Raw genomic sequence first — 115,343 nt, 5'->3', positions numbered from 1 at the left:
GGCGCAACCAGACCCGGCCGTTCAAGATCAGCAATCCGGGACGGTTCGCGCAGTTCCGCCTGGTCGTGACGAAGACGGTCGGCGCCACTCAGACGAACCTCGCCGAGATCGAGCTGCTCGCCGGTGGCGACCTCCAGCTCGGTGGCGGCGCCATCACGGTGACCACCGCGGACAGTGTGCACGCGACGTCCGGCGCTCCGGTGTCGATGCCGGTCGCCTCGGTCACCGGGGGCAACACGAGCGGCTACACGGCCACCATCAACTGGGGTGACGGCTCGCCGGCCACCGCAGGCACCCTGGCCCTGAGCTCGCGGGACGTGTACAGCGTCAGCGGCTCGCACACCTACGCCACGCCGGGTTACTACCAGGCCGCCGTCACGGTGAACGACGGCACCGGCCAGGGATCGGCGACGATCGGTGTCGACGTGGCCTACGCGCCGAGCTCCGGTCTCACCGCGGCGTTCGACACCGTCTGCATCGGCGACGAGGGAGTCCTCGCGGCCAACTGCGACGCCAAGGGGTGGGCGTACTCGCGTGCCGCTCTCGAGGCGGCCGGCATAACCCAGGGCCGGTCGCACGACGTGCCCGGAACGGCGCTGCACTTCACGCTGCCGGCGATCCCGGCGGGCCAGCGGGACGACGCCACCGGCAACGGCAAGACGATCGTGCTCAACCTGCCGGACGACGCCAAGAGCATCTCGTTCATCGGCGTCGGCACACAGGGCAACCAGAGCACGACCGGCACGGCGACGTTCAGTGACGGCAGCACCGCCGCCTTCCCGATCCAGATGAGCGACTGGACGCTGGGCGGCAACCCCAACGGCACGCCGTCGTACGGCAACATCGTCGTCGCCAAGACCGCGTACCGGCTGCTCGGCACCAGCCGGGACGGCGCGCAGCCGTTCCTGTTCGCCACCGCGCCGTACCAGATCCCGGCGGGCAAGAAGCTCGTCTCGGTGACCCTGCCGGCCCAGACCGGCGACCCCGGCTCCGCGGGCAGGATCCACGTGTTCGCCGTCGCCGACGACGGCACGCCGCACGCAGCGCTGGAGGTCACCGCCCCCAAGGCCCAGACGGCCACCCCGGGGCAGGTCTTCGCCGCGGACCTCGGTTCGGTGACCGGCGGCGTCATCGGCTCGGAGGGCTACCACGCCCGCGTCCAGTGGGGTGACGGCACGGCTCCCGACGACGCCACGGTCGACGCGTCCGGTGCGATCAGCGGACGGCACACCTATGCGCAGGAGGGCACGTACACGGTTCACGTCACCACGTGGGAAACGCTGTCGAGCAGCACGGAGACGTTCACCGTGAAGGTGGCGCGGTCCGGGTCGCAGCCGTCGATCGCGGTGACGCAGTCGGCTCTCGCCGGTGACCCGATCACCGTCAACGGCAGCGGGTTCGCCGCGGGCGAGCGCGTGACCGTCAAGCTGGGCACCAGCCCGGCGCGCAGTCTGACGGTCGAGGCCTCGGCCCAGGGCGCGGTGCACGCGTCGGTCGTGGCGTCCGATGACGCCGAGCCCGGCCGGTACTCCGTGACCGCCGCCGGGGCGTCGTCCCAGACACCGGCGACGGCGACCGTCCAGGTGACCGAGGAGCAGCCGGCGGTGCCGGCGTACCGGCCGCAGGTGCTGCTGTCGGCGACCTCGGGGCCGCGTGGTACGGCGATCACGATCGACGGTTCCGGGTTCGCGCGGAACGAAGCGGTCACGATCACCTTCGGTGACGGACTCTCCTCCACCACCGTGCACGCGAACGGTGACGGCATCATCTCCGGTGCGACCGTCAGCGTTCCGGGAACGGCGAAGCCCGGTTCGACCAGCGTCACGCTGGCCGGCGCCGACTCGGCGACCCGGGTGGAATCTCCCTTCACTGTCACCGGCCAGAACTGAGCCGGAGCAGTGAAACCGGTGGGCGGGGCCGTGATCACGGCCCCGCCCACCGGCGGTTCATGTACGGCCCGGCTCCGCGGAGCCGGGCTGATTCAGTTGTGGATCCGGATGGCTCCCGCGGTGATCTGCTGCGGGTCCACCAGGTCCAGGTCGTATTCCAGAGAGGGACTGTTGTCGTAGACGTTGTCCCGAAGCGGGTAGGGGCCCGTCTTCAGGTCCCAGACGACCAGCCTCAGCCGGTCGGGGTCGTAGCCGTACAGGACGAACCCGCGCCCGTCCGCCGTCGTGCCCTTGACGGCGACCTTGTCGTCAGGGGTGACGACCAGCCACTCCAGCGTCTCGGACGCCACGTCGAAGTCCGTGCCGTCGACTCGGAACGAGACCTTGCCTCTGGTCGGTTCGGGGCCCTCGTCGTGGGGCCGGTAGGCCGGATTGAACTGGAAGTGGCCCTTTCCTGCGAAGGGCTCCGGCGAGGCGAGGTGACCGCCGCCGGTCGCGAATCCCGCGTCCGGGTCGTAGACCACGACCATGGTCTCCCGTGTCCGGGTTCCCAGGTCGTCGTCCGTCACCGTGACCTTGATCGTGTACATCCCCGCGTGGGCGTACCGGTGCGAGCGGTCGCACCGGTCGTCGACCGCCGCGAAATCCTCCGTGGTGCCGTCGTCCCAGCCGACCACGCACGTGTGCGTGTCGTTCTCACCCGGATCGCTGACCGGCACCGTGACCGTGACGTCCGTGCCCACGCGGTAGACCGACCAGGGCTCGGGACCGAACCCCGCGGGATCGACGGCCAGGGCTTTCCGGGCGGGCTGGCTCGTGGCGGCGACGCGCGGCGCCACATTGCGGACGGTGACGGTGGCACGGTCGGTCACCGGGCCGTTCACCCCGTCGTTCGCCGTCAGGATGGCGACGAACTCGCCGTCGTCGTTACAGGTGATCGTCGTCTGGGCGGCGCGCGGGTCGGCGACCACGCAGGCCGCGCCCGGATCGGTTCCCGACACCGGCTGCAACGTCCAGGTGAGGGAGGGGGTGGACTCGCGGTCGTGCGCGTACCCGTTGAGCGTGATGAAAGCGCCCTCGTCCCCCGTGACGTCCACGCCGGCGCTCACGGTCGGCGGCTCGTCGACCGGAACGGGGAGGGATCCTCCGCTCCCGCCGTCGGTGATCTCGACCCAGAACTCGTCGCTGATCGGAGCACCTGGGGTGGGATCGGTGTAGAGGATCCTGTCGCCGGTGTAATAGGCGCGGAGCCTGCCTCCCGCGACCGAGTTCTGGCGCTGCGGCACCGCGCGAACCGAGAAGTCCCAGTCGGGGTTGGACGCGCCCTCGATGGTGGAGGCGAAGGGGTACTCGTCGCACTGTTCGCCCGGAGGCTGTGGTGGTCTGGGCAGCCACAGGTCGAAGTAGACGTCCCGCTGGACGCCCGTGCGATAGCAGGCGGCCTCCTTGTGGTCCTCGTGGTTCTTGGCCAGTCCGGTGTTGGCCGGGTCGTAGCGGTGCAGCCCCGGGTCGGCGGCGCTGCCTAGACGGCCAGGGATGAGCTTGTCCCTCGGCGGCGGAAATCCCGCCGGAACCAGGAGCGGATAGGAGTCGTTGGGCGTGTCCTGGGCGATCTTGATGTGGTTGGCCACCAGGGCCACGTCTCTGTCGCCTGTCGAATACGTGATGTGGGGGAGCACCTCGTTGAAGATGCAGGCCTGCGGCGCGAACTGGAAGTACGTCGCCGAGTCGCACCGGATCATCCGATCGTCGGTGTCGACGGGTTTGAGGAGTTTGAACCTTCCCTCAGCACCTGAACCGATCCTGATGAACCACTGGTGGTAGAGCACCTTGTCCTGGAATGTCGAGCGGTCTTCATGGGAGAAGATGTCCCACTTGGCCCACACTCCCGTGTCCCAGGAGGCCAGGGTGTGGTCCACGCCGGAGAACGCGCCGTGACAGTAGTCGGGCGCCTCGCGGCAATCGCCGACCGCGCTGAAGGACTGGTTGGGCGCGGTGAACCAGTTGTCCCACAGGCCCCAGTCGTAGTCGACCGAGCCCTTCTCGATCCGGAAGAAGATGCGGACCTTTCTGGTCTGATTGCTGGCCAGGCCGATGATGGTGAACTCGGCCTCGGTGGTGCCCACCTTCTTCGGAGGTTTGTCGGTGTAGAACTCGTAGTAGTCGATCTTGAGCTCGCCGCGCTGGCAGTATTCGAATCGGTTGTGAATCCGGCCGACCTTGCTTCGTGCGCCGGGCAGTGACGTGCAGTTCTTGACGAAGTTCTCGTCAGGCTCGTCGGGTGGCTCAGCCATGGCGGCGGCGACGCGGTTCTGCTCTTCCCCGTCCCCGAACTCCGCCGAGTCACGGTAGGACTTCTGCCCCGTCGCGATCGCGGTCTCCCGGGCGGCCGCCTGCGCCTCCTCGGGGGAGAGCGACGCGGTCTCCCGCTGGACCTTGGCTTTCATGTCGTCGGCGCCGACCGTGCTGCCGTCGCCGAATCTGAAGGTGACCTCCGACGAGTATCTGACGGAAGGCTCTCCTGCGGGTTCGGGACCGGCGGCCGAGGCGGGCTGTGTCATCCCCGCCACCAGCACGGCGGCCATCACCAGAGTCATTGCTTTTCGCTTCGAAGGACGTAACCCCAACGTCTCTTCCCCCTCGTAATTGATCAGGAAGCGAATCGGCGCGAGCGTAACACTGACGATCTAGGCGATCAATGGATGGTTTTCAGATTTCAATGACTTTTATTGACCGAGCAGACGGAAAACGTCTTGCCTTCTCGTGGGAATTCGCTCGGCCACCAGCGAGGACAACGCACAGTAGGCGGCGGTCCGAGCGTCCGGGAACATCGCCACTCGCACGGCGTTTCCCGCATGTGCCCGGAGGAACGCGAGCCGCCGTCGGCCTGGAGTCATGCGATCCCGGCCGACGGGGTCGGCAAGCGATGCGCCGGCGACGTGGCCCTCCTCGTTCCAGCTCCTGATCAACAGCCCCAGCGGCTCGGTGTCCTCGACCAGCCGCGGCATCCCTGCGTCCAGCGCAGCCGAGACCAACGGCTCATCCGCCACGTCGGCACGGCGGGCGCACCACCGCGCTTGATCGAGGGCGACGCGTCGCAGCGTCGCGGCGTCGCTTCGGTCGAGGAGATCGGCGAGTTCGGGATCGAGTTGCCGCACCTCGTGGCCGGACAACGAAGGCGGGTCCTCGAGCAACGGTCGCAATGCGGCGGCGGCGAGCGGTCCGCCGAAGAGGGCCTCGGTGACGGGCGTCCCCGCGAAAGACTCCAGAAGCCGCAGCGCACCGGCGGCTCCCTGCCCGCCCTCGAGTGAAAGCCTCCCCGGATCACTGCCCCACCGCACGGACGGCCTCCGTGCATCGAGTCCCGCGACCAGCTCACCGTCGACGGCCAGCGCCACGTGACATGCTTCGGGAGCGACGAGCACGGACATGACCCGCGTCTCCGCCGAGAGCGCGCGCAGGACCTCTGGCCGCGCCCCCTCGGCAGACGACACCTCCAGGAGCAGAACCGCCTTGCCGTACGGCTTGGCGAGACACAGCCGCGGATATCCCGCGTCGAACGACCGCGACAGCCGTACGGCGTTCTCGAAGGTCATCGCAGCGGGAGCATCGAGCGCGCCGCATCTGGCCAGGGCGGACCCCGCGTCGATATTTGTCGCCGCCGTCAGGCAGAACGCCTCCCCGAGCCACGCGTAGGCTCCACTTGACGTCATGGCGGTCAGCGCTTTCTCACGACGGCTCAGGGAATCGGTTGAGGGCGGTCGCGCTCCTCGTCGCCACAGTAGTCCCCGATCGCCACGTCAAAAGGAGTGAGCGCCAAAACCCCGAGTCGTCGAGCAGGGCCGATGGGTCGATGCCTTCAATGGCAGCGCCCAGCGAATGAGAAATCCTGCACCGATGAGTTCACGTGAAATTCCGTGAATGCATGCTCTTCGATATACGCCACCGCACCGGTATGTAGTAGGCCCCGGCGTTCCGGGGGAGCGGCCTCAGAAGGTCTCGGTGAGAGCGTTGAAGCGGGACAACATGTCGGCCAGCAACCGGACCTCGTCCTCCGGCCAGGTGTTGAGCAGCGCGCGGAACCGCTCCTGCCTGGCCTTTCTCGCCCGGTCGAGCCGCTGCCGCCCCTCGCCGGTCAGCTCGAGGAGGTGCGCACGGCCGTCGAGGGGATCGGGAGTGCGCCCGATCAGCCCGAGCATCTCGAGCACCTTCAGCTGGCGGCTGATGGTGGCCTTGCCGATGCCGTAGTAGGCGGCGAGGTCGCTGGGGCGTGCCGGAGCCGCCTCGTGGATGCGGACGAGCAACCCGTACGCGCCCGGGTCCAGCTCCGGGTGCACCTCGCGCATCATCTCGGCGGACAGTGCGCGAGATCGCCGGAACAGGACGCCAAGCTGGTGTTCGACCGCAGAGTAGGCTTCACGCCCCTCGACGGAGACCACCGCCTGTGCCTCGTTCACGTCGCCGCCACCCCCTTTTCCGAACGAAAGATCGGCACTCACCCTTGCGACGAGGGTTGCCCCTGGACCGCCTGGATGTCCAGCTCGACCTTAAGCGTGGCTCCGATCAGCGAGATGCCCGCCTGCACCACTTGGTTGTAATTCATAGCGAAATCCTCGCGGCGCAACACGGTGACGGCGCGGAACGCGGCGCGCAGGCCGCCCCACGGGTCGGGGCTCGTGCCGAGGTAGGTCAGATCGAGGTCGACCGGCCGGGTGATGCCGCTCATCGTCAGGACACCATGCAGCGTCCACCGATCCGGACCCGCGGGCGACAACCCGGAGCTCCGGTAAGTGATCGTCGGATGCGGCCCTGCGTCCAGGAAGTCCGCCGAGCGCAGGTGCTGGTCGCGCGTGCTGTTACCGGTGTCTATCGACGCGGCGTCGATCTCGGCCACGACGCCGGACGCCTCGGCGCTCGCACCGATCTCGATGCGCCCCGAGAACTCGGCGAATCGACCCTGCACGCTGGACAGCCCGAGGTGCTGCGCCGTCGCCGCCACCTTGGAGTGCGCCGGGTCGATGGTCCACACGCCGGGCGGCGGGAGCTCCACGCCGCCCTGTCGTGCGAGTACGAGAGTGCCCAGCTCGGCGGTGCCGGACGCGGTCGCGATCGCCGTCGACGCGGCGGGGGCGTACCCGACCGCGGTGACGACGACGGTGTAGACACCGGGCGCGAGAGGGCGGGTCAGCACCCTCCCGTCGTCGTCCGCCTCGGCCCGCACGACCTGGTGGCCGGACATGTCGGTCACGGTGACGACCGCATGCGCTATCGCCCAGCCGTCTTTCGTCCGCACCAGGGCATGCAGGCCGCGCCGCCCCGGCGCGTCTTCTGAGATCTGTGGGCCGGTGTACATGCTGTTCCTGCTTTCACTGCTCGTCAGTCACCCGCGCGGGAGCGACGGCTCCCGCCGGGTGCCTCTTCCAGCACCCCGGCGTCATTCCGGGTAACCGAGCCACACATCGTGCTCGTTCTCGCCCTGACCGGTCAGGTTGAGGGCGCTGGCCGCCGGCGGGTACCCGGTGGCGATGAGGGTGTACTGACCGTCGGTGAGGTCGGCGAAGGCGTACTCTCCGTCTGCGCCGGTCGTCGCCGTGCCGACGACGTTGCCCGCGGAGTCGAGCAGCGTGACCCTGGCGTCGGCGAGCGGGCCGCCGCCGTCCTTGACCCGGACCGTGCCGCGGACGTGGGCACCGGGCAGCAGTTCGATGTCCTTCCTGGTCTGGCCGGCCCCGACCTCGACCGGCACCGCCGCCGGCCGGTGCCCGGCGGCGCTCACCGCGAGCGTGTAGGCCCCGGCGACGACCCCCGAGAAGCTGAAGGTGCCGGCGGAGTCGGTCGTCCCCGTCGTGACCACCTCGCCGCGTACGTCCGTCACGATGACCATCGCCTGGGCGACAGGCGTGCCGTCGGGGTCGCGCACGGTCCCGGACAGCTTCCCCGAGCCCGCGAGCACCAGGTCGAAGTCCAGCGGCTGGTCGCCCACGACGAGAGTCGCGACCTGAGGGTCGTGCTCGCTGGCGGAGGCGATCAGGGTGTACGTGCCGCTGCCGGGCGTCCAGAGGGCGTATCCGCCCTCGGCCGTCGTGACCGTACGGCCGAGCTGGTGACCCCGTACGTCGATCAGGGTGATGGTGGCGTAGCTCACCGGAGTGTCGTCCGTGCGGCGGACGAAGCCGCGGATCCCGCTCCCACCGGAAGGTTCGGTGGCATCCGCCGAAGCGAAGGCCGAGTGTTGCGTCGCTGCCCGGGCCCCCGCCGGTGCCTCAGCCAGACCGCCCAGGCCGCCCAGTCCTCCCCGGTCGCCGGCGCCCACGGACGCCAGTTCCTGCGTGGAGCGATGCGCGTGACGGCCGGGCGCCGAGACCTCGGCAGGTGCGTCCGCGTCCAGAGGCTGCTCGGAGCCGGCGGTGCGGAGCGGGATCTCCTTGATGAAGAGGATGGCGATCAGTGCCAGCAGCGCGCTCGGCGCCGCGTAGAGGAACACGTCGCCGACGCCGTGGCCGTACGCGCTCTGCACCACCGCCCGGATGGGCTCCGGCAGCGCGGACAGCCGGGGAACGGAACCGTCGCTCAGCTCGCTGTGCACGCCCAGCGCGGCCAGGCCTTCGTCCAAGTAGTCCGTGATCCGGTGACCCAGCACCGCGCCGAGAGCGGAGACACCGATTGCGCCACCGAGCGTACGGAAGAACGCGACGACCGAACTGGCCGCGCCCAGGTCCTGTTGCCTCACCTGGTTCTGGACGGCCAGGACGAGGTTCTGCATGGTCAGGCCGACGCCCATGCCGATGGCGACCATGTAGACGGCCAGCAGCCAGTAGTTCGTGTCGTACCGCAGTGTCCCCATGAGCCCGAACCCGGCCGTCAGGAACAGGCCGCCGGCGACCAGGAAGATCTTCCAGCGACCCGTGCGGGTGATGATCTGCCCGGCCGCGGTCGACGACACGGCCAGACCGAGGATCAACGGCAGGGTCATGATCCCCGCCTTCGTCGGCGAGTCGCCTCGCGCGAGCTGGAAGTACTGGGAGAGGAAGGTGGTCGCGCCGAACATGGCGACACCGACAAGAAGGCTGGACACCACGGCCAGGCTGATCGTGCTGTTGCGGAACAGGCGCAGCGGCACGACCGGCTCGCGGACCTTCATCTCCACGAGGAGGAAGAGCAGCGCCAGCACTAGCGCGCCGCCGACCATCACATAGGTCTGCCAGGACAGCCAGTCGTACTTGTTCCCGGCGAAGGAGACCCAGATGAGGAGCAACGAGACCGAGGCGACGATCAGGACCGCGCCACCCCAGTCGATCTTGACCTCGCGCTTGAGCACGGGAAGGCGGAGTGTCCGCTGCAGGACGATCAACGCGAGGACGGCGAACGGCACGCCGACGTAGAAGCACCACCGCCAGCCCAGCCAGGAGGTGTCCACGATCACACCACCGATGAGCGGGCCTCCGATGGTGGCGAGGGCGAAGACCGCGCCGAGGTATCCCGAGTAGCGGCCGCGCTCGCGCGGCGAGATCATCACCGCCATGATCACCTGAGTGAGGGCGGTGAGGCCTCCGGCGCCGATGCCCTGCACGACCCGGGCGCCCAGGAGCATCCCGGGGTTCTGCGAGAGCCCGGCGATCGCCGAGCCGACCACGAAGATGATCAGACTCAGCTGGACGAGGATCTTCTTGCTGACCAGGTCGGCGAGCTTGCCCCACAGAGGCGTGGAGATCGTCGTCGCGAGCAGGTCGGTGGTGATCACCCAGGTGTAGGTGGTCTCGCTCGCGTGCAGGTCGGCGATGATCGTGGGCAGCGCGTTCGACACGACGGTCGCCGCCAGGATGGCCACGAACAGGCCGATCAGCAGTCCCGACAGTGCCTCCAGGATCTGCCGATGCGACATCGGAGCGCCCGGATCGTCCCGCACTGGTACTGCGGTTGTCATCAAAGTCCTTTCACGGTCCGAGCCGTGCGGGGCGGGGGTGCGGGAGGCGTGCGCGGCGGGGAAATACGGATCCTGGCGATGGGACGGGGGAGCCCGGGCGATCTCCTCGCGTCGTGGGTCTCGGCGAGGCGGTAAGGGGAAACAGCCGGCCGCGGCGCTCCCTGCCCTCATCTGGTTGCTGAGGGCAACTATATGCGATTGCCCAGGGCAACTATTTAGTAGTTGTGGGATTTATGTCCGATATCACAGCGTGGTGATCGGCGGTGAAGACCGGGTGCTACCGGGCGGACCACCGGATCGGGGCACCGGACGGATCGGTCGTGAGCCAGGACCCGTCTCCAAGGGGTTCGACGTCGTAGGGGTCCTCCGCGTGCCCCTCGAACTCGCCCTCGATCTGGCCCGAGCGCAGGTCGACACTGTAGTGGCGGAACCACTCCTCCTCGTCCTCGGTCTCTCCGGCGATGGCGACGATGGCCGTGTCCGGAGTGAGGTAGCCGCCGCTGTATTCCACGCCCGCCTCCTCCAAGTCGTACCCGAAGGATTCGAGGGAGAGTTCAAGCGTCACGTCGCCGTCCGGATACGTGTGGAACGCGACGTCCGTCTGCTCGTGGTGGACCGTCATGAAGTGGTCCCCGCCGGGCGTCAAAGCGATGAGTGACCGGTCGTTCCACGGGTAGCGGACGAGATCCAGCCGGCTCCCGTCCAGCGCCCCGCGGAAGATCGTCAAGCCGTCCTGGCCCTCGCCTACGTCCAGGAGAAGATGCTCGCCCGCCGGGTGCCGGTAATGCAGGCCCCCATGCCCGAAGGTCTCCAGATCCGCCTGGGCGATGAGCCCCCCGGTCTGCGCGTCCAGGATGACCCATTGGTCGGGCCGGTTGCGGCCGGCCATGCCGTCGGGGCGGTAGACCCAGGCCACACGGTCGTCGAGAGACAGCGTGCAGCTCGGCTTGTGCCCGTACCGCTCCGCCGACAGCGGCTCGAACGCCGACCGCCAGACCTCGGTGCCGTCGCGCGTCACACAGACCGCCGCGTTCAGGGTCGTGTAGACGGCGCGTTCGAGATCCGCGGAGACCGTGTGATCGACGACGTCGTCTCCCGGGGACGGCTGGAACACCGCCGCGGGCGACAGCAGGCCGAAAGAGCCGGAGGCCACGTCGTAGGCGTGGATGTCGCCGCCGATGAGGCGCGAGAAGAGCTGGAGGGATCGAGCGGGCTGAACCATGCCAGGGAGGGTAGCGGTCGCCACGGACAATCCGAGTATTTCCCAGTCAACCTATAGGGATAGTTGACAATAGGGTTCGCCCCGCACACGCTGAGACAAGGTCCACGCGCACATCGCCCATCGAAAGGTGCAAGCGAATGACCCAGGTCCATGACCAGGCGACCCCCGTCGACGGCTCCTACCAGCACATCGACGTGACGCAGGTCGGCGGCGTGATCGGCGCCGTCGTCGGAGGCATCCGGGTGGGCGGCAACGCCGACCCGGCCGCGGTCGCCGAATTGCGCTCCGCGCTGCTCCGCCATCGAGTGATCTTCCTGCGCGACCAGCAGCACGCCACCGACGCCGACCAGTTCGCCTTCACCAAGCTCCTCGGCACCGTCACCAAGCCGCACCCGACGGTGACCGGTGACGGCGAGGCCGTGCTCCCGATCGACTCCGAGCAGGGCAAGGCCAACAGCTGGCACACGGACGTGACCTTCGTCGACCGGATCCCGGCGATCAGCGTGCTTCGCGCCATCACGCTGCCGCCCTACGGCGGGACCACGGTGTGGGCCAACACGGTGGAGGCGTACCGGCGCCTGCACCCCGGCCTGCGCGCGCTGGTCGGCCGGCTGCGCGCGGTGCACTCGAACCTGTACGACTACGCGGCGCAGCGCCCGCAGATCGGCGGGATCGACGTCAAGGAGCAGGAGTATCGCGAGGAGTTCCGGAGCGTCGAGTTCGAGACCGAGCACCCCGTCGTCCGCATCCACCCGGAGACCGGCGAGCCGTCCCTGCTGCTCGGCCACTTCGTCCGGTCATTCGCCGGCCTGAGCAGCGCCGATTTTCACGATTTGTTCGCCCTGCTCCAGCGGCACATCACCCGCCTGGAGAACACGGTGCGGTGGAGCTGGCGGGACGGCGACATCGCCATCTGGGACAACCGGGCCACCCAGCACTACGCCGTCGCGGACTACGACGACCTGCCCCGGCTCCTCCACCGCATCACGCTGGCCGGTGACATCCCGGTCGGCATCGGCGGTGACACCAGCGTGGTTCTCAAGGGCGACGCCGGTGCGTACTCGCCCGTCGCCCCTTGAGCGCGGCCTGCCAGCCGGCAGGGAGGTCGTGCTCAGGGCCGTCGCGTCTCAGGCGCAGGACCAGATGTCCTTCTCTATGTCGCCCGCGGCCTGAGGCCCCATCAACACGAGGCCACCGTCCACGAAGAACGTCGCCCCGGTCACGTACGACGAGCCGGGCCCCGCGAGGAAGGCGATGACGGAGGCCACCTCCCGCGCGTCTCCGGGGCGGCCGAGCGGGTAACCCGGGCGGCTGCCGGGCTCGGGTGGCTGGTCCTCCTGGCCGGTCATCGGGGTGGCGATCTCCCCGGGAGCCACCGCGTTCACGGTGATGTCGTGCCTGCCCAGCTCCAGCGCCAGCGTGCGGGTGAGCAGCCGCAACCCGCCCTTGGCCGCGCAGTACGGGCCGGCGTCGAGCCGCGGATACTCCTCGTGCACGCTGGTGACGTTGATGATCCGACCGCCCGCGCCGCGGCCGACCATCCGGCGGGCCGCCCGCTGCGAGCACATGAACGCGCCGTCCAGATCGACGGCGAGCACAGACCTCCATTGGTCGTACCCGAGGTCGAGCAACGGCTCGGCCGAACCGGTGCCCGCGTTGTTGACGAGCACCCCGAGGCCGCCGAGCTCGTCCGCAAGCTCGTCGACGACTCCGGCGGCGATCTCCGGGTCGGTCAGATCGTGCCGCCGTACGGCTGCCCCGCGCCCTGCGGCGCGGACCTGCGCGGCGGTGTCCCGCGCGCCCTCCTCGTCGGTGTGGTAGGTGATACCGACGTCGAAGCCCTGGGCGGCGAGTGCGACGGCCGTGGCCTTCCCGATCCCGGAGTCGGCTCCGGTGACGACGGCCACCTTGTCGTAGTCGAAGCGCGACGCCGGTGCCGTTGCGGTGCTGCTCATATGCCCACCTCCCTGGTCAGGCTGGTGCCGTACCCCTGGGGCCCGCCCCTACACCGGGCCGTACGGCGGACGGGCCTGCCCCGGGGCCCCGATGGGCGGGCCGTACGCACGTCAGGCGGTCGCGGCGGCGAGGCGGCCCTGCTTCACCCCGGCGAAGAAGGTGCGGCCCGCCATCGTCATGGCCGGCTGGTGGTCGCCCATGAGCCGGGCGCGGTGGGGCGCGTCGGCGAAGCGCGGCTCGAGCTGGAACTCGGCGGCCACCGACCACCAGGTGACCGGCACGACGCCTGCCAGCACCATCCGCTGGACCGCCGCGTCGTGCGCCTCCTTGCTGAGAGAGGCCGAGGCGTCGACCACGACGTACGGCTCGTAGCCCTCGCGCAGCGCACCGAGCACGGTCTGCAGGACGCAACCGTCGGTGGCGACACCGCCGATGATCAGCTTGCGCCGGCCGGCGGCCCGCACCGCTTCGCTGAAGACCGGGTCGAGGAATGAGTTGAACGCGGTCGTGCGCTCGATGACCGGCTGGTCGCCGATGATCGCCAGCAGCTCGGGGTAGAGCGGGCCGGAGGGCTTGGACGCCTCGCCGTTGGTCACCACCAGGCCGCTTCCGTAGAGCTTGGCGGTCTCGGCGAGCCCGGCGACGTTGGCGATGTGCTCCCGCAGGTCGTGCGAGCGCAGGAGGTTGGCGAAGCCGACGGCGTAGTCGACCAGCACGACGGTGGCGTTGTCCGGGGAGAGCGGTTCGAGGTTCATGGTCGTCCTTTCAGTGGTGAGAGCGGTCGTCTTAATGACCAGATGGTCAGTAACGTATCAGCCCCTAATGTCCACGTGTACAGTTAGGGCATGGTGTCCGATGTGCCGGGGACGGCGAAGAAGCGGGTGCGCGATCCGGAGGCACGGCGGGCCGCCATCCTGGCCGCGGCGCGTACGGTCTTCGCCGAACGGGGCTACGCCAAGGCGACCATCCGGGAGATCGCGCAACGCGCGGAAGTGACGCACGGACTCGTGGTGATGCACTTCTCCACTAAGGAGAAGCTCTTCCTCGCCGCCGTGCCCGGCACGCGCGATCTCGCCGACAGCGTCCAGGGCGACGTGGAGGGCCTGGCCGGGCGGGTCGCCCGCAGTTACGTCGCGCGCATGGAGTCCGCAGACAGTGCCGACCCCTTCATCGCCCTCGTCCGCAGCGCCGCCGCCGACCAGCATTCCGCCAAGGCGCTGCTGCGCGCCATGCGTGAGGAGAGCGTCAACGCCTATCGCGCCGTGCTGGAGGGGTCAGACGTGCCCCTTCGGGTCGATCTGGTGGGCGCGCATCTCATCGGGGTCACGTTCAGCCGCTACGTGCTGGCCGACGGCCCCATCGCGGCCATGTCCCCCGAAGAGCTCACCCACTACCTCACCATGAGTCTGCGCGGAATCCTGCTGGGTTGTCCGGGTGGAGACCTCTCGGCGACCGAGGCGGCGAGCTCCCGCAGCTAGCTGACTGTCTGGGGGCGGGGCGTGGGCGGGCACGTGACTGCCACGGCCGGGCCCGCGCCTCGGGACCGGGTAGTGGGTTGATCCCGCCAAGAGGCTTTGTCGCGATGCTTCATCTCCCATGTGACTCGTGCTGGAGTCACAACAGATAGAAATTCTGTTCGATATCTGTAGCTGATCGTTCACGTTGCGTGAGATTATTCAGACACAGTTTCGATATCGGTGGGGGAGGGATGGCGTGGCCGGTTGGCGCGAGCGGCGTCCGTCTCCTGAGTCGAGCGAACCGATAGGTGGTTCGGAGTGGTGGGCGGAGGTGCGGGAGCGGGCTCGCTTGTGGTCGTCGCATGGCAGTCCGGCGTTGAGCTCTCCGTCCGGGCTCGGGGCGTGGTGGGAAGCCACGCTCGCGGAGAACACATCCTCGGCACCTGGACAGTCTGGTCCCGCGCCGGCTGGTCCCGCGCAGCCGGGAATCGTGCCCGTCGCTTCCCTGAGCCGCGGCGTGCCGTCTGCGGATGACTCCGCCGAGCCCGCGCGTGAGGCACCGGCCGAGGCGTTCACCGGTACGGAAAGCGAAACGGAAAGCGGGGCGGAGGCGGCGACCGGGGCCTCCACCGAAGCGACCGGGTCGGGCCGGTCTACCGCGTGGGGCGGTTCGGACGGAGCCTCTGGGCGGTCCGCGATGCCGGGTGTCTTCGCGGGCTTGGATTGGGCCGGTTTGGGGTCGGCGGGCTTGGTGGCGGCGCTGGTGGATGCCGCGTCCGCGCTGGCCCTGGCAGAGCCGCCGGAGGTGTCGGCTACATGTTTGGCTGAGGCGCAGGAGCTGGTTTACGCGCGAGATCGGTTGGTGTCGGCGATTGCGGCGCGGGTGGATCGGGTGCATCGCACGGATGAGGCTCGGAGTCATGGGCATTCCAGCACTCAGGTGTGGTTGCGGTCGGGGTGCGGCGCCAGCAGGGGCTCGGCCTCATATCTGGTGATGCTGGGCACGCAACTCGCTCGTTTGCCGATCGTGCGGGCCCGGTTCGCGGAGGGCAGTCTGGCCGAGGGGCAAGTCGGTGCGATCTGCATCGCGGTGAAGAAGCTGACCGATGAGCAAGCGGCTATCGCCGAGCCGATCCTGGTGGAGTTGGCCGACAATGCGAGCCCGGAGGATGTGGCCAAGGCGGGCCGCTATCTGGGGTATGTGCTGGATCCGGATGGGCCGCGTAAGGGTGAGGACGACGAGGAGAGCGACTACCGCAAGCGCTACCTGGAAGTCCGCCCCACCGACGCGGGTGGCATGGAGGGCGAGTTCCACCTGCCGAAGGAGTCGGCGGCCCGGTTGAAGGCCTGGTTGGACGCCTACGCCAAACCCCGCAGCGAGAACGACGACCGGTCGCTTCGTCAGCGCAACGCAGACGCGCTCAACGACCTGCTCGCCAAGAAGGTCACCACCGAACTGGTGGTTCTCGTCAACGCCGAATCCCTGCCCGGCGACCAACCCACCCCCGACTACGACACCCACGGCGACGACGGCACTGGCGGCCTGGATGACGCGGACGGGGTCGACGGCGCCGGCGGCCGCGAAGACACCGGCCGCCGAGCCCGCGAGCAATCCGCGCACGCCTCCTCCGTGACACGGCACCACGGGCAACCGGAGTCGGGTGATCGAGGGCGTCGGTTGTTGCGGTGGAAGGTGCCGGGGTTGTTGCTGGCCACTGGACAGTTCCTGTCCCCAGCCGACATTGCACGACTGGCGCGCACTTCCACGTTGATGCGTCTGGTCATGGATGCCGACGGGCAAGTGCTCGACATGGGCCGTGCCGTGCGGCTGGCGACCAACCCCCAGCGCAAGGCGGTCTTCGCCCGGTACGGCACGTGCTGGATCGACGGCTGCCCGCTGCCGGCGACCTTGTGCCAGGTCGACCACGCGGACAACTGGGTAGCGGGCGGGCTGACCAACCTCAAGCTCCTCGGCCCGGCCTGCCAGCACCACAACCGCGACCGCTACCGGCATCCGGAACGCTACGTGCGCCGGCGGGAAGGCAAGGACCGCTGGGCCTACACCTACACCGGACCCCGTTACCGAACACGACGGCGCCGAACATCGGCCGGAGGACCGCCCGCCGCAGGGCCGCCCACCAGCGGAGACCCGCCTTGACAACGCTGTCCGATGCGGACAAACGGCCCATCGGTGGCATTGGCGCTGCTGGCCGCGCCTTCGCTCGCTGCTCGTGTAAATGCGGCGCAGCGGTCACTCCACATGCCGAACACGGCGAGCGAATTTCCCACTAAACCTATTGACTTTATGCCAAATGGTCCGCAGATTTGACACGTGATCATTGACGACGCACGCGGCGAATGTGTCAAGAGCGGCGTGTGCGGCGATGCGGGGCAGGCCCGTGCGCCGCCGGGCCCGCGCCGATCCCCGTCCCCGTCTCTGTCCCTGTTCCTGTCTCTGCCCGACGAGCACACATCCTCGCGGTGGTGCGTGATCAGACGTGAACCGGCCCGTGGCGCGGCGACCTCGCCGGATCGGGAGGCCCTGAGGCCGGATGGACAAGCAACACAGAAGGAGCGAGATGCGCGCATCTCTCCGGAAGCTCGCGATCTCCACCGTGGCAGTGATCACTCTGGTCACGACCGCGGGTGCCGTATCGAGCGCGGGGGCGTCGGCGGCGGCCGGCATTCCCCGCCCAGACGACTATTTCGGCTTTCATATCGGTTCCGATGGCCATCTTGCGACGTGGGACAAGATGGTGAGCTACTTCCAGCTCGTCGCCAAGGGCAGTGACCGCGTCAACTACGAGAAGGTGGGCGACACCACGCTGGGCTACCCCTACGTGATGCTCACCATCAGTTCCAAGAAGAACCTCGACAACCTCGACCGCCTCGTCGCGATCAACGACCGCCTCGCTGATCCGCGGGGACTGTCCGAAGCAGAGGCGCAGCGGCTCGCGGCGCAGGGAAAGCCCTTCTACTACATCCAGGCCGGCATCCACGCGACCGAGGTCGGCAACTCCCAGGCGATGATCGAGATCGCGCACCGGCTCGCGACCGACAACTCGCCGGCCATCAGGCACATCCTCGACAACGCGGTCATCCTGATGGTGCCGTCCCAGAACCCGGACGGGCTCCACCTGGTCAACGACTATTTCAACGCCACGGCCGACACGAACTACAACCGGACCTATCCCGACCTGTACCAGAAGTACACCGGCCACGACGACAACCGTGACTGGTTCATGTTCACGCAGGTCGAGAGCCGCCTGATGGTGTCGATCCAGAACAAGTACCACCCGCAGGTCTTCCAGGACGCGCACCAGGCGGGCACGGGTGCGCCGCGGATGTTCACGCCGCCGTACCTCTCGCCGTCCGACCCGAACATCGACCCGATCACGGTCCAGCAGACCAACGCGCTCGGCATGGCCATGCAGCGCGGGATGACCGCCGCCGGGCTCAAGGGCGGCCAGTGGGGCACCACGTACGACTACTGGTCCCCGTCGCGGCAGTACCAGGTCTACCACGGCTCGGTTCGCATCCTCACCGAGGCGGCCAGCGTCTCCAACCTGGCCTACCCGTACACCAGGCCGGGTCCGATCGGCGACCAGCAACCCGACACGAACTTCATCGAGCCCTACGACCAGAACACCTGGACGCTGCGGCAGATCCTCGACTACACGTCGAACACCTTCTACAGCGGCGTCGAGAACCTGGCCAACGACCCCTACACCTGGCTGTACAACTTCTACAAGGTCGGCCAGAGGGCGGTCACGAAGACCAACCCCTACGCGTACGTCATCCCGGCGAACCAGCGTGACCCGCAGGCCGTGCGTGACGCCCTCGACATCCTGCACACCGGGGCGGTCGAGATCCGCCAGGCGCGGACGGCGTTCACGGCGGGCGGCAAGGACTATCCCGCCGGCTCCTACGTGATCCACCTGGCGCAGCCGTACGGCGGCTTCGCCAAGACCCTGCTGGAGGTGCAGCACTACCCGCAACTGGCGGAGTATCCGGGCGGGCCGCCGCAGGAGCCGTACGACGTGACAGCGCAGACGCTGCCGATGCTGCTGGGCTTCACCGCCGACCTCGTCAAGGACCCGTTCTCCGTCGACACCACGCTGCTTAAGCAGATCAAGCCGGCGCCCGTGACGATGCCCGCCCCTCCCGCCAAGAGCGGCGCCTACGTCCTCGGTCCCGAGTCGTACGGGGCCTTCCAGTTCGTGTCCGACCTGCAGAAGCAGGGTGTTCCGACGTTCCGCGCGGCCCAGAAGTTCACCGACGGCGGTCGTGACTTCCCGGCAGGAACGTTCATCATCCCTCCCACCGACCAGGCGCGCCGGATCCTGCAGACCAGGTCGGCGAGCACCGGGATCCCCGTGTCGACGATCTCCAAGCTCCCCGGCGTCTCCGGCGTGCAGCTCAAGCCGGGCACCCGGATCGGGCTGTACAAGCCGCCGAACAACATGCCGTCGGGCTGGCTGATGTGGATGTTCGACCAGTACCACGTGAACTACCAGGTCATCTCGGCCCAGGACTACCAGGGTGATCTGAACGACAAGTACGACGCCATCGTGCTGCCCGACGGCGTCTCCAGGAGCAAGATCGTCAACGGGCTGAGCGCGACCTCCTATCCGCCCGAGTGGAGCTGGGCCTACGGCGTGGGCGACGCCGGCTGGACCAAGCTGCGCGACTTCGTCACCAACGGCGGCACACTCGTCGCGTACGGCAGCGCCACGAGCACGGCGCAGAGCCTGCTCGGGCTGCCCCTCGAGCCGGTCCTGCCGAACGACTCGTCGTCCTTCTACTCGCCGGGCTCCCTGCTCAGCCAGCAGATCGACACCGACGACCCCGTGGCTTGGGGCATGACCGCCGGCAACCCGGTCTGGTTCGAAGGGAACCAGGCGTACCGGATCACCGACCCGGCCAAGTACGACGCCAAGGTCGTCGGGAAGTATCCCGACAGCGGTGAGCAGCTGCAGAGCGGCTGGCTCATCGGCGGCAAGTACCTCGACGGCGCGGCCAACAGCGTCGCCTTCCACGTCGGGAAGGGATACGTCGTGACGTTCGGCAGCGAGGCCGGGTACCGCACCTGGAACCGCGCCGAGCAGAAGATGGTGTTCAACTCCCTGTACTACGGGCCGTCGCAGAAGCTCGACGCCGAGCAGTTCGCCCATATCTCCGGCTGACCCTCCGTACGCGGATCCGCCCGGCACGGCACCGGGCGGATCCGCCCCTCCAAGCTGCTCGTCTCGTTCAGGGAGACCGAATGACCCATGCACCGGCGACGGACCAGGACCCCGTGATCGAGCTGCGCGGGGTGCGCAAGTCCTTCGGCGAGCTGGAGGTTCTCAAGGGAATCGACCTCGCCGTCACCCGCGGTGAGGTCGTCGTCATCATCGGCCCGTCCGGTGGGGGCAAGAGCACGCTGCTGCGATGCGTCAACCTGCTCGACCCCATCTCCGCGGGACAGGTCTTCCTGGAAGGGGAGGACCTCACCCGGCCGCAGGTGGACCTCAACCGGATACGGCGCCGCATCGGCATGGTGTTCCAGCAGTTCAACCTGTTCCCGCATCTGACGGTGCTGGGCAATCTCACCCTCGCGCCGGTCAAGCTGCTCGGGCTCGGCAGGCAGGAGGCCGAGCGGCTGGCCGGCGACCTCCTGTCGCGGGTCGGGCTGGCCGACAAGGTGGACGCCTACCCGCGGCAGCTGTCCGGTGGCCAGCAGCAGCGCGTCGCCATCGCGCGGGCGCTGATGATGAGCCCCCACGTCATGCTCTTCGACGAGGTCACCTCCGCGCTCGACCCGGAGCTGGTGAGCGAGGTGCTCGACGTCATGCGCGACCTCGCGCGCTCGGGCATGACCATGCTCTGCGTCACTCACGAAATGGGCTTCGCCCGGGAGCTCGGCGACCGCCTGGTCTTCATCGACGGCGGAGTCATCGCCGAACAGGGCCGCCCGGCCGACGTGCTGGACGACCCGCAGCAGGCACGCACCCAGCAGTTCCTCCGCAAGGTTCTGAGATGACCCGGCCCGCGTCCGGGGTGCCCGCCGCGTGCGGGCGGAAGGAGTACGTTGTGAAAGCCAAAGTCGCCGGGCTGCTGGCCCTTCTCGTGGTGGCCGCCGCCGGTTGCGGTTCCGCCGGGGGAGAAGCCGGCACCACAGGCTCGGGCAAGCCGGTCGACGTCGGCGCCCCGCTCCCGGCCGACGTGCAGGGCAAGGGGCAGCTCACGGTCGGCGTGAAATGCGACTACCCGCCTTTCGGCTACATCGGCGAGAGCGGCGAGGAATCCGGGTTCGAGATCGAGATCGCGCACCGGCTCGGCGAATACGCCTTCGGCACGCCCGGCTCCGTGAAGCTCGAGTGTGTGACGGGGGCCAACCGGGTGCCGTATCTCACGACCAAGCGCATCGACCTCATCATCGCGACGATGAACTACACCCCTGAGCGGGCCAAGACCGTCGACTTCTCCACCCCGTACTTCAACAGCGGCGTGAAGCTCCTGGTGCCGAAGGACTCGCCGATCACCTCGTTCGCCGACCTGGAGGGCAAGCCGGTCACCACCACGACCGGGTCCACGGCGAGCATCTGGCTGACCCAGTGCGTGAAGACCGCCAAACAGGTGGCCTTCTCGCAGACGAGCGAGGCGTTCTCGGCCATGCGGAGCAACCGCGGAGTGGCGTTCGCCCAGGACGACACGTTGCTCGCCGAACTGGCCTCGAAGAACGCCGACACGAAGGTCGTGGGGGACGAGAAGGCCGGCAGCCCGTGGGGCATGGGCGTCCGGAAGGGCGACAAGGCGACGCTGACATGGGTGAACGCCGCCATCGAGAAGATGCGCACGGAGGACTACTTCTGGACGGCGTTCCAGAAGACGGTCACCGACAAGGGAGTCCAGCAGCAGTTCCAGCAGTTCGTGCCTCGGCCGGGCAACAGCCTCGAATACCCGACCGGAGACATCTTCCAGTGCTGACGCCGTGTGACACGGGCCGGGCGGGAGTCGTGTGCGGACGATGACGGCCGTCGACTTCGAGCCTGGTTTCGTCTTCTCTCACCTCGGCCCGCTCGGGCAGGGCCTCGCCCGCACGCTCGCCATCAGTGCCGTCGGCACGGCCGGGGCGCTCGCCGTCGGCGGGCTCCTCGGTGCGGCGAGCGCGTTACGGATCCCGGTCGTCCGCCAGGGGATCGGGGCGTACGTGGAGGTGTTCCGGAACACGCCGCTGCTGGTCCAGATCTTCTTCCTCTACTTCGCCCTGCCCGAGGCCGGGGTCAAGCTCAGCGCCTTCACCGTCGGGTGGCTCTCGCTCGTGTTGTGGGGAGGCGCCTACAACGCGGAGAACTTCCGGGCCGGTTTCGAGGCGGTCGACCCGAAATACGTGGAGGCGTGCCGGGCCCTCGGCTTCTCCGAACTCGCCTCCTTCCGCCGGGTCGTTCTGCCGCTCGGCACGCGTACGGCCCTGCCCTCGGTGACCAACACCCTCATCTCCGTCTTCAAGAACTCGTCCTTCATGATCGCCATCGGCTATCCGGAGCTGACCGACACCGCTGTCGACATCGTCTCCGTCACGTTCCGCGCGTTCGAGGTGTTCATCGCCATCGGCGTCGTCTACCTGGGGTTGGTCTGGATCTTCTCCCTGGGAGCGGGGCTGGTCGAGCGTCGTTTCGCCATTCCCGGGGGGCACTGATGATGCCGCTCTGGGTGGGTCCCGTGGCCCGCTACATGGCCACGGGCCTCGTGACGACGCTCGCGCTCGCGGCCGTGAGCATCGCCGTGAGCGTGGTGCTGGGCACCCTGCTGGGCGCGCTGCTCGTCCTGCCCAGCAGGGCCGTACGGCTGGCGGTGCGCTGTTACGTCGAGATCTGGCGTGGCCTGCCGATCATCGTCACCCTCTTCTTCATCTTCTTCGTGCTGCCGGTCATCGGCCTGAGGTTCGACACGTTCGTCGCGGCCGCGATCGGCCTGTGCCTGTGGGGCAGTGCCAACGTCGCGGAAGTCGTACGCGGAGCGGTGCAGTCCGTGCCCCACGGCCAGGCCGACGCGGCCGCGGCGCTGGGTTTCCCCTGGGGGCGGCGCATGCGGCACGTGGTCTTTCCTCAGGCGGTACGGCGGGCCCTGCCGCCGCTGGTCGGGCTGGTCGTCAACCTCACGCAGCAGACCTCGCTGGCCACGGTCATCGGCGTGCTGGACCTCCTGCAGGCGTCGCAACGCTCGATCGAACGGCTCACCCTCTCCACCGGTGCCACCCATGCGATACCGATCCTGGGGGCGGTTCTCGTCGTCTACTTCGTCATCTGCCTTCCGCTCACGTTTCTCTCCCGCCGGCTGGAGCGCTCGCTTCAGCGGGCGTGAAGGGTCTTCCGCGGGAGGCGGCGTCGAGGAGGGGCCCGAGTTCCTGTGCCACGGTGGTCAGGGCGCGCACGTCCTGCTCGGCTCTGGCGATCAGTATCGCTCCCTCGAGTGCGCTGATCATGAGAGTGGCGAGCGACTCGGCCCGCCCGGCCGGCACGCCCATCTCCGTCAGCGCCTGGGCCACCGGCTGGCTCCAGCACGCGAACGCCGCCGCGGCGGCTTCCCTGGTGGCGTCGGCGCCATGGGCGCAGTCGACCGTCGCCGCGGCGACGGGGCATCCGGCTGCGAACCCGGTCGTCTGATACTCGTCGGTCCACTGGCGCACCATCGCGGCGAACAGCCCGCTCGGCGACGGCTCGGGCATCTCGTCGAGGAAACGCGCGACCCGCTTGGCGGCGTAGCGGCCGGCCCAGGCCACCGCCTCGTCGACGAGTTGCCGCTTGCCTCCCGGGAAGTAGTGCTGAAGCGAACCCCGGGGCGCCTGCGCATGCGCGACCACGTCGCGCATGCCCGTCGCGGTCACTCCGTCGCGCCGTATGAGCTGGGCCGCGCTGAAGACCATCCGCTCGCGCGGTCCTCGTCCGGACACCGCCATGTGGACCTCCAGGTGAAAGGAGCGACCCCGCCGTCGGGGCTATTATGACGGTTGTCATAGGCGGACGGCCCGGTGTCCCCCGGGGCATGACCTGAGATGGCGGTGCAGGGTGGTCGTCGGTTTCATCGGCCTCGGTGTCATGGGGCAGCCCATGGCGCTCAACCTCGCCAGGGCGGGGACGGATCTCGTCGTGTGGAACCGCACCGCCGACAGGAGCGGGCCTCTTCGTGCGGCGGGCGCCACGGTCGCGCGGACTCCCGCCGAGGTCTTCCTGGCGGCCCGCGTGGTCTTCCTCATGCTGGCCGACGGCGTCGCGATCGACTCCACGCTGGGCCGTGGCACGCCGGACTTCGCGGCGAACGTCGCAGGACACACGATCGTCCACATGGGGACGACGTCTCCGGAGTACTCATCCGGGCTCGACGCCGACATCCGTACGGCCGGCGGCAGGTACGTGGAGGCTCCCGTCTCCGGCTCGCGGCAACCGGCGGAGGCGGGTCGCCTCGTGGCGATGCTGGCCGGGGAGGACGCCGCCGTGGAGGAGGTCCGCCCGCTGCTCGGACCGATGTGCCACGCGACGTTCGTCTGCGGGCCAGTGCCGAACGCGCTGCTCATGAAGCTCGCAGTGAACCTTTTCCTGATCACCATGGTGACCGGTCTCACGGAGGCGTTTCACTTCGCCGACCGGTACGGGCTGGACAGGGAGCGGTTCGTCGACGTGCTCGGGGCCGGTCCGATGGCCAGCGACGTCTCCCGTATAAAGGCCTCGAAGCTGCTGGACCGGGACTTCGCCGTCCAGGCCGCGGCGGCGGACGTCCTGAAGAACAACAGGCTGATCGCCGAAGCGGCCAGGCGGTCCGGCCTGGCGTCACCGCTGCTGGACGTCTGCCACGCGCTCTTCGACGAAACCGTCACGCTGGGGCACGGGAGCGCCGACATGGCGGCCGTCCTGCATGCCATCGAGGCGCGCACCAAGGCTCGGCCGGAGGCCGGAAATCAGCTCGACGCCCGGTAGCGCAGGTACACAACGCCGCCGGCGAAGCGGCGCTCATCGGCTATGTCGAGCCTGGCGCGAACCCCTTCCGGGAAGACCGGTGTGCCTCCGCCCACGACGACGGGCGTGACGAACAGGTGGTATTCGTCCACCAGGCCCGCCCGTATCGCGTGGGCGGCGAGAGTCGGACCGCCCACGCTGACGTTCCCGCGCTCTTTCAGCGCCTGGACGGCCTCGGGGTCGAAACGCGGCTCGATCCGCGTCCGCGCACTCGACACGGTTTGCAGAGTGCTCGAATAGACGACCTTGTCCGCGGAACGCCATATCCCGGCGTAATCTCGCACCGCGGGCGACTGCCCGTCGAGGGAAACCGTCTCCCAGAAGTGCATGACCTCGTACATCCGGCGCCCGTACAGGTACGTCCCGATCTCGCGCTCCAGGTCGTTGACGAAGGCGTGCACCTCCTCGTCCGGCGCGGCCCAGTCGAACTTGCCTTCTGAATCGGCTGTGTAACCGTCGAGCGACGCGATCGTCGAGTAGATCAGCATGCCTGCTCCCTTCCATCGCGGCGATCCCATCACGGCACGGGGAACGGCGTCTACCGTCGCTCGGCCGCCTTCACCACGACCTCGCCGGCGGGCGTCCGGTAGTAGAGCACCGACCGCCCGGCGCGCCGCCGTTCGACCAGGCCCGCGTCGAGCAGGACCTTGAGGTGGCGGCCCACCGATCCCAAGCCCTGGCCGGTCAGCGCCACGAGTTGGGTCGTGCTCTTCGGAGCGCCGAGGAGGACGAGCACCCCCGCCCGCGCCGGTCCGAGCAGCCTGCCCAGGGATTCCGGCACCGACGCCGTGCCCCCACCGGCCAGCGGGCCCGAGCACGGGTACACCACCGCGTACCGGTGCGGACTGTCCCACGACACCCAGCCCGCGCGCGGCGTGACCGGCACCAGGAACAGCTGCGCCCCGCTGATCTCCCTGGGCGGGTAGTCGTGCGCGTTGATCTGCAGCTTGCCGTTCCCGAGCCAGCGCATCCCGGGACGCAGGTCGTCCAGCACCGCGGCCCAGCCGCCGTCGCCCAGTTGCCGGGTCCTGGCGACGACTTCGGCCTCGATGACGCGGCGGCGCCTCGGCCAGTACGGAAGGACCGTCTCCGTCCACACCCACTCCAGCAGGCCGGCGGCGCGTCGCGCCAGGTCGGGCCGGTCCAGGCGGCGTGGCAGCGGGCCGCGCAGCGACACCGCCAGGTGGTCCTTGACGGCCTCGGCCGGGGCCTCACGTACGCGGGCCAGTTCGTCCTCGAAGGCCGGCTCGCCGTCGCCGGAAGGCGTGGGGGTGAGGAAGTCCGCGATCCAGCCACGTCCCATCGACGCCCACAGGAGCAGCGCGGTGTCCGGATCGGCGGCCAGCCGGTTCTGGTAGGCGGGCCGGTGGGCGTCGAGCCACGGCCGCTCCCCGGGATGCGCGGCCGTCCCGTTCACGAGGGTGATCAGGCTCGCCATGGTCTCGGCGAGAGGGGAGATGACGAAGCGGCTTCCCGCGAGAGTGTCGGCGTTGACCACCCACAAGCCCATCGTTTCGCCTCCCCGCGAAACAATAACGCCGCCGCGGCGAGTCCGCCGAGACTGCACCGGTGCGTACGTATCGAGAACTGTTCCGGACACCGGAGTTCACGCCGCTGTTCCTGACCGTCTCCGTGCAGGTGGCGGCCTCGACGGTGAGCGGACTGGCGTTGGGCACAGCGGTCTACACCGAGACCGGCTCACCGCTGCTGTCCGCCCTGGCCGTGTTCGGCCCCTCGCTCGCCCAGGTGCTCGGCGCGGCGACGCTTTTGTCGGCAGCCGACCGGCTGCCGCCGCGGGCCGCGCTGGCCGGCACGGCGCTGCTTTTCGGAGTCGGAACCGCGGCCCTGGCCATCCCGGGACTTTCCGTCTGGGCCGTCTTCGCGATCGCCTTCGGCCTCGGCATGACCGGTGCCCTGGCCGGCGGGGTGCGCTACGGCCTGCTCAACGAGATCCTCGCGAAGGACGGGTACCTGCTCGGCCGATCGGTGCTCAACATGTCGGTCGGCGCCATGCAGATCTGCGGGTTCGCGGTCGGCGGCCTGCTCGTCGCGGCGCTTTCGCCGCACGGCACGCTGCTCACCGCCGCGGCACTGGACCTCGCCGCCGCGGCGGTCGCGCGGATCGGGCTCAGCCGCCGTCCGCCGCGTGCTGCGGGGCGGGCGTCGATCGCCGAGACGTGGCGCACCAATGCCCGGCTGTGGGCCTCGCCGCCCCGCCGATACGTCTACCTCGCGCTCTGGGTGCCCAACGGGCTGATCGTCGGTTGTGAGTCGCTCTACATCTCGTACGCTCCCGAGCACGCCGGACTTCTGTTCGCCTGCGCGGCACTCGGAATGCTGGCCGGCGACACGGTGACCGGCCGGTTCATGCCCCAGCGGTGGAGGGAACGGCTCGGCGCCCCGCTACGCCTGTTACTCGCGGTGCCGTACCTGGTCTTCGTCGTGCACCCGGCGCTGCCGGTCGCGGCGGCGGCCGTCGCGCTCGCGTCGGTCGGATACTCGGCGAGCCTGCTGCTGCAGGAGCGTCTGATGTCCCTGACCCCGAACGAGCTGAGCGGGCAGGCGCTCGGCCTGCACTCCTCCGGCCTGCTCACCATGCAGGGCGTGGGCGCCGCCATCGCGGGCGCCGTCGCCGAGCAGACGTCGCCGTCGGCCGCGATGGCCGTGATGGCGGCAATCTCGGTGGCGGTCACCCTCTGCCTGGCGCCGCGCCTGCGATCAGGCCGCCGGCCCCGAACTGAGGCGTTCAGTCCAGGGTGACGAGCCACTCGTTGAGCTGAGCCATTCGTTGAGCTTGGGCATCGCTCGCGCCAGTGCGAGCAGGATCGCTTCGTCGAACTCGTCTAGAACGCGGCGGCGGATGCTGTCCAGATGCGTCGAATATGCCTCCGCCAGGCGGTCGGCCCCCTGGTCGGTGAGGGCGGCATAGGCTCCCCGCCGGTCGTCCGCACACCGGATGCGCTCGACCATTCCGTCGCGGGAAAGGCGGTCGGTGACCCGGGTGATGCCGGCGGCGGACATCATGACCGCCTCGGCCAGGTCGGCCAACCGGAGCCGCTGATCGGGTGCTTTGGCCAGGGCCAGCAGTGTGCCGAACTCGTTGAGATTGAGCCCCTGCCGGGCTTGCAGGTCGGTGTCGAGCATGTGGGGAGTCACGAGGAGAACGCGGAGGAAGAGGTCCCAGGCCGCCGCCTCCTCCGGGGTGAGGTCATCGGGCTGGGTGAATGGGGGGATTCGGCGTGGCAAGGTGATATCTCCTGATCAGACCCGTTTCGGGCCGGACGCCTGCTTTTCTTGGCTCGCTCCGATCGTCCCGCGATTGGCGGGCTGCGTCGATCGCCACATTGAATCGCATACATCTCGACAATTTGTGGCTGAAAAGTGTGCGCGTTGTTGACGGGGAGTCGCCGCTCCCCGGGAGAGCGAGCGGGCCCGGCGAATAACCCACTAAACAAGTAGGTCTTGACTGAAATAGGGCGGTGTGTTGAGGTGAAGCTGTCCACGCCACGCAGAAAGGCAGCTCGCCATGCCTGTCGAGTTTCTCGGCATCGGCGGGACCAACGACGGCTCGGAAACGTCGCCGCGCTCCGGTCCCTCCTTCGACAAGCAGTACACGCTCCGCCTGGCCCGGGCTCATCAGGAGTACGGCTGGGACCGCGTCCTGTTCGCCTACGGGTCCGGGTCGCCCGACCCGGCCCAGGCCGCCGCGTACGTCGCCACGAGCGTGCCGGACCTGGGGATCCTCCTGGCCCATCGGCCGAACGTGTCGTATCCGACGTACGCCCTCAAGACGTTCGCCACGCTCGACCAGATCAGCGACGGACGGCTGACCGTGCACTTCATCACCGGCGGCAACGACCACGAGCAGGGTAGGGAGGGCGACTTCCTGACCAAGGACGACCGCTACTCCCGGACCAGGGAATACATCCAGATCGTCAAGAAGGGCTGGACCTCGCGGGAGCCCTTCGACCACGACGGTGAGCACTACTCGTTCAAGGACTTCGTGTCCGACGTGTTCCCGGTCCAGGAACCGCGCCCGCTGGTCTCCTTCGGCGGATCGTCGCCGGTGGCGTACGAGGCGGGCGGCGCGGAAGCCGACATCTACTGCCTGTGGGGCGAACCGCTGGCCGACACCGCACAGCAGATCTCCTCCATCAAGGAGGAGGCGCGGCGGGCCGGCCGTACGGACATTCCGAAGATCCAGGTCGCGTTCCGGCCGATCATCGCCCCGACGGAGGAGCTGGCCTGGGAGAAGGCGCACCGCATCCTGGGCGACCTGCAGCGCGTCGGGGCGAACAGGCGACGTCTGTCCGGGGCGCCGCAGAACACGGGATCGCAACGGCTCCTGGAGGTGGCCGCGAGAGGCGAGCGTCACGACCGCGCGTTATGGACGCCGACCGCCGCGGCGACCGGCGGCGCCGGTAACTCCAACGCGCTCGTCGGCACGCCCGAGACCGTCGCCGAGGCGCTGCTCGACTACTACGACCTCGGCGTGGAGATCCTCTCCGCGCGCGGCTACGACATCCTCGACGACGCCATCGACTTCGGCCGCCATGTCATTCCGCTCGTCCGCGAAGGGGTGGCGGCGCGCGACCGGGCCAAGACGCCGAGCCCGGTGGGATCATGACGCTGCCGGGCGCCACGGCCGAGCTGGCCGTCCAGCGGGACGAGCCCGCGTTACGCGTCGTCCCGAGGCGCCATCCGCTGCGCTGGATCGCGGGCGGCGGCGTGCTGCTGCTGCTCGCGATGGCGGGCAACTCGCTGGTCACCAATCCCGCGTGGGAGTGGGACGTCGTCGGCCAGTACCTGTTCGCGCCCTCGGTGCTGCGCTCGGTCGTGCTCACCCTGGAGCTGACGGCGCTCGGCATCGTCCTGGGATTCGCCCTGGGAACCGTGCTGGCCCTGATGCGCCTGTCGCCCAATCGGCTGCTGTCCTCGGTGGCCTGGGGCTATGTGTGGTTCTTCCGTTCGGTGCCACTGATCCTGCAACTGCTGTTCTGGTACAACCTGGCGCTGCTGTATCCACGGTTGTCGTTCGGGGTCCCCTTCGGGCCCGGCTTCTTCGACATCGGCACCATGGACCTCATCGGGCCGCTCACCGCCGCCGCGCTCGGACTGGCACTCCACCAGGCGGCCTACGCCGCCGAGATCGTACGCGGGGGGCTGCTGTCGGTGGATCCGGGCCAGCGGGAGGCCGCGGCGGCACTGGGCATCCCACGCGTCCGGCGGCTTTTCCGGGTCATCCTGCCGCAGGCGATGCGCACCATCGTGCCGAACGCGGGCAACGAGATCATCGGCCTGGTCAAGGGCACGTCCGTCGTCTACATCATGGCGCTGCCCGAGTTGTTCTATCAGGTGCAGGTCATCTACATGCGCAACGGCAGGGTGATGGCACTCCTCCTGGTGGCGGCCGTCTGGTATCTCGTCCTGACCACGGCGTTGTCGGCCGTGCAGTACTACGTCGAGCGGCATTACGGCAGGGGCCGCTCATGACCTCGATGGTGGAGCTGCACGACGTGCACAAGAGGTTCGGCCCGCTTCACGTGCTGCGCGGCGTGAGCCTGAGCGTGCGGCAGGGCGAGGTCGCCGTGATCCTCGGACCGTCCGGCTCGGGGAAGTCGACGTTGCTGCGCACGATCAACCATCTGGAGAAGGTGGAGTCGGGCACGGTCGAGATCGAGGGAGAGCTGGTCGGATACCGGCGAGCGGGCGGCCAGCTGCACGAGCTGCACGAGCTGGAGATCCTCCGGCAGCGTACGAAGATCGGCTTCGTCTTCCAGAGCTTCAACCTTTTCCCGCACCTCACCGTGCGGCAGAACGTCGCCGAGGCGCCGCTCTCGGCCCAGCGGCGGCGCAGGGCCGAGGTCGACGCCCTGGTGACCCGGCTGCTCGACCGTGTGGGACTGGCCGACAAGGCCGACGCCTACCCGCGCACCCTGTCCGGCGGCCAGCAGCAGCGCGTCGCCATCGCCCGCGCGCTCGCGCTGGAACCGAAGGTCGTGCTCTTCGACGAGCCGACCTCGGCGCTCGACCCCGAACTCGTGGGCGAGGTCCTCGAAGTGATGAAGGACCTGGCCCGCACCGGCACCACCATGCTCGTCGTCACCCATGAGATCGGCTTCGCCCGCGAGGTGGCCGACACCGTCGTCTTCATGGACGCCGGCCGGATCCTCGAACAGGGACCGCCGTCGCAGGTCCTCGACAGCCCGCGACACGAGCGCACCCGCGCCTTCATCGGCAAAGTCCTCTGACCCTAGGAACCTTCATGCGCCTTTCAGCCAGGCGGGCTTCCGTCATGCCCGCATTCCTCCTGGCCGTGGTCGTCGCGGTGCTCGTCGGCGTGTCCGCCGCGTGCGGCGCCGAGCCGACGGTCGCCCTCAAGGGCGACACCGCGAGCGCCGCGCCCACCGTGGCGGGCAAGAAGATCAACACCGGGCCCGAGCAGAACCGGGTGCGCGCGGAGAAGGTGGACTCCATCGCCGCGCAGGTGCCCGCCGCCGTCGCCGCGGACGGCAGGCTCGTCGTCGGCTACAGCGGGGAGGGGGCTCCGCCGCTGAACTTCCTCGCCGACGACGACACGACGTTCATCGGGGTGGAGACCGACATCGCCCAGCTCGTCGCCGACGTCCTCGGACTGGAGCTGAAGCCGGAGGTCAGCTCGTGGGAGAACCTCTTCCTCGGCGTCAAGTCGGGCAAGCTGGAGGTCGTCTTCAACAACGTCACGGTGACCGAGGAACGCAAGGACATCTACGATTTCGCCACCTACCGGATCGACCAGCTGGCCTGGCAGGTTCCGGCGGGCAGTCCGATCAGGCAGATCACCAAGCCCGCCGACATCGCCGGGCTGCGCGTCTCGGTCGGCGCCGGCACCAACCAGGAGAAGATCCTTCTCGACTGGGTCGAGCAGAACAAGGAAGCCGGTCTCAAGGACACCGAGATCCAGTACTACAACAAGTACGGCGACGCCCTCCTGGCGCTGAAGTCCGGCCGCATCCAGGCGTACTTCGGGCCCAACCCATCGATCGCCTACAACATCGCGGTGAGCGGCGACTCGCGCATCGCCGGCACCTTCTCGGGCGCAGGCCCCGACCTGCAAGGCCTCATCGCCGCGATGACCAAGAAGGACAACGGCCTGGTCAAACCCCTCAATGAGGCGCTGAACACAGTGATCGAGAACGGGAAATACAAGGAAGTGCTGGACCGTTGGGGTCTGGGCAACGAGGCGATTCCCGAGTCACAGATCAACCCGCCGGGACTGCCCCGCCAGTCGAGCTGACCAAGGAAAGACCATGCCGAAGGCGTACGTGTACCGGGCCCATGGCGGCCCCGAAGTCGAAGAGTTCGCCGACCTGCCCCGGCCCGTGCCGGCGGCCGGCCAGGTGCTGATCGCGGTACGGGCCGCGGGTGTGAACCCGGTGGACTGGAAACGGCGGAGCGGATACGTCCCGGCGGGCGCCACGCCGCCCCCGCTGCCCGCGGTTCTCGGCAGCGAGGCGGCCGGGGTGGTCGTCGAGGTCGGCCCCGGAGTCACGGACTTCCAGCCCGGGGACGAGGTGTTCGGCAACCCCGTGACCGGCGGCTACGCCGAATACACCCTGCTGCCGGTCGAGCTCACCGCACGCAAGCCCGCGGGTCTGTCGTTCGTGGACGCCGCGACGCTCCCCGTGGCGGCGGCCACCGCCTACGACGGCGTGCACCAGCTCGGTCTGCCCCCGGGCGCCGCGCTGCTGATCACGGGTGTGGGCGGCGGCGTGGGCGTCGCCGCCGCACAGATAGCCCGGCACGAGGGCCTGCGGGTGATCGGCACCGCCTCACCCGCCAAGAGGGACTTCGTCGAGTCGCTCGGCGCCGTCCACGTCCCGTACGGGCCGGGCGCCGGGGACCAGATCAGGAAGGTCGCGCCCGAGGGCGTGGACGCGGTGTTCGACCTGGTCGGCGGTGACGCTCTCGCGGAGGCGGCGGAGCTGCTCGAGGACCGCCGCGCGCTGATCACCGCCGCCGACCGCGCCACGGTACAGCTGCTCGGCGGGCAGCCCGTGGAGCGCAAGCGCAACCGCGAGGTGCTGGAGGCCGTCGCGGCCCTGGCCGTCGAGGAAGTGCTTCTGCCGTACGTGACCGCCACCTACCCGCTGGAGGAGGCGGCCTCGGCGCTGCGCGCCGTGGAGGACGGGCATGCGCAGGGCAAGATCGTGATAGAGGTGACCGGGTGACGCACCCGCTCGACAACCCCGTGTGGGCCTCGCTCACCGGCCCACATGCCCATCTGGCCGAAGTGCATGGTGGTGTCCGTCGCTATCCGGTCGACATGTCCCCGTTCCTGGCGGTCGGCGGCGAGCCGTCGTCCGCCGACTGGGACGACATCGCCGCGTTCGCCGGCCCGGGCGCCATGGTGTCCGTGGCGGGGGTCACGACGGCGCCGCCGCCCGGCTGGGAGGTGGTCATGGCCATGCCCGGCGTCCAGATGTCAGGCGAAGGCGTGCGGGGCGCGGCGGACGACGAGGTGGTACGGCTCACGCCGGACGACGCACCCGAGATGCTCGACCTCGCCGGACGTGCCCAGCCGGGCCCGTTCCTGCCGCGCACCGTCGAGCTGGGCGAGTACCTGGGCATCCGCCGGAGCGGGGCACTGATCGCCATGGCGGGGGAGCGGCTGCACCCGCCCGGCTGGACCGAGATCAGCGCCGTGTGCACCGACGCGGAGTTCCGCGGCCAGGGTCTGGCGACCCGCCTCGTTCTGGCCGTCGCCGCCGGCATCAGGGCACGTGGCGAGACCCCGTTCCTGCACGCGGCGGCGAGCAACGTCACCGCGATCCGGCTGTATGAGTCGCTCGGGTTCGTCCTGCGGCGTACGACGACGTTCAGCGCCTTCCGGGTTCCGGAGGACGAACTGACCGGCGCGTCCCAGGGCTGACAGAGACGTACACGGCCGGAGCGGCCCCGCGTTCCTCGCGGGGCCGCCGGTCATCCTAGAGAGCGGCGCACTGGCCGGCCTTCGGGCCGGACGCGGTGTTGGGCCTGCCGTCGTCGCTCGGCGCGGGGGTGTTCCCCGTGCACGACAGCGGCCCGCCGACGTTGTTGCCCGCGACGATCGGCGCCGCCGGCACCGTGTTGTTCTGCACGACGAGCGGCCCGCTCACCGTCGAGCCGTCGATGACCACCTGGCCCGTCGTGCCGGTGACCGTCACCGGGCCCTTGACCGTGGCCGTTGCGCAGCCCCCGTTCCCGTTGCCGAGCCAGGCCCGCACCCCGCCGGTCAGCGTGGCCGGTCCGGACACGGTGGTGTCGCACAGCAGAACGTCGACGGCTCCGGCCGCCGTCAGCGGGCCGTCCAGCCGGGAACCGGACGCGTACAGCCCGGCGCCCTTCCGCACGGTCACGGGTCCCGTGACCGTCGCGCCGTCCAGGCAGGTGACCCCCGAGGAGACGGTCAACGGTCCGGAGTGGCGCCCGGTGACGGTCGTCGTGCACGAGGGCACACCGGTCGCCCTGACGGTGAAGCCCGCGACCACGGTGGTGGCGCCGCTCGTCACGGTCACCTTCGCCTCGTACAGACCGGCCCCGCCGTACGTGTGATCACCGCTGATCGTGTACAGGCCGTTGACGGTCTGGTTGGTGGCCTCTCTGCCGCTCAGCGTGCCGGCCGAGCTGGTGCCGTCACCCCATTCGATGGTCGCCGACAGCGCACCGAGCGTCTTGCCGGGAGCGGCCAGGGTCGCCAACGGCCCACTGATCGTGTTCCGGTCGTTCAGCGTCGTGTCGCCGGCGACCAGATCCAGACCCCAGGGCACGTTGGCCGAGGCGTAGAAGTTCTGGTTGCGCGCCTGCCAGCGCCCGCCCTGAGCGGCGTCACGCACCTTGAAGGAGGCCAGGGTGCGGTCGGGGTGGTCGGGGCCCGCCTTCGGGGACCACCCGATCTCCGCGATCGCCGTGAGACGGGGGAAGGCCATGAACTCGATCTGGGCGAGGTTCTTGACGGTCTCCGTCCACAGCGGCGCCTCGACGCCGATGATGTCGGCGTCCGTCACCGCGGGCAGCGTCGTGCCGGACACGGTGCGCGCCGGGATGAGCGTGCTCGGCTCCCAGTTGTAGAAGACGTCGTTGTCGCAGGTGCATGCCCACGTGGTCCCGAGCGGCGTGCTCGAGGTGTACTTCATGTCCAGGTAGGTCTTGTTGGCCGGCGACATGACGATCTTCATGCCCTTGCGCACCGCCGTGCGGGCCGAGTCGCCGCCCGACCCGTTGGGGGAGGTGCCCCAGTACTGCACGACACCCTGCGGCATCTCCGGGTCGGTCCCGAAGGGTGCCTCGCCGATCTCGTTCCAGCCCATCGCGATCTTGCCCTGGGCCTTCACGATCTTGGACTCGCGGGTGATGAAGTCCTGATACTGGGTGGTCGACAGAAGCGCGGTCGAGACCTCGTCACCGCCCATGTGGTAGTACGGCCCCGGGGTCAGGGCGGACAGCTGCTCGACGATGTCCTGGGTGATCTGCCAGGTCAACGGACTGTCCGGGCACAGGGCGCTGTAGTTTACCGCGTTGCTGAGGTTCCAGACCGGCGGCTTCTTGTTGCTGCAGTTGATGCTCGGGTCGTAGATCGAGCCGCCCTTGTACGCCTGTGCCTCGGCCGAGGCGTACGACATGATGATCGCGTTGTTGTGCCCGGGGCTGTCGATCTCCGGCACGACCGTGATGAAACGCGACGCGGCGTAGTTCACGACGTCGACGTAGTCCGCCTGGGTCCAGAAGCCGCCCGGGTCCGCGTTCGTCGTCCCGTCGGACGCCCTGCTCGTGCCGCCGGAGTACTGGCTGCCGATGTCGGTGAGCTCGGGGCGGCCGTTGATGGCGATGCGGAAGCCCTGGTCGTCGCTGAGGTGCAGGTGAAGCGTGTTCACCTTGTACGCGGCGATCTCGTCGATGTAGGTCTTGACCACCGAGACCGGCTCGTAGTGCCGGCCGATGTCGAGCATCGCCCCGCGGTAGCCGTAACGCGGGTAGTCGGAGATGTGCACCCCGGGCACGGCCCAGGTGGCCGGCTGCGGAGTCCTGCTCTCGATCCAGACGGGGAACAACTGCCGGAGCGTCTGCACGCCGTTGAACAGACCGTGCCCGCCCGCCGCGGTGATGGTGATTCCGCTGTGCGTGACGTCCAGTTCGTAGCCCTCGGCCGCCGGAACTCCTGGATCACCCACGACCAGGGAGATGTCGCCGCTCGCGGCGGAGCCCTGCGAAACCGGCAGAGCGTAGCCGGTGGAGGGGCGCAGGACCGCCGCCAGCTGGTCGGCGACCCCGACGGAGGAGGCGTCGTCGACCACGATGCGGGCATCGGGGCCGAGCGTGAAGCCGTCCGCCGTGGTGGTCGTCGAAACCGGGAGGGGGACGATCTGGGGCGATGCGGGTGTGGTCGAGACCGTGTCGGCGTGAGCGGCGGCGGCCACGGCGCCGGTGAGGGAGGAGGAGAGGAGCGCACAGACTGCCAGAGCGGCGACCGCGTGGGCCACAGGCCGTCTGCCACGGTTTCCTCTCTGCTTGTGCGCCAGGAACGAGATCTTCACGTCACTCCTTGGATCGGGGGGTGCGGCATGCCTCCAGTACGGGCGGTCCAGGCATCGCGGGGGATGCCGGGCATGCCCGTACGACGCTGCACACGCGTGCAGCGTCCTGATCGGTGTCGGGGGAGTCACACAGGAGCCGGCCGTCCCGGCGGTCCTCGTTGTTCCTCGATTGTGGTGACTGGTCTATACCGGGTCTGGGCCAGGACGGTCGATAGATCCCTTACGTCTGGATCTTGAGCCAGGGTAAACAGAAGGCAAAGTTTGGTCTATACCGCCATGTATCAGATTCGCAACAACACCCGGCCGTGGGGTGAATGTCCGGTCTATACCAGGGACGGGAGTGATGCTCCCGCAGGTCGGGAGCATCACTCATCCGTTTCGGGGATTCGGCTCGTCAGAAGCCCTCGGGGGCGTGGGGCGCGTAGTTCTCCTCGAGTCGCGCGAGTTCCTCGGCGTCGAGTCGCAGGTCGACCGAGGCGACGGCATCGGCGAGATGCTCGATCTTCGTCACGCCGACGATCGGCGCGGTGACCGCCGGCTGATGGTGCAGCCAGGCCAGTGCGACCTGGGCGCGAGGCACTCCTCGCCCCTTTGCGATGGCGCCGACCGCGTCGGCGATCCTCCGGTCGGACTCCTCCGCCTGCCGGTAGAGCCTGCTCCCGAACTGATCGCTCTCGCTCCGCCTCGTCGTGGCGTCCCAGTCTCGGGTGAGGCGCCCGCGCGCCAGCGGGCTCCACGGCAGCACGCCGACACTCTCGTCGAGACAGAACGGGAGCATCTCCCGCTCTTCTTCTCGCATGATCAGGTTGTACTGGTTCTGCATCGACACGAACCGGGTCCAGCCATGAAGATCCGCGACGTACTGCGCCTGCGCGAACTGCCAGGTCCACATCGAGGAGGCGCCGATGTAGCGGACCTTTCCCGCTCGGACGAGGTCGTGGAGCGCCTCCATCGTCTCCTCGATCGGCGCATTCGGGTCATAGCGATGGATCTGGTAAAGATCGATGTAATCCGTGTTCAGGCGCCGCAGGCTCGCCTCGACCTGAGTGAGGATCGCGGTGCGGGAAAGGCCGCTCCCGTTCGGCCCCGGACCCATCCGGCCATAGACCTTCGTGGCGATCAGCACCTCGTCGCGCCTGGCGAATTCCCCCAGCAGCTTTCCGGTGATCTCCTCACTGGCCCCGGCCGAGTAGACGTTGGCGGTGTCAAAGGTGGTGATGCCCGACTCGATCGCCTGCCGAATGAACGGCCTGGCCTCGTCGAGGCCGAGCGACCATGCGTGGGAGCCCCGCTCCGGATCTCCGAAGCTCATGCATCCGAGCACCACCTTCGAAACCTGCAGCCCCGAGGTCCCCAACCGAACGTGTTCCATACGTGCTCCCATCTCGACGCCTTGCTTGATCAGGATAGGGAGGCGGGTGTCAGTGAGGGTGTCCAGTTCCGCGGGTGTTGTCCGGGGTAAACACCACATATGTGCCGTTGGCTGGCCTATTCCGGCGCGCCGATCCATTTGGAGAAGCTGATCTACGGGCCGGAGCACTCGCTGATCGACCAGAGCCTCCGTGCCACGCTCGGCGCGGAGACGGTCAACGGCGACGGATTCGGGGTCGGCTACTACGGCGACGGCGAGCTCGCACCCGCGGTGTTCAAGGACACCAAGCCTGCCTGGGGCGACCGCAACCTGCGCGAGCTCGCGCGCCATGTGCGGTCGCCGCTGTTCATGGCGCACGTGCGGGCGTCGTCGGGCACGCCCGTGCAGCAGACGAACTGCCACCCGTTCCGATACGGCAGGTGGCTGTGGGTGCACAACGGCGCGATCGCCGATTTCAGCCGCCTCAAGCGCGATCTCGTGATGGCCGTCCACCCGGAGCTGTATCCGTCGATCGAGGGGTCCACGGACTCGGAGGTCATGTTCTTCCTGGCGCTCACCTTCGGGTTGTCCGAAGATCCGCCGACAGCGGTGGAGCGGATGGTCGGTCTCGTGGAGAAGACGGGGCGAGCGTACGGCGTGGAGCATCCGGTCCAGATGACGGTGGCGACATCGGACGGCGAGCGGCTGTGGGCGTTCCGCTACTCCACCGAGCGCCGTTCACGGTCGCTCTTCCACAGCACCACCACCCAGTGTCTGCGGGAGTTGCACCCCGAAATGTTCGAGACCATGGAGTTGGCCGAGGACGCGCGGGTCGTCGTGTCCGAACCTCTGCGCGATATGCCCGACATCTGGATCGAGGTTCCGGAGTCGACATACACCGTGATCGAGCATGAAGTGTTCGAAATGCATCCTTTCTATCCAAAATTTCCGAAGTGATGGGAAATTAAAGCGAAATTCCGGAATGTGTTCATGCACTGCGCAATGACCTGGCATGACGCCGGGAAATCCGGAGCCGGATTCGTCCAGAGCCTTTGGGGGCTTCGAGCGTCACCTTCTGGACCGCCTCAGGCACGAGGCGGGGGTCGTGGGTGATGAGGATGGTGGTGCGTCCCGACATCAGCCTGCGGAGCGGTTCCATGATCCGTGCCGCCGTCGGCTCGTCGAGCCCGGTCATCGGCTCGTCCAGGACCAGCACGGGGGCGTCCCGCACGAGGGCGCGGGCGATGGCGATCCGCTGCCGCTGGCCGCCGGACAGCAGCCGCCCCCGCTGACCGATGGGCGTGTCGTAGCCGAGCGGAAGTGCCCGGATGAAGTCGTGCGCGCCGGCCGCGACCGCTGCCTCCACGATCTCGGCCTGGCGCGCTCCGGGCCGGCCGTAGGCGATGTTGTCGCGCACGGTCCCCGAGAAGAGCAGGTTCTCCTGCTGGAGAAGGGTGATGCGGTCGCGTAGCACGTGACGCGGCAGGTCGCGGATGTCCGTGCCGTCGAGCAGGATGCGCCCCGCGGTGGGGTCGTAGAACCGCATCAGCAGCTTGGCGACGGTCGACTTGCCCGCGCCGCTCGGGCCGGTGCACACGATCAGCTCGCCGGGCAGGGCGCTGAACGACAGGCCGCTCAGCGTCGGCCGATTCCTGGTGGGATAGGTGAAGCCGACGTCGAGGAACTCGATGTGGCCCCGGGAACTGGGGGCGACCGGGCGGAGGTCGCGCCTGTCGGTGACGGCGGGACGGGCCTGGAGCACCTCCATGATGCGGTCGGAGCCCGCGGCGGCCTCCGAGACGGTGAGCGCGACCTCCCCGAGCTGCTGGACGGCCGGATACAGGTAGGCCAGGTAGGCGGCGAATGCCAGCAGCCCGCCGATGGTGAGCCGGCCCGCCGCGATCTCCCACGCCCCGACCCCGATGATCACGAGCAGGCAGCAGGTCTCGATCACCTGTGCGGTCGGACCGTACAGGGCGGACAAGCGCGCCTGGGAGAGATTGGCGAACAGCCACCCACGGCCGGCCTCATGCAGGCGCCGGGCCTCGGCGTCCTGGCGGTTGTAGGACTGCACGAGTGACTGGTTCGACAGGGCCTCCTCGATGGTGCTGTTCATGAGGCCGTTGCTGAAGCGCTCCCGCGCCGCCGCGTGCCTGAAGCGCCCCGCGAACACCTTGGCCATCACGAGGAACGCAGGGACCATCGCGAACGTCACCAGCGCGAGGTCCCACCTGATGTAGATGGCGGCGGCGGCGAAGAAGACCGAGCTGATCAGCGCGGTGACCAGCCGGATCAGGCCGGAGCCCACGAGTTCCTCGATGGCCTCGACGTCGTCGGTCAGCCGGGCCATCAGGTCGCCCAGCCGGCGGTTCTCGAAGAAGTCGGGGGTCAGCGTCTGGAGGTGCTCGAACACGTTGTCGCGCAGCCGCAGCAGGAAACGTTCCCCGACGACGGCCGCGCCGTAGGAGCCCGCGAACGACGCCACGGCGGCGACGGCCGCGAGGCCGAGCCAGACCAGGGCGGGCGTCCAGAACGCGCCGAGGTCCTGCCTGCTGAGGACCTCGTCGGTGATGAGCCCGAACAGCCGGATCGCGGCGACTTCGCAGGCCGCGGCCACGACCGCAGTGGCAACGCTCACGACCAGCAGCCAGCGCAGCCCGCGGGTATAGGGCCAGAACCGCTGAAAGCTCGTACGGATGGACACAAAGGGTGCGACCGGAAGGGCGTACGAGCCGGAAGCGTCCTCCGGAGAACGTGCGAAGGAAGGGAGCCGACGGGTGACCCGCCGGCTCCTATCCGGTCGTGCCGGTGTGTTCACCACCACCAGCGCCTGCGCCAGCGGCGCCACCGGCGGAAGCGACGTCTCCGACGCCGCCTGCAACAACCCCAGCTGTCCGCTTCAGACGGGCTGAGGCCCATTGGGAAGATCCTGTTTAAATTCATCGATCCCTCCCTTTGGCATATTTCTCTTACATGCCCAATTTCGACATTAAACCCAGAAGGGGATAAATCGCCACTTGGGAGGGTGGGTGCTCTTCTGCCACCTAAATCGGCCGGTTCGCGCGTATCGTCGCGACGTCACCGGCGATTCCTGGGGGCCGGCCCATGTGGCGAGCATCGCCAGGGCGGCGGCGGACGGCGATCCCTGTGGGGCGGTGAACAGGTGCAGGAACTGCTCGGGCTCCGTGGGTAGCCGCAGAATCTGGTGGTTGAGAACGAAGTCGCCGGCGATCGGATGGTGGTAGCGCCTCGTCCCCGAGCTGTGCTCGAACACGTGGTGAGCGGCCCAGACCCTCCTGAAGTCGTCGGACTGCTGCAATTCCCGGATCAGCCCGTCGAGCTCGACGTCGCCGGGGTGGCGTCCGGCGGCGAAACGGAGCATGGCGGTGATGTTGGCGGCCGCGTGGTCCCAGTCGAGATAAAGGTCGCGGGACCGGGGGTCGAGGAAGCAGAACCTCGCCAGGTTGCGGTCCCGCGCCGGCTTGCCGTCCGCCCATGTTTGGAGGGCCATGAACGACCGGGTCGCGCTCAGGACGTCCATGCGCTGGCTGATTACGCACGCGGGGACGCCGCAGGGCCCCAGCGCGTCGAGCAGGTCGCGGGCACCCGGCGGCACCGGCTGCGCGGACCCCATGCGGTCGCGGACGGGACGGAACGCGGGAGTTGCCAGAGTGAACAGGTGGTCGCGCTCGGCCTCGTCGAGTCGCAGCGCGCGGGCGATCGCGTCGAGGATCGCAGGAGAGGCGTTCTTGCTGCGGCCCTGTTCCAGCCAGGTGTAGTACTCCAGGCTGACGCCGGCCAGCCGGGCCACCTCTTCGCGGCGCAGTCCCGGCACGCGTCGGCGGCCCTCGGCTGTCGTGTCGTCCGCCTCGGGAGCGAGGCGGCCCCGGCGGGAGCGAAGGAATTCCCCGAGATCCCCAGCCCGGTCCATATGTCCATTATGCGAGTTATGTCGTGTTTGGCGTGCTCGGGGCCGAGGAGAAGCCGCCGATCAGATCCCCCGACCGGCCATCCGGGTACGGATGGCCGGTGGCACGGTCACTTGCTGAATCCCACCGTCAGGCCGCTGATCAGCTGACGCCGGCCGACCACGTAGAGGATCAGGATGGGCAGCGTGGTGAGGACGACGGAGGCGAGCACGGCCGGCACGTTCACGCTGTACTGCCCCTGGAAGCTCCACAGCGCGAGCGGCAGGGTGCGTTTGTCCGGGCTCTGCGTGAGGATGAGCGGCAGCAGGAACCCGTTCCAGATCTGGAGCGCGTTGTAGATCGTCACGGTCACCACCGCCGGCCGGGTCAGCGGGAACGCCAGACGCCAGAGCGTCATCCACTCGCTCGCGCCGTCCAGCCGCATCGACTCGAACAGTTCCTTGGGCACGTCGCGGATGAAGTTGGACAGGACCAGCACGGACAGCGGGATCGCGAACGCGATCGACGGCAGGATCAGCCCAAGCAGCGAGTCGTAGAGATGCAGCCTGATGATGATCAGGTAGACCGGGATGATGGTCGCCTGCAGCGGAATGGCCAGCCCCATGAGGAACAGCGAGTTGACCCCGCGCAGGAAGCGGCCGGTGCCGCCCCGGACGACGGCGTAAGCCGCCATGAACGAGAACGCGACCGCCGGGACGACCGCGCCGATGGTGACGATGAGGCTGTTGAGGAAGTAGAGCGGGAAGTCCGACTCGATGACCATTCGATAGTTGGCCAGGGTCGGTTCGGTGGGCGGTGCCAGCGGGTTTGTCGCGTAGTAGCTGCTCTGCGCCTTGAAGCTGGTGATCACGATCCAGTAGATCGGAATGATCACGACCGCCAGCCACAGCAGGCTCACGAGACCGCCCAGCCAGTTGGGCCGCTCCCCCCGCGTGCCGTTCACGCGCCGGTGCGTTCCGGCCTGGGTCACGTCCATGGTCACGCCCCTTCCATCTGGCTGGCCTGGGGGTCACGGCCGCCGAGCCGGCGCAGCAGCAGCGCCAGGGCGAGGCCCACGAGCACGAGGATGACGGCGATCGCGCTCGCCGGTCCCATGAGATTGGCCTGGAACCCGCGCTTGTACATGTCCAGGGCGAGCACCCGGGTGGCGTCGCCGGGACCGCCCGCGGTCAGCACGAAGATCAGATCGAAGAAGGTGAGCGATCCGACGACCATGAGCGTGGAGGAGGTGATGATCGTGTACTTGAGCTGCGGCAGCGTGATGCTGAAGAACTTGCGCACCCGCCCCGCGCCGTCCATCTCCGCGGCCTCGTACATGGTGCGTGGAATCTGCCGCACGCCGCCCTGGTAGATCAGCGAGTGGAACGGGATGAACTGCCACGACACCACGAAGATCACGACGCTGAAGGCGAGGACGGGCCTGCCGAGCCAGTCCTGCACGAGCAGGTCGATGTGCAGCCCCGCGCCGAGCCCGAAGTTCGGATCGAGCAGCGCCTTGTACGCGATGGCGATGGCCGCCTGGCTGAGCAGCAGCGGGATGAAGAACACCACCGCGAGCACCGCGCGGTAGCGCTGTTGCCCGGCCAGGAACACGCCGATCAGGATGCTGAGCGGCGTCTGGAACCCCCAGGACGCGGCCATCACCAGGAAGGTGATCCACAGCGCGTGCGGCAGCCCGGGGTCGGAGAGCACGGACTGCCAACTCGTGAGGCCCGACAGGTGGATCTCGCCGAGACCGTCCCACGAGGTGAAGCTGAGAAAAAGGACCCCGACGAGGGGGATCACCCCGAAGCCGATGAAGATGAGCAACGCCGGCACGGCCAGCCACGAGAGGTACCCGTTGCGGGCCCCTCCCGTGGCCGCCGGCGGCGTCCTCCGCTGGGCGGAGGTCGCCTGCGTGATCACTGGCCGATGACCGCGTTCATGTTGTCCACCCACTGCTGCGGCGAGACCGACAGCTGGAACAGCTTGGAGATGTTGTCCAGCAGCACCTCGGCGGCCGTCGGGCTGAGCGCCTGGTCCCAGGACTGGGCGAAGACCTTGGCGTTGCTCGCGATGCCGTAGACGAAGTCCAGGAATTCGGCGTCCTTGGAGCCGGCCCACGCCGAGTTGGCGCCCTTGAGGATCGGCACGCCGCCCGTGTCGACCCATTCCTTCGCTTCCTGGTCGGTGAGCACGCCTTGGGCGAAGAACTTCTTGGCGATCTCCTTCTGCTCGGGCGTCGCCTTGGAGGAGATCGACAGGTACTGGCCGGGGTTGCCGACGGTGTTGCTCGGGTCGCCCTTGCCGCCGTCGACCGGCGGGAAGTTGATGTAGCCGAGGTGGCCGCCCGGGACGAAGTCGCCGCCGTCCTGAGACATGCCGCCGTACGTCCAGGTGCCGTGCAGCATCATCGCGGCCTTACCGGTGTACAGCAGGGCCTGGTCGGCGTTGGAGTCGGCGGTGATCGAGGAGAAGCCCTTGATGAACCCGTTCGCTTTGACGAGCTCCTGCACCTTGGTCAGCATGTCGAGGACGGCGGGGTTGGACCAGGCGTTCTTCTCGCCGTCGAACACCGCCTGGAACACCTCGGTGCCGCCGATGCGGTCGAGGAGGAACTCCAGCCACATCATGTTCGTCCAACGGGACTGGCCGCCGAGGGAGAACGGCGCGATGCCGGCCTTGTTGAACTTGGGGACCAGGTCCATGATGTCGCCCCACGACTGGGGCGGTTCGGCGCCGATCTTCTCGAACGCCGTCTTGTTGTAGAACATCACGATGGGCTGCACGGTCTCGCACGGCATCGCGTAGATCTTGCCGTCGATCGTCGCGGCGCCGAACGAGGAGGGGAACAGCCGGTCCTTCACCGCGGCGTTCTGGTCGAAGAACGAGGTGAGGTCCTCGACCTGTCCGGCCTGCACGTACGAGCGCAGCGTGCCGCCGCCCCAGCCCCAGATGATCGTGGGCGCCTGGCCGGCTCCGATCGCCGTCTTGATCTTGGTCTTGTACGCGTCGTTCTGGAAGGGGGTTCCCGTGATCTGGCCGCCGGGGTTGGCCTTGTTGAACCGCTCGACGGCCCTGGTGCGCACGCCCTCCTGTGGCTGGACCGACAGGTACCAGTAGCTGGCGCCGGCGCCACCGCCGCTGGCGCCTCCACCTGGCTTGGCCGGGCCCGAGGTGCCGCAGGCCGCGAGCGCGGCCCCGAGGGGAAGGCCCATGGTGAGGCCGAGGAATGTGCGGCGAGATGTGTTCCTGGAATCCACGCTGATCTCCGTACTCGAATGCCGGGGGCGGGCCGCGGCTCGTTGATCATCGAATGCGTCGGCCGGCGGTCATGGATCAGCACCCCCCGATGCCGCTCTTCTGGTCCTCCTTGAGTTACCGTTTCGAAACTTTTCCGACATGACCGCAGGGCTCGTCAATTTAGATTTCGCCACATGGTGTGTCAAGACCCTGATTCACACGCATTTACTGGGTTCGGTGAGGCGCGTGTGGGGTACGCTCGCACCGGCGTGAAGCTGGTCAATTTGTGTCAAGGAGGTCTCGCGCACAGGCCGCTTCATGGCGCCGAAAGGTTTCGAGATTTTGCGAGAGAAACCCCTTTGAAGGAGCGGGCAATGACGGCTCTAGATCGGACCCCCACGTCAGACCGGGTATTCCGCTCGTGGCAGGACCCGGCGCTTTCCGTGGCCGACCGGGTCGATGCCCTCCTTGGAGAAATGACCCTGGAAGAGAAGGTCGGCCAGCTCGGCAGCCGATGGGTCGGCAACGACATGCAGGTGGGAGACGCGGAGCCGGACGCCGGCCCGGCCGCCGAGGACCCCGACTCCGCGGCGTTGAACGTCGCGCCGATGCAGGACGTGTTCGCGGCGTCCGGGACGATCCCCCTCGAAGAGGCCGCCCGCTTCGGTCTGGGGCACCTGACCCGCGTGTTCGGCAGCGCGCCGGTGACCGCGGCGGAGGGCGCCGCGGAGGTGATCCGGATGCAGCACACGGTGATCGGGCGCTCGCGTCTCGGCATTCCCGCGCTCGTGCACGAGGAGTGCCTCACCGGATTCACGACCTACGGCGCGACCGTCTTCCCGGCGGCCATCGCCTGGGGAGCGACGTTCGACCCCGACCTGGTCGAGCGCATGGCCACCGCCATCGGGCGGGACATGCGCGCCGTGGGCGTGCACCAGGGGCTGTCGCCGGTCCTGGACGTCGTGCGCGACTATCGCTGGGGCAGGGTCGAGGAGACGATGGGCGAGGACCCCTACCTCGTCGCGATGCTCGGCGCCGCGTACGTCCGGGGCCTGGAGAGCGCCGGGATCATCGCCACCCTCAAGCACTTCGCCGGATACTCCGCGTCGCGGGCGGCCCGCAACCACGGCCCCGTCCCCATGGGCCGACGCGAGCTCATGGACATGATCCTCCCGACCTTCGAGGCGGCCGTCGCGCTCGGCGGCGCCCGCTCGGTGATGAACTCCTACGCCGACGTGGACGGCGTCCCGGCCGGGGCCGACCCGTGGCTGCTGACCGAGGTGCTGCGCGAGGAGTGGGGCTTCACCGGGACCGTCGTCTCGGACTACTGGGCGGTCCCGTTCCTCGCCACGATGCACGGGGTCGCCGCGGACACTGACGACGCCGGCGTCCAGGCGCTCACCGCGGGCATCGACGTCGAACTGCCCGACACCCTCGGTTTCGGCCAGAACCTGGCCGAGCGGGTGCGCCGGGGAGAGGTGCCGGAGTCCTTGATCGACCGGGCGGCCCGGCGCCTGCTGACGCAGAAGGCGCAGCTCGGCCTGCTCGACGAGGACTGGACGCCCGAAGGCTCGGTGTCGGCGGCCGCCACCACCGACCTGGACTCGCCGTCCAACCGCGCCCTGGCCCGCGAGATGGCCGAGCGGTCCGTCGTGTTGCTCGACGCCGGCACCGTGCTGCCGCTGCTGGGGGAGGGGCGTACGGCGCCGCGCCGCGTCGCCGTGGTCGGGCCCGCCGCCGACGACCCGCGCACCTTCATGGGCTGCTACGCCTTCCCCAACCACGTCCTGCCCCGCCATCCGGGCCTGGGGCTCGGCATCGCCGCCCCGACGGTGCTCGAGGCTCTGCGGGCGGAGCTGCCGGACGCCGAGATCGTCCACGAGCGGGGCTGCGACGTTCAGGGCGACGACCGCTCGGGCTTCGCAGCAGCGGTGGGCGCGGCCCGCGAGGCCGACCTGTGCGTCGCCGTCGTGGGCGACCTCGCCGGCCTGTTCGGGCACGGCACCTCGGGCGAGGGCTGCGACGCCGAGGACCTGCGGCTGCCCGGGGTCCAGGCGGACCTCCTCGCCGACCTCGCCGCCACGGGGACGCCGGTCGTTGCGGTCGTCGTCTCGGGCCGGCCGTACGCGCTGGGCGAGGTGCACGCCGGGGCGGCCGCCCTGGTCCAGGCGTTCATGCCGGGCGAGGAGGGTGCGTCGGCGATCGCCGGCGTGCTTTCCGGCCGGGTCCAGCCCGGGGGCAAGCTGCCCGTGCAGATCCCCCGGACGCCGGGAGGCCAGCCGGGCACCTACCTGCAGCCGCCGCTGGGCTCCAACAGTCACGGGATCAGCAACCTCGACCCGACCCCGCTGTTCCCGTTCGGATACGGCTCCTCGTACACCGCCTTCGACGTCGACGGCCTGCGGATCAGCGACGCCGAGGTGCCCACCGACGGCGAGTTCACCGTGTCGGTCCGCGTCCGCAACACGGGGGCGAGGGAGGGTGACGAGGTCGTCCAGCTTTACCTGCACGACGTCGTCGCCCAGGTCACGAGGCCGATGAAGCAGCTGGCCGGCTTCGCGCGGGTTCACCTGGAGCCCGGTGCCGAGGCCGAGGTGCGGTTCCTCGTGCACGCCGACAGGACCGCCTTCACGGGCCGTGGCCTGCGGCGCATCGTCGAGCCCGGAGACGTCGAGGTGTTCGTCGGCACGTCGTCGGCCGACCTGCCGTGTCGCGGCGCCGTACGGTTGACCGGCCCGTTGCGTGAGGTCGGCCACGACCGGCGGCTGGTCACGCCGGTGGAGGTGGTTCATGGGAGACGAGATGCCGCCCAATCCTAGGCGCGCCACCCTCGCCACCGTCGCGGCGTCGGCCGGGGTGTCGGTCGCCACCGTCTCCAAGGTGCTCAACGGCCGCAGCGACGTCGCGCCGACCACCCGGTCCCTCGTGGAGTCGCTGCTCCAGCAGCATGACTACGTGGCGCGCCGGAGCGAGGCCACGGGCGGCGCCACGATCGAACTGGAATTCGACGCGGACATCAACGCGTACTCCACCGAGATCATCCAGGGCGCGGTCGACACGGGGGCCGAGGTCGGTGTCGGGGTGGTCGTCAGCATCCGCAGGGGCGCCGACCGCACGTCCGCGTGGGCCCGCGGCCTGGTCTCCGTCGGGCGCCGGGCGGTGATCGCCGTCACCGCCGAGATGACCGCCAGGCAGCTGACCGCGCTGGCGCGGGCCAACCTGCCGCTTGTCGTGGTCGACCCGCTCAACCTGCCGCGCACCGACGTGACCAGCGTCGGGTCGACCAACTTCGCGGGTGGCCTCTCCGCGACCCAGCATCTGCTGTCCCTCGGCCACCGCCGCATCGCCTACCTGGGCGGCCCGGCGACCGCGGCCTGCAACCAGGCGCGGATGCACGGCTACCGGGCCGCCATGGAGGCCGCGGGGGCGCCCGTGACCCCCGGCTACGTGCGGGAGGGCCACTTCCTCTACAACGACGGCGTGGAGCTGGGCGCGGAGCTCCTCGACCTGCCGCAGGTGCCGACGGCGATCTTCGCGGGCAGCGACGAGACCGCCCTCGGCATCATCGAGGCCGCCCGGGCGCGGGGTCTGCGCATCCCCGAGGACCTCAGCATCGTGGGCTTCGACGATACCCAGGTCGCCCGGATGGGCTCGCCGCCGCTGACCACCGTGCGCCAGCCCCTGCGGGAGATGGGCAGCGTGGCCATGCGTACGGCCCTGCGCCTGGCCGCGGGCGAGAAGATCGACTCTCACCACGTCGAGCTCGCCACGGAGCTCGTCGTGCGCGGGTCGACCGCCCCCGCACCGGCCGCGGCGGGCTGATGACGATGCCGGTCGGCCATCTCGGTGGCCGGCCGGCTCGGAAGGCGGTGGAGGCTTCCCCCAGGACAGGTCCAAAACATCCTGCGGTGTCCTATTTACACCGTTATGGTAATGTATGTACCTTTAGTAGCCATGGCACGGAAGACGATGGCTCCCATACCCGTATCCGTTGCCAGTTCGTTGCCCGGACCGTACGTCCCGGAGGGGCCCAGCCCAGCCGGGAGCGTGCGGCCGCCGAATCCGCACCTCGCGGAGCCGGGGACCCACCCTTTCCGGGGTGAATCGGAGCGTCGCCCCCCACTCGGCCGCGCCTCGTAGGGCACTTCCTGCCCGAACCCGTCAGCTAACCCGGTAGGCGGCATGGAAGCAAGGAGTCAACCCCTTACATGGCCACCCATCGCCTCTCCTCGATCATGCTCTCCTGCAAAAACCGGCTCGGCATCACCAGCAGGCGCACACGCGCCGCCGTCGCCGGTGCCATCACCGCCGCGGCGGCCCTCACGGCCGCCGTCGTCTCGACCAGTCCGGCCCACGCCAACCAGTTCACGTACGGCCCGGACGTATCCAGCTACGAGCCCGACTACAACTGGAGCGCCAGTCCGGCGAAATTCGGCATCGTCAAGGCCACCGAAGGCCTGGACATCCGCGACGCGAGCTTCGACCGGCACTGGCTGGAGATGGCCAAGAAGGGCATCGTGCGCGGCGCCTACCACTTCGGTCACCCCAGTGATGATCCGATCGCCGAGGCCGACCACTTCCTCTCCGTGGTGAATGCGGAGCCCGCCAAGAGCGGCGATCTCCTGGTGCTCGACCTCGAGACGAGCGACGGCCAGTCCGTCTCCCAGGTGAACTCCTGGGCCAAGACGTGGCTCACCTACGTGAAGAAGAAGACCGGCGTCACGCCGCTGTTCTACAGCAACTGGGACTTCGCCAACACCTACGGTGAAGGCCTGGCCTCCTACCCGCTGTGGGTGGCCTACTACGGCAGGGCGCAGGGTGACGTCGCCCCTCCCGCCGGCTGGAAGAGCTGGACGATCCACCAGTACACCGACACCCCGATCGACCAGAACGTCTCGTTCCTGAGCCCGGAGCAGTTGCGCCTGCTGGGCCGTCACTGACGGAGACACGGGGAACCCGGTCCACCGGAATGCGGTCGAGAACTGCTTCCGGTGGACCGGCGTATGTGGCGTCCGCGCGATTCGGGGATCGCCCGGGCGCAGGGCTGTGACCAGCTTGCGAGCTATGTCTGTGTGACGGCTGTGTTCCCGGATTGCGACTTTTGTGTGTCGTGGGGCTTTACATCGGATCTCTCGATGGTCTAGAACGACATTCATCCGATGTTCGCTGGCGGCACTGCAGCTTACGTGTGTCCATATCCCCTCAACTGTGCGTGTACGCGGCGTATTCATCGGAGCACTGATTCGACCTCTTTGGTCGAGCGTCGTACAGCCCTGGAGGGCATCGTGCAGATCACCCCCCGTCGCCGCCGGGCCCCGCTCCGGCGCACCCTCTCACTCTGGTCGGCGTTACTCGCAGCGCTGGCGGGGCTCGTCGCCGTGAACACCGGTACGGCCGAGGCGGCCGCCGAAGCGACGACGGCGTGGAATCACGGGACGTTCGAGGTCGACCCGGCCGGGATCGTCAGCCGCTCCAACCTCGTGCTCGGATCGCCGAACGTGTCACCGACCGCGTCCATGCCGCTGGGCAACGGCTCGCTGGGCGTGGCGGCATGGGCGCAGGGCGGTTTCACCGCGCAGCTCAACCGGTCCGACACCATGCCCGACCGCAAGTCTCCCGGCCAGCTCAACATCCCGGGCCTGTCGGTGATCACGCATGCCGCCGACTTCAGCGGGTTGCTGGACCTGACGGACGGCGTGCTCCGCGAGTCCGGCGGCGGCATGTCGCTGAAGGCGTGGGTGTCGGCCGAGAAGGACGAGCTGATCGTCGACGTCTCCGGCGCGAACCCCGACATCGCCCAGACGGCCACGATCAACCTGTGGCAGGGCCGCAAGCCGGAGGCCGCGGTGTCCGGCACCGTCGGCACCCTCGCCGAGACCTGGGTGGACGGAAATCCCTCGATCGGCAGCGGGAAGACGTTCGGCTCGCTGGCCGCCATCACCGCGGGCGGCCGGGACGTGACGGCCACGGTCGCAAGTCCCACGCAGGTGAAGGTCAACTTCAAGCCGCACGCCGACGGCACGTTCCGCGTGGTCGTGGCCTCGCCCGGGTGGACCGGCGGCGACGCCGCCGCGACCGCGACCGAGCTGATCGGCAAGGACGCCACCGTGCGCGAGGCGAAGCTGCTGAAGGCCCAGGACCGCTGGTGGGACCGCTTCTGGAAGCACACCGGCCTGGTCACGATGGACTCGGCCGACGGCAGCGCCGCCTACATCGAGAACCTGCGCACGCTCTACCTCTATGAGGAGGCGGCGTCGATGAAGGAGGGCATCTACCCCGGCAGCCAGGCCGGTGAGGCCGACATGTTTGCCTGGAACAAGGACACCCAGACCTGGACGCCCTCGGCGTACTGGCTGTGGAACCTGCGCACGCAGATCTCGGCGAACATGAGCTCGGGCAACTACGACCTCAATACGCCGATCTTCGACATGTACTCCGACGACCTGGCCGACATCGAGGCGTGGACCAAGCTCGCGATGGGCGGCCGGCCCGGCGCCTGCGTGTCGGAGACCATGCGCTTCAACGGCAACGGCATCGAGATCAACGGCAACGGCAGCTGCAGCCAGGCCAGCGCACCCAACTGGAACGCGCTCAACATCACCAGCGGGCCCGAGGTGGCGCTGTACATGTGGCAGCAGTACCAGGCCACCGGCGACCGCGCGATGCTGAAGAAGTACTGGCCCTTCATCAAGTCCACCGCCGTGTTCCTGCTGGACTACCAGACCGTCGGCGCCGACGGCCTGCTGCACGCCAACGCCAACGCGCACGAGACCCAGTGGTCCGTCAACGACCCGACCACCGACATCGCGGCCGACCTCGCGCTCTTCCCGATCATCCAGCAGGCCGCCAAGGAGCTCGGCACCGACAAGAAGGCCGACGCCGCGCTGGTGCAGCAGGTCGGGAAGGCCCTGACGCAGATCCCGCCGTACCCGCGGACCGACCAGGCCACCCGTACGGCATTGCTGAACCCGCACTACACCGCAGCCGAGACGGACGCCGCGGACGCCACCGGCACCGACATGCTCGCGATCTCCTACGAGCCTGCGGCGCAGCGCAGGAACGGCGAGAACATCGAGCTGGAGCCCCTGTGGCCCTGGAACACGATCAGCGACCAGGACAAGAACCTCTTCTCGCTGGAGCAGCGCAGCTACGCCCACCGGCCTAACAAGGGCGGAAACGACTGGTCGATGGACGCGATCGACGCGGCCCGGCTGCAGAACGCCGCCGAGGTGCGCAGCAACCTGATCTCCATCACCCAGGGACACCAGGTGTACCCGAACGGGTTCGCCGACCTCGGCAACACCGTCGGCTACCAGCCGTACATCGAGCAGGAGTCCGGCGTCGCGGCCGCGGTCAACGAGGCGCTCGTGCAGGCCTACGACGGCATCATCCGCTTCGCGCCGGCGTGGCCGAGCGACTGGAACGTCAGCGGCAGCGTCTACATCCAGGACAACGGCAAGGTCGACGTCCAGGTGCAGGATGGCCGCCTCGTCACCGCCGCGATCGAGGCGGGGACGACCGGCACGCTGCGGGTGAAGAACCCCTGGCCCGGCCAGCAGGTGGAGGTCGTCGACGGCAAGAACGGGCGCAAGGTGGTGGCGTCCGGCAGCCAGGACATCCTGAATGTCCCGGTCAAGAAGGGCAAGTCGTACCTCGTGCAGCAGGTGTCCGCGCCCACCACCGGCCTTCCGTTTGCGAAGGTGACCGGGAGCGCGCCGACCGCGGCACGGCACCTGGGCGGCGTGCAGCTCGGCCTGGACAAGACCGCGCAGGCCGGCACCGCCACCGTCGGCACCGTCCTCGGCGGCACCAACCGCTCCTACGGCCTGACCCAGGTCGACGACAACGGCTCGGCCGGAGGCTCCACGACGGCCGGCGACGTGAGCGGCCTGACCGCGCGCACGACCGGCACCGGGAGCGGCGGCAGCGACATGTACTTCGATGTCGACGACAACGTGGCCGCTACCGGGTCGTACAACGGGAAGGTGGCCGTGTCGTACTTCGACAGCGGCACCGGCTCCATCGCGGTGCAGTACGACGCGGGTCCGAGTACGCCGTACCAGGTGGCCGGGAGCATCGCGCTCACCGACAGCCACACGTGGAAGACCGCCGACGTGGCCTTCAGTGGCGCCTACTTCGGCGGGCTGCAGAACGCGGGAGCGGACCTGCGGCTGCACGCCGACGGCCCGTTCACGGTCCACAGCGCCGGTCTGACCGTCACGGGTCCGTGGGTGCCCACCCAGCACGCCTTCCCGCCGGCGCCGGCCATCACGACCCCGCGTAACGGCGAGACGGTCAAGCTGGCCTCCTCCATCGCGGGCACGACGATCCCGAACGGGACGGTCACCGTCCACGAGGGCTCGGCGGCGCTGTGCACCGGTACGGCGAACGCCTCGGGCGCCTGGAACTGCGCGCCGAGCGGCGGCCTGACGCCGGGGCGTCAGACCATCACCGCCACGGTGGCCGACACGACCGGCCTCACCAGCGACGCGTCGGCCGGAGTTCCCTTCGACGCGTCCGACCTGCCGCCCGGCACGGCCGTGGTCGGCTCGGTCGTCGGACCGACCAACTACGCCTACGGAATGAGTGAGGACGAGAGGCCGTCGGGTGGCTTCGACGGGCCGACGACCGCCTCGGTGATCGGCGGCCTGACGGCCCGCACCAGCACACAGAGCAACATCTACTTCGACATCGACGACTCCATCGCCCACGCCGGGTTCTACTCGGCCACGTTCACCATCTCCTACTACGACCAGGGCTCGGGCTCGTTCGCGGTTCACTACGACAACGGCTCGTCCGACCCGTACAAGTCGACGGCCGGCATCCCGCTGACCGGGACCAACACCTGGAAGACCGCGACCGTCAGCGCCTCCGACGCCTACTTCGGCGGCAAGCAGCACTCGGGCGCCGACTTCCGGCTCCGCAACGGCGGAGGCCAGGTGACGGTGCACAGCGTCGTGGTGAAGATCAGCGGTGACGGCGTGCCCAACGTCACCCACTTCGCCCCGCCGGTGACGATCACCTCACCGGAGACGGGTTCCACCGTCACCGGCAACCCGGTCGTCTCGGGAACGAGCGAGCCGGACGCGAAGGTGACCGTGACGGCGGAGGGCTCGCCGGTCTGCACGACCACCGCCGCGGACGACGGCACGTGGACCTGCACCTCGCCGGCCGCCCTGTCCGCGGGACAGCACACGCTCACCGCGAAGGCCGACGACGTGACGGGCACGCCCGCCCCGGCCGCCACGGTGACCGTCACCGCGGAGTGACCGGCACCGTGTAGACACCGTGTAGACACTAGACAGGACGTCCGCCGGTCGTGGCCCCGATGCCGCGGCCGGCGGACGTCTTCGCCTTCCGCTCAGGCGCCGGCCGGGCGCAGGTGCCCGGTGTCGACCCGATGCCCCGCGTTCTCCAGTACGGCGACGGCCTCCGTGATCCTCGGCTCGGGCACCAGGACGAGGTCGGCGTGGAACGTCGAGGCCACGAACACCGAGATGCCCGCCTCGGCCAGCGGCCCGACGATCGCGGCCAGCATGCCGGGGACGTCCAGGCCGTGCGCGTTCGCCTCGCCGTACAGCCCGATCCAGCGTTCACCCGAGCCGGACGGCCAGGTCTCGCGCACGACGGTGAGGCCCTCGGGAGCGCGGACGAGTGCGATCCATTCGTCGTCCTCGGGGAACGTCGCGTGCGGCAGGTGCTCGACGGCGAACACGGACGGCACGACGCCCAGGCGCTGGGCAGCGGGTGAACTCATGGGACGTGTGTACCAGAGCGCTGTGACATCCCCGGCGCCACCGGACGTCCGGAGCCGGGTGGGCGCAGCACGCGGGCCCGCGCCGTGTGACGGCGCGGGCCCGTGAGCTCCCTTCACGTGCGGATCAGTGGCGGGGACGGGACTCCAGGAGGCGGTCGCCGGGGTTGCACAGCTCCCCGGTGAAGAACGTGCTGCCGGGCACGCACCGCCACATGCTGGGGTTGGTGTAGCTCGGGGCGAGGCGCACGTTCGTGGCCTGCTCGAGCGCGTAGCCGTCGGCCAGGAGGGCCGGCTCGCTGAAGGCCGTGCCGACGAGGGTGACGCCGATCGGGTTGTGGCCGGCGGAACTGGCCGTGGCGCCGTACCCCGCGGGGAGCGTCAGCGCCGGGTAGCCCGCGCGGTCGGCGTATCCGGCGAGCGCGTTGCCGGTCGGCACCAGGACGGCGTCGAAGTCGTCGGAGGTGTCGCCGGGCGTTCCGTTGGTGAGGATGCCGTCGATCACCGCCCGGTTGGACGCCTTGCCCGCGTCCAGGTCGGCCTTGTAGGCCGCGCCGACGGCGGGGTCGGACAGGTCGACGGCCTGGGCGGACAGCAGCTGGCCCTGCTGGTACTTGAGTCCTTCCACGGGGTTGGCGTTGTTGTAGTCGATGACGCCCTGCAGAGAGCGGGCCCCGGGGCCGCGCTTGCCGTCGGCCAGGTAGTCGTTCAGGTCGCCCTTGAATTCACGCGTCACGACGCTCGCCGGGTCGGGGCTCGGCGTGCCGACCGTCACCTGGGTCGTCGTGGCCCCCAGCGCCTGGAGTGCCGACACCATCGTGGAGTACGGAGCGGCCGTGCTCGCCACGACGGCGATCCTCTTCCCCGCGAGCGCGGTCGTGGACAGATCCTTGGTGTAGTCCTTCACGGGTGCGCCCGCCGTCGCCGGGTCGGACCGGTCGGGCCCGGCGATCGCCGTGAGCGTGCTCGCGGCGTCGTACACGGTGCGGGTGATCGGCCCAGGTGCGTCCTGCGACCGGGCGACCGGAAGGACGCCGGCGCGGCTGACCAGGCCGACCGTCGGCTTCAGCCCGACGACGCCCGCCGCGTCCGCGGGCGCCAGCAGCTGGGCGGAGTCGGTCGAGGTCTCCATTCCGACGGTGAGCGCCGCCAGCCCCGACGCCGTCGCCGCCGCGGAACCACCGGACGAACCGGCCGGGGTCTTGTCGGTGTCGGACGGCAGGAGCACCTGACCGGCCAGGGAGGAGTAGCCCTTCGGCATGTTCGCGTCGAAGACGCCGTTCAGCTCGGAGACGTTCGTCTTGCCGAGGATGATCGCCCCGGCTGCCTTGAGCTTGGCCACCACGGTGGAGTCGCCGTACGGCTTGTGGTCCTGCAGGGCGATCGAGCCGCCCGTCGTGGCCATGCCGTCCACGTCGAATCCGTCGTTGAGCAGGACGGGAAGGCCGAACAGCGGGCCGCGCTTCTTCCTGTCCTTCCTGTCCTTGTCACGCTCCCGGTCGAGCGCGCGGGCCTCCTTGAGGGCGTCCGGGTTGATCGAGCGGACCGCCTGGGTGGCCGGTCCCTCGGCGTTGGTCAGCGCGATCCGGTAGAGGTAGGCCTTGACCAGGTCCTCCGAGGTCAGCGTGCCCTTGGCGAGCCGACTGCTCAGGCTCTGCGCCGACTCGGTCTCCAGGGAGAACGGCAGCGGCTTCGGCGCGTGGCCGAGCACCCGCATGACCGCGTCGTAGTCGGGGTTGCAGTGCCCGCGCTCTGCGAACGGCTCGGCCGGGACCGTCTTCGCGCAGCGGTACATGCTCGGGTTCACCGAGCCGGCCGTCTGCCGCAGCTTCGTGGCCTGCTCGATGACGTAGCTGACGCCGATCAGGTCGTACTCGTCGTACGCGCCGCCGTGGATCTGCACGTTGAGCGCGCGGCGCGTCGTGGTGGAGTACCCCATGGGGATCGTCATCGAGGGATAGCCGGCCTGTGGCCCGTTCGGGACGCTGCCGAGGACCGCGATGACGGGGTCGGCCGGCTTGGCCGGGTCGGAGTCGGAGTAGGTCATCATGTCGTCGATGGCCTTGTGCCAGGCGGCCTTGCGGACGGGCAGGTTGGCCCGGTACGCGATCTCGTTGGCCCCGCCGGGGGTGATGTCGGCGGCCAGCGCGTTGAGGTGGCTGTTGTTGCCGAACTTCAGGGCCTGCTGGGCGTTGGCCTGGTTGTCGGCCACCTCGTCGGCCAGCGACTTGATCGGCGCCTGCGGGCCGAGCCGCTTGTAGTACTCGTCGATGGTCTTGTGCTGCTCGTAGCCGGTGGGCAGGCTCGGCAGCGTGCCGACGCCGGTCGTCGGCCGCGGCACCATGATCGCGCCTGCCGCGGTCAGCGCGTCATATGCGATCTTGAGCGGGCTGCCGTCGGTGAGCGTGCCGTTGTAGCCGACCTTCTTGCCCTTGACGAAGCCGAGGTCGAGCGCCTTCATGTAGTCCGGCAACTTCGCGGGCAGCGCCGGGATGACGCCTGTGCTGAGGTAGTCGGGCCCGAAGATCGCCCGGTATTCGGCGTCGCCGTCCGGGTCGGGACCGGCGATCGAGGCGAGCGTCATCGCCGCGTCCGACACGCTGCGGACCATCGGGCCCGCCGTGTCCTGCGACGCGCTGATGGGCGCGATGCCGTACCCGGGGACGAGCCCGACGGTCGGGCGCAGCCCGACGAGGCTCTGCGTGCTCGACGGGCTGATGATCGAGCCCGACGTCTCGGTGCCGATGCCCAGCGTCGCCATGGCCGCCGCCATGGCCGCGCCCGTTCCGGACGACGAACCGCTGGGGTTCTGGTCGGCGTCGATGCCGTTGAGGACCTGCCCGGTGAGGTTGCTGAAACCCGACGGCTGGCTGCCGAAGCTGTTGGCGTATTCCGAGAGGCCGACCTTGCCGAGGATGACGACGCCGTGCTCACGCAGCTTCTTGGTGATGCCGGCGTCCGTCGCGGGATAGGAATCGCGCAGCGAATAGTTGCCGGCCGAGGTGTACATGCCGGTGACGTCGACGAGGTCTTTCAGAAGAATGGGCAGCCCGTGGGCCGGACCGAGGACCTTTCCCTTAGCGCGCTGCCGGTCGGCCCATGCCGCCTCCTCCAGCGCGTCCTTGTTGAGCTGCGTCACGGCGTTCAGCCCGGGGCCGCGCTTGTTCAGCGCCTCGATTCTGGCGATGTAGGCCTTGGTGAGTTCGACGGAGGTGAGCCGTCCCTTGGCCATCAGGGCCTCGGCCTGGGCTCCGGTGAGCGTCTCCAGGTTGAGTACGGCAGGCCGGTGGCCGTTCGCCATCGCGGCCGTCGGCGTGAGCGGGATGCATAAAGAGAGGGTGACGACGAGGAGGGCAGGGAGAATGAAACGGACTTTTCGCACCACGTGCTCCTTGAGGAACCCGGCAATGCACGCGACCGTATAGACGATCAGTTACGGCCAGATGTCCGTCATGTTCCCGAGCCGATACTCAAGGATCTTCAATCCGAATTCCGTTTACCTCCCTGCCGAAATCCGCGGGAAACAGGCGGAGCGTTTTCTCCGATGATTCGCTGAACGTCACTCCGCCGTACGGACGACCACCCTGGTATGCCGCTTGTCGACCACCAGAGCCGCGTCGCTCTGAGTCGGCCGTCCGGCGGGATGCACTTCGATCCACAGGTCGGTCATCGTGGCCCGCTTGCGGTCCCATGCCCGGATCCGGTCCGCGACCAGCTCGGCGGTCTGTTCGCCTCGGGGGCCGTACGCGCACACGCCGAGCTCGGTCGTGCCGTCGCACGCTCGTTTGGTGAGGTAGGCGAAGCCGTCTCCGTCGATGACGCCCATGCTGCCCCACGAGTAGAGGGGCGGGACGAACCTGCCGGCGGCCGGGTCCATGACCACGACCCGGCAGAAGCCGTCCAGTGAGGCGAGCCAGAAGTCGAGGTGCTCGAAGTGTCTGTCAGGAGACGTCACGCCCGTCCACGACACCGCCGCCGGGTGATCGAGCGCGTGTTCGCGCGGGTCGGCGGGCCGGCCGTCGTCGATTCGGAAGAGGAGTCCGGTGTTCCCGCCGACGCGGATCTCCCGCTGCGCCATGGCCCCCGCACCATGCATGGGAACGAACCCGCACTGCAGCATCGATCGGCTGCGCCAGTGCCCGTTCTCGCGTGCCAACGCGACCGACCGGGTCACGCCGAGCATCCGCAACGGCACGAGCAGCAGGCCGCCGGAGGCGAGCTGATCGGACCAGGCAGGCGGCACATCCCAGGCACCGGCCGTGACGATGATGCGGTCGTAGGGGGCGTGATCCACGTGGCCGAACTCGCCGTCCCCGTGGATCACCGACACGTTCTCGGCATCGGCGGCCACGATGCGCTCCCGCGCCGTCCGGGCGACGTCGCCAATGATGTCGACCGTGGTGACCTGGCCGGACGGACCGGTCAGACGCGACAGCAGAACCGCGTTGTAACCCGTTCCCGCGCCGATCTCCAGCACGCGGTGGCCCGGCCGTACGTCGAGCTGCTCCAGCATCGCCGCGACCACGCTCGGGGCCGACGCGGAGCTCACCGCGGCGCCATGCGGGTCCCTGCGCGTGACGATCGCGTCATTGCCGTAGGCCTCGTCCAACGGGGCATCCGGGACGAACAGGTGCCGCGGCACCGACCGCATGGCGTCCTCGACAGGAGCCGTCAGGATGATTCGGTTTCTGACCAGCTTGTCCGCCAGCGCGTGACGGAGTGCTCGCGCGGCGGTCGGTTCTTCGTCCACGACGACGACGCTACCGAGACGGCGGCCGATCCACCCGGCGAGCGCTCATGCCCGGCGCAGGGCGTTCCAGAGCCAGCGGCGAGCGATCGCCGCCGCGAGAGGCGCAGGCACGGTGCCCGCACCCAGGCCGACGTCGACCATCAGGTCGAAGACCTCCCTGCGGCGTGCGGCGGTGCCGATGGCGGCGTCGATGAAACCGGGCGACTGGGCGGCACGGGAGAGCATGTCGGTGGTCCGCAGGTGGCGTCCGAGCGCTCTGCGCAACTTCCTGCGGTAGGCGGCCAGCGGCGCCCCGGCGGCCTCGACGGCGGCCTCTCCCGCCAGCCGGCCGGACAGCAGCGCGTAGTAGATGCCCTCACCGGTGAGGGGGTTGATGAGGCTCGCCGCGTCCCCGGCGAGCAGCACCCGCCCCGCGCCCGGCACCGGACGTCCGGGCGACATGGGCAGATGGTGCGCACGCAGATCGCGGGCCGGCAGATCGGGCAGCAGCTCGGCGAGCCTGCCGTGGAGCACCTCGCGTCCGGGCCGGCCGGTGGCGTGCAGCCGGGGGAGCGTCATGCCGAACCCGACGTTCGCGGTGCCGTCCCCGATGGGGAAGGACCAGGCGTACGCGGGCCAGCCGTCCTTCTGCATGGCGATGAACTGGACGTCGTCGTCGGCCGGCACGTCGGCGTACCCGCGCACGGCGATCGCGGTGTGCCGGTCCGGCGTCGGCGGCAGCCCGGCCAGGCGGCGCACGACCGAGTTCGCCCCGTCGGCGCCGACGACGGTACGGGCGGCGACGCGGCCGTCCAGCAGGACGTGGTCGGCCTGTGCGGTGAGCTCGCGGACCCGCCCGCGGCGCACCTCGACGCCGCGGGCGCGCGCGGCCTCCACGAGCCGCGCGTCGAAGACCTTCCGGGGCACGACGTGGTTGGGCCGGGCGACGGTGGCCAGCACCCGCGCGCCCCCGGGCGAGACCACCGAGAGCCGCCGCGCCGGCCGGTAGTCGTCGATGACGCCGGGCAGCCCGAGCAGGTCGAGCTCCTCGCGGCCGTGGGCGGCGATGCCGTCTCCACACGCCTTGTCGCGCGGGAAGTCGGCCTTGTCGACGAGCAGCACACGGGCCTCAGGCCGCAGCTGCTTGACCCGCAACGCCGCCGCCGACCCCGCCGGCCCGCCCCCGACAACGACCACATCCCACGTCTCGATCACCCGTCGAGACTGCCACAACGCGCGGGCAACCGGCGTCCCCACTACCAGACGAGGATGCGGCGCAGGGGGCGCAGACAATGTGACCCTTAAAGCCGGCCACCTTGTCGTACAGCGTGCGAGCTGCAGGTTATCGGGCTCACCCGACCCACGATGGCAGCCTGCACTGAGATCAAAGTGCTTAGCGTTGTTCTGTGCCGGAAACTACCGGCACACCTGGATCCGCTGAGACGGCTTTCAGCGGGGTGGCAGTGGTGCGACCGGGCGAACCGCCGTGAACTGGGCGTATTCGTATCGGGTGGCGGAGAGCAGCAGCAGCCACTCGTCGCAGCCCTGCCACGGGTATACGTCGGCCGCTCCGCCACGTACGGTCCGGGGCCCGTCGCCGGTCCGTGGCCGCGCGTCTGCAGGCGCGCCCGCGAACCCGGGGATCCACACGTCGGCGCAGAGCTCGTTCGCCGACCCCATCGCCGCCAGTCCGAACGCGTTCTCCCCTGCGGCCGTCCGCGTCTCGTCGCCGAAGTCGTCGAGCAGTTGATCCTCGCCGGGTTTCCCGTCACCGCGGAAGGTCAGCGTGGTAGTGCCGGCCCGCGCGGCGTATTCCCACTGCGCCTCGCTGGGCAGCCGGAACGGCAACAGCTTGAGCAGGTCGTCCAGGTCGTCTTCGAGCCGGGCTGTGCTGGTGTCCGCCTCGGCGTACGGGTCCTCGTACTCGGGCAGCCAGTGCCGGACCTGCGCCACCGTCAGCGGGTGCCGCGCGATCAGGAACGGCTCGACCCGCACCTCGCGTACCGGCTGTGCGTCCCCGGCGCCGGCGAGGAACGGCTCGATGGTGTCCTCGACCCCGCCGCTGCGCTCGATGGCGCGTACCGCATCCACCTCCGCGTCGGACAAGCCCATCCGAAACGTGCCGCCCGGAACCTTCCGGAACACCACCCCCGACGGGTGCCGCCATGCCGGGCGCCCGGCCACGATCTCCTCGGTCCACATGGCGCCGAACGCTAGCAGCCCGATCGCCGGTTGGTCTTTTCCGACGGTTTCGCAGCTTGCGCATAGATCAACTGCTTGGCGGTGTTCTTGCACCGGAAGCTACCGATACCCCGAATGGATGTGGCAGGCCTGGTTGGCGACTAACTAACAGGATCACTGTTTCTTATGCGCGAGTTTGTGGGTGTAGTCCCCGCGTCGATACCTATGTGCGACGCAGTCGAAGGCGAAGAGCTTGATTAAATGAATGTTGCGAGACATTTTGATCGTTATCAAACGTCAGTCGGCCCGATTTTCTGAAGTGGTGAGTAATTTCGGTATCGCGCCGCCCGGGAAGCGGTGATCAAAGAATCCGCAATAGTTTCGGAGGGAATCACTTGATTTTTCGTAGGCTCGGCTCGACTTCGCGTTCGGGTAGCACCATCCAGGGTTCTCTGGCGGTGACCTTCACTGCAGCGGTCGCCTATGCATTGGCCATGGCATTGCCGGCCTCCACGGCCGCCGCAAGCGTCGCAGGCGATATGACAAAGACGGGCTCCACCGGCCACCAGGCGAACCGGAACGCAACCAGCTATCTGGAGGACGGAGGGCCATGGCTGGCCTCGGCGACCGTTGAATCGTTGCCCAACGCGCCGCTGGTCTTCGATGTCTCCGCTAACAACGGGGTTCCGTGGATCAGGGACCCGCGCAGCTCACCCAGCTGGCAAAACCCGAGAAGGGGAGGGCCATGGCTGGCCTCGGCGACCGTTGAATCGTTGCCCAACGCGCCGCTGGTCTTCGATGTCTCCGCTAACAACGGGGTTCCGTGGATCAGGGACCCGCGCAGTTCACCCAGCTGGCAAAACTTGAGAAGGGTACCTGGTAGCCAGGGGAATTACGTGATCAACATCTCCATCGCCGAGGATGCCGCTGCCGGCTACACACCCGACCCGACTACCACATCTGCCGTGCGGGTCACTGCGCGCACGCCGGCCGGCATTTTCTACACCGTGTGTCGACTCGGGAACCTGAGCATGCTCAGCATTCCACTCCCGACTTCAGGACCACTGCCGTGCACCCCGTGGGCAATCGTGCCCAATTAACGCGCAACAGCCGATCGCGCTCCGCCGCTCAATGCGCCGCGATGGACCGCCCATGACGGCTGCATCGGCGGGAAACCCTCGAAATAGTTCGCAAGCCCTCTCCAGGAGATGCATTAATGAGAAATACCAAGTTCCTGACATTGGCCGTGTCGGCCATGACTGTCGCGGCCGCGTGCGTCTTGGCCGTGGGCGCGGCCGACTCGGCCAACGCGGACGGTTTTTACTATCCCGAGAAGTGGGGTGTCATCGGCCGCAATACGGCGGGCAATCCGAACGCCGTCCTACGGCTCGGTCCGTACGGCCGCACCTCGGTCACCGACGCCGCCGCCACCCAACGGCCCCCCTACGGAATCGGAAGTCTGGGGCTCATCGTCGGCGGCGACGACGACCACATCCAGTTCGGCAACGAAACCGACTTCGCCGGGACGCCCCTGTCGAGCATCAACGTTCTGAAGTACTGGATCTTCACGGGTACGGACGCGGACGTCTTCCCGATGATCAACCTACCGACCCTGAACATGGAGGTGGACCCCAACCAGGGCACGGTCGAATACACCAGCCTGGTGTACCTGCCGAACAGTTCCACCAGTCCGTCGGCTCCTGCGGTCCGGGCTCCTCAAGTCTGGCAGCAGTTCGACGCCAGCGCCGCCGGCAGTCGGTGGTACATGACCCGGCCCGGCACTCTGACGATGTGCATTCAGGCGAACCCCTGCTCGTTCAGTCAGCTCAAGGCGCTGCTGCCCAATGCGGTGATCACCCTCAGCGTGGCGTTCAACAAGGGCAGCAACGACGGCCCCTTCTTCGGCGCTTTGGATGGGCTTCAGATCAACAACGCACTCTACGACTTCGAGCCTCTCGGGATCCGCAAGTTCCAGCCGATCTCCTAAAGCGTCCTGCCGGTTGGGGCATCGGATCTTGGTCGACTGCTGTCTTACCGGGGCCTCCCCTCACCCCGTATCTGGCCTCACTCCCATCACCGTGACCAGCATGATCACGATGGAAAAGGCTCACTTGGAAGTGGCCGCCGGAGTGACGGCGACGATCTCGCGTCACTCCGGCGGGGGCATGGGCGTGGGCGGACACCGAGGTCACCCTGCGGGGGACCGATCGTGGGTCAGCCGACGAGCTGCTGCCGCAGTGCGTCGACGTCCATCATGTACCACATGACCTTGAATCGGCCGTCCACGACCTCGTAAAACGCGGTCTCGGCGACGGAGATGCTCGCTCCGTTGGGGGCCAGACCGTTCCACTCCGCCACCGGCGTTCCGGTGTCGAGCGCGCGAGCAGCGATGTGACCGCCCTCCACGAGAAGTTCCTGGACCTCCCAGTGGATGTCCGGGACGGCATCGGTGTGCTTGCGGAACTCGGTGATGATGGCTTCACGGGCAACTGGAGTGCCGCCCAGGATGACCTCGTCGTGAAGGAGCTTGCGCATCCCGTCGAAGTCACGCGTGTTCGCCATCTCCACGTACCGCCCGTAGAACTCGCGCAGCTCCTCTGCAGACATGCCTGTACTCATCGTCAATCTCTCCACTCTGTTGGTAGCCACACCCGTGGTGACGGGTTGATCCGGCCGGCCCCAGAACGGGGCCGCGATCCGATACTTACCTCTCCGCACACCAGGCAAAATGGACCTGCCGAGCCTCGTACTGGCAGGGCGACCCTGTGCCTGCCGCGCGGACCTAGAGTGAGGTTGTGGTTTCAGATTCGAACGAGCTCGCGAGCAGCCTGCGCCTCTGGCGCGGCCGCGTGTCACCCGCCGAGGTAGGCCTTCCGGAGGGCGGCCGGCGCCGCGTGCTCGGCCTGCGCCGGCAGGAGGTCGCCCAGCTTTCCGGGTTGTCGGTCGAATACCTCGCCCGCCTGGAGCAGGGCCGTGCGATCCACCCGTCGCCGTCGGTGCTCATGTCGCTCGCCCGGGTGCTGCGGCTTTCTGACCAGGAGCGCGCACATCTCTTCCGCGTCGCGGATCAGGCCGAGCCGGCCCACCGGAGCATCAGGCGTCACATCACGCCGAGCGTGCAGCGGATCCTGGACCGCCTGACCGACCTGCCCGTCCAGGTCGTCGACGCCTCGTGGCAGTGCATCACGTCCAACCCGCTCGCGTATGCCCTGGCCGGCGACACGTCGGCACTGCCGATGCGTGAGCGGAACCTCGCCTGGACCGTCTTCACCGGCGCTCCAACACGCTATATCCGCACCGAGGCCGAGGAGCGCCTGCTCCGCCTGGAACTGGTCTCCGATCTGCGCGAGGCTCGAAGCCGCTATCCGAAGGACAAGCTGCTCGGCGACCTCATCGACGATCTGCTGGAAGTCAGCACAGACTTCGCCGACCTGTGGGAGCAGCGCCTGGCCGCCCCCCAGCCCGGCTTGAGCAGTCGGACGTTCCTGCACCCCGAGATCGGACCGATCACAATGGACAGCGACTTCCTCACTGTACGTGACACCGACCTCCGGTTGATCGTCTACACCAGCGCGCAGGACAGCGAGGCGGCCGGGCAGCTCGACCTGCTGGCGACGATCGGCCTGCAGCCGTTCAGCTGACCGGGTTGGGTGATCAGGTTCTGTCGTCTGCGCTGCGCGAGGTTCAGGTTCAGTGTTCGTTCGTAACAAGGATGATCAGCACCTGGACTGGATCCCTCGGCAACGCCAGATCGTCCCCCTGATGACCAGTGAGCCTTTTCCATCGTGATCATGCTGGTCACGGTGATGGGAGTGAGGCCAGATACGGGGTGAGGGGAGGCCCCGGTAAGACAGCAGTCGACCAAGATCCGATGCCCCAACCGGGAGCCTCGTTGCTGTCTTACCCTGCCGCGATTCCGCTGTCGCCTCGTCCGCCTGGCTGATCTCATCCGCGCTCAGCGTGCCCAACGTCGATGCCGGTGGCGGCGCCTGGATCCGGGCCGGCAAGCGCTGCTGGTGCTGGCCCACCTGCGCAACGGGGATACCTACGCCCGCCTGGCCGCTGGGTTCGGCATCGGCACCACGACAGCCTGGCGCTATGTGCGGGAGTCGGTCGACCTCCTGGCAGCCGTCGCTGACGACTTACACGCTGCCGCCGTCCGAGCTTCTCGACTGGCCTACGCCATCCTCGACGGCACGCTGATCCCAATCGATCGCGTCGCCGAGCAGAAGCCGTATTACTCCGGCAAGCACAAACGCCACGGTATGAACATCCAGGTCGTGGCTGACCCCGCCGGCCGGCTCGTCTGGGCCTCGCCGGCCCTGCCAGGGAGAACGCACGACCTGACCGCCGCCCGAACGGTCGGCCTCATCGACGCACTCACCAGCAGCAACGTGAAGACGTTCGCCGACAAGGGATACCAAGGGGCCGGCGGCACCATCCGCACCCCGTTCAAACGCCACCGCCACCGGCCACGGCTCTCCCGCGCGCAGAAGGAGGTCAACCGCGCCCACGCTCGCATCCGGGCCCTCGGCGAACGCGCCGTCGCGATCCTGAAAGCCTGGAAAATCCTCGCGAAGCTGCGCTGCTGCCCCCGCCGCGCCACGGCAATCGTCCAAGCCATCCTCGTCCTCGAAGGCATCGAAACGGACCGGTACTCAGGATGAAAAAGGCTCACTAGTGCCGCGATCGACGCCCACGAAGCCGCCGTCGCCGCCTGGGCCAAAGGCCGGCGAGAACGGCGACCCGCCGGAACCGCCCGCCGTACCGACCGCGCAGTTCTGGCCCGGCGACCCTCTGTTCTGCGACCGCGACATCACCGCCACGCGCCGGTCCCTTCTCGCCCTGGACGAGCAGGCCGCCACGGCCGCCGCCCACTCCGACGGTCACCGCGGCGCCAGCGGAAGCCGCGACGACGCCAAGGTGTCCGACTCCAAGACCGCGCCGTCGGTGTCGCCGGTCGCCGTGCACTGGGGTGGAGCGAGCGGACCGTGCAACGCCACATCGCCAAGCTGATGTCGCGCCTCGGGGCGCAGACCCACTTCCAGATCGCCATGGAGGCGCCCCGGCGCGGGTGGATCTGACCGTCCCGGGCGAACCGGCTCTCTAGATGTGCCGCGTCACGCGTGGAGGGCCCCCGCCCGGGAGAACGCCTCCGCGATCTCGTCCCGGGACGCTCCCGCCGTCAGCAGGGCGGTGAGGAGCATCCGGGCCTTGTACGGGTGCAGGAATCCGGCGGAGATCAACCCGCGCCCGAGGAGGTCGCTCTCCGAGCCGGGATAGCCGTACGTGCCGGTGAGCACCGGCCCGGCTCCGGTGCGCGACGTGAGGACGACGGGGGCACGCTCGGCGAGCACGGTGAGGGCGTCCAGGTAGGCGACGGGCACGTGGCCGACGCCCATCGCGGCGACGACCATGCCGTCGCAGGCGTCCGCAAAGAGGCGCAGTGACGCGCCGTCGTCGCCGAACGTCGCGGTGACCAGGGCGACACGGGCGAACGCCGCCTCGGACGGCAGCCGTACGGTGACGCGGTCGCGCGGGCTGGAGACGAACTGCGGCCGCCCCTCGACCACGTGCCCGAGCGGCCCGCGGTCGGGGGAGGCGAACGTGGCCACACTCGTGCTGTGCGTCTTGTGCACGCGGGACGCGGCGTGGATCTCGTCGGCGGACACCACCAGGCAGCCGTGCCCGCGGGCGGCCGGATCGGCCGCGACCCTGATCGCGGCGAGGATGTTGGCGGGCCCGTCCGGCCCGGCGAGAGCCGGGTTGCGCATCGCGCCGGTGACGACGACAGGAGCGTCGCCGGTGTGGAGGAGGTCGAGGAGGTAGGCGGTCTCCTCGATCGTGTCGGTGCCCTGGGTGACGACCACGCCGTCCGCTCCGCCTTCAGCGATCGCGGCGGCCAGGTCGCGGATGTCGGCGAAGCTCAACGACGCGCCGGGAAGCCGCCGGAACTCTCTCGGCTCGATTTCGACGCCGAGCTCGGCGAGGCCGGGCACCGCCGCCAGGAGCTGGCGCCCGGTCAGTTTGGGCACGACCCCTCCGCCGTCTGTGCCGGGCGTCATGGCGATGGTGCCGCCCAGGGAGAAGACCTCGATCCGGATGGACACGTGCCCGCCTTTCGCCTCGTCGCTGTTTCCGCAGCCTAACGGCCGGCCCGAGACGATCTATTGACGGCGGCCGGCATCCGGCATACCGTGCGCGCACATACCGAACGGTCGGTCGAGGAGGGGCACCCTTATGAGCACCGTCGACACCGTTCGCGGCCCGGTCGCCACCGCTGAACTCGGCCGGACGTACATGCACGAGCACATCTTCATCCTCACCGCCGATGTCCAGCGCAACCATCCCGGCGAATGGGGCGAGGAGGACGCACGGACGGCCGACGCGGCGGCCAGGCTGCGCGCCCTGGCCGCGCAGGGCGTCACGACGATCGTCGACCCCACGGTGATCGGCCTCGGCAGGGACATTCCGCGAATCCAGCGGGTCGCCGAGGAAGTGCCGGAGCTCAACATCATCGTCGCGACCGGGCTCTACACCTACGACAGCGTGCCCTTCTTCTTCCGGCACCGAGGGCCGGCCCTCAACGAGGCGCTCGGCGCGGACGTCCCCGACCCGATGGTCGACATGTTCGTCGGCGACCTGACCGAGGGCGTCGCCGGCACCGGCGTGAAGGCGGGAATGCTCAAGTGCGCGATCGACCACGAGGGGCTGACGCCGGGCGTCGAGCGGGTCATGCGCGCCGTCGCCCGCGCCCACCACGAGACCGGCGCGCCGATCACCGTGCACACCCACCCCGGTTCCCGTACGGGAGAGGTGGTCAAGCGCGTGATGTGCGACGAGGAAGGCGTCGAGCCGTCCCGGATCGTCCTCGGGCACAGCGGCGACACCGCCGACTGCGACCACCTCACCGCACTCGCCGACGCCGGGTTCGTCCTCGGCATGGACCGGTTCGGGCTCAACCTCGAGACCACCTTCGAGGCGCGTGCCGACACCGTGATCGAGATGTGCCGCCGCGGCTACGCCGGTCACATGGTGCTGTCGCAGGACGCGTCCTGCTACATCGACTGGATCGATCCCGACGTGATGGTGTTCCTGCCGCAGTGGCACTACCTGCACCTCGGCGACGACGTGCTGCCCTACCTGAGCGAGCACGGCGTGAGCGCCGAACAGATCACGACGATGCTGGCCGACGTGCCGCGCCGGCTCTTCGAGGGGTCGTGAACGCCCGCCCGGCGACCGTCGCCCGCAACGGGCAGGCGTCGCCGGGCGGGCAACTGCGGGTCAGACGGTGATCGTCTTGTATTCGAGGTAGGTGCTCAGGCCGACCGAGCCGAACTCCCGTCCGATGCCGCTGGACTTGTAGCCCCCGAACGGCGCGTCGAACCCGGCGGGGGCGCCGTTGACCATGAAGGTGCCCGTGCGGATGCGGCGGGCGACCGCCAGCCCGTGATCGGGGTCGGCGGTCCAGACCCCGCCGCTCAGCCCGTACGGAGAGTCGTTGGCGATGCGCACGGCGTCGTTCTCGTCCTCGTAGGGGATGAGCACGAGAACGGGCCCGAAGATCTCCTCCCTGGCGATGCGCATGGAGTTGTCGACGTCGGCGAAGACGGTGGGGCGCACGTAGTTCCCGTCTTCGAGGCCGTCGGGGGCGCCGAGGCCGCCGGCGACCAGGCGGGCGCCCTCGTCGAGGCCGGACTGGATGTAGGACTGGACCCGCTGCTGCTGGACCTTGTTCACCAGCGGGCCGACGAAGTTGGCAGGGTCGGCGGGGTCGCCCACCGCGACCTGCTCGGCGGCGGACGCCGCGAGGGCGACGACCTCGTCGTAGCGGCTGCGGGGCACGAGCAGCCGGGTGTGGGCGGCGCAGGACTCGCCGTTGTTGACGAAGGCGAGGAAGGGGATGGCAGGGCCGACCTGAGCCAGGTCCGCGTCCTCGAGGATGATGGAGGCCGACTTCCCGCCGAGTTCGAGGCTGACGCGCTTGAGCTGCTCCCCGGCGATGGAGGCGATGCGGCGGCCCGCCGCCGTCGAGCCGGTGAAGGCGATCTTGTCGACGCCGGGGTGGGAGATCAGATACTCGCTGGTCTCCCGGTCGGCGGGAAGCACGCTGACCACGCCCTCCGGGAAGCCGGTCTGCTCGAAGATCTCGGCGAGGAGCAGGGCGTCGAGAGCGGTCTCCGGTGAGGCCTTCAAGATCACGGTGCATCCGGCGAGCAGGGCCGGGATCACCTTCACCAGAGCCGACTGGTGGGGCGCGTTCCAGGGGATGACGGCGGCCACCACCCCGACCGGTTCACGGCGCACGACGGCGGCGGCGCCGCCGGGGCTGACGACCTTGTCCTCCCACGCCAGCTCCCGTGCCGCGCGCAGGTAGGCGGCGGTCTGCTCGGCGAGCTGCTCCTGGAGCGACGCGGTGAACCAGATCGGCGTGCCGTTCTCCGCAGTGACGAGCTGGGCGATCTCCGTGGCCCGCGGAGTGTGGAGGGCGGTGAAGCGCTCGACGTACTCCTGGCGCTCCTCGGGCGTCAGGTGCGGCCACGGTCCTTCGTCGAAGGCCGTGCGCGCCGCCGCGACGGCACGGTCCACGTCCGAAGGGGTGGCCTGGGCGGCTCGGCCGACGAGCGACTGGTCGTGGGGGGAGCGGATCTCCAGCGACCCGCCGGCGACCGGGGCGACCCACGTGCCGCCGATGAGGAGCTTGTCGTAGTCAGGCATGGTTCTACTCGTTTCCCCGCCGGGCAACGCCGACGGAATTAGGCTAACTAGTTAGTTAAGCTAGCGCCATGTGGTGGTCGGCGTGCACTCGGGGGTGGCTCTGGAGGGAGGCGCCGACCGACATGGAGACAGCAGACCCTCAGGTCAGGTGCCTGAAACGACGCCGCCGAGCTCGGCTAAGGGGTCACGCGGAAAGGCGGGCGGCGGGAGGACGCGTCAGCCGCCCGACCGCGACGACCACGGCGTGCCGCCGGATGCTCACCGTCTCGGGGTCGTCGGTGGGGGAGCCCGCCTCCGGTGAGCCGTCGGTCCAGGTGGAGGCGAGGGTGAGGACCAGGGTGAGCAGGACGTGTGGCGGAAGGCCCGCGTCGACGATCCCTTCGGCCTGCGCCGCGGCCAGCGCCTGCAACTTGGCCTTGGTCGCCTCCCGGGCGGCGGGCAGCGGCTGCGCGCCCGGCTGCTCGAGGCCGCGCCAGCGGGTGAGGCGCATCAGGTCGGGGTGGGCCCGGTAGAAGTCGAAGAGCGCGCCGGCGTAACCCGGCAGGTCGCGGGGGTCGAACGGGGCCGCGTCGAGGAGTTCGGCGACGGCGGCGTCGTAGACCGTCTCGAACAGGCGCTCCTTGTTGCCGAAGTAGACGTAGAGCAGGTTCTTGTTGGCCGAGGCCAGGGCGGCGATCCGATCGACGCGCGCCCCGGCGATCCCGTGCGCGGCGAACTCCTGGGTCGCGGCGGACAGGACGCGGGCCTTGGTGTCATCGGATTTCTTCGGCACGCGCAGAGCTTATCTAACCGGATTTTCACCTCGTCGGTTGATCGGAGCCGCGCCCGCGGGACGGCATGGTGGTGAACCGGATGGTCAGCCCCCGCTCGTACGGCTCTCGCCGTACCAGGCCCTGTCTCGATCGATCGTTCTGACTAACCAGTTTGTCAAATGCCCGTCCGCCACCTGTGCGGACGGGCGCCGACAAGCGATCCGGCTGTCTAGAACCAGCCGCGGTGGCGGGCCATGGCGGCCAGGCCGTCGCGCAACGACTGCTCCACGGCTCCCGGGTGGTCGCCGTACCGGACCTGGAAGCGGTTGTAGACGTCGTGGCTGGAGGTGAGGAAGCCGCCCCTCGTGTCGGCCTCCAGGATCACGTCCATCGCGTGCGGCCCGGCGATGAGCGTCAGCTCGAGCTGGTTGAAGTGACGGCGCCATTCCGGGCCGGCGTGGTATTCGATCTCCTGGAAGAAGGGCATCGACGAGCCGCGCAGCGTGCCGCTCTCCAGGTCGGCCCGGCTGAAGTGGAAACCCATCCGGTCCAGCGCGGCGAGCAGATGTCCCTGCTCGGGCAGGGGTTCGACGAACAGCGGGTCGAGGTCGCCCTTGTCGAGCGCCCCGGCGAGCGCGAGCTCGGTCGCCACCCCGAGCCGCATCCCCCTAAGGGGGTGCCCTGCGATGGAGCTGAGCGGCGTCTCCCACGGCACGGGGATCGAGAACGGCAACGCCCGGGCCTCGCCGGCCTTCAGGTCGAACGGGCCGGAGACCTGGGACCTCAGGAAGGTGTATGTGGCGTGGTGCTCGTTGTCGCCGTACTCGACCTCCACGACGGCGTTGAAGTCGATGGTGATCGCGTCGACCTTGTGGTCGGAGGATCCTCCCTGGAACCGGACCTCTCCCTGAAGGACCCCGCCGGGCCGTACGTGCGGTGTGCTGAGCACCGTATCCACCTCGACACCCGCCCCGAACGCGGCCATCAACTTTCGGAACACCGATTCGCTCCTCTCGTGGCTTCTCGCCGCGCTCAACGGCCGGGGCCGCGATGAGGTTCCAGGGCCGGTCATCCGGCGGTCACGGTCTGCACGCGATGCTCCGTCGCCCATGTGTTCTACTGGCAGGGGGCGGGCGATGAGCGTTGGACGCGGAATCTCGATCACGACACGCGTCACCCTCTTCACGGGTGCCGTGGCGACCCTCCTCACCGTGCTGCTGGCCTTGGCGATCATGACCGCCATCGACCATTACGTCCTGGAGAACGCCAAAGAGGAGATCTCCGCCGCCGGGGGGCGCGTGGCCGCCGAGGTGGAGCAGGGCCGGGTGGAGTACCCCCTCGTCGGTCACCCGGGCCGCAACGTCCAGGTCGTCGACGCGCGGGGTCAGGTGGTCGCCTCGACCCCCGAGCTCCAGGGGAAGCCGCCCATGGCGGCGTTCGCGCCCAAGGGGAAGCACGTCACCTCCTCGGTCGTGTGCGGAGGGGACTTCCCCCGCAGATGCGAGATCGTGGTCGCGCAGCGGGCACAGCGCGGGAACGAGCAGTGGACCGTCTACGCCTCCTCACCGGCGATCCCCGTCTGGGTGGACCCGTGGGTGGCGGGGACCGTGGGCACGGGCGCGGCGCTCACCGCGATCATCATCACGTATCTCGGCCTTCGCACGGCCAAGGCGTCGCTGCGGCCGGTGACGGCCATCCGGGCCGAACTCGACGAGATCAACGAGGACTCCGCCGGCCGCCGGGTGCCCGTGCCACCCACCACCGACGAGATCCACGACCTGGCGGAAAGCGTCAACCACACGCTGGCCCGGCTGCACACCGCGCTGCTGCAACGGCAGGCGGCGCTGGACCGGCAGCGCCAGATCGTCGCCGACGTCTCCCACGACCTGCGCACCCCGATGACCGCCATGCGGGCGGAGGTGGAGGACGCCATGCTGGCGCCCCTGGAGACCAACGTGACGGAGCTGTGCACGGTCGTCCTGCCCCGCCTGAACCGCCTGGAGGCGATCGCGCGCGACCTGCTGACCGTGGCGGTGCTGGATTCGGGCATGCCGGGCGAGGAGGAGCTCGTCGACCTGTCCGAGCTCGTCGACTCGGAACTGTCCGCGCGCCCTCCGGCGAAGCGGGTCGACTCCGCGCTCGAACCCGGCGTGCACGTCCTCGCCGACCGGGCCCGGCTGACCCGTCTGGTGATCAACCTCGTCGACAACGCGGAACGGTACGCCGACACCGTGATCGGAGTCGTCGTGCGCCGGGAGCCGGACGGCCCGCACGCCGACCCTCCGTACGGCACCGCGGTGCTGGAGGTCGTCGACGACGGGCCGGGCGTCGACCCAGACAAGCGGGAGCTGGTGTTCCAGCGATTCGTCCGGTTGGATCCCGCGCGCACCGCCGTGGCGGGCGGGGCCGGGCTCGGGCTGGCGATCGCCCGGCAGATCGCCGAGGCGGAAGGGGGGACGCTCCGCATCGAGGACAGCTCCCGAGGTGCGCGCTTGGTCCTCCGCCTGCCGCTGGCCCGGGGTGAGTGAGCGGCAGGCCCGTGGTCGCCGCGATCAGCCGAAGGTTCGGGGCGTGACGGCCGGAACGGTGGTCCCGGTCATCCTCTGATCGAATCGATGCCGGACGTCACGGCGTGCCGGTCGGCGGCCGGGCGGCCGTTGTGCGCGGAGCGCCGTTCGAGCGCGGCGGACAGTACGGCTAGGCCGAGGGCGGCCGCCGCGAGGAGCGCGCCCACCCCGTTGGGCGAGGCATATCCGAGACCGGCGGCGATGACGAGGCCGCCCAGCCAGGCCGACAGGGCGTTGCCGAGGTTGAAGGCGCCGATGTTGACCGCTGAGGCCAGGGTGGGTGCGCCTTTCGCGTGGTCCAGGACGCGCTTCTGCAGCGGGGGAACGGTCGCGAAACCGAGGCAGCCGATCAGCGTGATCGTCACCGCCGACGCGATCTTGTCGTGCGACGTCAGAAGGAAGAGCGCGAGGACGGTGGCGAGGCCGCCGAGCGAGACGTACAGCATGGGCATGAGCGAGCGGTCGGCGAATCTGCCGCCGACCAGGTTGCCGGCGACCATGCCGACGCCGAACAGGACCAGGAGCCAGGTGACGGCGCCGCTGCCGAAGCCGGCGACGTGGGTCATCATCGGCGCGATGTAGGTGACGGCGGCGAACACCCCGCCGAAGCCGAGCACGGTCATCGCCATCGCCAGCAGCACCTGGGCGTTGCGGAACGCGGACAGCTCGTTCCGCAGGCGCACGCCTTCCTGCCGTGGCATCGCCGGGACGAGCACGGCGACGCCGATCAGGCCGACGACGCCCAGCGCGGCGACGACGGCGAAGGTGACGCGCCATCCGGCGGTCTGCCCGATCAGCGTGCCGAGGGGCACCCCGACGACGTTCGCCACGGTCAGGCCCGTGAACATCATGGAGATCGCCCTGGCCTGCTTGCCGGGGGAGACCAGGGAGGAGGCGACGACCGAGCCGATGCCGAAGAACGCGCCGTGCGCGAGCGAGGCGACGATGCGGCCGGTCAGCATCACCCAGAAGGAGGGGGCGACGGCGGACAGGAGGTTGCCCGCGATGAACAGACCCATCAGCAACATCAGCATCTGCTTGCGGGGAACCTTGGTGCCCAGGACCGTCATCACCGGGGCGCCGACGAGCACTCCCAGGGCGTAGCCGGTCACCAGGAGCCCGGCCGTGGGGATGGACACGGCGAAGTCGCCGGCCACCTCGGGCAGCACGCCCATGATCACGAACTCTGTAGTCCCGATTCCGAAGGCTCCGATCGCGAGAGCCAGAAGCGCGAGCGGCACGAAATCCCCCCGATGGTTGCGCAGTAGCAAGCGCCGACAATAGTTGCACACGCCTTATATATGCAAGCGCGTGATATTGCTCCCGTGGCCTATTCTGGTGGCAGCCGCCACCCGGCACGGAGGACGACCGCCATGACAACCACGGATCCCGCGCTCACCGCTCTCGCACAGGGGTGGTACGCGCTCTCGCTGCTCTACGGGCGCATCGAGACCCACATCGAGCGCGCTCTGCAGGCCGGGCACGACCTGAGCGTGCGGGAGTACTCGCTGCTGAACACCCTCAGCCGCCAGCACGACGGAGAAGGCGGCCACCTCCAGATGAAGCAGGTCGCCGACGCCGTGGTGCTGAGCCAGAGCGCCACCACCCGCCTGGTCACCCGGCTGGAGGACCGCGGGCTGCTGTCCCGCTACCTCTGTCCGACGGACCGCCGCGGCATCTACACCGACGTCACCGAGACCGGCTGGCGACTCCTGGACGAGGCGCGGCCCACGCACGACGCCGCGCTGCGCGAGGCGCTCGACGAGGCGGCGAAGGATCCCGAACTCGCGCCGCTCGTCGCGGCGGTCGGCTCGCTGCACGTGACCGCCTGACATCTCGGAGCCGCCTGACATCCCGGAGCCGGGGCGGAACCGGCCGAAAGTACGGCGTCCACCGGCGCGAGCCGTACTTCGGGCCGATGCAGGCGCCGGGCAGGGGCCCGAAGGATGAGGCCCATGCCACGTGAAGACCTTTCCCCGGCGCCGGGCACCGCGCGCCTGACCGACGACCACCTGACTGACGACCACCTGACTGACAACCACGGTGGCCGCCGGGCTCCGTCCCCGCCCGGCCGCCCCCGCATCGCGGCGCTCGACGTCGTGCGGGGGTTCGCGCTGTGCGGCATCCTGATCGCCAACGTCCGGCCCATCGCCAACGTGGACCCCTCCGCCGTGGTCGGCTCGCCGGTAGGCGCGGACAGGTACGGTTGGACGGGGCTGTTCGTCGACCAGCGCTTCTACCCGATCTTCTCCCTGCTCTTCGGCGTCGGCTTCTCGCTCCTCCTGGACTCCGCCGCCGGTCGGGTCACCCGCCCCCGCCTGATCCTGCTGCGCCGCCTGGCCGTACTGCTCGGATTGGGCCTCGTGCACCTGCTGCTCCTCTGGCAGGGTGACATCCTGACCGTCTACGCCGCCGCCGGCCTGGTGGTGCTGCTGCCCTCGACCTGGCTGCCGCGGTGGGCCGTGGCCGCTCTCGCCGCCGCGCTGATCGCCATCGCGCTGCTCATCGCCGGCGGCCCGTACGCGATCGTTCCCGGGCTGTTCCTGCTGGGCTCGGCGCTGACCCGTTACGGAGTGATCGGCCGGATCGAGCGTTCCACGCGGGTGCCCGTCGCGCTGTGCCTCCTCTTCGCGGCGGGGGCGGTACCCGCGGTGTGGTGGCAGGTGACCGTGCCGCTCGAGACGCGCGCCTTCAGCCAGGCGATGGCGGTCGCGGGGCTGCTGGTCGCGGGAGCGTACGTGTGCGGCCTGCTGGCGCTGCTCAGGACTCCGCTGCGACCGGCGCTGCGGGCCGTCTTCGCGCCGCTGGGGCGCATGGCGCTCACCAACTACCTGTCCCAGACGCTTCTGGTCCTGGTCGCGGCACGCGTGCTCGACGTGCCGCTCGCCCGATCCGACGGCGCGATGTTCCTGACGATCGGCGCCGTCCTCGCCGTGCAGTGGCTGCTGTCGACCCTCTGGATGCGCCGTCACCGCTACGGGCCGCTGGAATGGCTCTGGCGCTGGGCCACCTGGGCCCGCCGCCCCGCCCTGCGCCGTGCGCCCTGATCACGGTCCGAACCGCTCGCGCCCGCCGGGACGACCGCCGGGCGCGGGATTCAGAAGATCGCTCTATATCTGACCATGAGCCGATAAAGCCGGTCGCCGTCGGCGAGACATGGATAGTCTTTCCCGGGCTCCGCGCCCGTTTGCTGGGACGGGCCACCGTAGCAGCAGAATTGTCGCGAAATTCGTGGGAAGGACCGGCGATTGTCCAGCTCGCGCCTGATCGACCCGGAGCAGCCTGAGCGAATCGGGGCGTACAGTCTCGCCGGTGTGCTGGGGGAGGGCGGACAGGGCACGGTCTACCGGGCGGAGTCTCCTTCGGGCGCCCAGGTGGTCATCAAAGTGCTGCACGCCCGGATGGCCGACGACGACGATGAACGGCGGCGTTTCGCTCGTGAAATGGACATCGCCGGTCAGGTGGCGACATTCTGCACCGCTTCGGTCATCGAAATGGGAGTATTCCGGCGGCGTCCCTACATCGTCAGCGAATACATCCCGGGGCCCTCACTGCACGAGCTGATCCACCGTGAGGGGCCGCGGACCGGCAGCGGCCTGGAACGCCTGGCCGTCGCCACGCTGACCGCCCTGGGGGCGATCCACCGGGCGGGCATCGTCCACCGCGACTTCAAGCCCGCCAACGTCATCATGGGGCCGGAGGGCCCCGTGGTCATCGACTTCGGCATCGCCCGGCTGCTCGACCAGGCCACCACCCGCTCCGGAATCGTCGGCACCCCGGCCTACATGGCGCCCGAGCAGCTGGACGGGCGCACCGCCGGCCCCGCCTCCGACGTGTTCAGCTGGGCGATCACCATGGTGTTCGCCGCCACCGGCCGCCGCGCCTTCCCCGGGGACACGGCCCCTGCCGTGATCAACGCGATCGTGAACGGCGAGCCCGACCTGGACGGCGTTCCCGACCCGCTGCGGCCGCTGGTGCTCTCGTGTCTGGCCAAGGATCCCGGCGACCGCCCCACGACGCAGGAACTGCTGGCCAGGCTCACGACCAGATCTCCGTCGACGGCGCCGCCGCCAGCTCGTTCTCCTGCGCCGGTCCCGCCCGCCGCTCCCGCGCCCACCCGCCCGCTGGAAGCCGACGGTGCGGGAGGCGAGGAGACCGGGCTCTACCTGCGCGGCTATCTGCGCACGCACCCCCCGCTCGCCCCGGGGCAGGCCGCCGTGTTCGCCGCCGACCTGGCCGAGCAGCTCGCCGCCCTGCATGCCGCCGGAAGGGCGCACGGGCCCCTCGACACTGCGGTGCGGGTCGAGAACTCCGGCGGCCGCGACCGTCCCGTGGTGGTCGCGTCGGCGGCCGTGCCGTACGGGGAGGCGCCCGCCGTGCCGCAAGAGGAGGCGGACGACGTGCAGGCCGTCGGCACGGTGCTGGCCGGTCTCCTCGGCGCGCGGCCGGAGGGAGCGGCGCTCTCGCGGCCCGGCCAGACGCCCGGCGACCTGTGGTCGCTGGTGACCGCATCCCTGGACCCGGACCCCGCCGTACGGCCGGCCCTCGCGGACCTGGCGCTCCGCCTCCGCGATGCGGGGGAGGAGCCGCGCATCACGCAGACGCGGCCCGCCCCGACGCAGACCGCCACCCTCGTGTCCGAGCCGACGGCCCCGCGATCGCGTGGGCGAGGCAGGAAGGCGGCCGTCGCCGGCGTGGCCGGGGCGGTGCTGGTCGGCGGCGGCATCGTGTTCGCCGTCGCCGGGCCGCCCGACGAGGGCAACACGGCCGTCCACACGCTCGCCGCCACGCCCGCCGCGACGCCCCCGGCCGTGGCGGGCGCCCCGGTCACGCCCGGGCCGACCTCGCGGCGCACGCCGCCGCCGTCCGCCTCGCCCGTGAAATCGTCGCCCGCGAAGACCGGGCCCGCGAAGACCGGGACGAGGCGTCCTTCACCCGGCGTGCCGTCCTCGCCGCCTCAACAGGGGGCGCCGAGCAAGGCCCCCGAGCCGCCGCCCACCGGCGGATCGTCCATGGACACCGCCACCAACTACGCGTGGGCGCGCGGGTCGGTGTCCTGGAACGGCACGACCGCCAGCGCGAACGGCAGACTGCAGGACACCCGGCAGTACGAGTCGCACTCCTGGTTGCGGATCGCCTACCGGCTCAACGTGGGCGGAGTGTGGAAGCTTCGTTACGTCCAGCCCGATCCGTACGTCGAGGTCGCGAACGGGCAGTACAAGGACTTCACGTTCAGGGTTTCCGGACCGGTGAAGGACGTGCAGTGGGACGTCTGCTCCAGCCGCCTCGACAAGACGTTCTGCACCGGATGGAAGTAGCCGGCCCGCCCCTGAGCGCGGGGCGGGCCGGCCGGCGCGTCTCTACGGAGCGGTCTTGTCGGGACGCTCGCTGACGCGGATGGCGTTGACGATGGGCTCGCCGGTCCGCGCGGCGAACTTCACGTCGAGGCGGCCGTCGGTGACCTTCACCGTGTACTGGCGGCTGACCGCGGTGTCCTTCCCGGCCTCCCGGGCGAGGTCGAGCGCATGGACGGCGGGCTGCCCCTCCACGAGGACGTCGAACACGCGCTTGCCCGGCCGCTTGTCGCGGGTCTCGGCGAAGCCGAGCTCGACGGTGTAGACGCCGTCGGGCACATCGTCGAACCGGTACTCCCGCACGCCCTCGCGGGCGCTGCGGTAGAGCGCCTGCTCGGAGGTGCCGTCGATCGCCGTGTGGGAGACGCTCGCCTTGGTGTCGTCGCCCACGTAGCCGTAACCGCCTGGGGTGTACCTCCGGTCGGCCGCCCAGGTGTCCCCGGCGGAGTCGACCACCGGCGTGCCGCCGCCCGCCTCGACGGCGGCCTGGTACTTCGGCACCACGACAGACACGACGATCGGGAACGCGGGGGTGCGCCCGCTCGCCGAATGCACGACCAGCACGCCGGTGCGCACGGTGCCGGGCTGCACGCCCGCGCTGGACGCGGTGATCCGCAGGGTCGCCGAATGCCCGGCCTTCACCGTCCCGCTCGCGGGGGCCACGCTCAGCCAGCTCTGGGCCGGGTCGGCCTCGACGGAGTACGCGGCGTCGGCCCCCAGGTTGGAGAGCGTCACGGTCGCCTTCCTCGTGGAGGAGGCCGGCATCACCAGGGTGACCTGGCCGGTCGAGGCCGTGATCCTGCCCGTGGTCAGGGCCGCGTCGAGCCCGTTCCGCCGACCGGCTGTGACGGTGACCTGCTTGGTGAGGCTGCCGTAGTTCTCTGCCGAGATCTCCACCGGGTAGTCGCCGGCGGGCACCTGCCCGAGGAAGGTGCCGTCGACTCCGGTGGTGTAGGCGGCCACGTCGCCCACCTTCACCGTCGCGCCCGCCACGGGCAGGCCGTCGTTGGCATCCGTTACGGCGCCGGTCACCAATCCGCGGCCGCGGGCGGCGAAGTCCAGGCTCTGCCCGTCGGTGATGGCGGGATTGGGGTCGGTGTTGGCGGAGTACTCAAGCGCGTCCGTGCCGTCCGCGTTCTCGATGCCGATCGTGGCCAGCGTGCCCGCCTCGTGGGTGGTGTCGATCCCGCGGTAGCGGTACCCGATGGAGCCGTCCTCGCCGAGCAGCGCCTCGAAGGAGAAGTGCTCGTCGGTGTTGTAGAACTGCACGTTCCGCCATTCGACGACGAAGGTGCGGTTCGGCGCCGTGCCGATGGTGGCGGTGTAGAGCCCGCTCTCGTCCCATAGCGCCAGGTCGTCCCAGTACGGGTAGATGGCGGCGTTCGGATCGCCGGCGGAGGGCAGCGAGCCGTTGCTCGCGATGGAGTAGGTGTTGGCGCCGAAGGTCAGGAACCCGTTGGTCCCGACCGCGCCCCGGGTGTAGGTCCTGCCGTAGAACGGGAACGCGAACGGCAGCGTGATCATCTGGCTCTCGTCGTCGCCGTACAGCGACTGCTTCGTGGTGCCCTCGACGTACGGCTCGGTCCCGCTCTTGCAGGTGTAGCCGAAGGAGTCGATGTGGGCGGCCAATTCGATGTCCTTGGCCAGGTCGCCGGTCACCGTGACGGGCACGGTGGTGTTCTCCGCGCACCGCGAGCCCGCGGTGACGTTCAGGTCGTAGACCTTGTGCGGCAGGGTGAGCTCGTAGTGGCCGTGGGCGTCGGTGACAGAGCTGGCCGGTGTTCCGGCCGCGCTCACCGTGGCGCCGACCTCGGGCAGGCCGGCGCTGGTGACCGTTCCGGACACGGTGCTCAGGGCCTGCGCCGTCAGCGACGCGTCCTGGGAGACCGTGTGGTCGGTCGTGATCGTGACGGCCGCGGTCGCGTCGTCGTACTGGAACTTCGTGAAGGTGACCTGGTAGTCGCCGCTCAGAAGGCGGGGCAGGGTGTAGGACCCGTCCTGTCCCGTGGCGACCGTACGGTTGACCGGTCCCGAGACGGTGACGGTCACGCCGGCCAGCGGGGCGCCGCCCGAGGTGACCGTGCCGGTCAGCGTTCCCAGCTCCCCGGCCGGGGTCGCCTTGACCGCGGCGTAGGCGTCGAGCATGCCCTCGCCCCAGGTGTAATTGTCCTCCGCGGTGCCGCCACAACTCGTGTCGTCGACGTCGACGGCGGTCCCATCGAGCAGCGCTCGCGTGTTCTCGACGTCGTTCTTCAGGCTGGGCGACATCGACCACATCAGCGCGACCGTGGCGGCGACGTGCGGGCTGGCCATCGACGTTCCCGAGTCGAGGCGGTAGCCGCCGTCGTTCCAGGACGAGCGGATGTCGACGCCGGGAGCGGTGATGTTCGGCTTGATCTCGCCGTTCTCGCCCACCCCGCGCGAGGAGAAGTACGCGATGCGGCCGCCGGAGTCGAACGCTCCGGTGCTGTAGGCGGCGACGTCGCCTCCGGGGTTGCCGGTGGTGTCACAGCCGGGGCCGCTGTTGCCGTTGGAGAAGGCGGGGAAGATGCCGGCGGCGACCCAGGCGCGGATCATGTCGTCGTACCAGAGGTTGAGCCCGTCGCCGCCCCACGAGTTGTTGATGACGTCGGGAGCGAGGTCGGGCCGAGGGTTCTGGCCGTTCAGGTCGGTGGGCGCGAGCATCCACTGGCCGGCGGCGAGCAGTGCGTAGTCCGGGCACCCGCCGACGGTGTAGCACGCCTTCGCGGCGATCCACTTGGCTCCGGGGGCGACGCCGATGCCGTTGGCCCCATCGCCGCCGACCATGGTGCCCATGGTGTGGGTGCCGTGGCCGCGGTCGTCGCAGGGGGCGTCGGTCGGGCACGCGCCGGCCGGGTCGAACCAGTTGTAGTTGTGGTCGACCGTGCCGTCGGGCTTCGTGCCACGGTAATGGGAGATCAGCGCCGGGTGGTCCCACTGCACGCCGGTGTCGATGTTGGCGACGACGATGCCCTCGCCGTGGTCGCCGAGTTCGTCCCACACCTTGGGGGCGTTGATGCTGTCGAGGTTCCACTCGACGGAGGCCGTCGGCGCGGCGGCCTTCTTGGCCGGCTGCGGGTCGGGCAACGGGATGACCCGGGACGGCTCGATCGCCGTCACCTCGGGGAGCTCGGCGATCTCGGCCGCCAGTTCCGCGTTGCCGGTCACCTTGACGGTGTTGACGATCCAGAACGGGGTGAAGTCGGCGTGCGCGGAGGTGAGGAGCTTGCGCAGGTTCGCCTGGGACGACGCGGCGGTCTGCGTCTTCATCCGGTAGACCTGCGTGGCCTTGCCCGTCTTGGTCTTCGCCGCCATGGCCGGGCGAAGGTCGGCGGAATCCTTCAGGCGCACCCAGAAGGTGGCTTTGCCGTCGGCGGACAGGTCGGTCTGCACCACTCGGTCGATCTTGTCGGATCGCGGTGCGGGGGGCGTGGCGCCGTACGCCACGTTCGGAGGGAGCAGGACGGCCAGTGCTGCGGCAGCGGCCAGCATTGCTCGCCAGGGGAGGGATCTGGACACACGATCTCCTTCGCGGGCAGGGGGCACCCGCGGGGCAAAGGGGGCAAAGAGGGATCTTTGTGAACCCAGGGAGGATCGTGAGTGAATCTTGTGATTCTTTGCAACAGTCGGTCAAATCGCGCAAAGAAGATTTAACGTCCGCTCGCGCCGGGTGAGGGCGCAGGGAGGGGCTCGGCGCGGTTCAGGAGGCCGCGACCTGCGATGCAGGGCGCGGCCCGCGGCCATGCCGGGGCGGCCCCCCCAGGGCTGGCGCAACCCCGCCAACGACCGAACACGACACGACGCGGCGCCGTTGAGCCCGTCAGCGGGCGGATGTGGTGGCGCGCACCCACGGCAACGCCAGACGCTCCACCAGGACCAGGGCGAAATAGAGGACGATGCTCATCGCCCCGACCAGGATGATCGCCGCCCACGCGGTGGGGCTGTCGGCCACCCCGCTGTACTGCACGATCTGGTAGCCCAGGCCGCCCTCACCGGCCTGGAACTCACCGATCACCGCGCCGATCGCGGCCAGCGGCATGGCCACCTTGAGACCGACGAAGATCTGCGGCAGCGCGGCCGCCCTGCCCAGGCCGGTGCAGGTGCCGGGACCGCCGATCATCGTCGGCGGGCGCGGGCCGAAACGTACGCCCGAGCTGGCCGCGCGGTACGCCGACGAGTTCAACATGCCGTTCAAGAGCGTGGCGGAGACCGCCGAGGCGTACGAGCGGGTGCGCGAGGCCGGCGAACGCACCGGCCGGGCCGAGGCCGGTCGGGCCCCCCTGCACGCGCCGAGCGCGCTGCCCCCGGAGGACCCGGTGATCGGCTCACCGGCGAAGCTCGTCGAGCGGATTCACGAGTTCGCCGCGATCGGCGCCTCGCGGGTGCACCTGCGGCTGATCGACATGAACGACCCCGACCACCTGGAGCTGATGGCCGCCGAGGTCCTGCCGTACGTATAGGAGCGCGGCGCGCTGTGGCCGGGGAGTGGGCGGGACGGCTGACCGCCGTCTCCGGCGGCCCGGAGATGCTCTTACGGCCGGACGGTCATGTGGCCTGGGGCGTCGACGGAGCGCCTGATCGTGACGAGGTCGGGGCCGCGCTCACCGCATGTCCCGGGTCCCCGGGCGCTCGGCTCATGAGGTGGTCTTCCATAGGGAAGGGCGATGGGGCACGGGCCGGCCCGGTGATCCCACCAGGCCGGCAGCCCGTGTCTCAGCGCCCGTGTTTCAGTGGCCGTGTTTCAGTGAGCGTGGCCGTGCTGGCCGTTGTCGTGGTGATCGTTGTGGTTGCTGCCGTGATTGTTGTTGTGGTTCTGGTGGCCGCTGCCGTTGTGGGAGTGGTCGTAGAACGGCCACTTGGTCAGGTCGTGGTTCCGGGCGTACGCGGCCGACACCGACTTCCACTTGCCCCCGCTCCACCGGTAGAAGTGGTGGCCGTCGTACCGGTAACGGTCTCCGTGGCCGACGGTGTACCAGTCGCCATGGCCGTTGTAGCGGTACCACCAGCGCGTGCCGTCCCACCTCTGGGTGGAGGTGTTGTGCCGTACGGTCTGGTAGCTCGTCGTGACGGTGGCGGTATGCGCGGCGGCCGGAACGGTGGACGCCGACGCCGCGCCCCCCGCGGCGAAGACGACGCCACCCGCGACGGCGAGGGTGGCGGCGGTGGTTGCCAGGCGGCGGATGATGGTGCTCATTTTCGGTCTTACCCCCTGATGTGCACGCGGACCTCGTTGTCCCCGTGCCTCGTGTTACGTGGGGGTTAACCGCGCAGGGAGCGGCTTAGTTCCCAAACATCCCATGATGTGATGATCATCACGAATGGGACGTTTTTACCGTTTTGGGGGAATTGCAGATGGCGGAGCGGGATCGGCGTCGTTCGCGCGACTACGGGACCGATCGCGCGGGCTATGATCCGGCAGCATTCCCATGGGGTCTTCTCGGAAGTCGGGGGAACAGTGCAGATCGCCGAGCGCTACCAGCTCCTTCAGCCGATCACGCGCGGAGGCATGGGGCAGCTGTGGGAGGGCTCCGACATCCGCCTGAACCGGCGAGTCGTTGTCAAACGGATCCGGCGCGATCGCCTCTCGGAGGATACGGTCCGAAGGTTCCGGCGCGAGGCAAGGATCATGGCGCTGCTCCGGCACCCCGGCGTGGCCACGGTGTACGACTTCGGGGAGGACGCCGAGGGGCTGTTCCTTGTGATGGAGTACGTCGACGGCCTGTCCGTTGCGCATGTGCTCGACGCTCACCGGCCGCTGCCGGTCTCCTGGGCGGCGGCGATCGGCGCGCAACTGTGCGCGGTGCTGGCGGTCACGCACGCCCAGCAACTCATCCACCGTGACCTCAAGCCGGGCAACCTCATGCTCTGCCCGGACGGAAGCGTCGTCGTGCTTGATTTCGGGCTGTCCACGGTGCTGAACTCGCCTGATTTCTCCAAGATCACGCACTCGATGGACCGGCTCGGCACAGATCGCTACATGGCCCCGGAAACGGTCACCGATGGCGTGGCCGATGCGCTGACCGACTTGTACGCGGTGGGCTGCCTTCTCTACGAGATGACGATCGGACGAAGGGTGTTCGAGGCCGCCACGATCGCGGTCGAAGTCAACGGGCACCTCTACGACGAGCCGGTCAGTCCGGCCGACATCGACGCGGCCGTGCCCGACGCGCTCGACCATCTGATTCTGGAACTCCTGGAGAAGGACCCCGCCAAGCGTCCCCAGACCGCCGAGGACGTATTTCACCGGCTCCTACCGTTCGCTCGTCGCCTTCCTCCGCTCCCCGGAGTGATCGACCACGCTGTCGCTCCGACGCACCTCTACGCTGCGGCGCTCGCACGCACCCGTGGGCTGTGACATCCGTTCAGTGGGTGAGGAGCAGCATGAGGTCGGCGGCTGTCGGTCGTTTGGCGGGGTCCTTCTCGAAGCAGGCAGCGAGGGGAGCTCTCAGGGACGCCGGCACGGCCATGAGGTCTGGCTGAGAAGACACGATCTTGTTCACTATCTGCGGCAGCATGGAGCCGTCGAACGCGAGCCGGCCGGTGGCGCCGAAGAAGATGCTCGACGCCCAGCTGAAAATGTCCGACGCAGGACCGACAGGAGCGTCCAGGAACTGCTCCGGCGACATGTACGGCGGTGTGCCTCGAAGGCCCCCGGTCGTCAGCGTCATATGGTCGAGCGCTCGTGCGATTCCGAAGTCGATCACCCGTGGGCCGTCCGCGCCGATCAGAATGTTGGCGGGCTTGAAATCACGGTGCACGACGCCGGCGGCGTGGATGCCTTTGAGCGCCGCCGCCGTTGCGATGGCCAGTCGCGTGAGAGCGTCCTCGTCGAGCGGGCGTCCGTCGGTCACGAGTCGTTCGAGTGAGGGGCCGGGGACGTACTCGCTGACGATGTAGGCCTGGTTGCCGAGCACGCCTGCGTCGAGGATCCGGGCGGTCGAATAGCCGGGCACCCTCCTGGCGTTCGACACCTCCTGCAGGAAGCGGCGCTGCGCACCGTCACCGCCGGCGACGACGTCACGCAGCATCTTCACGGCCACCGAGCGTCCGTCTGGACCCTGGCCGAGATAGACGACTCCCTGGCCGCCCTCGCCGAGCTTGCGGATCAGCACGTACTGACCGAACGATCCGAGGTTGGACGGTTGCGGCGGCCCGGGATTCCGCGCAGGCGGAGGAGGGGGCGGTGATGGTGCTGGTTGTGGCACGGTCGCCGGTGCGGGTGGGGGTTGCCATGCGGCCTGACCGGCATAGGGCGTGGCCCACGCCGGCTGGAACACCGATGACCTGAGCAACAGGGCGTGGATCGTTCCTCCCAGCATCAGCACGATGATCCAGATCGCAGCGGCCGCCGTCACGGCCGGCGGATCGGGCGTAGCGGGGTTCTGATCGTCCAGGTGACCGATCACGGCCACGCAGCAGATCAGCGTCGCGCCGTAACCGGCCGCCGCGTAACCGAGGTTACGGCTCCTCAGCCGCACGGCGGCGTGGCCGATGATGAACGGCGTCGCGAAGCCCCCGCAACAGAAGAGTGACGAGAGCGACCAGACGATGCTGAGCGGCAGGCGGAAGACGGAGGGCCTGTCGATGATCCGAGGTGGTGGCGGCGTCGCTGGAGGCACAGCGCGAATGATACGGATCATGCCAGAAAAGGGGTTGTATCTGGTCAAAGTAGAAGCGGACGCACGAGTACGCACTGTGTCACGGTGTGCAGTTGTAGCCGGCCGAGAATCCGGGTCAGGCGCCGGCGAGCTCCAGGAGGATGTGCAGGTCGCGGGCGGCCTCGGCCGTGGAGCAGACGGCGGTGAGCAGCACGGCCGCGGTGATGAGCGCGGGAACGGCGCGGCCTCCCGTAGGGGGAGCGAGGAGGGCGGCGACGCGACGAGGCACCGGGCCGGGTCCGCGCGGGGCGCGGCGGCGCACGGACAGGCCGGATATGGCCAGATGGACGGCGTTGCGCCGGGCGGCCAGGGCGGCCTTGCCGACGGTGCGCGCCACCCGGCCGCGGTCGCCGGTCGCGCTCGCGGCCCGCTCGTCGGCCCAGCGCTCGATGGTGTAGGCGACGGCCTGGGCGAGAGGCCGCAGCAGTGGGTTGGCCGCGGCGGCGACCTGGGCGAGGGCCAGGAAGAGATGGTGGTGATGCTCCAGGTGGGCGCGCTCATGGGCGAGCAGGACGTCTCGCTCGGTTTCGTCCAGGACGTCGAGCATGCCGGTCGAGACGATGACCCGCCCGGGCCGTCCCGGCAGGTGGGGCAGGGCGAAGGCCTCGGGGGCGGGGTCGTCGACCACGATGAGGCCGTCGGAGGAGGGCGGGTGCCCGGCGTCCATGGTGTTCGCGGCCAGCGCGCGCACGCGGCGCCACAACAGCAGGGCGGCGGCCAGTGTGGCGGCGACGAGCAGCACCCCGGCGACGACAGCGACTGACAGCTCGGCGGGGTCGTCACGCTGGGCGATCTGCAGCGACCAGTGCCCGAGCGCGGCCAGGGGTGGGAAGCGGATCAGCCCGGTGGCGGCCAGCAGGGCCAGTGATGTGGTGCCGGCCGCGGCCAGCACCACGGCCGAGGCGGTGAGCAGCCAGGTGGCGGCGCGGGGTTCGCAGCGTGCGGTCAGGATCCGTGCGCTGGGAGCCGCGAGCGCGGAAAGGAGCAAGGGGAGATAGACGGCGACGTGCATCCGGCTTCGGTCCTCACCCGCGGCTGGGATCGGGGCCGAGCAACTGCCGCAGCAGCTCCTCGTCGGCGTCCGACAACCCGTCGACGAACCGCATGAGCACGGCCTCGCGATCGGGCCGCTCGTCCAGGACGCCCTGCATGCGGCGGGCGGCCAGCCCGGGTTCGTCGGCGACGGGGGTGTAGGCGTAGGCGCGGCCGCGCTGGGAGCGGGTGAGCAGCTTCTTGGCGTGCATGCGGCTGAGGATCGTCACCACGCTGCTGTAGGTCAGCTCGTCTCCGAGCTGCTCGACGACCTCTCCAGGGGTCAGCGCCCGTCCCGCCTCCTGCAGCGTCGCGAGGATTTCCGCTTCCCGCTCTCCGTTTGCCCGACGTCTGCCGGATCCGGGTCCTCGGGTGTCCGAGTCCATGACTTGCCGTACCTCCGTTCCAGCTTCTACAGTCGTGTAGAAGTTCTACAGCGTTGTAAAAGCTGCTTACCCGAGTCTGCCATGTGCTCGAGGCCGGCGGCAGTCCAGGCGGGAAAGGATTACCAGTGCCCGTGGCCGCTTCATCCTCGACGCGTGTTCCGTGACGCCACGATGAGAGTCGTCTTCGTCATCCACAACGTCTACGGGATCGGCGGCACCATCCGTACGACGCTCAACCTCGCCGGCGCGCTCGCCGAGAGCCATCAGGTGACCATCGTCTCCGTGTTGCGTCACCGCGAATCTCCGAGATTCCCGATCGATCCGCGGATCACCGTGGTCCCCCTGGTGGACGTCCGCCCCGGCTCGGCGGACGACGCCGACCCGTCGCTGCACGCGCCCGCCGAGGTCTTTCCGCGATCGGAGAGCCGGTATCGGCAGTACAGCCTCCTCACCGACCGAAAGGTGGCGGGCTACTTACGCGAATGCCGCGCGGACGTGATCATCGGGACCCGGCCGGGCATCAACGTCTACATCGCCCGCTTCGCTCCGAAGCGCGCCGTGCGCATCGCCCAGGAACACCTCACGCACGACACCCACAGCAAGCGCCTGCGGACCGAACTGGCCCGCCACTACCGGACGCTGGACGCCGTCGTCACCACCACGGAGGCGGACGCCGCCGTCTACCGCGCCAGGATGCGGCTTCCCGGCGTACGCGTCCTCGCAGTGCCTAACAGCGTGCCCGAGCCCGCCGTACCCCCCTCGGACGGCTCGGCCAAGGTGATCGCCGCGGCCGGGCGACTGGTCCGCGGTAAGCGGTTCGACCTCCTGATCGAGGCGTTCGCGCAGGTCGCCGAGGCATATCCCGACTGGCGTCTGCGGATCTACGGCGGCGGCGCCGATCATGACCGGTTGCAGGCGCTGATCGAGAGCAGAGGGCTGACGGCACAGGCGACGCTGATGGGCGTCCGGTCGCCGATCGAGGCCGAGTTCGCCAAGGCGTCGATCGTGGCGGTCACCTCCGACGCGGAGTCCTTCGGCATGACCATCGTCGAGGCCATGCGCTGCGGCGTCCCCGTCGTCAGCACCGACTGCCCGCTCGGCCCGGCGGAGATCATCCAGGATGGCGTCGACGGCTACCGGGTGCCCGTCGGCGACCGTGACGCGGTGTCCTGCGCGTTGCTCGGGCTGATCGCCAACGAGTCCGCCCGCCGCCGCATGGGCGAAGCCGCCCTGGCCAAGGGCCGCCGCTATGCTCCCGCGCGCATCGCGCGCATATATGAGGAGTTCTTCGCCGAACTCGACGCCTCCCGCCGTTCCCGCGCGCGGCAGCGGTGGCAGGCCGTGTGGGAGAGCGCGCTGCGCCGCCTCGCCCGCGGATTCCGCAGACGTCTACGGCTCGTGTGATCATCCAGTCGATTACTCCAAGAAACGGAACACATGGACGCGATCAGTGTCGGTCAGGCCGCCCTGCTCGGAGTGGTGGAGGGGCTGACCGAGTTCCTCCCGGTCTCCTCCACCGGGCACCTCAAGATCGTCGAGGGGCTGATGGGCATCCCCGTCGCCGATGACGCCGTGGTCGGATTCACGGCCGTCATCCAGGTCGGCGCGATCGCCGCAGTGCTGTTGTATTTCTTCTCCGACATCGTCAGGTTCGCCTCCGCCTGGACACGCGGCGTCCTGCGGCCCGCTGAGCGGAACAACCACGACTACGCCTTCGCATGGTGGGTCATCTGGGCCACCGTCCCGATCGTCGCCGTCGGGCTGCTCGCCAAGCCGCTCATCGAAGGCCCGCTGGCCTCCCTGTGGGTGGTCGGCGGCTCCCTCATCGCCGGCAGCGTCGTGATGTGGCTGGCCGACCGGATGGGCCGGCACAAGTACGGCGAGGGCGACGTCACCTTCGCCGACGCCATGATCGTCGGTTGTGCCCAGATCCTCGCCCTGCTCCTGCCCGGCTTCTCCCGCTCCGGAGCGACGATCTCCGCCGCGTTGTTCCGCGACCTGGATCGTGTCGCCGCCACCCGGCTGTCGTTCTTCCTGGGGCTTCCCGCCCTGACCGGCGCAGGGATCTACGAGTTGAAGGACGCGCTCGGCGCCGGAGTGGGCGCCGTGCCGCTGGTCGTCGGCACGGCGGTGTCGTTCGTGGTGGCCTACGCCTCGATCGCCTGGATGCTGAAGTTCGTCGCCAGGCACTCCCTCAACGCCTTCGTGATCTACCGGATCGTCGTCGGCGTCGCGTTGTTCGGCCTGCTCGGCACGGGTGCCCTCAATGCCTGAGCTCTCCGGGCAGTACGAAAACAACACTGGCCTTGTGCATGATCACGATTTGCGTTTGCGCAGGTCATCGAGGATTTTGTCGAACTTCTGCATGATCACGAGGGGGGAATGGGCAGGTCGTTCGGGCCGGTCCCGAACTTCTGCATGATCACGCGGGAGATGGGGGGGGGTGGGGACCGGATAACCTCGCAGGGTGAACGGCACACCCCGCTCCCGAGGCAACCCTGCCGGAGGCCGGTCCTGCCCCTGCGGCCTGCCCGCCCCCTACGCCGAGTGCTGCGGCAGGTTCCACGCCGGTCAGGCGGCCCCGACGGCGGAGGCGCTCATGCGCTCACGTTTCGCCGCGTTCGCGGTCCAGGACGAGGCCTACCTGCTGCGCACCTGGCACCCGGCGACCCGTCCGGACGGCGTCGCGTTCGAGCGGGGCATGCGGTGGACGGAGCTGGAGATCGAGGCCGTGTCCGGAGGGAGCCCCTTCCACACCGACGGCACCGTCACCTTCCGCGCCCGCTACGCCTACCGCGGGCAGCCCGGTGAGATGCATGAGCAGAGCCGGTTCTCGCGGCACGCGGGCGCCTGGGTCTACGTCGACGGCACCGTCGGCTAGGAAGGCCCCCCGCGGCCGCGGCTAAGATCGTGAACCGTACCCGGCTCACCCGAGCACGAGAAGAGGCGAGTTGATGGCCGCCCGCATCGAGCACCTGGTCACCTCGGGCGTGTTCACGCTCGACGGAGGCACCTGGGACGTCGACAACAACGTGTGGATCGTCGGCGACGACGCCGAGGCGATCGTCATCGACGCCGCCCACGACGCGGACGCCATCGCCGAGGCGCTCGGCGACCGGACGCTGCGGGCGATCGTCTGCACGCACGCGCACAACGACCACATCGACGCCGCTCCCGCGCTGGCCGCCCGTACGGGAGCTCCGGTGCTGCTCCACTCCGCTGACCTGCCGCTGTGGAAGCAGACCCACCCGAACCGGCTGCCGGACGGCGAACTGGCCGACGGTGAGGTGCTGCCGGTGGCGGGGATCGGCCTCACCGTTCTGCACACCCCCGGGCACGCTCCCGGCGCCGTCTGCCTGTACGCCCCCGACCTGAATGAGCACGACCTGGACGAGCACGGCACGGTCTTCACCGGTGACACCCTCTTCCAGGGCGGACCGGGCGCCACCGGCAGGTCGTTCTCCGACTTCCCCACCATCGTCGACTCGATCCGCGACCGCCTCCTGACCCTGCCCGCGCAGACACGCGTGCGCACCGGCCACGGCGACTCGACCACCATCGGCGCCGAGGCGCCTCACCTTCAGGAGTGGATCGCGCGCGGCCACTGAGGCCGCCGCACCACCTCTTCACACCCGGTGACCCCCATGAAGGGGTACGGCGGGCGGTGCCGTACGGCCCCTGCGCCTCCGGGCCGAAAGTCCCACGGGTGTGAGGTCTTTTGCCCATGCCACGGTTGGCAGCCCGAAAAGGGTCCGGCAAGACCCCGCAAAGACGGCAAAGAACGCGGAAAAGGGCCAGACACCGGCCAATCGGGGCACGCGCGGCCTCTCTGAGCTGCCCGGCGGAGGTCGCTCCGTGATCTTCGCGGCCCCTGCATGTCCGTGATTCGCGCACGTCACGGGCCTTGGAAGGGCGGACGTCCGGCCCTCGCCGGGGCTGACGAACGTCCCGCGACCCGGCGGCCAACGGCCCTGGGGAGTAAACGGGACCTAATGGAAGTGTCGGTCTTGAGTCCCCCGCTCGAAAACACCGTTTCCGACAAGGAGGCTCCGTGGAGCTGACCACCATCTGGTTTCTGCTCGTCGCCGTGCTGTGGACGGGCTACTTCGTGTTGGAGGGATTCGATTTCGGCGTCGGCGTCCTGCTCCCCTTCCTTGGGCGCGACAAGGCCGAGAGGCGCACGTTGATGCAGTCGGTCGGGCCGGTCTGGGACTACAACGAGATCTGGCTGCTGGTGGCGGGCGGAGTGACGTTCGCCGTGTTCCCCGAGTGGTACACCACCCTGTTCAGCGGTTTCTACCTGCCGCTCTTCCTCATCCTCATGGCGCTGATCGTCCGCAGCGTGGCGCTGGAACGCCGCGACAAGGACGGGCACTCCCGGTGGTGGGACCGGGTGTTCTTCTGGGGCTCGCTCATCCCGGCCTATCTGTGGGGCGTCGTCTTCGCCGACGTCATCCACGGTGTGCCGCTGGCAGGCCGCCATGGCTCCACGGGCATATGGACCACGCTGCTCAATCCGTACGCCCTGCTCGGGGGCCTGGCCACACTGGGGCTGTTCACCTTGAACGGCGCCGTCTTCGTCGCGCTGAAGAACAAGGGCAGCCTCCGCGACCACGCGATCCGCTCGATCCGCCTGGTCGGCCCGGTCACGCTGCTCGTGGGCGGCGTCTTTCTCGCGATCACCCAGTTCACCACCGGAAACGCTCTCACTTGGGTCGTGGCGGCGGTGGCGGGAGCCTTCGCCTCGATCCTGCTCGCCACCTTCGGCGTCAGGGACCGCCTGGCGTTCATGGTCAACACGCTGTCGGTCACCGCGGTCACCGCGACCTTGTTCGCCGGCTTGTGGCTGGACGTCCTGCCGGACGTCGACCCCGGCGACAGCCTGGTCGCCGACGACGCGCACGCGATGGCGTCCACGCTCGAGGTGATGACGTGGGTCGCGGCCATCGTCGTCCCGGCGCTGGTGGCCTACCAGGCGTGGACGTACTGGGCCTTCCGGCGCAGGCGCAGGTCGGGGGGCGCAGCAGCCGACGGGCCTGCGCAGTGACGGGGAGTCGCGCTCGCCGATCCCGGCCGTGCGAAGCAGGGCTAGGAGGACACCGTCTGACGCTGGATCCGGCGGCCGGAAAGCTGCTGCAGGTCCACCACGATGAAGTGGTCAGGACCCACGGGGGCCCACGGGTTCAGGGGCAGCCTGCCCAGCGCCATGACCTCGTCGGGGTCGACCACGCTCTTGGCGCGGCCCACCACGGTGACCGACCATCCCGTGCCCGACTCGGCGTCGTACTCGTCGGTCTGGAAGGCGACCACGGCGTCCCCCGCCGCCAGCGCGAGCTTGGAACCGCGGGACGTGCGAATGATGATTCGCTCGCCGTCCAGGTGGAAGCTGACGGGCTGAACCGCCGGCAGAGCCCGATCGGTGTAGACGATTCGTCCGATCGGCACCGACGCCAGCAAGGCGATGCACTCATCCGGGGAAAGAACCTGAAGCCCGGCCGAATCTGTGGTCACGCCCTACAGCCTGCCGAAGGGCGCCCGGCGGCATTAGGGGCGAAGGTCCCGGAAATGCGTCCGGTGCGGAAGTGTGACCTGGAGCGCAGGGGCCGTGACCGGCCGGGCCGGAAGACCCGCACGATGTAACCACACATAATGGTTTCATGCAGACGGGTCAATGGCTGATCGACCGCGCAGGGACGCGGTGGTTCTTCGATTCCGGCTCGCTGGCCCTGGACTTCGGCTACACCGGCGACTACGGCTACGGCAACCCCGCCTGGGAGCGGCTGCATTCGCCCGCCGACCTCACCGCGTGGCTGACCGAGCGGTTCGGGCCGCTCGCGGCGGCTGTGACCGAGGACGAGTTCGGCGACGCGCTGCTCGTCCGCGCGGCGATCACGGCGACGGCGCGGGCGCTGGCCGTCGAGGCCCAGCCGAACCCCCGCGACATCGATCACATCAACGAGGTCGCCGCCGGCGCCGACCTGCCTCCCCATCTCCCGGGCGGCGGCAGGACGCCAGGCCTCGCGACCGCCCGGCGCGCGTTCTCCACGATCGCCAGGGACGCGATCGGCACCTTCGGCGCCGGCCCGGGCCGCATCCGCCACTGCGAGGCCGACAACTGCGCGCTGATCTTCTTCGACGGCTCGCGCCCCAACTCACGCCGCTGGTGCTCCATGAAGCGTTGCGGCAACCGCGTGAAGGTCCGCGCCCATCGTTCCCGGGAAAAGGAACCCCGCCCGTGAATATCGTCGCCGCGCCGTACCGGTGGCCGACCTGAGTCACCGTCGCGCGCGGGCGGGCTCGTACGGCCGGCACGGCGGCGTCGCGCGCAGCAGTCGCAGGAGCGCGGCCCCCGCCAGGTAGGCGATCAGGGCGGCGGCCGGCAGCCCGAGCGGGGCCGGTGCCGTGCTCGGGAGCATGCTGTTGGCGAGGAGGGCGATCGCGGCGGCGGCGAACCCCGCCACGGCCAGCACCCCGCGCGGCGCGGGGCGGCTCACCAGTACGGCAAGGCCGTCCGGCAGCCACGCCGGAGGCCGGGACGGCGCGCGGGCGCCGCGCATCTCGATCCGCCCGAACACCGCGACCAGGAGGGCCAGGGCGAGACCGAACATGACCAGCAGGGGAGCCCGCCATGCCAGCCAGGCGGCCGAACCGGCCGGGGGCGTGGGCAGCACGCCGGCGAAGTGGAGCACGCCGAACACCACGATCGCGGCGGCGATGTGCCACAGGAAGATCGTGAGGATCACCGCGTTGACGGCGACCACGGTCGTCCACGGGCGCGTCCGCCGCAACCACCGTTCGGCCCGGTCGCGCAGCAGGAGGGCGGCCCCGAGCTGGGCGGCGGCTATGGCGAGCAGGGCCAGGCTCGGGGGTGACATGTTGTGCAGCCGTTCCCCCGGCACGTTGATCATGCTGATCGGATAAGGACCCGCCAGGGTGAGCAGCAGCACCGTGCCGAACCCTCCGAGCAGCAACGCGAACCCCACCCGGGGGCGCACCGGCAGCAGTCCGTCGCGCCAGGCGAACCCCATCTGGTGAATCGCCAGCCAGCCGAACAGGAAGTTGCCGTCGCCCCAGGACGGGGCACCGTACAGGCGGCCGAGATCGCCGGCGGCGACGAGGGCGAGCAGGACCAGTGGCACCCGGAGCCCGAACCGGCGGTGGAGGGCGTACATCGGCGGGGTCAGCACCACGACGACGAGGTACGCCACGAGGAACCACAACGGGATCGACGCCGTCCAGACGACCAGGCGCACCCGGGCGGGATCGGCGCCGTACAACAGGCCGGCGGCCAGCGCGCCGCCCGCCATCACCAGCACAAGGGCGGTGGTCGGGGGGAGCAGGCGGCCTGCCCGGTGCAGCAGCCATTCGGTCGTGTTCCCGCCCCGGGCGCGCTGCCGGGCCAACGACACCGCGTTGGAGTATCCGCCGACGAAGAAGAACACCGGCATCACCTGGACCACCCAGGTGATCGGAAACGCCCACGGCAGGTCGGGCAGCGCGGACCGGCCGACCAGTTCGCCGTGCTCGTCGTAGCCGACCACCGTGACCAGCCAGTGCCCGAGCACCACCGCGACGATCGACACCCCGCGCAGCAGGTCGATGAACCGCTCGCGCGACGGCGGCGTGCGCTCCGCGAGCCGGCGGATCCGCCGCAGCGGGCCGACCATGACCTTCATGTCCCGGTCTCTACCCCGGGGTGCGCGTCAGGGGCCGTGGGTGATGCGCAGCTTCGACTGCTTATGCCGGAATTGCTCCCAGTCGTCCATGAACTCGGCCCTGAGGCCGTGCTGCTCGGCGAGGCGCACGAGCGTCTCGGTCCGGTAGTAGAAGTCCTCGCGCAGCACGTGATGCTCGGCCTTCTCGGTGCGGTCGAAGGTGAAGTCGAAGAAACCCGCCGGGTGGAGGATGCGGCCGACATGCCCCAGGCATTCGTCGATCACCTCGACGGGGCTGTGCGAAAAGACGCTGTGCGCGTGGACCACCGTGAAATACGCGTCGGGAAGCGCGGCGAACTTGAGGTCTTTCACTAGGCTCAGATGGGGCAGTTTGTGCTGGAGCCCGCGCTCGGCGAGCGTGTCCGCGGCGGCCAGCAGGATCTCGGGGGAGATGTCGACGCCGTGGTAGTGACCGGCCTCCAAGTGGTCGATGAGCCGCCAGCCGAGCCGCAGGTTGCCGCAGCCGATGTCCAGGACCCGATCGTGTGGCGTGAGCCCGTGCTTGACCAGGTATTCGAACTGCATCCGGCCGACGCGCAGCCAGCTCTTCCGCCGGTGGCTGCCGATCGCGCCGGCCGCCGTCATCTCCTCGATGTCGGAGCGCATGACCTCGCGGTAGTAGGAGACGTGGTCCTTGGTCGTGCTGCGCAGCCTGGCGTCGCGGGTCAGCCGCCGAAGGTGCGGCCAGACCTTGTCGGGGTGGCGAAGGGCGTAGGCGAGCTGGTAGGTGATGCGCGAGCGTGAGCGGGCTACGTAGGGGTGTCGCTTCATCACTCCACGTTATTTGTGCGCGCCCGTGCGCCGTCCCGGCGCCGGAAAGACGATCAGGAAAAAGCGACAGGGGAAACACCCGCGAGATCGCAAAGGGAAGCCAGGCGCGCCGGCGGACCGGTTCGAGGAAGCCCGATGCGGAACGCGGGTGATTAGCATCGCATCGTGACCGGATCGCCTCCTCCGGAGCGCCTTGTATGGGCGGTGGAGACGCTGGACCTGAGTCCCTCGGATCGTGTCCTGGAGATCGGATGCGGCCGAGGCGTCGCGGTCGCGCTCGTCGGCGAACGTCTGGCCGGGGGAACCGTCACCGGCATCGACCGCTCCGCGACGGCGATCGGCGCCGCGGGGGTTCGCAACGCGATGGGGCCGGCCTCGGGCAAAGTGAGGCTCGCGACCACGGCGCTGGAGGAGGCGGACTTCGGCGACGGCTCCTTCGACAAGATCTTCGCGGTCAACGTGAACCTGTTCTGGACCCGCTCGCCGGCGCGGGAACTGGCGTTGCTTCGGAGATGGCTGGCGCCGGGAGGAGTCGTCCACCTGTACTGGGAGCCGCCCGGCTCCCGCGCGGCGGAGATAGCGGAGAAGGTGTCGGCGGCCGCCATCCTGCACGGCTTCGAGGCGCAGGCCCTCTTCGGCGCGACAACGACCGGAACTCGGCTGGTGTGCGTCCAGATCACACCCTGATCGCGTCGTGACCTGCCGGCCATGTCGCCTTGACGATCAAACCACTTTACCGGGTATTCCGACTCATTTACTCTGAAATACCTCGGGGGTAGTGCCGGACCCAACGACGAGAGGTCGGAGATGAGCGAGACCGAAGCGGTCCGCCGGGAAGAGCCACCCGAGCAGGCCGGTGGCCGGGCGAATGTGATCAATGAGGACTGGGCGGCCGTGGTCGTCGGTCTTCTGCTGCTCATATTGGTGATCACAGGTGTGATCCCGGTTGGGCTGGTGCCGTGATGAGCACCGAAGAGGTCTCCCCGCGCACGCCGGAAACCGCGCCGGAGTCCGGCGGCCGCGCGACCGGGGCATGGGCGCCGGCCCTGGCCGGTGTCGTCGTGGTGATCGCGCTGGCGGCGGTCACCCGCGTCCTGGACAAGAACGTGCCGGGATGGCTGGAAGGCACCTCCCTGGAGGATCTGGGCGCAGCCGTCGAATACCCGGTGTACGCGATCGTCCTGGGGCTTGCCGGCAACGCCGTGCTGACGGCCACCGGACTGCGCGACCGCCTCGCCGGAGGATTCCGTACGGAGTTCTTCATCAAGACGGGCCTGGTCCTGCTGGGCGCCTCGATCAACCTCAAGGTGATCGTCACGGCAGCGGGCCCGGCGATCATCCAGGCGATCGTGCTGATCAGCGGGGTGTTCCTGTTCACCTGGTGGCTGGGCGGCAAGTTCGGCCTGGACGACAAGCTGCGCGCGCTGCTGTCGGCGGCGGTGTCGATCTGCGGGGTGAGCGCGGCGATCGCCGCGGCGGGAGCCGTACAGGCGAAGCGGGAGCAACTCGCCTACAGCGCCAGCCTCGTGATCGCCTTCGCGCTCCCGTCGATCTTCATCCTGCCGTGGCTGGCCTCCGCGCTGGGGCTCAGCCCGGAGGTGGCCGGCGCGTGGATCGGCGGCAACATCGACACGACGGCGGCCGTCACCGCGGCGGGAACGATCGTCGGTGAGGAGGCGCTGCAGGTCGCCACCATCGTGAAGGTCACCCAGAACGCCCTCATGGGTGTGGTCGCCATCGCACTCACCGCCTACTTCGCCTTCCGGGTCGAGCGCCGTGCGGACGCCCGGCGCCCGACCTTGGGCGATCTGTGGGAGCGGTTCCCCAAGTTCGTGCTCGGCTTCATCGCCGCGTCGGTGATCGCCACCTGGTGGCTGTCCACGGTGAGCGCGGACGTGGGCAAGGAGACCATCGGCGTCGCCAACGATCTGCGGGTCTGGTTCCTGATCCTGGCCTTCGTCAGCATCGGGCTGGAATTCCGTGTGGCGTCGCTGAAGGAGGCGGGCTGGCGTCCGGTCGGCGTCTTCGCCACCGCAACCGTGGTGAACATCCTGCTGGCGCTGGGTCTCGCCGCCCTGCTGTTCAGCGGGTTCTCCGTCACCTGACGGACAGGCCGAGGGGCCGGTACGGCGCACGCGCCGTGCCGGCCCCTTCGTCTGTGCAGAAGGTGCTGCTTCCGTTGACCGGTCAGGTGGCGGGCTCGCCGGCGCTCCTGCGCTCGAGTTCCGCCTCGATCGCCTCCACGGACTCGGTGCTCTTGTCGCGGTGGTACTGCCGCCACGAGTGGGCGATGGCGGCGGCCCAGATGACGGCGATCGTGATGTAGGCGGCGGCCTGCGTGCCGCCGGGGGCGTCGACCGCGTCGCTGCGCAGCAGGGTGCGGACGTTGGTCAGGATGATGACCCCGCCGACGGCCGAGCCGAGGATGCGGGGCGGGATGTGACGGACCAGCCAGGCGGCGATCGGCGCGGCGATCACGCCGCCGAGCAGGAGCACGCCGACCCAGGCGAAGTCGATGTTCTCCGAGCCGATCCCCAGGAGGAAGCCGACGCTGGCGGCGACGGCCACGAGGAACTCGCTGGCGTCGATCGACCCGATCACCTTGCGCGGGGCGAGCCGTCCGCTGGCCAGGATGGCCGGGGTGCCGACCGGGCCCCATCCGCCGCCGCCGGTGGCGTCGATGAACCCGGCGGCCACCCCGAGAGGGGCGAGGAACCGTTTGCGGAGGGGCTTGCCGAGGTTGCCGCGCGGCAGGCCGAACGTGGTGAACCTGACCAGGACGTAGATCCCCAGGCTGAGGAGGATGATCGACATGATCGGTGCCGCCGTCTCGGTGGACAGGCTGGACAGGAAGGTGGCGCCGGCGAAGGCTCCGGCGGCGCCCGGCACGCCGATTCTGAGGACGACCTTCCAGTCGATGTTGCCGAAACGCCAGTGCGAGACGCCGGAAGCGAGAGTGGTCCCGATCTCGGCGAGATGAACGGTGGCCGAGGCCGCCGCCGCGTTTGTGCCGATGGCGAGCAGGAGCGTGGTCGAGGTGACGCCGTAGGCCATGCCGAGCGCACCGTCGACAAGCTGTGCGGTGAAACCGACGAGCCCGAGCAGGATCAGTGAACGCATGACCCATTGTTCCCCGATTTTTCCTGCTATGTAAGTAGGGATTTTTTGGTATGGAGGTCACAATATGATCTAAAACCACAATTTCGGGTAGGCGGGCCGCGTTCGCGCAGGTGGACCGCTACCTGGGGAGCTTGCGGCCACGGGCCGCAAGCCGATCGGTTCGCCGATGACATTTACTCGCAAAGCACGAAATATCTGTAAAAACCTGATTTTCCCGAAACGTTCCTCAACCGGCCCGTACGAAGGATTCGGCGCATGGTCACCCCCGGGCGGCCTCGCCGAACGCCTGCCGGCCGTACACGAGCAGCTCACGTACGGCGGGGCCGTGCGCGTGCCTCCAGACCAGGGCGAGCAGGGCCGGCGTTTCGACGTCGTCGATGGGGAGAGCCATGAGCCGGTCGCGATGACGTGTGACCATCGAGTCGCAGAGGACCGCGACGGCGAGCCCGCGGGCGGCGAGGTCGGCGACGGCGTCCGCGGCGCCGGCCTCGAGCGTGATCGCAGGCCGGAGGCTCCCCGCGGCGCACGCCTGGTCGAAGACCGCGCGCAGGCCGGTGCCGGGCGGCATGCACACGATCGGGTGGTCGCCCAGATCGCGCAGGGTGACCCGTCGCCGTCGCGCCAGAGGATGTTCGTGCGGGACCGCCACGACGAGCCGCTCGCTGACGATCGTCAGAGCCTCCAGACCCTCCGGGATGGCGGCTGTGCCGACGAGGGCCACGTCGATGGTGCCCGCCCGCACGCCCTCGACGAGCCGGTCGGAGTTGTCCTCCAGAAGTGAGATCTCCACGCCGGGGTGCGCCCGGTGAAACGCGGCCAGCGCGTCGAACAACGGCGTGATGGTGCAGCCGATGACCATCCCGACGGTGACTCGCCCGCGGATGAGGTCCGTCACCTCGCTCACCGCCTGGTCGAGCGACTCGGCGGCGGCGAGCGCGGCGCGGGCGTGGTCGAGCGCGGCCTTCCCCGCGGCGGTGAGGGTGACGGTGCGAGCCGACCGGTCGAAGAGTTCGGCGCCGAGTTCGCGTTCCAGCTGGCGGATCTGGGCGCTCACTCCCGACTGGCTGATGTGCACACGTTCGGCCGCCCGGGTGAAGTTCCGCTCCTCGGCGACCGCGACGAAATACTCCAGCTGCCGCAGCTCCATAACCGCTGATTCTAGTTATCAGCACAATCATCTGTTGGACTTCTTATCGGCGGCAGGGGCACGCTGGACGCGCTGAAACCCCATCTCTGGAGGAATTCGTGACGGCATACGAGAAGGCCATGCGGCCGGAGGACATCACCCGCCTGTTCGTCGAGCGTTCCAACGCCGGTGACGCGGCGGGGGTCGCCGAACTCTACGAAGAGGACGCGGTGATGGCCTACCCGCCCGGCAGCCAGACGGTGGGCAGGGAGGCGATCCGCGCGCTGTGGGAGAAGGTGCTGGCGGGCCGCCCCCGCTTCGAGCAGGAACAACCGCTGCCGACGCTCGTCAGCGGTGACATCGCGCTCACCTCGACACCGCCCAGGGACGGGGCGGGCGCCCGGGCGCAGGTCGTCCGGCGCCAGAGCGACGGAAGCTGGCTGCGCGTGCTCGACCAGCCCGAGTTCGTCCGCCGCGAGCGCTGACCAGCCTGTCACCCGCCCAGTTCAGGGCCGGTGTTCAGCGAGGATCCGCGACGGTCCGCGCGTACCTGACCTCGGGGACGGACGTATCCTCGACGGGCCAATCGGCCCGTGTGCCGTCGAATCGGAAGCCGGCCCGCTCGTAGAAACGTCTGGCCCGCCGGTTCCCGGCGATCACCCACAACGTGAGCGTGGCGAAGCCGGCCTCGCCCGCCCGTGCGATCAAGGCGTCCATGAGCGTGCGCCCGGCCCCGGTCCCGATCCTGGCGGGAGCCACATAAAGGGCGTAGATCTCGCCCGCCTCGTTTTCGGCGTCGTCGTCGCGGCAGGGACCGAGGACTCCCCATCCCACAACGTCCCGGTCGTCTTCCGCGACGACGTTCTGCACGAGTGGGTCGGCCGCGAACGTCTTCGTGCGCCACTCCGCGTCGGCCTCGACACTGAGCCCGTCGAGGTAACTCGTCGGCACGAGCCCGCTGTACGCCGCCTTCCAGCCGGTGACGCGAATGGTGGAGACCGCCCGGATATCCCGGACTGTCATATCCCGTACGGTGAGACCGTTCAAGGAGCTTCCTCCGTTTTCATCAGGGCAAATGAGTTTCCTGATGATCTCACCGCCGCCTTCGGCTTCGCCACCTATATATGCGCTTGGCGCCGGTTGCCGGGAAATGGCGTGGTGTGGTTTCTCTGGCGGGTCCCGTATATGCCGCCAACCCCCATTTTAAGGGCCTGCATGCCGATCGGCTGAAGTCACCCCCAAGGGGGCCGGAACGGCGGCATACGGCCGTTACGCGTTTATGCTGCCAATTCCATTGGTTGGGGCGCAAGGCTATTTGCACGACACTTCGGGCATGTACGGGCGAGGCGCAAAATCGGACAGGAGGTATATTCGCCCTCGGATTGACGTGGCATCTTCTATAAAAAGGCAGTCACACGGCAAAAGGCGCTCATCGCCGTTTGGGGCATGGATGGCCGGGAAGCAAGACAACGCAGCGTTGATCTGCATAGCTTTTCAGAAAAGGCGCTCCTGGCCGATTTTGGAAATCACTCGAATATCGGGCAGTAATCCTTCTAGGAGAGAAACCAAATGCCCAAGGCTCATGGCCTCATCGCGACTGTCGCGACCACTGCCGTTCTGACGGGTGGTGCCCTCCTTCTGGAGGCCGCCGCCGCTTCTTCCGCCGGCGCCTCGGCCTCCTTCACGGGCGCCCGCCAGTCCGCCGAACTCGTCAGCGGCGTCTCGAGCCAGCTCCTTCGCCAGCACGCGGCGGACGACGACGATGACGACGACGGTGACAACGACAACGACCTCACCATCCGGGATCGCCAGCGCAATCGCAACTGGAACCGCAACCGCGACCGTCAGCGCCAGCGCGGCAGCCTCCGCCAGCACGAGCGCCAGCACCTGCTGCACGACATCAACGTCTCACTTGTGCCGACGCAGACGTCGGACGCCGCCGCGACGACCACCGCGGACGCAACGAACACCTCGGACGCGACCTCGGAGGCGACCTCGCCGCCGTACACGGGGGGGCCGCTGAGGACTCCGTACCTCTCCCAGGTCAAAAACAACAGCACCCCGCGGACCGACCCGAACCCGAACGCGACCTGGAATCCGTATAAAAGCTGGAACCCGAACCCGAACCCGAACGCGAACTGGAACCCGAACGCAAACGCAAACGCGAACTGGAACCCGAACGCAAACGCAAACGCGAACGCGAACTGGAACCCGAACGCAAACGCAAACACAAACTGGAACCCGAACGCGAACGCGAACGCGAACTGGAACCCGAACACGATCGGTCGCTTCGACGCGGCCACCACCACGAGGACCCCGGTGGCGGCCTATGACCCGCTGCAGGGCCTGACCAACGCCCTTCTGGGGCTCGGCGTCGGCTTCTAGGAACGCACGGCCGTAGGAACGCTGGGAGGGTCGTCCACGCCGAGGCGCAGTCGATGCGCATCCTGTCGTGGGCGGCCCTCCCCGTTTTCGTCCGCCTCCGGTGCGTCTCGATGCGATTGCCGCGGCCGGGATCGTGCCCCCGGAAGGCCGGGCCGTCGCCGGCTCGGCCTTCCGTTTTCCCGTGCTCAGGCGCGGACGGGCGCACCGGGGTTGTGGCCGACGGGCACGCCCAGCCGGATGAGCCATTCGCGCAGGGGAGCGACCGCCGCGGGGTTGGCCACGGCCTGGGCCGTGTACTCGTCGACCTTGACCTCGTTGCCGGCCGGGTCGAGCAGCGTGGCGGGGCCCGTCCACGACAGCGTCCACCTGGCTCTGCCCTGCCTGATCAGCATGCCCTCGATGGCGCGGGCCAGGACCTTGGCCGTCAGATCGGGAGAGGGGCGCCAGTCGAGCCGCACGAGCTCGTCGTTGAGCGCGGCGGCGCGGCCGTGGGCGAGCGCCATCAGGGCGGCGTCGAGGGTCGGCTCGGCCGTGCCGGAGATCCGCTGTCCCGCGACGGCGAGGTCGTGCACGGCCTCCTCGTTGAGCGCCGCGTACATGCCCTGGGCGACCAGCTCATCCCATGGGAGCGGGCGGAGCTTGAGCGCCTCCTCCGTCCAGAAGGCCATCTCCAGGGCGTTCATGGCGCCGGCCGGATCACGGAGGAGGGTCAGCGCGGGGCGTGGGTCGGGCATGCCCGGAGAGTCCTCCAGGCGGGCGATGGCCTCGAGCCGCTGGCGCAGGCTCGGGTGAGAGTCGTACGGGCTGGTCTGCTCGCCAGCCCCGTCGGCCTCGGCGATCTCCTTCGCATGCACGTTGACCAGGGCGTGGAAGCCGCCGAACAGATTGACCGGCCGGCTTCCCGCCATGCCGGTCATGCCGACATACCGGTCCAGGAACATCTGCCACACCTCGGCCGTGCCGCCCACCTTGCGCAGCGCGCCCGCCGCGGCGTCCCGGTTCGCGATGGCCACGGCGAACCGGTCGGCCTCCAGTTCCTGGTTGCGCGAGACGGCCAGCGACACGCGCAGGAAAAGTTTGGCGTACCAGTAGAAGATCTTCTGGATGAAGGCGTGGTTGCCGAGCGACTGCACCGCGGCGATCACGGCGATGCGGCCCCGGTAGACGGGTGCGCCGAGCCGGGTGTGCGCGCCGCTGTAGTGGCCGAGCTCGTGTCCCAGTACGGCACGCATCTCGTCGGTGGTGAGCGTCATCAGCAGGGGCATGCCGATGTACATGTGGCGGCGGCCGGCCCGCAGGCCCAGCCAGCTCGTGTCCTCGCTGACCGCGGCGTTCACTTCGGAGACCAGGCGAATCTCGTCCGGCGGGCGGGTCTGCACCCGCGTGGCGAGTTCCTCGACGGTGTGCCAGAGCAGCGGCTCGCGGTCGCGGCCGACGGCGACGCCGGGCTCTTCGTGCTTGACGCGCCGGTTGACGAGGAAAAGGCCGCGCAGCAGCGCCAAGGAGGCCAGAGTGAGGACCGCGGCGATCTTCAACGCGCCGGCGGAGAAGTGGCTGAGGGTTTCGACGTCGATGAACACCGTGAAGGCGAGCACGGCGGCGACGAGAACGTAGAAACCCGCCAGAAGGCCGAACGCCAGCGCTGCGCGCGTCGCGGTGACCATGGGGTGGCTCCAGGAATGGGGGATATTTCCGAAGACGGGAACCTAACGGATTTGCCGCATTCTGTCACCTTTATTCTTATATGGTGTTATTTCTATAAAAATTCCATCACATTGTCGGCGAATGTGGATGAATAAAGGGCGCAGCCGCGACAGGCTGCGCCCTTCAGGTTTCGGCGTCAGCCGGCGAGCACGCGCTGGTGGATGTCGGAGACGGTCTTACGGGCCGACTCGAGGGCGCCGGCCTGCCAGGCGATCATGTAGCTGAGCCAGTCGCCGGCGAAGTGCACGTGGCCGGCGGGCTTGTTGAGCAGCTGGTAGCCGCCGGTGCGCGACGGCCAGCTGACCCAGGCTCCCTCGATGTGCGGCTGCAACTTCCACGAGACCGATGCGGAGGCCGCGAGCTCGTCGCGGTATTTCGCGCCGTGAATCTTCATGCCCTGCTCGACCGCGCGCTTCTCCCGCTCGGGATGGCTGAGTGCCGCGTACGAGTCCTGGCTGGCGCCGTTGTTGTAGTAGCCGATGACGAGGCCGCGGCGGGTGCCGTACCCGTAGGAGGGATACCAGACCACGGACAGGTCGAGGTCGGTGTTGGTGATGCCGCCGTAGATGTTCTCGTCGGTCTCCCACCAGCGGCGGCGATACTCCAGCCCGATCTTGCCGGAGGAGGTCACGGTCGGTGTGGAGAGCGCGGCCTGCACGTCTGGCCCGAGGTTGTGGGGTGTCTTGGCCAGGATGTGCGGCGGCATCGCGGCCACGCAGAGATCCGCCTTGATCGTGCGGGTCTTGCCGTGCTTGTCCAGGTATTCGACCTCGACGCCGTTCGCCAGGTCGGTGATCTTCGTGACCTTCGACCTCAGCTGGATCTTGTGCTTGCCGACGGCCTCGGCGAACGCCTTGGGAATGGAGTCCATGCCGCCGACCGGCTGGAACATCAGCATCGCCTGGTCGTAACCGAACTCGAACGAGAACCGCTGGCCGACGCCGCTGGCGAGCACCTCCGACAACGACGGCACGGGCCCGAGGATGGTGCCCGGCTGCTCGCCCGCGCCCGGGTCGACGCTGTATCCCCGGTGCTCGTTGCCGGTGTAGGCGTAACCGCTCGCCTTGGTGCCGATCGAGCCGAAGTTGCGCAGGAACGTGATGAGCCGCTCCTTGTCCTGCGCGGTCAGCTTGGCGTCGAGCGCGCCGCTGTCGGTGGCGGTGGAGAGCAGCTCGGAGATGTAGCCGTAGACGTCGGCTTTAGCCGTACGCCAGCGGACCGGCGCGGTCATTCCGGCCGACGCGTTGAAGATGTACGCCTGCGCGTTGGAGTTGGTGAAGACCTCCAGCGGAACGCCGAGTTCACGGCAGTAGTCCATGGTGACCATCCACTGCGCGAGCCTGGCGGGGCCCGCGTTCATGTAGATGCCGTCGGAGAAGCGGGCGATCTGGGTCGAGCCGTCGAGCTCGGTGATCCTGTCGCCGCCGCGGATGGTCCAGTTGCGGCCGCCGACCCGGTCGAGGGCCTCGAGAATCGTGCAGTCGTAACCCGCCTTACCCAGCTCGTAGGCGGTCGCCAGCCCGGCGACACCCGCGCCGAGGATGACCACCTTCTTGGCGGCTCTGCCGGTGAGGGAGAAGTCGGACGGTTGAGGGGGGACGAAGGGGGTGCGGGTCGCCGCCTCGGCGGTCGGCGCGAGGCCGAGCGCGCCCATCGTGGCAAGGAGCGCTCCGGCTCCGCCGGTCGCGCCCACCGCGGTAAGGAATCCACGCCTGCTGTAACTCACAGACACCTCCAAGATCTCTGGAGGTAAGTCTGCGAACGATCTGTTGCACCTGATCGACGGTCATGTTCCGGCTGGATTGCGCAAATATCGCAAGTTATGGCGATATTTCATGAAGATCGCCCTTCCTGCGCGGGGCAGAACCAGCCGCCGCGCGAGAAAGACTCGACGGTGAGCTCGCATCCCGGCGGGTCACCGGGAACGGGGGACGCGAATCTCGCTGGATGCCGTCGCCGAGGACGTAGCCGTTCTGCTCCAGCACCTGCACGTGTACCAGGGTGCCGGCGATGTTCACCCGGATCTGGGAGGCGAGCTGGTTGGGCCCGCCGACTGCACTGTGTCGGCCGGTTCCTCCTTCAGCCGGGGCGCCTGCTCCCCGATGATGGAGCGCAGCTCCTCGGGGCCAGGCGGGTCCTTCTGGTCGCCGATCCGCTCCGGCAGGCCGTCGATGCGCGTGTGCAGCGCCTCGAACCTGCCGTCGCTCCACCAGTCCACGTCCAGCTCCACATCGACCTCGTTTCCGGCGTAGTCGACGCCCTTGCGTACCGTGTTCCGCTCGATCTCGCCGGCGGCGACAATCACCGACTGGCCGGCGACCGACCGGAGGAGCCGCCACTTCCGGTCGGCCCGCTCCCTGTCTGCGACGAGCGTGTCCATCTCCGTGCGCGGGGCCGTGAACTGACGGTTGCGCTCCGCCAGTTCCGCGGCCGGCCAGGACATCAGGTCGGTGACCACGCCTTGCACGCCCTTGCGCACGTTGCCGAATCCGAGGCCCTGCCAGGCGACGTCGGACGACTCGTCCACATCTCCGATCGCGACCATGACATGCGATCATCGGACAAATCAACACGAACATTATCGACGTAGGTGTCTGACATTTATCCTCCGAATCGCCCCGTCCCCGGACGCATGATTTTTCCGGAAGTCATGTCGGGACGTCGATAGGGAGTTCCCTATACTGCGGGGAGAATTGCCCTTCCTGATTGCTTTCGAGGGTTTTAGGCGCCCCGCCGATATTGCTTTGTTCCATACCTCCTGTGTTCAGCCGTCTTCGGGCAGATTCGTGGTGGCGGCCAGCTCGGTGACCACGTCGAACAGGCGCAGGAACGCCGGCTTGTCCTGCCGTGGGTGCCACGCGATGACCGTCTCCGCCCGGTCTCCGGCGATGGGGACGAAGGCGACGCCGGACCGGCGGAGGCTGCGCGCCGACCGGGCGAGCCGGGTGACGCCGACGCCCGCGGCGACCAGGGCGAGCAGGTTCGGCATGCTGCTCGCGCGCTGCACGACGTCGGGCTCGAAACCCGCGGCCCGGAACTCCTTGTCGTATTTGCGGTGCCAGGGCGGCCAGGAGGCGCGTTCGGTGAGGACCCACCGCTCGCCGGCCAGATCGCGCAGATGCACCTCGGCCCGGCCGGCCAGCGGATGCCCCTCGGGCAGGACCGCGCAGACCGGCTCGTCGGCCAGAACGGCGGTGGCGATGTCGTCGACGAGCGGAGGCCGGGTGAACGCCGCGTCGTACCGCCCGTCGCGCAGGCCCGACACGAGCCCTGCGATGTCGACGTGCTCGGTGGCGAGCTCGACGCCGGGGCAGCGCTCCCGGAAGGCGCGCACGACCGGCGGCAGCATGTAGTTGGCCGTGGAGACGAGGAAGGCCAGATGGAGCCGCCCGATCTCCCCGGCCGCGGCACGGCGCGCGGTGGCCACGGCCGCGTCGGCCCGGGCGAGCACGGCCCGCGCCTCCGGGAGAAACATGCGGCCGGTTTCGGTCAGGCGCGTGCCCCGGGTGTCCCGGTCGAACAGGCGCGTGCCGAGGGTCCGCTCCAGCAGGCTGATCTGCTGGGAGAGCGACTGCTGGGCGATGCGCAGCTCCCGTGCGGCGCCGGTGAAGCTCAGATGTTCGGCCACCGCGACGAAATAGCGCAGATGCCGTAGTTCCGGGGTCACAGGCTCTGACTGTAACGGCAGGAGGAAGCGGGTGTTGGCCACCGCTGCGCCCGCCGGACGACAGTGGTGGCGGCCCGATGCGGGTCGCGATCACTGATGGAGGGGTTGTTTTGATGTCAGGACAGGGACGCGTATGGCTGATCACCGGATGCTCGGCGGGGTTCGGCCACCATCTCGCCATGGCCGCGCTGGAGGCCGGTGACCGGGTCATGGCCACGGCCAGGCGTCCCGAACAGCTCGCCGGTCTGCTCGCCGCGGGCGGCGACCGGGTGCGCGCCGCGCGGCTCGACGTGACCGATCCCGAGAGCGTCGGCGAGGCGGTCGCGGCCGCCCTCGCCGCCTTCGGCCGGATCGATGTGGTGGTCAACAACGCCGGCAACGGGTCGGTCGGCGCCGTCGAGGAGCTCACCATGGACGACCTGCGGGCGCTGATGGAGGTCATGTTCTTCGGCGCGGTGGCCGTGACCAAGGCGGCTCTGCCGTACCTGCGCCGGCAGGGCGGCGGCACGATCGTGCAGATGAGCTCGATGGGAGGCCGGCTGAGCATGCCGGGGTTCGGCGCCTACTGTGCCGCGAAGTTCGCCCTGGAAGGACTGTCGGAGGCGTTGGCCGACGAGGTCGCGCCCTTCGGCGTGCGGGTGCTGATCGTCGAGCCTGGCGCGTTCCGCACCGAGTTCGGCGGAGGCCGCATGCACCGCTCGGCGAAGATCGACGCCTACGAGGTGTCCACCGGGCCGACCAGGGCCGCCGTCGACGGGATGGACGGCACGCAACCGGGCGACCCGGCCAAGGCAGCCCGGGCGATCGTCCAGATGCTCGACGAGCCCGAGCCGCCGCTGCGCCTGGCCCTCGGCGACGACGCGGTGGACAACATCCGCGCCGCCCACGAGCGACTGGGCGCCGACCTCGACCGGTGGGAGAAGCTCAGCCGGGCCATGGACCTCTGACCGGCACCGATCCCCCTGGTGGGTGGCCGGGCCCACCCACCAGGGAACGATCAGGCGGTGACGGTCTTCGGGTCGCTCATGCTGGGGCCGCCGGTCTCCACGTGCCCGGCGACGCGGCGGACGAAGGTGGCGTCCGAATCGGAGGTGACCTTCAGGTCGTACCAGCCGTAACTGCCGCTCAGGACCGCGGAGTGGACCACGCTGCCGTTGGGCTGCAACGGGTACGTCGCCGGGGAGGCGTTGCCGTACGCGTCGGTGACGGTGACCTGGCATGACGCGCCGCCACGGTTGGTGAGCGTCAGCGTGACGTTCCCGCCGTCGTAGCCGACCGCGACCTCGGGAGCGGCGGGGTTGGTGCCCTTAGCGGGGATACGGCCGGTGAACGTGCGCAGGAAGCCGTTGGGCCCGTAGACCGACAGGTCGTAGGCTCCCGCGTTCTTCTTGGGCGGTGTCCAGGTGCCGGTCAGGGTCTTGCCCGCCTCCACGGTGTACGTCCAGGGGCCGCCCAGCCCGTTGGCGGAGGTCACGTAGAACGTCGCGCCGGCCGCGCCCCGGCTGGCGAAGTCGACCGCGAAGGTCCCGGCGGCGACGTCGGTCCTGCCGTCGGCCTTCAGGTCGTACGGCAGGGGCCGCGTGTGGCGCAGCCCGGGCTCCTGCTTGGGCAGGACGGGATTGGCCGGAGGGGTGGGCACGTAGTCGGAGTGCCGCTTGCGGTCCGGGGGAGCGTAGCCGGTGGTGTCGGGAAGCGGCGTCTGGGACGTGTCCGTCTGCGCGAAGTCGAAGGCGCTCGTGAGGTCGCCGCAGATGGCACGCCGCCAGGGAGAGATGTTCGGCTCGTGCACGCCGAACCGCTTCTCGATGAACTGGATGATCGAGGTGTGGTCGAAGGTCTGGGAGCAGGCCCAGCCGCCCTTGCTCCACGGCGACACGACGAACATCGGAACGCGCTGGCCCAGGCCGTACGGCCCGGCCACGTAGCTGCCCGCCTTCGTGTAGATCTCCTTGCTGACGTCCGCGGTCGACTGCCCCTGCGCGGCGGAGCTCGGCGCGTAGGGAGGCACGACGTGGTCGAAGAAGCCGTCGTTCTCGTCGTAGGTGATGAACAGGGCGGTCTTGCTCCACACGTCCGGGTTGGCGGTCAGCGCGGCGAGGACCCCGGCGATGTACCAGGCGCCGTAGTTCACCGGCCAGTTCGGGTGCTCGGTGTAGGCCTCGGGCGCGGCGATCCAGGACACCTGGGGGAGCCTGCCGCCCAGGACGTCGGCCTTGAGGACGTCGAACAGGCCGCCGCCCGCCTTGATGTTGGTGCCCGTCCGGGCCTTGTCGTAGAGCGGGTTGCCCGGCTGGGCGTTGCGGTACTTGTTGAAGTACAGCAGCGAGTTGTCGCCGTAGTTGCCGATGTAGGGGTCGCTGGTCCACCCCCAGGATCCGGCGGCGTTGAGGCCGTCGCCGACGTCCTGGTAGATCTTCCAGGACACCCCCGCCTGCTCGAGCCGTTCGGGATAGGTCGTCCAGCCGTAGCCGGCCTCGTCGTTGCCGAGGACAGGACCGCCGCCGACGCCGTCGTTGCCGGTGTACCCGGTCCACATGTAGTAGCGGTTGGGGTCCGTGGCTCCGATGAACGAGCAGTGGTAGGCGTCGCAGATCGTGAAGGCGTCGGCCAGCGCGTAGTGGAACGGGATGTCGGCCCGCGTGAGATAGGCCATCGTCGTGGCCGTCTTGGCGGGGATCCACTGGTCGTACTTGCCCTGGTTCCAGGCCTTGTGGCCGCCGTTCCAGTCGTGGTTGAGATCCTGCAGGAACTGCATGCCCATGTTGGAGGCGGTCGGATGGAACGGCAGCACGTCCTTCGTGCCGTTGGACTGGTACCAGACCGGCTTGCCGCTGGGCAGGACGACGGGCCGGGGGTCGCCGAATCCGCGTACGCCGCGCAAGGTCCCGAAGTAGTGGTCGAAGGAGCGGTTCTCCTGCATCAAGACGACGATGTGCTCGACGTCCTGCAGGGTTCCGGTGTTCACGGCGGGGGCGATGGCGGCGGCGCGGGCGATGGTCTGGGGGAGCAGCGAGAAGGCGGCGGTGCCGCCCGCGAGCTGGAGGAAACGTCGACGACCAATTCCGGTCATGGCAGGCCTGTCTCCTATGAGAGGTGGGGCATCGACAGGTGACTGGACCAATGGTCGGGAAGTGATGACAACACTTCGGGACGGGAGCGGAACATCATTCGGAAGGCCGTCTGAACCGCAGTGATCGCCGGGTCGCCCGGCAGGGCCGCGGCCTGATGGAATGTGCCATGACGGAGATCACCGATTTCTTGGAGGCTTCCCGATGACGCGGATCAGAGAGCTCTACCTCACGGCGGCCGAGTCGGCGGCGAAACTGATCGCCTCACCTGGCGTGGCCGCCGCCTGGAAGGAGCCGAGCGCGCTGGCGAAGCTCAGCGTCGGAGGGCTCGCCGGTCACCTGGCCAACCAGATCGTGCCCGTCGCCGGGTTCCTCGCCGGTCCCGTGCCGACCGAGGAGATCATCACGCTCCAGGACTACTACGCGAACGCCGCATGGATCGGGTCGGACCTCGACGACGACGTCAACACGGGCATCCGGGCCGGCGGCGAGCAGGAGGCGGCGGACGGCCCGGAGGCGCTGGCACGGCGGGTCGAGGCCGCCGTCCAGGAGTTGCGCACGCTCCTGCCGGCCGTGCAGGCCCGGCCCGTACGGCGGGCCTCCTGGCCTTGGGCGGTCATGCTGGACGACTTCGTGACGACCCGGCTGCTGGAGATCACGATTCACAGCGACGACCTGGCCCACAGCGTGGGGGCGCCGACGCCGGAACTGCCCGCCGAGGCCGTCGAGGTCGTCGTCGACGTGCTGACGCGCATCGCCCTGCGCAGGCACGGCGCGACGAACGTGCTGCGCGCGCTCAGCCGCGCCGAGCGGGCCCCCGCCTCGATCTCGGCGCTCTGACCGGTCGCGTCCCCGGGCGTACAGCGCCCGTATCGGGAATGTGCTTCGGATATTTCTCGTGCCGTTTCTGATCTTTCTTAGCATCCATCTGCCCCAGCAGCGGATGACGTGCATGGAGGGAATCTGAGATGCGCATCAGAGGTATCGGAGCCGCCGTCGTCGCGGTGGTCGCGGGAACGGCGGTGGCGGCGTCGCCCGTCACCGCCGCCGGCGCCGCCGCGTCGCAGTTCAGCGTCGTGAACGGGACGATCACCCCGGCGACCGGCACCCCGGTGCCGGCGTCGGGCACCCAGGCCTCGTTGTGGGCCAACTCCAGTTACGCCACCACGACGATCGAGGGCTCCGGTCGCGTGCAGGTCGGCGCGATCGGCGACAACTGCGAGGGCTGGCCGACCATCAGGGTGACCGTGGACGGCACCGCCGTCGCCGACACCACGATCGTCAGCGCCACCCAGTACGGCACCTACCCTGTGGGCCCGGCGCTCCCCGCGGGCACCCACTCCGTCAAGATCCAGCTCGTCAACGACTTCCAGTCGGCGGCGTGCGACCGCAACGTCCACCTGGCGTACGCGCGTATGGAGACGGCGACCGTCGACACGAAGTTCAGCTTCGCCGTCATGCCCGACACACAGCAGGAGGTGCTGAACGCGGGCGACACCCGCTTCAGGAACCGCACCGACTGGCTGGTCGCCAACAGGAGCGCCCTGGACCTGCGCTTCGTGACGCACTCCGGGGACGTCGTCAACTGGGACACCCCCGACCATTCGCAGTACGTGGTCGCCCAGAACGCGATGAAGGCACTGGAGGCCGCGAAGATCCCCTATTCGCTGGCCATCGGCAACCACGACACCCAGGCCACCGGCGTCGGCGGCTCGGCCCGCGACCCCGCGCACACCCGCGAACTCGTCCGCGACACGACGGTCTTCAACCGGTACTTCACCGCCGCGCAGTACGGCGCCGTCAAGGGACAGTTCGAGGCCGGCAAGGTCGACAACTCCTACTCGACCTACTCCGCCGGCGGCGTGCAATGGCTGGTCATGACGCTCGAACTGTGGCCGCGGCCCGAGGTCGTCACCTGGGCCAAGAACGTCGTCGCCGCCAACCCGCACAGCAACGTCGTCGTCGTCACGCACGACTACATCGACGCCGCCGGCAACATCGAGCAGAGCTCCGAGTACGGCGCGAACAGCCCGCAGTACCTCTACGACAACCTGATCAAGCAGTACGCCAACATCAAGTTCGTCTTCTCCGGGCACGTCGGCATCGCCGGTAACCGCGTGGACACCGGCGTGCACGGCAACAAGATCTACTCGTTCCTGCAGACCTTCCACTCGAACACGACCAACCCGGTGCGCCTGGTGGAGATCGACGCCAAGGCCGACTCCCTGCACACCTGGATCTACGGGCCGTACAACAACCAGACCTTCGGCGAGTACGACCGCACCTTCACCGGCATCGGCCTGGTGCGGTAACCGTCACTGCGGGCAGGCGACCGGGCGTCACCCACGCCTGCCCGCGGTGTGACCGTACGGGGATGCGGTCCGGTACGTTGCGGCGCCCGGCGCGGCGTTCGCGAAGGACCGCTGGCATGCTTTCGCGGGTGATCCGGTTTCGCTTCGCACTGACACCCTTGGGGGAGGTTGCGCCCTGGGGCCGGCACCAGCGCTCGCTGCACTGGTTCGGGCTCACCAGCGGCTGGTACTGGATCGAGCTGGGCGACCACGAGTTGCTGCGCTACTCTCCGGAGACGCTGCGGCGCTATCACGATGAGGGTCCGGCGGCCAGGCACCCGTACGTGGACTACTACGTGGCCCGGCTGTGGGAGGACGTCGACGAGCTGGTGCCCACGGTGATGCAGCCGGTGCCGCCCGATCTGCTCCGGTTCATGGCCAGCGACCAGCGCGACTGGCCCCCGCTGGACAGTGATGCGACGGTCGAGGTCGCGACCTGGTACGGCGGCCACGTCCTGGACCTCGGCTACATCCGGCAGCCGCCCCACATCAGGGCCTGGCGCACCGTCGCCGGCGGGCATGACACGGTGACGGTGACCTGGCGGCACGACGACGACGGCGACATCCGCTTCACCGCCGCCCCCTCCGGCAGTGTCACCGTACCGGCCGCGTCGTTCCTCGCCGCCGTACGGAGACTCGACCGCGAACTCATGGCCGCCATGGACCGCAGAGTCAAGGCGCTGGAGCGGACAGGACCGCCGGACGGCGTGGAGCTGGACGTGCCCGGCCTGCGCGCCGAACATGCCGACCGGACGACCTGGCTGGACCGGCACCTGCGGCGGGAACCGGTGACCGACTGGGCGGCCGTGCGCGCGGGCGCACGGGAGATCCTTCCGCAGAGGTAGTGGAGAGTTCGGCGGGCCTGATCGGTCTGCTGCCACATCGGCGTCACGACCAGCCCGTGCGGCACCTCACGCCGCCGACAGCACCTCGAGCAGGTGTGCCGGCGTGCCGACGACGGCGATGACTCCGGGTGCGGCGAAATCGGCGGGGTCGCCGAAACCCCACGTGACGGCGACGCTGCGTACCTGGCATTGCGCCGCCCCGATGACGTCCTCCGGCCGGTCGCCGATCATGATGGCCGCCTCCGGCGGCGCGCCGAGCGTGTCGAGCGCGTGCCTGATCACGTTGGCCTTGTGCCGCCGCGATCCGTCCAGGGTGGCTCCGGCCACGTACGTGAAGAAGCCGTCGAGCTCGAAGTGCACGAGGATCTTCTCCGCGTAGACGGCCGGCTTGGACGTCGCGACCGCCAACGTCCATCCGTCGGCGACGAGCGCCTCCAGTACGGCGGGAATCCCGGGAATGACCTCGTTCTCGTACATCCCGGTAGCGGTGAAGCGCTCCCGGTACGCGGCGACCGCATCGTCCAAGCGCTCCTGCGGCACGCCGAGCATGACGAAGACGTCCTGCAGCGGAGGACCGATGTGGGAGCGGAGCACCGCCTGATCCACTTCCGGCATCCCGACCGCCGACAGCGCGTGGCGCATAGAGCCGACGATGCCGGCCTCAGGGTCGGTCAAAGTGCCGTCGAGGTCGAAAAGGCAGTAGCGGTCGTCGTTCACGAGGGCTCGTCCATTCCTGGAAGCCGTGCGGGGCACGGGAGACATGGAGCCATTCTCCGCCGTTCCTCCCAATGGTGGGGTGCGGGCTGTTCGGGCGGTGGCATCGCTCTGGGGTGATCCCCCGTATGTCGGGTTATTTGCTGATTTACATGTACGCAATTCTCATAAATATTCTCTGATTACTCGTGGGTATCGGTTGTCACTGTGTTGTCTTCATGGAAA

The 115,343-nt window shown here is 69.2% G+C and carries 97 protein-coding genes, 1 pseudogene and 1 riboswitch (1 of these 99 running past the window's edge); of the genes and pseudogenes, 50 read left to right on the top strand and 48 right to left on the bottom strand.

Translation table 11 applies throughout. The features are described 5' to 3' along the window. On the top strand, positions 1 to 1,889 hold the 3' portion of the coding sequence (locus tag Pth03_RS21335) for a GH92 family glycosyl hydrolase (RefSeq protein WP_203946097.1). 3,721 nt of this gene lie to the left of the window's left edge; the window shows 1,889 of its 5,610 coding nt (coding positions 3,722–5,610); its start codon lies off the left edge, out of view; the stop codon is at positions 1,887 to 1,889. Between the two features lie 92 nt (positions 1,890 to 1,981). Here the strand turns inward: Pth03_RS21335 and Pth03_RS21330 are convergent, their stop codons facing one another. From Pth03_RS21330 to Pth03_RS21305, 6 genes are all read right to left on the bottom strand, one after another. Next, positions 1,982 to 4,486: a NucA/NucB deoxyribonuclease domain-containing protein gene (locus Pth03_RS21330; protein ID WP_203946096.1), complete on the bottom strand. Its 2,505-nt coding sequence runs from the start codon at positions 4,484 to 4,486 to the stop codon at positions 1,982 to 1,984. Positions 4,487 to 4,615: 129 nt separating this feature from the next. Further along, the gene (locus Pth03_RS21325) at positions 4,616 to 5,602 is read right to left on the bottom strand and encodes a DUF6461 domain-containing protein (protein ID WP_203946095.1); all 987 of its coding nucleotides are present in this window, start codon (positions 5,600 to 5,602) and stop codon (positions 4,616 to 4,618) included. A 276-nt stretch (positions 5,603 to 5,878) separates the two neighbouring features. Beyond that, positions 5,879 to 6,346: a MarR family winged helix-turn-helix transcriptional regulator gene (locus Pth03_RS21320; RefSeq protein WP_203946094.1), complete on the bottom strand. Its 468-nt coding sequence runs from the start codon at positions 6,344 to 6,346 to the stop codon at positions 5,879 to 5,881. Positions 6,347 to 6,384: 38 nt separating this feature from the next. Then, on the bottom strand, positions 6,385 to 7,242 hold the full coding sequence (locus tag Pth03_RS21315; protein ID WP_203946093.1) for a YceI family protein: 858 nt from the start codon (positions 7,240 to 7,242) through the stop codon (positions 6,385 to 6,387). An 81-nt stretch (positions 7,243 to 7,323) separates the two neighbouring features. Next, complete coding sequence (locus tag Pth03_RS21310; protein ID WP_203946092.1) at positions 7,324 to 9,813, bottom strand: MFS transporter; 2,490 nt, start codon at positions 9,811 to 9,813, stop codon at positions 7,324 to 7,326. A gap of 277 nt (positions 9,814 to 10,090) precedes the next feature. Then, positions 10,091 to 11,035 carry a hypothetical protein gene (locus tag Pth03_RS21305; protein WP_203946091.1) on the bottom strand — a complete coding sequence of 315 codons (945 nt, stop codon included), beginning with the start codon at positions 11,033 to 11,035 and terminating at the stop codon, positions 10,091 to 10,093. Positions 11,036 to 11,172: 137 nt separating this feature from the next. Between Pth03_RS21305 and Pth03_RS21300 the strand changes: the two genes are divergently transcribed. Further along, positions 11,173 to 12,114 (top strand): TauD/TfdA dioxygenase family protein, encoded by a 942-nt coding sequence (locus Pth03_RS21300; RefSeq protein WP_203946090.1) that lies wholly within the window; start codon positions 11,173 to 11,175, stop codon positions 12,112 to 12,114. Positions 12,115 to 12,162: 48 nt separating this feature from the next. Here the strand turns inward: Pth03_RS21300 and Pth03_RS21295 are convergent, their stop codons facing one another. Both Pth03_RS21295 and Pth03_RS21290 read right to left on the bottom strand, forming a co-directional pair. Then, complete coding sequence (locus Pth03_RS21295; RefSeq protein ID WP_203946089.1) at positions 12,163 to 12,990, bottom strand: SDR family oxidoreductase; 828 nt, start codon at positions 12,988 to 12,990, stop codon at positions 12,163 to 12,165. Between the two features lie 111 nt (positions 12,991 to 13,101). After that, entirely contained in the window at positions 13,102 to 13,746 is a 645-nt protein-coding gene (locus Pth03_RS21290) for an isochorismatase family protein (RefSeq protein ID WP_203946088.1), read from the bottom strand. A gap of 90 nt (positions 13,747 to 13,836) precedes the next feature. On the opposite strand from Pth03_RS21290, the gene Pth03_RS21285 reads away from it, so the two are divergent. The 7 genes from Pth03_RS21285 to Pth03_RS21255 all read left to right on the top strand — a co-directional run bounded on the left by Pth03_RS21285 (position 13,837) and on the right by Pth03_RS21255 (position 22,797). Next, positions 13,837 to 14,469, top strand: coding sequence for a TetR/AcrR family transcriptional regulator (locus Pth03_RS21285; protein WP_203946087.1), 633 nt, complete (start codon positions 13,837 to 13,839; stop codon positions 14,467 to 14,469). Positions 14,470 to 15,145: 676 nt separating this feature from the next. Beyond that, positions 15,146 to 16,606 carry an HNH endonuclease signature motif containing protein gene (locus tag Pth03_RS21280; protein ID WP_239119240.1) on the top strand — a complete coding sequence of 487 codons (1,461 nt, stop codon included), beginning with the start codon at positions 15,146 to 15,148 and terminating at the stop codon, positions 16,604 to 16,606. Positions 16,607 to 17,027: 421 nt separating this feature from the next. After that, complete coding sequence (locus tag Pth03_RS21275; protein ID WP_203946085.1) at positions 17,028 to 19,634, top strand: M14 family metallopeptidase; 2,607 nt, start codon at positions 17,028 to 17,030, stop codon at positions 19,632 to 19,634. An 80-nt stretch (positions 19,635 to 19,714) separates the two neighbouring features. Next, positions 19,715 to 20,473 carry an amino acid ABC transporter ATP-binding protein gene (locus Pth03_RS21270; protein WP_275413156.1) on the top strand — a complete coding sequence of 253 codons (759 nt, stop codon included), beginning with the start codon at positions 19,715 to 19,717 and terminating at the stop codon, positions 20,471 to 20,473. A 50-nt stretch (positions 20,474 to 20,523) separates the two neighbouring features. Beyond that, positions 20,524 to 21,420 carry a transporter substrate-binding domain-containing protein gene (locus Pth03_RS21265; RefSeq protein ID WP_203946084.1) on the top strand — a complete coding sequence of 299 codons (897 nt, stop codon included), beginning with the start codon at positions 20,524 to 20,526 and terminating at the stop codon, positions 21,418 to 21,420. Positions 21,421 to 21,460: 40 nt separating this feature from the next. Next, positions 21,461 to 22,132: an amino acid ABC transporter permease gene (locus tag Pth03_RS21260; protein WP_239119251.1), complete on the top strand. Its 672-nt coding sequence runs from the start codon at positions 21,461 to 21,463 to the stop codon at positions 22,130 to 22,132. Further along, positions 22,132 to 22,797, top strand: a complete 666-nt coding sequence (locus Pth03_RS21255) for an amino acid ABC transporter permease (protein WP_203946082.1) — start codon at positions 22,132 to 22,134, stop codon at positions 22,795 to 22,797. Before Pth03_RS21260 ends, Pth03_RS21255 begins: the two co-directional genes overlap by 1 nt. Here the strand turns inward: Pth03_RS21255 and Pth03_RS21250 are convergent. After that, positions 22,751 to 23,392: a TetR/AcrR family transcriptional regulator gene (locus Pth03_RS21250; RefSeq protein ID WP_239119239.1), complete on the bottom strand. Its 642-nt coding sequence runs from the start codon at positions 23,390 to 23,392 to the stop codon at positions 22,751 to 22,753. The two genes, Pth03_RS21255 and Pth03_RS21250, sit on opposite strands and share 47 nt — an antisense overlap. A 109-nt stretch (positions 23,393 to 23,501) precedes the next feature. Here Pth03_RS21250 and Pth03_RS21245 point away from each other — a divergent pair, with 109 nt between their 5' ends. After that, entirely contained in the window at positions 23,502 to 24,407 is a 906-nt protein-coding gene (locus Pth03_RS21245; RefSeq protein ID WP_203946081.1) for an NAD(P)-dependent oxidoreductase, read from the top strand. Here the strand turns inward: Pth03_RS21245 and Pth03_RS21240 are convergent. Next, positions 24,389 to 24,934 (bottom strand): dihydrofolate reductase family protein, encoded by a 546-nt coding sequence (locus tag Pth03_RS21240; RefSeq protein WP_203946080.1) that lies wholly within the window; start codon positions 24,932 to 24,934, stop codon positions 24,389 to 24,391. The two genes, Pth03_RS21245 and Pth03_RS21240, sit on opposite strands and share 19 nt — an antisense overlap. Before the next feature lie 50 nt (positions 24,935 to 24,984). Beyond that, complete coding sequence (locus Pth03_RS21235) at positions 24,985 to 25,956, bottom strand: ArsR/SmtB family transcription factor (protein ID WP_203946079.1); 972 nt, start codon at positions 25,954 to 25,956, stop codon at positions 24,985 to 24,987. A 59-nt stretch (positions 25,957 to 26,015) separates the two neighbouring features. On the opposite strand from Pth03_RS21235, the gene Pth03_RS21230 reads away from it, so the two are divergent. Beyond that, a complete protein-coding gene (locus Pth03_RS21230; RefSeq protein WP_203946078.1) occupies positions 26,016 to 27,206 on the top strand; it encodes an MFS transporter in 1,191 nt (396 codons plus the stop codon). Here the strand turns inward: Pth03_RS21230 and Pth03_RS21225 are convergent. After that, entirely contained in the window at positions 27,165 to 27,692 is a 528-nt protein-coding gene (locus tag Pth03_RS21225; RefSeq protein ID WP_203946077.1) for a MarR family winged helix-turn-helix transcriptional regulator, read from the bottom strand. The two genes, Pth03_RS21230 and Pth03_RS21225, sit on opposite strands and share 42 nt — an antisense overlap. 280 nt (positions 27,693 to 27,972) lie before the next feature. Here Pth03_RS21225 and Pth03_RS21220 point away from each other — a divergent pair, with 280 nt between their 5' ends. Genes Pth03_RS21220 through Pth03_RS21195 form a run of 6 tightly spaced genes read left to right on the top strand, consistent with a single transcriptional unit; the run spans position 27,973 to position 33,357 of the window. After that, a complete protein-coding gene (locus tag Pth03_RS21220) occupies positions 27,973 to 29,073 on the top strand; it encodes an LLM class flavin-dependent oxidoreductase (RefSeq protein WP_203946076.1) in 1,101 nt (366 codons plus the stop codon). After that, entirely contained in the window at positions 29,070 to 29,939 is an 870-nt protein-coding gene (locus tag Pth03_RS21215) for an amino acid ABC transporter permease (RefSeq protein ID WP_203946075.1), read from the top strand. Before Pth03_RS21220 ends, Pth03_RS21215 begins: the two co-directional genes overlap by 4 nt. After that, entirely contained in the window at positions 29,936 to 30,697 is a 762-nt protein-coding gene (locus Pth03_RS21210) for an amino acid ABC transporter ATP-binding protein (protein WP_275413155.1), read from the top strand. Before Pth03_RS21215 ends, Pth03_RS21210 begins: the two co-directional genes overlap by 4 nt. Positions 30,698 to 30,741: 44 nt before the next feature. Further along, positions 30,742 to 31,722, top strand: a complete 981-nt coding sequence (locus Pth03_RS21205; RefSeq protein WP_203946074.1) for an ABC transporter substrate-binding protein — start codon at positions 30,742 to 30,744, stop codon at positions 31,720 to 31,722. Between the two features lie 13 nt (positions 31,723 to 31,735). Further along, positions 31,736 to 32,656 (top strand): NADP-dependent oxidoreductase, encoded by a 921-nt coding sequence (locus tag Pth03_RS21200; RefSeq protein ID WP_203946073.1) that lies wholly within the window; start codon positions 31,736 to 31,738, stop codon positions 32,654 to 32,656. Next, on the top strand, positions 32,653 to 33,357 hold the full coding sequence (locus tag Pth03_RS21195; RefSeq protein ID WP_239119237.1) for a GNAT family N-acetyltransferase: 705 nt from the start codon (positions 32,653 to 32,655) through the stop codon (positions 33,355 to 33,357). The genes Pth03_RS21200 and Pth03_RS21195 overlap by 4 nt, the downstream gene beginning before the upstream one ends. Positions 33,358 to 33,412: 55 nt before the next feature. Here Pth03_RS21195 and Pth03_RS21190 read toward each other — a convergent pair whose 3' ends face one another. After that, positions 33,413 to 35,998 (bottom strand): beta-N-acetylhexosaminidase, encoded by a 2,586-nt coding sequence (locus tag Pth03_RS21190; protein WP_203946072.1) that lies wholly within the window; start codon positions 35,996 to 35,998, stop codon positions 33,413 to 33,415. Between the two features lie 394 nt (positions 35,999 to 36,392). Beyond that, positions 36,393 to 37,370: an aldo/keto reductase gene (locus Pth03_RS21185; protein WP_203946071.1), complete on the bottom strand. Its 978-nt coding sequence runs from the start codon at positions 37,368 to 37,370 to the stop codon at positions 36,393 to 36,395. A 99-nt stretch (positions 37,371 to 37,469) separates the two neighbouring features. Between Pth03_RS21185 and Pth03_RS21180 the strand changes: the two genes are divergently transcribed. Further along, the gene (locus tag Pth03_RS21180; protein ID WP_203946070.1) at positions 37,470 to 38,306 is read left to right on the top strand and encodes a class II glutamine amidotransferase; all 837 of its coding nucleotides are present in this window, start codon (positions 37,470 to 37,472) and stop codon (positions 38,304 to 38,306) included. A 31-nt stretch (positions 38,307 to 38,337) separates the two neighbouring features. Here the strand turns inward: Pth03_RS21180 and Pth03_RS21175 are convergent, their stop codons facing one another. Beyond that, positions 38,338 to 39,987: an ABC transporter ATP-binding protein gene (locus Pth03_RS21175; RefSeq protein WP_239119236.1), complete on the bottom strand. Its 1,650-nt coding sequence runs from the start codon at positions 39,985 to 39,987 to the stop codon at positions 38,338 to 38,340. Between the two features lie 139 nt (positions 39,988 to 40,126). Between Pth03_RS21175 and Pth03_RS42155 the strand changes: the two genes are divergently transcribed. Continuing rightward, complete coding sequence (locus tag Pth03_RS42155) at positions 40,127 to 40,261, top strand: hypothetical protein (protein WP_275413154.1); 135 nt, start codon at positions 40,127 to 40,129, stop codon at positions 40,259 to 40,261. Positions 40,262 to 40,338: 77 nt separating this feature from the next. Here the strand turns inward: Pth03_RS42155 and Pth03_RS21170 are convergent, their stop codons facing one another. From Pth03_RS21170 to Pth03_RS21155, 4 genes are all read right to left on the bottom strand, one after another. Further along, complete coding sequence (locus Pth03_RS21170) at positions 40,339 to 41,280, bottom strand: helix-turn-helix transcriptional regulator (protein ID WP_203946069.1); 942 nt, start codon at positions 41,278 to 41,280, stop codon at positions 40,339 to 40,341. Between the two features lie 107 nt (positions 41,281 to 41,387). Beyond that, complete coding sequence (locus Pth03_RS21165) at positions 41,388 to 42,254, bottom strand: carbohydrate ABC transporter permease (protein ID WP_203946068.1); 867 nt, start codon at positions 42,252 to 42,254, stop codon at positions 41,388 to 41,390. 2 nt (positions 42,255 to 42,256) lie between these two features. Next, positions 42,257 to 43,183: a carbohydrate ABC transporter permease gene (locus Pth03_RS21160; RefSeq protein WP_239119235.1), complete on the bottom strand. Its 927-nt coding sequence runs from the start codon at positions 43,181 to 43,183 to the stop codon at positions 42,257 to 42,259. Further along, complete coding sequence (locus tag Pth03_RS21155; protein ID WP_239119234.1) at positions 43,180 to 44,520, bottom strand: extracellular solute-binding protein; 1,341 nt, start codon at positions 44,518 to 44,520, stop codon at positions 43,180 to 43,182. Before Pth03_RS21155 ends, Pth03_RS21160 begins: the two co-directional genes overlap by 4 nt. A 354-nt stretch (positions 44,521 to 44,874) precedes the next feature. On the opposite strand from Pth03_RS21155, the gene Pth03_RS21150 reads away from it, so the two are divergent. The 4 genes from Pth03_RS21150 (at position 44,875) to Pth03_RS21135 (ending at position 53,769) form a co-directional block, all read left to right on the top strand. Beyond that, positions 44,875 to 47,319, top strand: a complete 2,445-nt coding sequence (locus tag Pth03_RS21150) for a glycoside hydrolase family 3 N-terminal domain-containing protein (protein ID WP_203946067.1) — start codon at positions 44,875 to 44,877, stop codon at positions 47,317 to 47,319. Beyond that, the gene (locus tag Pth03_RS21145) at positions 47,303 to 48,322 is read left to right on the top strand and encodes a substrate-binding domain-containing protein (RefSeq protein ID WP_203946066.1); all 1,020 of its coding nucleotides are present in this window, start codon (positions 47,303 to 47,305) and stop codon (positions 48,320 to 48,322) included. Before Pth03_RS21150 ends, Pth03_RS21145 begins: the two co-directional genes overlap by 17 nt. A gap of 222 nt (positions 48,323 to 48,544) precedes the next feature. Beyond that, a riboswitch (cyclic di-AMP (ydaO/yuaA leader) is annotated at positions 48,545 to 48,695 on the top strand. A 13-nt stretch (positions 48,696 to 48,708) separates the two neighbouring features. Further along, positions 48,709 to 49,440, top strand: a complete 732-nt coding sequence (locus Pth03_RS21140; RefSeq protein WP_203946065.1) for a glycoside hydrolase family 25 protein — start codon at positions 48,709 to 48,711, stop codon at positions 49,438 to 49,440. Between the two features lie 345 nt (positions 49,441 to 49,785). After that, positions 49,786 to 53,769, top strand: a complete 3,984-nt coding sequence (locus Pth03_RS21135) for an Ig-like domain-containing protein (protein ID WP_203946064.1) — start codon at positions 49,786 to 49,788, stop codon at positions 53,767 to 53,769. Between the two features lie 92 nt (positions 53,770 to 53,861). Here the strand turns inward: Pth03_RS21135 and Pth03_RS21130 are convergent, their stop codons facing one another. The 5 genes from Pth03_RS21130 to Pth03_RS21110 form a co-directional block, all read right to left on the bottom strand. After that, entirely contained in the window at positions 53,862 to 54,257 is a 396-nt protein-coding gene (locus tag Pth03_RS21130) for an ACT domain-containing protein (RefSeq protein ID WP_203946063.1), read from the bottom strand. Between the two features lie 124 nt (positions 54,258 to 54,381). Beyond that, positions 54,382 to 57,636: an amidase family protein gene (locus tag Pth03_RS21125; protein WP_203946062.1), complete on the bottom strand. Its 3,255-nt coding sequence runs from the start codon at positions 57,634 to 57,636 to the stop codon at positions 54,382 to 54,384. A 177-nt stretch (positions 57,637 to 57,813) separates the two neighbouring features. After that, a complete protein-coding gene (gene fxlM, locus Pth03_RS21120) occupies positions 57,814 to 59,004 on the bottom strand; it encodes a methyltransferase, FxLD system (protein WP_203946061.1) in 1,191 nt (396 codons plus the stop codon). 45 nt (positions 59,005 to 59,049) lie between these two features. Next, positions 59,050 to 60,198 (bottom strand): NAD(P)/FAD-dependent oxidoreductase, encoded by a 1,149-nt coding sequence (locus Pth03_RS21115; RefSeq protein ID WP_239119233.1) that lies wholly within the window; start codon positions 60,196 to 60,198, stop codon positions 59,050 to 59,052. A gap of 234 nt (positions 60,199 to 60,432) precedes the next feature. After that, entirely contained in the window at positions 60,433 to 61,185 is a 753-nt protein-coding gene (locus Pth03_RS21110) for a formylglycine-generating enzyme family protein (protein ID WP_203946060.1), read from the bottom strand. 437 nt (positions 61,186 to 61,622) lie between these two features. On the opposite strand from Pth03_RS21110, the gene Pth03_RS21105 reads away from it, so the two are divergent. Next, positions 61,623 to 62,264 (top strand): hypothetical protein, encoded by a 642-nt coding sequence (locus Pth03_RS21105; protein WP_203946059.1) that lies wholly within the window; start codon positions 61,623 to 61,625, stop codon positions 62,262 to 62,264. Between the two features lie 185 nt (positions 62,265 to 62,449). Next, a complete protein-coding gene (locus tag Pth03_RS21100; protein ID WP_203946058.1) occupies positions 62,450 to 63,151 on the top strand; it encodes a hypothetical protein in 702 nt (233 codons plus the stop codon). Positions 63,152 to 63,378: 227 nt separating this feature from the next. Here the strand turns inward: Pth03_RS21100 and Pth03_RS21095 are convergent, their stop codons facing one another. Continuing rightward, positions 63,379 to 63,771, bottom strand: coding sequence for an ester cyclase (locus Pth03_RS21095; RefSeq protein WP_203946057.1), 393 nt, complete (start codon positions 63,769 to 63,771; stop codon positions 63,379 to 63,381). Positions 63,772 to 63,959: 188 nt separating this feature from the next. Here Pth03_RS21095 and Pth03_RS21090 point away from each other — a divergent pair, with 188 nt between their 5' ends. The 3 genes and pseudogenes from Pth03_RS21090 to Pth03_RS21080 all read left to right on the top strand — a co-directional run bounded on the left by Pth03_RS21090 (position 63,960) and on the right by Pth03_RS21080 (position 66,180). Then, positions 63,960 to 64,805, top strand: coding sequence for a helix-turn-helix transcriptional regulator (locus tag Pth03_RS21090; RefSeq protein WP_203946056.1), 846 nt, complete (start codon positions 63,960 to 63,962; stop codon positions 64,803 to 64,805). Positions 64,806 to 65,056: 251 nt separating this feature from the next. Continuing rightward, a pseudogene (locus Pth03_RS21085) lies at positions 65,057 to 65,831 on the top strand (transposase family protein). Between the two features lie 13 nt (positions 65,832 to 65,844). Continuing rightward, entirely contained in the window at positions 65,845 to 66,180 is a 336-nt protein-coding gene (locus Pth03_RS21080; protein ID WP_203946055.1) for a hypothetical protein, read from the top strand. A 104-nt stretch (positions 66,181 to 66,284) separates the two neighbouring features. Here Pth03_RS21080 and Pth03_RS21075 read toward each other — a convergent pair whose 3' ends face one another. Continuing rightward, complete coding sequence (locus Pth03_RS21075; RefSeq protein ID WP_239119232.1) at positions 66,285 to 67,274, bottom strand: asparaginase; 990 nt, start codon at positions 67,272 to 67,274, stop codon at positions 66,285 to 66,287. Positions 67,275 to 67,404: 130 nt separating this feature from the next. Here Pth03_RS21075 and Pth03_RS21070 point away from each other — a divergent pair, with 130 nt between their 5' ends. Further along, positions 67,405 to 68,388: a phosphotriesterase family protein gene (locus Pth03_RS21070; protein WP_203946054.1), complete on the top strand. Its 984-nt coding sequence runs from the start codon at positions 67,405 to 67,407 to the stop codon at positions 68,386 to 68,388. Between the two features lie 60 nt (positions 68,389 to 68,448). Here Pth03_RS21070 and Pth03_RS21065 read toward each other — a convergent pair whose 3' ends face one another. From Pth03_RS21065 to Pth03_RS21055, 3 genes are all read right to left on the bottom strand, one after another. Continuing rightward, on the bottom strand, positions 68,449 to 69,882 hold the full coding sequence (locus Pth03_RS21065) for an aldehyde dehydrogenase (RefSeq protein ID WP_203946053.1): 1,434 nt from the start codon (positions 69,880 to 69,882) through the stop codon (positions 68,449 to 68,451). Positions 69,883 to 70,066: 184 nt separating this feature from the next. Then, the gene (locus Pth03_RS21060) at positions 70,067 to 70,654 is read right to left on the bottom strand and encodes a TetR/AcrR family transcriptional regulator (protein WP_203946052.1); all 588 of its coding nucleotides are present in this window, start codon (positions 70,652 to 70,654) and stop codon (positions 70,067 to 70,069) included. A gap of 209 nt (positions 70,655 to 70,863) precedes the next feature. Then, positions 70,864 to 71,634, bottom strand: coding sequence for a sporulation protein (locus Pth03_RS21055; protein ID WP_239119231.1), 771 nt, complete (start codon positions 71,632 to 71,634; stop codon positions 70,864 to 70,866). Positions 71,635 to 71,770: 136 nt separating this feature from the next. Here Pth03_RS21055 and Pth03_RS21050 point away from each other — a divergent pair, with 136 nt between their 5' ends. Then, positions 71,771 to 73,162, top strand: coding sequence for a sensor histidine kinase (locus Pth03_RS21050; protein ID WP_203946050.1), 1,392 nt, complete (start codon positions 71,771 to 71,773; stop codon positions 73,160 to 73,162). A 68-nt stretch (positions 73,163 to 73,230) separates the two neighbouring features. Here Pth03_RS21050 and Pth03_RS21045 read toward each other — a convergent pair whose 3' ends face one another. Then, positions 73,231 to 74,442 carry an MFS transporter gene (locus Pth03_RS21045; protein WP_203946049.1) on the bottom strand — a complete coding sequence of 404 codons (1,212 nt, stop codon included), beginning with the start codon at positions 74,440 to 74,442 and terminating at the stop codon, positions 73,231 to 73,233. A gap of 132 nt (positions 74,443 to 74,574) precedes the next feature. On the opposite strand from Pth03_RS21045, the gene Pth03_RS21040 reads away from it, so the two are divergent. The 3 genes from Pth03_RS21040 to Pth03_RS21030 all read left to right on the top strand — a co-directional run bounded on the left by Pth03_RS21040 (position 74,575) and on the right by Pth03_RS21030 (position 78,519). Then, positions 74,575 to 75,033, top strand: coding sequence for a MarR family winged helix-turn-helix transcriptional regulator (locus Pth03_RS21040; protein WP_203946048.1), 459 nt, complete (start codon positions 74,575 to 74,577; stop codon positions 75,031 to 75,033). Between the two features lie 123 nt (positions 75,034 to 75,156). Then, positions 75,157 to 76,248: a DUF418 domain-containing protein gene (locus tag Pth03_RS21035; protein ID WP_203946047.1), complete on the top strand. Its 1,092-nt coding sequence runs from the start codon at positions 75,157 to 75,159 to the stop codon at positions 76,246 to 76,248. 201 nt (positions 76,249 to 76,449) lie between these two features. Continuing rightward, positions 76,450 to 78,519, top strand: a complete 2,070-nt coding sequence (locus Pth03_RS21030; protein WP_203946046.1) for a serine/threonine protein kinase — start codon at positions 76,450 to 76,452, stop codon at positions 78,517 to 78,519. 42 nt (positions 78,520 to 78,561) lie between these two features. Here Pth03_RS21030 and Pth03_RS21025 read toward each other — a convergent pair whose 3' ends face one another. Both Pth03_RS21025 and Pth03_RS21020 read right to left on the bottom strand, forming a co-directional pair. Continuing rightward, on the bottom strand, positions 78,562 to 82,095 hold the full coding sequence (locus tag Pth03_RS21025) for a S8 family serine peptidase (protein ID WP_239119230.1): 3,534 nt from the start codon (positions 82,093 to 82,095) through the stop codon (positions 78,562 to 78,564). 301 nt (positions 82,096 to 82,396) lie between these two features. After that, a complete protein-coding gene (locus Pth03_RS21020; RefSeq protein WP_203946186.1) occupies positions 82,397 to 82,762 on the bottom strand; it encodes an ABC transporter permease in 366 nt (121 codons plus the stop codon). Between Pth03_RS21020 and Pth03_RS21015 the strand changes: the two genes are divergently transcribed. Further along, complete coding sequence (locus Pth03_RS21015) at positions 82,761 to 83,036, top strand: hypothetical protein (RefSeq protein WP_239119229.1); 276 nt, start codon at positions 82,761 to 82,763, stop codon at positions 83,034 to 83,036. The two genes, Pth03_RS21020 and Pth03_RS21015, sit on opposite strands and share 2 nt — an antisense overlap. A gap of 281 nt (positions 83,037 to 83,317) precedes the next feature. Here the strand turns inward: Pth03_RS21015 and Pth03_RS21010 are convergent, their stop codons facing one another. Then, positions 83,318 to 83,770 (bottom strand): hypothetical protein, encoded by a 453-nt coding sequence (locus Pth03_RS21010; protein WP_203946044.1) that lies wholly within the window; start codon positions 83,768 to 83,770, stop codon positions 83,318 to 83,320. 111 nt (positions 83,771 to 83,881) lie between these two features. Here Pth03_RS21010 and Pth03_RS21005 point away from each other — a divergent pair, with 111 nt between their 5' ends. Continuing rightward, positions 83,882 to 84,931 carry a serine/threonine-protein kinase gene (locus Pth03_RS21005; RefSeq protein ID WP_203946043.1) on the top strand — a complete coding sequence of 350 codons (1,050 nt, stop codon included), beginning with the start codon at positions 83,882 to 83,884 and terminating at the stop codon, positions 84,929 to 84,931. 7 nt (positions 84,932 to 84,938) lie between these two features. On the opposite strand, the gene Pth03_RS21000 is transcribed toward Pth03_RS21005, so the two are convergent. From Pth03_RS21000 to Pth03_RS20990, 3 genes are all read right to left on the bottom strand, one after another. Further along, positions 84,939 to 86,195, bottom strand: a complete 1,257-nt coding sequence (locus Pth03_RS21000) for a serine/threonine-protein kinase (RefSeq protein WP_203946042.1) — start codon at positions 86,193 to 86,195, stop codon at positions 84,939 to 84,941. A 115-nt stretch (positions 86,196 to 86,310) separates the two neighbouring features. Next, positions 86,311 to 87,246, bottom strand: a complete 936-nt coding sequence (locus Pth03_RS20995) for a M48 family metalloprotease (protein ID WP_203946041.1) — start codon at positions 87,244 to 87,246, stop codon at positions 86,311 to 86,313. 13 nt (positions 87,247 to 87,259) lie between these two features. Continuing rightward, positions 87,260 to 87,652, bottom strand: coding sequence for a BlaI/MecI/CopY family transcriptional regulator (locus Pth03_RS20990; protein WP_203946040.1), 393 nt, complete (start codon positions 87,650 to 87,652; stop codon positions 87,260 to 87,262). Positions 87,653 to 87,805: 153 nt separating this feature from the next. On the opposite strand from Pth03_RS20990, the gene Pth03_RS20985 reads away from it, so the two are divergent. From Pth03_RS20985 to cydB, 5 genes are all read left to right on the top strand, one after another. Continuing rightward, entirely contained in the window at positions 87,806 to 89,056 is a 1,251-nt protein-coding gene (locus Pth03_RS20985) for a glycosyltransferase family 4 protein (RefSeq protein WP_203946039.1), read from the top strand. 33 nt (positions 89,057 to 89,089) lie between these two features. Further along, positions 89,090 to 89,926: an undecaprenyl-diphosphate phosphatase gene (locus Pth03_RS20980; RefSeq protein ID WP_203946038.1), complete on the top strand. Its 837-nt coding sequence runs from the start codon at positions 89,090 to 89,092 to the stop codon at positions 89,924 to 89,926. A 193-nt stretch (positions 89,927 to 90,119) separates the two neighbouring features. Next, entirely contained in the window at positions 90,120 to 90,533 is a 414-nt protein-coding gene (locus Pth03_RS20975) for a YchJ family protein (RefSeq protein ID WP_239119228.1), read from the top strand. Positions 90,534 to 90,603: 70 nt separating this feature from the next. Further along, entirely contained in the window at positions 90,604 to 91,260 is a 657-nt protein-coding gene (locus tag Pth03_RS20970) for an MBL fold metallo-hydrolase (RefSeq protein WP_239119227.1), read from the top strand. Positions 91,261 to 91,703: 443 nt separating this feature from the next. After that, positions 91,704 to 92,699 carry a cytochrome d ubiquinol oxidase subunit II gene (gene cydB, locus Pth03_RS20965; protein WP_203946036.1) on the top strand — a complete coding sequence of 332 codons (996 nt, stop codon included), beginning with the start codon at positions 91,704 to 91,706 and terminating at the stop codon, positions 92,697 to 92,699. Positions 92,700 to 92,740: 41 nt separating this feature from the next. Here the strand turns inward: cydB and Pth03_RS20960 are convergent, their stop codons facing one another. After that, positions 92,741 to 93,163 (bottom strand): pyridoxamine 5'-phosphate oxidase family protein, encoded by a 423-nt coding sequence (locus Pth03_RS20960; protein ID WP_203946035.1) that lies wholly within the window; start codon positions 93,161 to 93,163, stop codon positions 92,741 to 92,743. A 146-nt stretch (positions 93,164 to 93,309) separates the two neighbouring features. Here Pth03_RS20960 and Pth03_RS20955 point away from each other — a divergent pair, with 146 nt between their 5' ends. Further along, the gene (locus Pth03_RS20955; RefSeq protein WP_203946034.1) at positions 93,310 to 93,891 is read left to right on the top strand and encodes a CGNR zinc finger domain-containing protein; all 582 of its coding nucleotides are present in this window, start codon (positions 93,310 to 93,312) and stop codon (positions 93,889 to 93,891) included. Positions 93,892 to 93,927: 36 nt separating this feature from the next. Here Pth03_RS20955 and Pth03_RS20950 read toward each other — a convergent pair whose 3' ends face one another. Further along, positions 93,928 to 95,328, bottom strand: a complete 1,401-nt coding sequence (locus Pth03_RS20950) for an acyltransferase family protein (protein WP_239119226.1) — start codon at positions 95,326 to 95,328, stop codon at positions 93,928 to 93,930. Between the two features lie 27 nt (positions 95,329 to 95,355). Next, positions 95,356 to 96,138, bottom strand: a complete 783-nt coding sequence (locus Pth03_RS20945) for a class I SAM-dependent methyltransferase (RefSeq protein ID WP_203946033.1) — start codon at positions 96,136 to 96,138, stop codon at positions 95,356 to 95,358. A 165-nt stretch (positions 96,139 to 96,303) separates the two neighbouring features. On the opposite strand from Pth03_RS20945, the gene Pth03_RS20940 reads away from it, so the two are divergent. The 3 genes from Pth03_RS20940 (at position 96,304) to Pth03_RS20930 (ending at position 98,243) form a co-directional block, all read left to right on the top strand. Then, positions 96,304 to 96,825, top strand: coding sequence for a class I SAM-dependent methyltransferase (locus Pth03_RS20940; RefSeq protein ID WP_203946032.1), 522 nt, complete (start codon positions 96,304 to 96,306; stop codon positions 96,823 to 96,825). 120 nt (positions 96,826 to 96,945) lie between these two features. Beyond that, entirely contained in the window at positions 96,946 to 97,101 is a 156-nt protein-coding gene (locus Pth03_RS20935) for a hypothetical protein (protein ID WP_203946031.1), read from the top strand. Continuing rightward, positions 97,101 to 98,243 carry a YeiH family protein gene (locus Pth03_RS20930; RefSeq protein ID WP_203946030.1) on the top strand — a complete coding sequence of 381 codons (1,143 nt, stop codon included), beginning with the start codon at positions 97,101 to 97,103 and terminating at the stop codon, positions 98,241 to 98,243. Before Pth03_RS20935 ends, Pth03_RS20930 begins: the two co-directional genes overlap by 1 nt. 82 nt (positions 98,244 to 98,325) lie before the next feature. On the opposite strand, the gene Pth03_RS20925 is transcribed toward Pth03_RS20930, so the two are convergent. Together Pth03_RS20925 and Pth03_RS20920 are read right to left on the bottom strand one after the other, a co-directional pair. Then, positions 98,326 to 99,258 (bottom strand): sulfite exporter TauE/SafE family protein, encoded by a 933-nt coding sequence (locus Pth03_RS20925; RefSeq protein WP_203946029.1) that lies wholly within the window; start codon positions 99,256 to 99,258, stop codon positions 98,326 to 98,328. A gap of 259 nt (positions 99,259 to 99,517) precedes the next feature. After that, on the bottom strand, positions 99,518 to 100,405 hold the full coding sequence (locus Pth03_RS20920; RefSeq protein ID WP_203946028.1) for a LysR family transcriptional regulator: 888 nt from the start codon (positions 100,403 to 100,405) through the stop codon (positions 99,518 to 99,520). Between the two features lie 98 nt (positions 100,406 to 100,503). On the opposite strand from Pth03_RS20920, the gene Pth03_RS20915 reads away from it, so the two are divergent. Beyond that, a complete protein-coding gene (locus Pth03_RS20915; protein WP_203946027.1) occupies positions 100,504 to 100,869 on the top strand; it encodes a YybH family protein in 366 nt (121 codons plus the stop codon). Positions 100,870 to 100,903: 34 nt separating this feature from the next. On the opposite strand, the gene Pth03_RS20910 is transcribed toward Pth03_RS20915, so the two are convergent. After that, entirely contained in the window at positions 100,904 to 101,407 is a 504-nt protein-coding gene (locus tag Pth03_RS20910) for a GNAT family N-acetyltransferase (protein ID WP_203946026.1), read from the bottom strand. A gap of 546 nt (positions 101,408 to 101,953) precedes the next feature. Between Pth03_RS20910 and Pth03_RS20905 the strand changes: the two genes are divergently transcribed. Further along, positions 101,954 to 102,769: a hypothetical protein gene (locus tag Pth03_RS20905; RefSeq protein WP_203946025.1), complete on the top strand. Its 816-nt coding sequence runs from the start codon at positions 101,954 to 101,956 to the stop codon at positions 102,767 to 102,769. A gap of 185 nt (positions 102,770 to 102,954) precedes the next feature. Here Pth03_RS20905 and Pth03_RS20900 read toward each other — a convergent pair whose 3' ends face one another. The 4 genes from Pth03_RS20900 to Pth03_RS20885 form a co-directional block, all read right to left on the bottom strand. Next, positions 102,955 to 104,433: a M48 family metallopeptidase gene (locus Pth03_RS20900; RefSeq protein WP_203946024.1), complete on the bottom strand. Its 1,479-nt coding sequence runs from the start codon at positions 104,431 to 104,433 to the stop codon at positions 102,955 to 102,957. A 176-nt stretch (positions 104,434 to 104,609) separates the two neighbouring features. After that, on the bottom strand, positions 104,610 to 106,199 hold the full coding sequence (locus Pth03_RS20895; protein ID WP_308442367.1) for a flavin monoamine oxidase family protein: 1,590 nt from the start codon (positions 106,197 to 106,199) through the stop codon (positions 104,610 to 104,612). A 288-nt stretch (positions 106,200 to 106,487) separates the two neighbouring features. Next, the gene (locus Pth03_RS20890; RefSeq protein WP_203946023.1) at positions 106,488 to 107,018 is read right to left on the bottom strand and encodes a hypothetical protein; all 531 of its coding nucleotides are present in this window, start codon (positions 107,016 to 107,018) and stop codon (positions 106,488 to 106,490) included. Positions 107,019 to 107,237: 219 nt separating this feature from the next. Then, entirely contained in the window at positions 107,238 to 108,140 is a 903-nt protein-coding gene (locus Pth03_RS20885) for a LysR family transcriptional regulator (RefSeq protein ID WP_203946022.1), read from the bottom strand. A 113-nt stretch (positions 108,141 to 108,253) separates the two neighbouring features. Between Pth03_RS20885 and Pth03_RS20880 the strand changes: the two genes are divergently transcribed. Beyond that, complete coding sequence (locus tag Pth03_RS20880) at positions 108,254 to 109,087, top strand: oxidoreductase (RefSeq protein ID WP_203946021.1); 834 nt, start codon at positions 108,254 to 108,256, stop codon at positions 109,085 to 109,087. 50 nt (positions 109,088 to 109,137) lie between these two features. On the opposite strand, the gene Pth03_RS20875 is transcribed toward Pth03_RS20880, so the two are convergent. Then, complete coding sequence (locus Pth03_RS20875; protein WP_203946020.1) at positions 109,138 to 111,210, bottom strand: phosphocholine-specific phospholipase C; 2,073 nt, start codon at positions 111,208 to 111,210, stop codon at positions 109,138 to 109,140. A 202-nt stretch (positions 111,211 to 111,412) separates the two neighbouring features. Between Pth03_RS20875 and Pth03_RS20870 the strand changes: the two genes are divergently transcribed. From Pth03_RS20870 to Pth03_RS20860, 3 genes are all read left to right on the top strand, one after another. After that, positions 111,413 to 112,048 (top strand): maleylpyruvate isomerase N-terminal domain-containing protein, encoded by a 636-nt coding sequence (locus Pth03_RS20870; protein ID WP_203946019.1) that lies wholly within the window; start codon positions 111,413 to 111,415, stop codon positions 112,046 to 112,048. A 128-nt stretch (positions 112,049 to 112,176) separates the two neighbouring features. Beyond that, positions 112,177 to 113,520, top strand: coding sequence for a carbohydrate-binding domain-containing protein (locus tag Pth03_RS20865; protein ID WP_203946018.1), 1,344 nt, complete (start codon positions 112,177 to 112,179; stop codon positions 113,518 to 113,520). A 116-nt stretch (positions 113,521 to 113,636) separates the two neighbouring features. After that, positions 113,637 to 114,404 carry a DUF5984 family protein gene (locus Pth03_RS20860; protein ID WP_203946017.1) on the top strand — a complete coding sequence of 256 codons (768 nt, stop codon included), beginning with the start codon at positions 113,637 to 113,639 and terminating at the stop codon, positions 114,402 to 114,404. A 66-nt stretch (positions 114,405 to 114,470) separates the two neighbouring features. Here Pth03_RS20860 and Pth03_RS20855 read toward each other — a convergent pair whose 3' ends face one another. Further along, on the bottom strand, positions 114,471 to 115,121 hold the full coding sequence (locus tag Pth03_RS20855; protein ID WP_203946016.1) for an HAD hydrolase-like protein: 651 nt from the start codon (positions 115,119 to 115,121) through the stop codon (positions 114,471 to 114,473). Positions 115,122 to 115,343: the final 222 nt, after the last annotated feature.

The sequence above is a fragment of the Planotetraspora thailandica genome, from assembly GCF_016863335.1.
In the GTDB taxonomy this organism is placed as follows: domain Bacteria; phylum Actinomycetota; class Actinomycetes; order Streptosporangiales; family Streptosporangiaceae; genus Planotetraspora; species Planotetraspora thailandica.
Note: the sequence above shows the minus strand (reverse complement) of the source record. Positions and strands in the feature narration are given on the sequence as shown.

Bases quoted from the DNA above. Each gene is read 5' to 3' on its own strand.
- Pth03_RS21095 (WP_203946057.1), bottom strand. From the start codon at position 63,771: ATGTCTGCAGAGGAGCTGCGCGAGTTCTACGGGCGGTACGTGGAGATG.
- Pth03_RS21290 (WP_203946088.1), bottom strand. From the start codon at position 13,746: ATGAACCTCGAACCGCTCTCCCCGGACAACGCCACCGTCGTGCTGGTC.
- Pth03_RS21220 (WP_203946076.1), top strand. From the start codon at position 27,973: ATGCCTGTCGAGTTTCTCGGCATCGGCGGGACCAACGACGGCTCGGAA.
- Pth03_RS21215 (WP_203946075.1), top strand. From the start codon at position 29,070: ATGACGCTGCCGGGCGCCACGGCCGAGCTGGCCGTCCAGCGGGACGAG.
- Pth03_RS21305 (WP_203946091.1), bottom strand. From the start codon at position 11,035: ATGGTTCAGCCCGCTCGATCCCTCCAGCTCTTCTCGCGCCTCATCGGC.
- Pth03_RS20950 (WP_239119226.1), bottom strand. From the start codon at position 95,328: ATGAAGGTCATGGTCGGCCCGCTGCGGCGGATCCGCCGGCTCGCGGAG.
- Pth03_RS21140 (WP_203946065.1), top strand. From the start codon at position 48,709: ATGGCCACCCATCGCCTCTCCTCGATCATGCTCTCCTGCAAAAACCGG.
- Pth03_RS21275 (WP_203946085.1), top strand. From the start codon at position 17,028: ATGCGCGCATCTCTCCGGAAGCTCGCGATCTCCACCGTGGCAGTGATC.
- Pth03_RS21330 (WP_203946096.1), bottom strand. From the start codon at position 4,486: ATGACTCTGGTGATGGCCGCCGTGCTGGTGGCGGGGATGACACAGCCC.
- Pth03_RS20920 (WP_203946028.1), bottom strand. From the start codon at position 100,405: ATGGAGCTGCGGCAGCTGGAGTATTTCGTCGCGGTCGCCGAGGAGCGG.
- Pth03_RS21110 (WP_203946060.1), bottom strand. From the start codon at position 61,185: ATGTGGACCGAGGAGATCGTGGCCGGGCGCCCGGCATGGCGGCACCCG.
- Pth03_RS21270 (WP_275413156.1), top strand. From the start codon at position 19,715: ATGACCCATGCACCGGCGACGGACCAGGACCCCGTGATCGAGCTGCGC.
- Pth03_RS21170 (WP_203946069.1), bottom strand. From the start codon at position 41,280: ATGGACCGGGCTGGGGATCTCGGGGAATTCCTTCGCTCCCGCCGGGGC.
- Pth03_RS21205 (WP_203946074.1), top strand. From the start codon at position 30,742: ATGCCCGCATTCCTCCTGGCCGTGGTCGTCGCGGTGCTCGTCGGCGTG.
- Pth03_RS20905 (WP_203946025.1), top strand. From the start codon at position 101,954: ATGCCCAAGGCTCATGGCCTCATCGCGACTGTCGCGACCACTGCCGTT.
- Pth03_RS20870 (WP_203946019.1), top strand. From the start codon at position 111,413: ATGACGCGGATCAGAGAGCTCTACCTCACGGCGGCCGAGTCGGCGGCG.
- Pth03_RS21295 (WP_203946089.1), bottom strand. From the start codon at position 12,990: ATGAGCAGCACCGCAACGGCACCGGCGTCGCGCTTCGACTACGACAAG.
- Pth03_RS20880 (WP_203946021.1), top strand. From the start codon at position 108,254: ATGTCAGGACAGGGACGCGTATGGCTGATCACCGGATGCTCGGCGGGG.
- Pth03_RS20875 (WP_203946020.1), bottom strand. From the start codon at position 111,210: ATGACCGGAATTGGTCGTCGACGTTTCCTCCAGCTCGCGGGCGGCACC.
- Pth03_RS21015 (WP_239119229.1), top strand. From the start codon at position 82,761: ATGCCGTTCAAGAGCGTGGCGGAGACCGCCGAGGCGTACGAGCGGGTG.
- Pth03_RS20945 (WP_203946033.1), bottom strand. From the start codon at position 96,138: ATGAAGCGACACCCCTACGTAGCCCGCTCACGCTCGCGCATCACCTAC.
- Pth03_RS20910 (WP_203946026.1), bottom strand. From the start codon at position 101,407: ATGACAGTCCGGGATATCCGGGCGGTCTCCACCATTCGCGTCACCGGC.
- Pth03_RS20900 (WP_203946024.1), bottom strand. From the start codon at position 104,433: ATGGTCACCGCGACGCGCGCAGCGCTGGCGTTCGGCCTTCTGGCGGGT.
- Pth03_RS21050 (WP_203946050.1), top strand. From the start codon at position 71,771: ATGAGCGTTGGACGCGGAATCTCGATCACGACACGCGTCACCCTCTTC.
- Pth03_RS20930 (WP_203946030.1), top strand. From the start codon at position 97,101: ATGAGCACCGAAGAGGTCTCCCCGCGCACGCCGGAAACCGCGCCGGAG.
- Pth03_RS21010 (WP_203946044.1), bottom strand. From the start codon at position 83,770: ATGAGCACCATCATCCGCCGCCTGGCAACCACCGCCGCCACCCTCGCC.
- Pth03_RS21020 (WP_203946186.1), bottom strand. From the start codon at position 82,762: ATGTTGAACTCGTCGGCGTACCGCGCGGCCAGCTCGGGCGTACGTTTC.
- Pth03_RS21145 (WP_203946066.1), top strand. From the start codon at position 47,303: ATGCCGCCCAATCCTAGGCGCGCCACCCTCGCCACCGTCGCGGCGTCG.
- Pth03_RS21005 (WP_203946043.1), top strand. From the start codon at position 83,882: ATGATCATCACGAATGGGACGTTTTTACCGTTTTGGGGGAATTGCAGA.
- Pth03_RS21235 (WP_203946079.1), bottom strand. From the start codon at position 25,956: ATGGGCTTGTGGGTGGTCAACGCCGACACTCTCGCGGGAAGCCGCTTC.
- Pth03_RS21200 (WP_203946073.1), top strand. From the start codon at position 31,736: ATGCCGAAGGCGTACGTGTACCGGGCCCATGGCGGCCCCGAAGTCGAA.
- Pth03_RS21185 (WP_203946071.1), bottom strand. From the start codon at position 37,370: ATGGAACACGTTCGGTTGGGGACCTCGGGGCTGCAGGTTTCGAAGGTG.
- Pth03_RS21130 (WP_203946063.1), bottom strand. From the start codon at position 54,257: ATGAGTTCACCCGCTGCCCAGCGCCTGGGCGTCGTGCCGTCCGTGTTC.
- Pth03_RS21325 (WP_203946095.1), bottom strand. From the start codon at position 5,602: ATGACGTCAAGTGGAGCCTACGCGTGGCTCGGGGAGGCGTTCTGCCTG.
- Pth03_RS21310 (WP_203946092.1), bottom strand. From the start codon at position 9,813: ATGACAACCGCAGTACCAGTGCGGGACGATCCGGGCGCTCCGATGTCG.
- Pth03_RS21035 (WP_203946047.1), top strand. From the start codon at position 75,157: ATGCCACGTGAAGACCTTTCCCCGGCGCCGGGCACCGCGCGCCTGACC.
- Pth03_RS20890 (WP_203946023.1), bottom strand. From the start codon at position 107,018: ATGGTCGCGATCGGAGATGTGGACGAGTCGTCCGACGTCGCCTGGCAG.
- Pth03_RS21255 (WP_203946082.1), top strand. From the start codon at position 22,132: ATGATGCCGCTCTGGGTGGGTCCCGTGGCCCGCTACATGGCCACGGGC.
- Pth03_RS21300 (WP_203946090.1), top strand. From the start codon at position 11,173: ATGACCCAGGTCCATGACCAGGCGACCCCCGTCGACGGCTCCTACCAG.
- Pth03_RS20935 (WP_203946031.1), top strand. From the start codon at position 96,946: ATGAGCGAGACCGAAGCGGTCCGCCGGGAAGAGCCACCCGAGCAGGCC.
- Pth03_RS21240 (WP_203946080.1), bottom strand. From the start codon at position 24,934: ATGCTGATCTACTCGACGATCGCGTCGCTCGACGGTTACACAGCCGAT.
- Pth03_RS21065 (WP_203946053.1), bottom strand. From the start codon at position 69,882: ATGCCTGACTACGACAAGCTCCTCATCGGCGGCACGTGGGTCGCCCCG.
- Pth03_RS20955 (WP_203946034.1), top strand. From the start codon at position 93,310: ATGCAGACGGGTCAATGGCTGATCGACCGCGCAGGGACGCGGTGGTTC.
- Pth03_RS20925 (WP_203946029.1), bottom strand. From the start codon at position 99,258: ATGCGTTCACTGATCCTGCTCGGGCTCGTCGGTTTCACCGCACAGCTT.
- Pth03_RS21260 (WP_239119251.1), top strand. From the start codon at position 21,461: ATGACGGCCGTCGACTTCGAGCCTGGTTTCGTCTTCTCTCACCTCGGC.
- Pth03_RS21280 (WP_239119240.1), top strand. From the start codon at position 15,146: ATGCCGGGTGTCTTCGCGGGCTTGGATTGGGCCGGTTTGGGGTCGGCG.
- Pth03_RS21180 (WP_203946070.1), top strand. From the start codon at position 37,470: ATGTGCCGTTGGCTGGCCTATTCCGGCGCGCCGATCCATTTGGAGAAG.
- Pth03_RS20980 (WP_203946038.1), top strand. From the start codon at position 89,090: ATGGACGCGATCAGTGTCGGTCAGGCCGCCCTGCTCGGAGTGGTGGAG.
- Pth03_RS21070 (WP_203946054.1), top strand. From the start codon at position 67,405: ATGAGCACCGTCGACACCGTTCGCGGCCCGGTCGCCACCGCTGAACTC.
- Pth03_RS20865 (WP_203946018.1), top strand. From the start codon at position 112,177: ATGCGCATCAGAGGTATCGGAGCCGCCGTCGTCGCGGTGGTCGCGGGA.
- Pth03_RS20860 (WP_203946017.1), top strand. From the start codon at position 113,637: ATGCTTTCGCGGGTGATCCGGTTTCGCTTCGCACTGACACCCTTGGGG.
- Pth03_RS20990 (WP_203946040.1), bottom strand. From the start codon at position 87,652: ATGGACTCGGACACCCGAGGACCCGGATCCGGCAGACGTCGGGCAAAC.
- Pth03_RS21285 (WP_203946087.1), top strand. From the start codon at position 13,837: ATGGTGTCCGATGTGCCGGGGACGGCGAAGAAGCGGGTGCGCGATCCG.
- Pth03_RS21250 (WP_239119239.1), bottom strand. From the start codon at position 23,392: ATGGCGGTGTCCGGACGAGGACCGCGCGAGCGGATGGTCTTCAGCGCG.
- Pth03_RS21040 (WP_203946048.1), top strand. From the start codon at position 74,575: ATGACAACCACGGATCCCGCGCTCACCGCTCTCGCACAGGGGTGGTAC.
- Pth03_RS21315 (WP_203946093.1), bottom strand. From the start codon at position 7,242: ATGTACACCGGCCCACAGATCTCAGAAGACGCGCCGGGGCGGCGCGGC.
- Pth03_RS21210 (WP_275413155.1), top strand. From the start codon at position 29,936: ATGACCTCGATGGTGGAGCTGCACGACGTGCACAAGAGGTTCGGCCCG.
- Pth03_RS21150 (WP_203946067.1), top strand. From the start codon at position 44,875: ATGACGGCTCTAGATCGGACCCCCACGTCAGACCGGGTATTCCGCTCG.
- Pth03_RS20995 (WP_203946041.1), bottom strand. From the start codon at position 87,246: ATGCACGTCGCCGTCTATCTCCCCTTGCTCCTTTCCGCGCTCGCGGCT.
- Pth03_RS21165 (WP_203946068.1), bottom strand. From the start codon at position 42,254: ATGGACGTGACCCAGGCCGGAACGCACCGGCGCGTGAACGGCACGCGG.